Origin of the sequence: Megasphaera sp. AM44-1BH (assembly GCF_003467125.1) — a bacterium.
Taxonomy (GTDB): domain Bacteria; phylum Bacillota; class Negativicutes; order Veillonellales; family Megasphaeraceae; genus Megasphaera.
Window position 1 is genome coordinate 1 of sequence record NZ_QSFA01000006.1, and the last position, 115,343, is coordinate 115,343.

The following is a 115,343-nucleotide window of genomic DNA, read 5'->3' on the forward strand; positions in this document are numbered from 1 at the left end:
CCAGGCTACAGCACATCCGGAAGGATGTGCTGTTTTGTTTTATATGCAGACAGGATGAACCGCTACGCGGTACTGCCGAAACAACACGGAATAAATTGCCATATATAGAAAATCGATTTCTTTATATAAAAACATTGCCCGATAAATGATTAAAAAGCATATCATGCATGATAATTAATCGCATACAACATATATCTTTTTGTATGAGTCTAATGTATTACCATAATGGACAAAAAAATACAGAGTGAAATAAAAAATATCAAATGAAAAGTTTGGAAAATAATTAAATTCTTCTCATAAACACAGACGTAATGCAGAATAATATTAAAATCATGGTAATATTAGAGGAGAATTAAATCACCGGAATATCTATTGACAGTAGACTGTTTGAGAAGTATAGTGTAAGCATAAGGAACGTATCATACGTATCCGTAAAGCCAATTGGATTTATGGTTTACACATATTAAGGAGGTTGAATTCATCATGGGTGAAGCTGTTACATTAGAAATGGTACAGGAAGCACAGAAACGGTTACAAGGTGTGGCACAGAAAACGGGGTTGTCTTTTGCCAATTCCGTCAGCAAGATAGCTGATTGCCAGGTATACCTGAAGATGGAAAATTTACAGCGGACAGGTTCATTCAAATTACGCGGGGCTTACAATAAAGTAGCGTCCCTTACACCGGAAGAACGGGAAAAAGGCGTTATTGCTGCATCGGCTGGCAATCATGCCCAGGGTGTGGCTCTGGCTGCCAGTGCCTATGGCTGCCAGTCTACGATTTGTATGCCCAAGCATGCTCCTTTGTCCAAAGTAGCTGCTACACGCGGATACGGTGCTAACGTTGTCCTCTACGGGGACTTCTTTGATGAAGCAGCTGCCAAAGCTGTCGAATTGACGAAAGAACATGGGTATACGTTTGTTCATCCCTTCAATGATCCCGAAGTCATTGCCGGACAGGGAACGATTGCACTGGAAATTATCGAACAACTGCCCGACGTGGATGCTATTGTAGCTCCTATTGGCGGTGGCGGCCTGATTTCAGGGCTTGCCGTAGCAGCAAAGAGTGTCAATCCGAAAATCAAAGTTATCGGCGTGCAGACAGAAAACATGCCGTCTATGAAAGAATCCGTAGATCAGGGGAAAATTATCACCTATAACGGTAAAGCCACACTGGCTGATGGCATAGCCGTCAAAACACCGGGAGATCTGACCTTTGATATCTGCCGCCATTACCTGGATGATATTGTTACTGTCGATGAAAATGAAATTTCCCAGGCCATACTCTGGCTCCTGGAACGCTGCAAAACCGTGGCAGAAGGTGCTGGTGCCGTACCGACGGCGGCTCTCATGAATGGTAAAATTTCCGGCCTGCACAACAAAAAAGTGGCAGCTCTGGTCAGTGGCGGCAATATAGATGTCAATAACATGCAGCGCGTCATCAATCAGGGCCTGATCAAGTCCCGCCGCAAGATTTTCTTCCAGACCATCATTCCTGATGTACCGGGCGAAATGGTGAAGCTGCTGACTATCATTGCCAACGCCAATGCCAACGTACTTTCTATCGTTCATGAACGGAGCCAGCATGGCGTAGATATGGGACAGACTGCCGTATCACTGGAACTGGAAACGGCAAATGAAAAACACGTGGAACAACTGATGTCCACATTAAAAGATCATCATTACTATGTAACGATGAAATAAAACACATATTAAGTCATAAGACCATAATGATTCCAAAGCTATGGAGGTAATAATGGAACAGCAGAAAATGGAACGTGGCCTGAAGCCACGCCATGTAGAGATGATAGCTCTGGGGGGAACCATTGGTGTTGGCCTGTTTATGGGGTCAGCCAACACGATTCAGATGGCTGGTCCGTCGGTACTGTTATGTTATGCCGTAACGGGCGTCGTCATGTTTTTCATTATGCGTATTATGGGGGAAATGTTATACCAGGAACCGGTGACCGGATCCTTTGCAACGTATGGCCACAAATATATTAGTCCTTTTGTGGGATATCTGACAGCCTGCTCATACTGGTTTCTCTGGGTTGTCGTTGGGTTATCGGAAATTACAGCCGTAGGGATTTATGTGCATTACTGGTTCCCGGACTTGCCACAATGGATATCGGCTCTGGCCGGGATGGCTATCGTTGCATCGGCCAACATGGCAGCTGTTAAATACTATGGCGAATTCGAATTCTGGTTTGCCCTGATTAAAGTCGTTACGATTATCGTCATGCTCATCGTCGGGGCGGCGGTCATTCTTTTCGGGTTTGGCAATGATGGCGTGCCTGTAGGAATCAGCAATCTCTGGTCCCACGGTGGGTTTATGCCTAATGGCTGGGGCGGTATGCTGGCAGCTATGTGTGTCGTAGCGGCGTCATTCCAGGGTGTTGAACTCATCGGGATTACTGCCGGTGAAGCCCAGGATCCGCAAAGGACGCTGAAAAAGGCTGTCAACAACATTGTCTGGCGTATCCTTATATTCTATATTGGTTCTATCTTTGTCATCCTCTGTATCTATCCATGGACAGAAGTCAGCTACATTGGCAGTCCGTTCGTCATGACCTTTGCCAAAGTTGGTATTACGGCAGCGGCGGGCATCATCAACTTCGTCGTTCTCACGGCCGCTTTATCGGGCTGCAATTCCGGTATGTACAGTTCGGGCCGTATGCTCTATACCCTGGCACAGAATGGTCAGGCACCGCGTATCTTTGCCAAACTGTCGCCTTCCGGCGTTCCCCGCAACGGGATCGGAGTTACCGTCATCGTACTGGCTATTGGCGTCGTGCTGAATTACATGATTCCTGATTCCAAACTGTTTCTCTATCTCTATAGTGCGTCGGTATTCCCCGGCATGGTAGCCTGGTTTGTCCTGGCCTGGGCCCAGAAGAATTTCCGCAAAACATGGGGCCCGGAAGTCATGGCAAAACATCCATTCAAATCGCCTCTGTACCCGTACTCTAATTACTTCTGCGTTGCCTTCCTGATTCTGGTGACGATTGGCATGCTGTACAATCCGGACACCCGCATGTCTATTCTTTCCTCGTGGGTCTTTATTGCGGCCATTACGGCGGCATGGTTCCTGTGCGGCCTGAACAAGAAGAAATATGATAAGGAAGGTCATCTTCTGACTACGACAGATGAAGAAAAAGCGGTATCTGAAAATAGTGGAACTATGAATGACTGATGTTCATGTGTCTGCCATTAATTTAGTATATGCTATTACATAGAAGTCTCGTATAGTTCACCATAAATATTGTGTAGATATATAGCGTATGCAGTGGAAATGTGGAATTAGATGTTGTATAATAATAAATAGAGTAGATAATATTTTTTAAGGAGATGTTTGATCATGGCAGTAAACGTTATTAGTACAGAAAAAGCTCCAGGCGCGGTAGGCCCGTATTCCCAGGCTATTAAAGCAGGCGATTTCCTCTTTGCTTCCGGCCAGATTGCTATTAATCCGGAAAAAGGCAAACTCGTAGGTGGCGGCGTAGTCAACCAGGCAGAACAGTGCATGAAAAATGTTGGCGCTATTCTGGAAGCTGCTGGTGCTACGTATGACGATGTTATCAAAACGACGGTATACATTGCCAATATGAACTTCTTCGGTGCTGTCAATGAAGTATATGCCAAATACTTCAATAAGACTCTTCCGGCCCGTTCCTGCGTGGAAATCGGCAAACTGCCGAAAGATGCCCTCGTTGAAGTCGAAGTCATCGCCTATGTAGGCAAATAATCTGATAATCCACTAAAAAGAGTTTCAGATATCATGCAAAAAACTCCCTTCTAAGCAGATAAGAGGAACCATAACGTTCCTGCGTCTGCCTGGAAGGGAGTATTTTTATGCTGATTTATGCCCAGTCTCCGTTTATGAATACGGGAACAGTCGTTCCGTCTGCTTTAGTTCCCATAATGGAAAGGTCATCGCTGCCAACCATGAAATCGACGTGAATCATGGAATCATTGAGGCCGTGAGCGCGAAGTTCCTGGTCATCCATCCCGCTGCCGCCGGAAAGGCAGGTCGGATAGGCTTTGCCAAATGCCAGATGACAGGAGGCATTTTCATCAAAGAGTGTTTCATAAAAGAGAATATGAGACAGAGAAATAGGGGAATGGTATGGAATCAGAGCCACTTCTCCCAGCCGGGAAGCGCCTTCATCCATGGACAGGATCTGTTTTAACACATCATCACCTGTTTCTGCCTTTGATTCTATAGCGTGGCCGTCTTTAAATGTGATATGGAAGTTGTCAATGAGGTTGCCGTTGTATACCAGCGGCCTCGTGCTGTATACAATGCCATTGACCCGGGAAGCGTCTGGCGCTGTATAAATTTCTTCTGTGGGAATATTGGCATTAAAGAGGATATGTGATGTCGTTTCTTCGGCACCTCCCTGCCAGATATGTTTTTCCGACAGCCCGATAGTCAGATCGGTCCCCTGACCTGACGTATAGTGCAGGCTCGTAAAGTGCTGGCTGGTCATCCAGTCGCGGCGTTTTTTTAATTCCAGAAGATGTGCATCCCAGTCAGCCAGCGGATTTTCACCATCAGCACGGGAAGACTGGAGAATTTGTTTCCACAACATTTCATAAGCCGTCTCTTCCGGCTGGTCCGGATACAGGATATGGGCCCATACGAGGCTGGGAACGGCGGCGACGAGCCAGGTCGTCCGGGATGCCATCATGCCGTCGATGTATTCTTTTAGCGCCTTGTTTGAAGCTTTCTGCCAGGCGACCAGTTTCTGCATATCGATTCCCTTCATGAGGTATGGATTGGCAGAAATAAGGCTGAGAAAGGCGGCATTCTGACGGTAGTAACAGAGGCTGAAATCACGGCGCCAGTCCGGCATGGTGGTGAACTCGGACAGGTCTTCGTATTCATAACGCAGCCGGGCCGATGCATCGGAGCGCCAGTTCATGACGACCTGACGGGCGCCTGCTTCATAGGCCTCCCGGGTAAGAATGGTGACAAAATCGTGAGCTTCTACCGGGGCAGCGATGACAAGAATCTGTCCCTGTTGCAGGTTTAGCCCTTTTTTGAGCAGGACCCGGGCATATCCGGGCAATAAGGATGAAACAGAAGAATCGAGATGCATATGTATCACTCCTAGTATAAATACAATAATATATCCGCTCTAAATTACAGTGACCAGGCTGTACGCTTCCAGAGACGGATATTGAGAGCCAGTGCATTGATGGCCAGGCTGATAATCAGACTATACCAGTATCCATAGGCCCCATAGGGGAGAAGATGTGCTGCGCCATACCCCATGGGAAGACTGATGAGCCAATAGGTGACAAAGGCCACAATCGTGATGATGCGTACGTCTTTATATCCCCGCAGGATGCCCTGGACCGGAGTACCGGCGGCATCGCAGAAGGAAAACATGACCGCCAGCAGAAGAAAATGACGGATATGTATCAGTGTGCCTGCGTCAGAAGAAAACAGGGAACTGATAGGACCTATGAATGTATAGGTCAGGGTGGCTGTAGCGCAGACGATGAGCAGGGCGGATCCCTGACAGATGCGGGCGTACTGGCGGGCGGCCTGACCATTGCGGGCGCCCACTTCATATCCGATGACGATAGTCGATGCCAGGCTGAGGCTCCAGGGAAATACGTATATCAGGGTAGAGTAGCTAATCGCCGCCTGATTGGCTGCCAGGTATACCGTACCGAATTCGGCCATTAACAGACCGATGATGGAGAACAGGCTGGTTTCACAGAAAATAGCGACGAACATGGGGATGCCGATACGCAATTGTTCCGAGATGGTGTGCCAGTCCGGAGAAACAAAACGATGCCACAGGCCATAGGAACGGAACGGCTCTAACAGGGAAAACAACACCAGGAATACAGCCAGTGTAATCCAGGCCGCTATGGTGATGGCATATCCTGTCCCGACCCCTCCCATGGGAGCTATGCCCGGCCCGCCGAATACAAACAGGCGGAACAGTACTACCGTAATGGCCAGATTGAGAAACAGAATGGCCATAGACACATGGGTCTTGCCATGGGCGTCGGTAATATAGCGCAGCGTGGCCACAAGGAAGGTGGGCAGGATGCCCCAGGCCAGTGCAATCAGGTATTCGCGGGCAATCGTATAGACCGCCGGTTCGAGCCCCATGATGCGGAGAAAGGGGTCGAGACACAGTAGTCCCGCTGCGAGGACGACTAAAGTCGTAATGACTGCAACATAGAGACTTTGTAAAATATACCCGGGGATATCTTCTGTTTTGCCGGCACCACGGAGCTGGGAGAGGATCGGTGAGACGCCAAAAAAGACGCCGCACATGCCGGCAAAGACGGGGTACCAGATATTGACACCGACGGCGACGCCGGCCAGATCGACTGTCCCAGCCTGACCGCTGAATATGCTGGAAAAGACTCCGCTGCCGACCTGGGCCATCTGGGTGAGCAGCAATGGGAAGAACAACGTAAGAAAATGCCGTATCTGGTATAATTGCGGCATTATACAGATACCTCCTTAGAAACAGAATAGATATAAAACAAGCCCCACAGACCGTGGGGCTTGTTAGCATTTACGATTATTTATCCATTTCGTTTACTTTGGCAGCCAGACGGGATTTCTTACGGGCTGCAGTATTTTTATGGAGAACGCCTTTCTGTGCAGCGCTGTCGATGACGCTGCTGGCTTTATCAAATGCTTTTTTTACAGCTTCAGCATCACCTGTGGCAATTGCTTCGGTCGTACGGCGGATAGCAGTATGAACAGAAGATTTTACCTGGGAATTTACGGCGTGGCGGGCTGCATCTTTTTCCATCGATTTGATGTTGGATTTAATCTGCGGCAATGGGTTCACCTCCTAATTTACAAGAACACTAGAAGAAATTCTATCATAAAACGGGATAAAAATCAATAGAAATTTTAGGGAATTATGCCTTATGAGCCGAACCGAGCACTTCGGTAATCTTATGAGAGACGAGGTCATAGACGTTCTGCCGGCCGTCTTTCAGGTACTGGCGCGGGTCAAAATGATCGGGGTGCTGGGCCATGTGGAGACGGACGCCGGCTGTCAGTGCCAGGCGGATATCGGAGTCGATATTGATCTTGCAGACAGCCAGGGAAGCCGCCTTGCGGAGCTGGTCTTCCGGGATACCGATGGCATCAGGAAGATTGCCACCGTTTTCATTGATGATTTTTACATATTCGGGTACGACCGAGGAAGCTCCGTGCAGGACAATCGGAAAATCGGGAAGCCGCTTGGCTACTTCTTCGAGGATGTCGAAACGAAGTGTCGGAGGTACGAGGACGCCCTGTTCGTTGCGGGTGCACTGTTCCGGCGTGAACTTATATGCGCCATGGCTGGTCCCGATAGCGATAGCCAGGGAATCGACACCAGTACGGCTGACGAATTCTTCCACTTCTTCCGGACGGGTGTAGGATGCTTCATGAGCGGCTACTTTGACATCGTCTTCAATGCCGGCCAGCTGGCCTAATTCGCCTTCGACGACGACACCGTGAGCATGGGCATATTCCACGACTTGTTTTGTCAGAGCAATATTATCTTCGAAGGAGTGCTTGGATCCATCAATCATGACAGAGGTAAATCCGCCGTCAATACAGGATTTGCACGTTTCGAAATCGGCGCCATGGTCAAGGTGAAGTGCGACCGTGAGGTCGTGGTCTTCCAGGGCTGCTTCAACAAGATGTTTCAGATAGCTCGGCTTGGCGTATTTTCTGGCACCGGCCGAAGCCTGAAGAATAATCGGGGATTGAAGGTCCGCTGCTGCGTCGGTAACAGCCTGGACGATTTCCATATTATTGATGTTGAAAGCCCCGATGGCATAATGGCCGGCATAGGCTTTTTTGAACATTTCGGTAGTTGTGACTAATGGCATAGGAAAGTTCCTCCTTTAAGTAAAGGTATGTGTAGAAAAGTCAGTCCTCAGAGCGGGACCAGCTCATGATAATCCCAGCCGGCGCAGCAGAACAGGTGCTGCATATCTGCCGGTAACGGGGAATTAACCGTAATGAATGTACCACTGACAGGATGGGTGAACTGGATGCGGAACGCATGGAGCGCCTGCCGCTGTATATCGGTCCGGCTGCCACCGTACAGATCATCGCCGCACAATGGATGGCCCAGACTGGCACAGTGTACCCGGATCTGATGGGTGCGTCCCGTGTGAAGGGTAAGCTGCAGCAAGCTGTAGCGGTCTGTCGCAGCGAGACACTGGATGTCCGTATGCGCAGGTTTGCCGTCAGCATCGGTACGGCGCAGGATGATGCTGTCCGGGGCGCGGGAAATGGGCCAGTGTATAGTCAGTCGCCGGGCGGGAAATCGTCCTTCGGCTACGGCCAGATAATACCGGTGATAGGCCAGATGGCGATGGCTGAAAGCATACTGGATCTGGGGCTGCTTGGCAATCAGGCAGAGTCCGGACGTATTGCGGTCCAGCCGGTGCATGGGATGGTAAGAGCAGCTCTGTCCCGTCTGCTGATAGTACCAGGCCAGCGCATTTGCCAGCGTTCCGTCATGCGCTCCCGACGTTGGATGCATCAATAATCCTGCCGGCTTATTGACAGCTATGATATAATCATCTTCGTAGGCAATTTTTACAGGAATCGGTTCCGGTCGGAACGGATTGGATTCCGGAAGCTCTACGCGGATGACGTCGCCTGTGGAAACAAAATCGCGGGTATCGGCTGCGATACCATTGCGGGTACAGATGCCATTGTGCTTGATGCGCCGTCTCATGGTAGCGGAAACGCCGGCATGGCGCAAGGCTCCCAGCAGGGACGTTTTCTTTTCCAGTCTGCCTACGATAAATTCAATCATGACATCTCCTTTGTGCGTATGGGTTGTATACACATCTATTGTACAAAAGGGTAACCGGAAAATCAACGTAGGATGTTAACTGTACAGCTATATTGTAATGGATGAAGCTGGCAAAATCAACAGGAAAACCCGGTTTTTTCTGCCTGTACAAAGAAAAATTGCCTGTAGAAAAAGGATTTTTGGGATTTTTATGGAATAGTATATAGTGTAAGGTTTATGAAAAATGCCCTGCTGTCATATCCGGTATGCGAAATCCATACAGGTGCCAGGCAGGAATCGGGCTTCCTATCTAGAATGTATTACTACACGAATTCTTTAACAGGTGATGTGACATATGCGTTTTACCAATGAATTTATAGAACAAGTACGGCAGGCCAATGACATAGTCAGCGTCATTTCCGATTATCTGGTCCTCCAGCGCCGGGGACGTAATTTCTGGGCATGCTGTCCGTTCCATAATGAAAAAACGGCTTCTTTCAGTGTCGCTGCTGATAAAGGATTCTATTATTGTTTTGGCTGCCATGCCCACGGGGATGTTTTCAAATTCGTTATGATGAAAGAAAACATCTCTTTTAGTGAAGCGGTAGAACGACTGGCTGAACGGGCCCATATCCCACTGCCGGAAGTAGAAAAGTCCGCAGAGGATATTGCGCGGGATAAGCACCGGGACCGCCTGTTTGAAATTAATGAATTGGCAGGTAACTTCTTTCATAACTGTCTGGTAAAGACCCACTATGGCGAACCGGGCCTTGCCTATTTTCATCGCCGGCACCTGAGCGATGATACGATTTATTCGTTTAAGCTGGGATTTGCCCCGGACAGTTGGAATAAACTGACCGATGCCTTCGAAAAGAAGGGTGTAACCGGGCCGGAGCTCGTTGAAGTCGGACTGGCTAAAGAAAAAAACGGCCGGTACTACGATGCCTTTCGCAACCGGGTCATGTTTCCTATACGCGATGGCCGGGGACGCATCGTTGGTTTTGGCGGCCGTGTGCTCGATGACAGCCGGCCCAAATATCTGAATTCCCCGGAAACACTGATTTTCAATAAACGCCGCCTGCTCTTTGCCATGGACAAGGCTCATAAAGCGATTTATGAAGAAGGGAAAGCTATCCTGGTTGAAGGCTATATGGACGTCATATCGGCTCATAACCGGGGAATCTGTAATGTTGTGGCGTCCCTGGGGACTGCTTTTACAGATGAACAGGCGCGGCTTCTCCAGCGGCAGGCCAGGGAACTGGTCCTGTCGTATGATATGGATGGAGCCGGACGGCAGGCAACTCTGCGGGCCATGGAAATCGTCCGCAATCTGGGAATGCGCATCCGCGTCGTATCCCTGCCCCAGGGAAAGGATCCCGATGAATACATCAATAGTGCCGGTCCTGATAAATTCCGCGAGGCAGTGGATAATGCACCGAACGTACTCGACTACATGCTCATGATGGCACTACGGCAGTCAGATGAAACGACGCTGGAAGGCAAGGCTGCCATTACGGCGACCATGCTTCCCGTATTGGCGCAAGTCAGCAACCGTGTCGTGCTGGAAGCGTTTTTAAAAAAACTGGCAGCCCGTATCCAGATTGATGAAAACGCAATCCGTAGTGAGTTCAACAAGTACGTGGCAGCTCATCCGGAAGCAGGACAACAGCAGGTCACTATTTCCCATTCTGTTTCACAGGAGAACGCAACGGCCCGGGGCGGCGGCCCCAATGCTGTTTCGGAAGAAAATATCCTGCGTTTTCTCATGGATCATCCCAAATCCTGTACCCGTATCCGGGAAAAGATCATTCCCGGTTTTTTTGCCAATACTGTGCGGCGCCATATTTATGAAAAAATATTGGCAGCCGCTGATGCACAAGGGATGTACACGACGAGTGACATCCAGAATAATCTGACTCCTGAGGAGGCCGAAGAACTTGCAAGAATCATGGTACTGCAAGATGTTCCCGTAGACGAAGCTGTTTTGCTCGATTATGTGAAACGGTTCCGCCTGGCGGAATTGCAGAAAAAGTACAGAGAATACAGTGCCCGGGCAGCAGCCTACGGACAGAGCAATGACCCCCGTCTCGTAGATGCGCTGGCGGCATGTAAACAGATTTTAGAAGAAATGAAACATTGGTCCTGACGGAGAAAGAAAGGAGCTAGTACTATATGGCAAATATAAAGGATGAAAATAAAGCAGTCAAAAAAAAGACAAAGAAAACGACGCGTAGCAGCAAACGCACGAAAAAAACGGATGCTCCGCAGCTGAGTGAAAAAGAACGGCAGGAACTGACACTGCAGCATATCCAGCAGCTGATTAAAACGGGACAGAAAAAGGGAAGTCTGACGTATACAGAAATCATGAACGTGATGGAAGAAGATGACCTGACTCCGGATCAGATTGACAAGATGTATGAAGTGTTTGCCGATAAGGGGATTGACATCATCGGCGAAGATGACCAGATGACCATGGATGATGAACTGGATGATGACGATACGGAAAAGGTCCCGGAAATTCACATGGATCTGAGTATCCCCGAAGGCATCAATATCGATGACCCGGTCCGCATGTATCTCAAAGAAATCGGCCGCGTCCCCCTGTTGTCAGCGGAAGAGGAAATTACGCTGGCCAAGACTATCGAACGGGGCAATTCCCCTGATGCAACAGAAGAAGAGATCAAAGCGGGGAGCATCGCCAAAAAGAAGCTGACCGATGCCAATCTGCGTCTTGTCGTCAGTATTGCCAAACGGTATGTCGGACGGGGCATGCTTTTCCTGGATCTGATACAGGAAGGCAATCTGGGGCTGTTGAAAGCGGTCGATAAATTTGACTATAGTAAAGGCTATAAATTCAGTACCTATGCCACGTGGTGGATCCGCCAGGCTATTACCCGCGCTATTGCCGACCAGGCCCGCACCATCCGTATCCCGGTGCACATGGTAGAGACGATCAATAAACTGATCCGCATTTCCCGCCAGCTCCTGCAGGATAAAGGACGGGAACCGCTGCCGGAAGAAATCGCGGAAAAAATGGATATTTCTGTCGAACGGGTCCGGGAAATCATGAAGATAGCCCAGGAACCGGTGTCTTTGGAAACGCCAATCGGGGAAGAAGAAGATTCCCATCTGGGCGACTTCATCGAAGACCAGGAAGCCGTGGCTCCCGATGATGCGGCCTCGTTCATTTTGTTAAAAGAACAGATAGAAGACGTGTTCTCCTGTCTGACAGACCGGGAACGGAAAGTACTCTATCTCCGGTTTGGGCTGAAAGACGGACGCCCGCGCACCCTGGAAGAAGTAGGACAGCACTTTAATGTCACCCGTGAACGTATCCGCCAGATTGAAGGAAAGGCACTGAGCAAACTGCGGAATTGGGGCAAACGGGAAAAAATCAAGGACTTTCTCTGATGTATACAGGGTAGCTGTGCATAATCGTACGGCCAGCTGAACAGAAAAAAACCATGGATTGTAATGTGACGATTACAAATCCATGGTTTTTTTATATACCTGTACAGGCTGTGCCGGATTGGTGGTTAATCCTTGAAATACGGTTTAAAAGCGGAACGGTTTGGCTCTTTATGTTCTTTCTTGCGGGGTTTAAATACGCGGCGTGCCGTATCGCCACCATCCTTTTTCTTGTTATCCCTGTTTCCTTTAAAGCGGGGACGGCGCGGACCGTCATGACGATTTCCCTGACGCGGGCCGCGGTCACGATGGCGGTTATCTCCACGGCCGGAGCCCTGCCGGCGGCTGGACTTGATGCGCAGTGGCGCTTCTTCCGTGATTCTGACCGGTGTGGTGTCCGGTTCTTTGGTCAGAAGCTTGATGGCGGCGGCGACGAGAGCCGTGCTGTCATAATTGCTGAGCAGTTCTTCGGCGCTTTCCTTATAGGGTCCGTATTCCCCGGCTTCGACGGCTCCGACCAGATTGCGGATGGCCGTCTGCTGGGCTCCTTCCAGCGCTTCAGACAGAGTAGGAGCTTTCCTGCGCTGGATGCGGCGTTTGATGAGCCGTTCGATAGTGCGCAGGTGTTCGATTTCTCTGGGAATGACAAACGTCGTAGCTTCTCCGCTCTGACCGGCCCGGCCTGTCCGGCCTACGCGGTGAACGTAACTTTCCGGGTCCTGGGGCAGGTCATAATTGAATACATGGGTGACGCCGCTGATATCGAGACCACGGGCGGCCACGTCGGTCGCGACGAGGATATCGATGGTGCGTTCTCTGAACTGGCGGATGACCGTATCACGCTTGGCCTGTGTCAGGTCACCGTGTATGCCCTCTGCTGAATAGCCGCGTTTTTTCAGTGCTTCTGATACTTCATCGACACGGCGTTTGGTGCGGACGAAGATAATAGCTAAATCCGGTTCCTGTAAATCGAGAAGGCGGCAGAGAATATCGAATTTCTGACGGTCCGGTACTTCGATGTAGGACTGTTCGATGAGGTCAATTGTCACTTCTTTGGCCTTCATGCGGATGATCTTGGGATCGTGCAGGAAATTTTCTGCCAGTTCCTGGATGGGTTTGGGCATAGTCGCTGAAAAGAGCAGTGTCTGCCGCGTTTCCGGCGTTGCTCCCATGATGAGGTTTATATCATCGATGAATCCCATATCCAGCATTTCGTCGGCTTCATCAAGGACAATCGTGCTAATGTGGCTGAGCTGGATGGTGCCGCGCTTCATGTGGTCAATGAGGCGTCCTGGCGTTGCGACGATGATCTGCGGGCATTTCCGGAGGCGGCGCAGCTGCCGTTCCATATCCTGGCCGCCGTAAATAGGCAGTGCCTGGATCGGCGTGAACTGGGCCAGATGATTCATTTCTTCGGCTACCTGCATTGCCAGTTCGCGCGTAGGCGATAAGATGACGGTCTGGATTTCTTTGCTCGGCGGGGCTGCCAGAATTTTTTCCAGCACCGGGATGCCATATGCGGCCGTCTTTCCGGTACCAGTCTGGGCCTGACCGATCATATCATGGCCGGCCATAGCGACAGGTATGGATTCTGCCTGAATCGGGGTCGGTTCTTCGAATCCCATTTCATTCAGGGCACGGATGATGACTTCGCTGATATTAAGTTCTTGAAATTTTTCTAACATAGGTCCTCCTTTTGTGTGAACATCTAATTCTATCATTTTGGACTCTGAAAAGATAGGGCATTTTTGTAAATACAGGTGCATGAACGGTCTCATGGCCCTATTGGCGGCAGAGGTCAAAATGGGGGCAAAGACAACTGCTCAGGGTACAGTATAAAAAATAGCCACCGCACAAATGCGATGGCTATCCGTGTCTTTTATGGTGGACCATCAGGGGATCGAACCCTGGACACCCTGATTAAGAGTCAGGTGCTCTGCCAGCTGAGCTAATGGTCCATGCGATGTGTCTTCTTGCTGAGCACATTGATAATAATACACCAGTTGAAGAAAAAATGCAAGTCTTTTTTTTCGTTTTATTCAAGAGACAGTATGGAAATACCGTTTCCATGCTGTACCAGTCTGCAAATGCCGCTTTGATGAGGTGCAAGTACAGACGGGCACAGTATGAGAAAAATGCACTGGCAGAGGCTATCTGTCAGGAGACGTTTCATTCCGGCCGGGGTTAAACACGATGCGGCTGGGTATCTGGGCGGCAAAAATCCCGATGGACATGAGGATGCAGCCCGATAGTTCCCGCAGCGTCATCGATTCGCCCAGTATGAAGAAGCCGGCAAGAGCACTGAAAATCATTTCACAACTCAGGAGAAGGGAGGCTTCCGTAGGCGGCACGTGTTCCTGACCGACAATCTGCAGGGTGTAACCGACGCCGCTGGAGAAAATGCCGCAATAGAGAATCGGTATGGCCGATGCCAGGACGGCAGCCCAGGTCAGGGTTTCCCCGGCAAGAGGCATGGAAAGAAAGTTGTAGATGCCGCAGAAGATAAATTGTCCCAGAGCCAGGTAAACACCGCGATAATAACGGACAAAGCGATCGACAATCAGGATGTGCAGTGCCCAGAAAATGACGCCGGCCAGTTCCAGCAGGTCGCCGATATTCAGGGGCTGGCCGTCGCTGTGAAAGGCTAACAGATACAGACCGGCAACGGCGGTCAGACATCCCATTATGTGAGACAGCCGCAGAGGATTGCGCAGGAACAGTCCGAGAATGGGGACGACGACAATATACAGGGCAGTAATGAAACCGGCCTTGCCTGCCGTCGTATAAAACATGCCGATCTGCTGCAGTGATGCACCGGCGAAGAGTATGAATCCCAGGATGGCACAGGCTGCCGGAAGAGATAAGAACGAAGGAGGCGCATCGAAATCCGGCACTTTTTTGCGGCTGACCCACCAGACGACGGGAACAATGGAAAGCGCCCCAATCCAGAAACGGATGCCATTAAATGCGAAGGCGCCGATTGTGTCCGTACTGACCCGCTGGGCGACGAAGGCACAACCCCAGAAAAATGTAGCAGCTAACAAGAAAAAACGGTCTTTAATCATAATCATCCATTCCTTTTAAAAAAATTACAATACACGTATTATACCATATACGTTTGCTTTTCTTTACTATATTTTGTCCATTATCCTGCCAATTCACAGACTAAATATTAGATGACATGACAGATGTAAATGATGAATGTAAAGAAAATGTCAACGAATCATTGGCATGGGGCCAGCATTTGATGTATAATAAGGTCAACATAATTGGGAGGCGAGGATATTGTATACAAATGCTTTGTTAACTGATCTTTATCAGCTGACAATGATGCAGGGACTGTATCTCGAAGGAAAGCATGATCAGGCCTGCGTATTCGACCGGTATTACCGGCATAATCCATTTGACGGTGGTTATACGGTAGTAGCCGGACTGGAACATCTCATCGACTATGTCAAAAATATTCATTTCAGTGATGACGATCTGGCATATCTGAAGAGTACGGGCATTTTTAAAGATGTATTTCTGGATTATTTGAAACAATTCCATTTTACGGGAAGCATATATGCTATGCCTGAAGGGACCGTCGCATTTCCACAGGAAGTATTGCTGCGCGTAGAAACGACAAAAGACGAATCTCTCCTGCTGGAAACGTGCATGTCCATGATTATGAATCATGAAAGCCTGATTGCGACCAAAGCCCGCCGGGTCCGCTGTGTCGCCGGTGATGACACGCTGATGGAATTCGGACTGCGCCGTGCCCAGGGGGCTTCGGCCGGTGTATATGGTGCGCGGTCTGCTATGATTGGTGGATTCAATGGCACGAGCAATATGCTTTCAGGAGCTAAATTCGGGATTCCTGTCATGGGGACCATGGCTCATAGCTGGGTCATGAGTTTTCCGACGGAACTGGAAGCATTCCGCACGTATGCCAAACATTATCCCAACAGTCTCATCCTCCTGGCCGATACGTATAATACATTAAAGCAAGGGGTTCCCGATGCGATTACCGTATTCCGGGAAATGCAGGAAGCCGGAACGCTGCCTTCATTCTACGGCATCCGTCTGGATAGCGGCGATCTGGCATACCTTTCCAAAGAAGCGCATAAGATGTTTGCCGCAGCCGGATTCCCCAATGCCGTCATTGCCGCATCCAATGACCTTGATGAAAATCTGATTGCGGAACTGAAACTGCAGGGATGTGCCATCAGTTCCTGGGGAGTAGGCACCAACCTCATCACGGCCAAGGACAGCCCTTCCATGGGCGGCGTGTTCAAGATGGCCGGTCAGTACGAAGGGGACCGGTTCGTGCCGAAAATCAAGATGAGTGATAATGCTGAAAAAATTTCCAATCCGGGCCGCAAGAATGTGTTGCGGATTTATGATAAAGCGACGGGCAAGATGAAGGCCGACGTCATTATCCTGGAAGGAGAAACGATTGATCCGTCCAAGGATCTGCGCCTTTCCAGTGATAAGACACCGTGGCGTTTCCGCGTCATCCCTGCCGGTTCCTTTACGGTCCGGACTATGCTGCAGCCGGTGTTCGTCAAAGGCGAACTCGTCTATACGCCGCCGACGCTGAAGGAAATCATGGCATATGCAGACCGGGAAATCGACACGCTGTGGCCGGAATACAAGCGTCTCGTCAACCCGGAAACCATGTGGGTACAGCGTAGCACACGTCTTTCTGAACTGCGCCATCAGATTCTGACGGAAGAAGCCGCTCATTTTCAATAATTAGAACCTGATTCAAAAGCATACAAGGAGGATAAAATCTCTCTTTGTATGCTTTTTTTTCTCTTATTCCTTGTGATATAATAAATACGATTCTAATTTCCTTACAGGTGGGGTGATCATCGGATGTGGGGAACGATTATCGGCGATATAGCCGGTTCTGTTTATGAAAATCCTGTGGATGGGGCTGCATCCATCAAGACGAAAGAGTTTCCGTTCTGGGGAGAGGGCTGCCGGTTCACTGATGATACGGTGACGACAGTAGCCGTAAGCCAGGCATTGATGGAAAGCCGGGCGCAGGGACGGGCTGTTACGCCGCTTCTATGCCAGTATCTCCGGCACTGGTGCCGCCGGTTTCCTGGTGTCGGGTACGGACCGCGGTTCATCCGCTGGTATGAAAGCGATGACATGGGGCCGTATGGCAGTTGGGCCAATGGAGCCGCTATGCGTGTCGCTCCCGCAGGATGGCTGACTGATACGCTGGCAGAAACACAATATCTGGCTGAACTTACAGCCGTGGTCACTCATAATACGGAAGAAGCCGTCCGGGGAGCTGTTGCTGTTGCGTCGGCTATCTATCTGGCCCGTACAGGAATCCGGCGTGATGACATGCGCATCTATCTCCACGACCGGTTTTATCCGCTGGACCGGAGACTGGAGGATATACGCCGCGATTACGTATTTACCTCGCGGACATCCTGCAGCGTACCGGAAGCCATCGAGGCATTTCTGGAAAGCACGGATTACGAAGACGCCGTACGTAATGCGATTTCCCTGGGTGGAGATACGGATACACAGGCTGCCATTGCCGGCAGTATTGCCGAAGCATACTATGGTATACCGGAGCCGATGTGCCAGAAGGCGGCGTCTTATCTTCCAGAAGAAATCCGCCAGCAGATTGACCGGTTTTATACCTATATACATGAGAGAAAGAAGAGGATACCATGATTGAACCAGAAACGAAAAAACGATATGAAAAATTACGTACTATATTAAACGAAATGGGAAGTGTCGTCATCGGTTTTTCCGGCGGGGTTGACAGTACCTTCCTGTCTTATACGGCCCATGATGTGTTGGGTGACAAGGCTTTAGCGGTAACGGCTGTCTCGCCGACGCTTCCGGAAAGTGAAGAACAGGATGCCCGCGACATGGCAGCTGACATCGGTATCCGCCATCTCGTCGTCCATTCCACGGAATTTTCCGATCCGGAGTTTGTAAAAAATCCGAAGAACCGCTGCTATATCTGCAAAAAAATCCGCTTTACGGCACTGGTAGATCTGGCAAAACAGGAAGGGTATCACTGGGTCGTTGACGGTGGCAACGTAGATGACCTGGGTGATTTCCGCCCTGGCATGAAAGCGTTGGAAGAAATGGCTGATGCGGTCCGCAGCCCCATGATAGAAGCGGGGATTACCAAGGCCGATATCCGGGCACTGTCGCGGGAACTGGGCCTCAGGACCTGGGATAAGCAGAGTGCCGCCTGCCTGGCCAGCCGTATCCCCTATGGCGTAGAACTGACGCCGCAGCGCCTTTCCATGATTGACAAAGCAGAACAGTATATTGCACCGTATATCAAAGGATCGCTGCGCGTCCGCTATCACGGCGACGTGGCACGGATAGAAGTGGGTGAAGAGGAAATCCCGGCTATTCTGGCTCACCGCAAGGATATTGTACAGGCTTTGCGCCAATGTGGCTTTACCTATGTATCGCTGGACCTGGGCGGTTACGAAATGGGAAGTCTCAATGAAGTGATTGAAACAAGTGAGGAAGATAAATGAAAGTAACAAAACAAGTCAAAAATGAAATGCTGCAGCGGTTTCAGGATCAATATGGCATCATGAAGCCGGCTCTCCATTACTCGTCACCGTTTGAATTGATGATAGCGGTCATACTATCGGCCCAGTGTACGGATGAACGGGTCAATGTGGTGACTGCCACGATGTTTCCTGAATATAATACGCCGGAAAAAATGCTGACTCTGGGCCTTACCGGTCTGGAAGAAAAAATCCGTACATGCGGACTCTATCATAGTAAAGCAAAAAATATCCTGGCCAATTGTGCTATCCTCTGTGAGCAATATCACGGAGAAGTGCCGCGTACATTCGATGAACTGGTCAAACTTCCCGGCGTGGGCCGTAAGACCGCCAATGTACTGGTCAGTATCCTCTACGATACGCCGGCTATCGCCGTAGATACCCATGTGTTCCGCGTGTCCAACCGGCTTCAGCTGGCTGTAGGCAGCACCCCTCTGGAAGTAGAAAAGGGGCTTCAGAAGGCTATCCCCAAAGAATGGTGGAGCCGGGCCCATCACTGGCTTATCTGGCATGGCCGCCGCGTCTGCAAGGCAAGGAAACCGCTTTGTGACCAGTGCTTCCTGCAGGACCTGTGTCCGGGGAACGAATCGGTGAAATAAGATGAACCGGAATCAGGACATAGGCGGTCTGACTGATTTCAGAGTACGTCGCTATGAGGGAGCTGGAGCATGAATATAAATCGTAACCGCGTCATCCGGTGTTTTGCTGCGTATGTCCGGGATTTTGATCGTAGTGATGCTGGCATCGTGCTGAAGTATCAGCATTCCATCCGGGTGAGCCGGATCATAGAGAAACTGGCCCATGGGATATCCTTGTCTGATGCGGATACAGACCTTGCCTGGTGTATAGGGGTACTCCATGATATCGGACGGTTTGAGCAGCTCCGGGAATATCATACGTTCATCGATTACCGTTCCGTAGACCATGCCCGATATGGGGCGCATTATTTATTCGACGAGGGACATATCCGGGATTTTCTTTCCGATGCGTCAGAAGACAGCCTGATCCGCCTGGCGGTGGAACAGCACAATGTCTTCAGGCTCCCTGACGGGCTCACACCGCGGCAGAAGCAGTTCTGCCAGCTTATCCGGGATGCCGATAAAATTGACATTTTCCGCGTCTATGTGACGCAGCTGGCAGGAACGAATAATATCTGGCATACCGATTTATCCCGGCTGAAGACGCAGTCTGTTTCGGAATCTGTCATGGCACAGGCCCGCAGGATGCGGACCATCCGTACAGAAGATAAAAAGACCCGTATGGATTTTTATGTGGGCGTCCTCTGCCTGTATTTTGAACTGGCATACCCCGTAAGCCGGCAACTGGCAGACGAACAGGGTTATTACGATACGCTCCTGCAGTTCCATTCCCAGAATCAGCAGACAGAGGCCGGGCTGGATGAAATCCGTCATCTCGCAGAGCTGGTACGGAAGCAGCAGGACCGGGATGTTTTTAAGTAAAGTTAATTTTTGTCAACGTATATCCCATTTATGTCACAAGTGGTGTATAATGAAAATAAAACGTGGCAAAACATATACTGTTTTGTCCGACAGAAAAATGATATGAGGACAGGGATATGATGAATATATTAGTAACCGGCGGGGCGGGGTTTATTGGCTCCCATGTATTGGAAAAACTTCATGCCATGGCAGACATGCATGTCGTAGTCTTTGACAATCTGACAAGTGGTTCGGCAGAGAATGTGCCACAAGGCATGGAACTGGTAACGGGAGATGTACGGGATATGTCTGCCCTTGAACGCTTGTTTGCCCGTCATTCGTTTGATGCGGTCATACACCTGGCTGCACAGACCATGGTGCCGACCTCTGTTGCCGATCCGGTTCTGGATCTTCAGATCAATCTGGAAGGGATCCTGCATATATTGGATTGCTGCCGTGCCTTTCACGTGCCTCATGTCCTGTTTTCTTCCAGTGCGGCTGTGTATGGGGATAATCCCCGGATTCCCCTGGCAGAAACAGAAATGCTCAAACCGTCTTCACCGTATGGCATTACGAAAATGACGACGGAACACTATCTGCGGGTCTATCATGAACTGTACGGTCTCGATGCGACGGTGTTCCGCTTTGCCAATGTATACGGAGAACGGCAGGGAGAAAAAGGGGAAGGCGGCGTAGTCAGCATTTTCTGCAAACTCCTGTCCATGGGCAGGGCAATTACTGTCTACGGTGACGGCCGGCAGACCCGGGACTTTGTCTATGCCGGGGACATAGCCGATGCCATTATACAGGCATTGCCACTCACCGGATTCCATACGCTCAATGTATCGACGGGAAATGAAACGAGTATCAACGAATTGATCCGCTGCTTTGAAGAAGCCGTCGGACATGCCGCTGATGTGCACTACACAGAAGCACGTACCGGTGACATCCTGCGCTCGGTGCTGAGTAATGATGCATTGAAGCAGACACTGGGTATCGTTCCCGCCATGAAACTTCCCGAAGGGATCAAAAAAACGTATGCCTGGTACCAGAACCAGCAATCTGAATGGAAATAGAAATGAACGACGGAGGCTGTTCCCGGAGAATAGCCTCTGTTTTTTTGCTTTGATTCTTTGTTTTTTGTCTGCTTTGGGATACAATAATAGCATAGAAGTATACGGCAGCTGTATAGGATGAATGCAGCATGATTCCAGCCGGTATAAAGGAGTGGATGATGATGAACCAACGTGTAGTCGTACTGAATGGTGACAAGATGAATTATGATGGGAAACTGGATTTCTCCGTCCTTTCACCCGATACGGTCGTGTATGATGACAGTAAGGGAGACGAAATCGTGGAACGGATTGACGGAGCCGCTGCGGTCATAACGAAGGAGATGCCTGTCCCGGCTGAAATCATACAACAATTTCCCGATAGCGTGAAACTCATTGTAGAAGCAGGCACAGGTTATAATAATATCGATATACAGGCGGCAAAGGATAAGGGGATAACCGTATGCAATATCCCTGCCTACAGCACACAGCGCGTAGCCCATACGGCGGTCATGCTGCTCCTCAATCTGGCATCGTCTATGAGAGTGCAGATGGCTATGCTGACAAAAGGGGACCGGCGCAATTTCACCGATCATCTCCTGGTGCCCCATGGAGAAGTGAATGGGAAAGTGCTGGGAATCATCGGAGCCGGCCATATTGGAAGGGAAGTCATGAAAATCGCCATCGCTCTCGGTATGGAAATCGTGGTGTATACGCGTACGCCCCGCCCTGATGAAGACCACATTACCTATACGGATCTGGAAACGGTCCTAAAGACCTGCGATTATCTGTCCATTCACTGCCCGTTGACGGAAAAAACGCGTCATCTCATCGACAGGGACGCCATAGCCCTGATGAAACCGTCGGCCTGCATCATCAATACGGCCCGCGGTGCCATCATCGACGAAACGGCACTGATAGAAGCTCTTCAGCAGCATCGTCTGGCAGGAGCCGGACTGGATGTACAGGAAGTAGAACCACCGGTGGCGGACAGCCCGTTATATACGATGGAACATGTCATCCTGACGCCTCACATGGGCTGGAAAGGATTGGAAACACGGCAGCGGCTGGTGCAGATCATTGCAGAAGATGTCCGTCATTTCTTCGATGGCGATCCTGTCAATGTGGTCAGCCAGTAGAGCGTTACAGGCAGGAACAGCGGCCGGGGCCGGGAACATGAAAGGGGAACGTAAAAAATGCCCTTTCTGACAGACAGAAGAGGGCAGGGGGAAGCACATATGGATGATAGTTGGAAAGTCTGGGTCCGGCTGGCATTTTTTCTGGCACTGGCTCTGGTGATGCAGAGCATCCGCCTGGTCGTGCCGCTGCCGGGTCCGGTAAATATGTTTTTTATTGGCAGTCTTCTCAATGCGGTCATGATTCTTTCTATCTGGCAGACCGGCTCCTGCAGGGCCTGTATCATCGGCCTGATTCTGCCAGTGGGGGCATTCTTGCAGGGACAGCTGCCGCTGGTTCTGATGATTCCGGTCATTGCCCTGGGCAATATCTGCTACATGGCCTGGGCACACGTCTTCCGCCGCAGCCGGACTGCCGTTTTTGCCGGACCGGTCCTTAAAGCCGGTATTCTCTATGGGGGAACACAGGTAGTGCTGCTCAGCGTGGCACTGCCGGCAGCGGCGGGACAGACACTCAGTTTCATGATGAGCTGGCCCCAGGTGGTAACGGGCTGCGCCGGCATCGTACTGGCCGGTCTGGTCCGGAGACGGCTCTAGTATTTCATGGCTTCTTTTTTGGCCAGCTGGTCACAGCGCTCGTTCAGATCGACACCGGCGTGGCCTTTGACCCAGTGAAAGGTCACGATGTGACTGGCATACAATGCATCGAGAGCCATCCAGAGCTGCTGATTGAGTACGGGAGTCCCGTCTGCTTTTTTCCAGCCCCGGCGCTTCCAGGCAGCCAGCCAGCGGGTAATGCCGTTTTTAAGATACTGGCTGTCTGTATAGAGAGCGACCCGTGAACCGGCTGGAGCCCATTGCAGGGCCTTGATAGCCGCTGTCAGTTCCATCCGGTTATTGGTCGTAGAAGGATGGCCGCCAGACTGTTCGGAAACGGCACCGGTAGCGGTAGTGCGGGCGACCATGGCCCAGCCGCCGGGGCCATCGGGATTTTTCAGGCACGAACCGTCGGTATAAATGATATAATCCTGGTCTGTATCGGTTGTCTGTTCCGGGGACAGCCGGGGTCCTTTGACTGCATGAATCTGGCGACGACCGGCAGGCTGTGCCGTATGGGAACCGGCGGTGTCATCTCCGGACAGCCAGCGCATGGCTTCTTCTGCATTGGTAAATCCTTTAAACCGGGCTCCGGCATAGCCGGTTACCTGTTTCTGACATTCAGCCCAGGTAGTGAACAGTCCGGTCTGGCGGCCTTTTCGTACAGCATATATTTTTTTTGGCATAGGAACACCTCATTTTCAGAATCGTTGTCTTATTGATTGTATCATGGATTGAGCCGGTTTAACAGAGATATACACAGAAAGGATGTTCGTATTATGAAATCATTCATGCCAGTCCTGCGGGTTTTCCTGCTGGTTATCTGTCTGTTCTGTGTCCAGGCAGCCGCGCTGGCAGCGACCGCCATCAACAGCGATGGATATTATAAGGGCATCCGCCTGGCCGGGAAGGTACGGGTCGTCGATTCCTTTCCCGATATACGGGTACAGGTCGTACAGAGTTTTCCTGACTTGCGCGTGAAAACCGTCGATTCCTTTCCCGATGACATAGGCGAATGGCAGTTTGTCGGATACGGGGAAGATTTTACCATCCAGTTTGTCGATTCTTTTCCCGATATCCGTATTCAGTTTGTCGATAGTTTTCCTGGTGTAGAATAATGGAGGCGTATCATGACAGAGGAAGAAAAAATCGTTTCGGGCCATATATTTAATAACCGGTGCGAAGAACTGGTGAAAATCAAACGGCGCACCCACCGGCTGTGCCGGGAATACAACGGACTGGATGAGACCGATCCCCGCAGGGCAGAACTTATGCGCCAGATTACGGGACGTATAGGGCAGATATTTTATTTTCAGGGGCCTCTACAGTTCAATTACGGGTGCCACACGTTTATCGGAGAAAATTTTTTTGCTAATTTCAACCTGGTCGTCATGGATGATGCCCGCGTATTCATTGGCGATAACGTATGCATCGGACCCAACGTTTCCCTCCTGGCAACCAATCATCCCCTTCTTCCGCAGGAACGGCTGGGCCTGAGCGAAGACGGGCGCATGACCATGGCGGAATTTGCAGAGGATATCCATATCGGGAACAACGTCTGGATTGCTGCTAACGTGGCTGTCCTGGGCGGAGTACACATCGGTAATAATGTGGTCATCGGTGCCGGATCGGTTGTGACGAAGGACATTCCCGACAATTACCTGGCTTTCGGCGTTCCCTGCAGGCCCGTCCGGCCGATTACGGAGCACGATTCCCAGGCATGGCGTATTTTGCCGGAAGACCGGGAGTTCTTCCGCAACAATCTGAAATAGGAGATGCATCTGTTTTGTGCCTCCCGGTGGAATGGTATATAATGACTGTGTAACATAATGAAATAGTACAGGAGGAATTCGTATGGCATATATTTATCCCTTTCGCGGCCAGTGGCCAGACATTGATCCCGGTGCCTATCTGGCAGACAATGTAACCGTCATTGGCAAGGTTACCATAAAAAAAGGGGCCAATCTGTGGCCCGGCGTCGTCGTCCGTGGTGATGATAATGAAATCATAATCGGCAAGGGGGTCAATATCCAGGATAATACCGTCGTTCATGTTGATCCCGGCGACCCTCTCGTGCTGGACGATTACTGCATGGTAGGACACAATGCCGTTATCCATTGCAAACATATCGGCAGTGGTACACTGGTCGGCATGGGCGCCGTCCTTCTGGCCAATGCCGATATCGGAGAAGAATGCATCATCGGGGCAGGGACCATGATTACCCAGAACAAAGTCATCCAGCCCCGTTCCATGGTGTATGGGACGCCTTTTAAATTTGTCCGGGCCCTCCGGCAGGAAGAAGTCGATGCCGTCCATAAGGATATCCTGGAATACGAAGCACTGGGCCAGGAATATAAAGCCATGCAGGAAATGATGAAGCAGAAATAATAGGAGGCTATCTCTCATGTTTATGTATGAAATGCCGACCCGCCTGTTTTTTGGCAAAGATTGCCTGAACGGGGCAGGGAAGGATTTGAAGAAACTGGGGCAGAAGGCGCTGATTGTGACGGGACGCCATTCTGCCAAAATCAATGGATCCCAGAAAGCCGTAACGGAGGCTCTGAAATCAGCCGGTATGACGTGGGTACTGTTTGACCAGATAGAAAACAACCCATCTATAAAAACAGTTCGTAAGGCAGCTGAATTTGGCAAAGCGGAACATGTCGATTTTGTCATCGGAATCGGCGGCGGATCGCCCATGGATGCCGCCAAAGTCATTGCTCTCCTGTGTACGAATGATCTCGACGATAAAGCACTGTTTACCGGTCCTTATGTCCGCCCGCTGCCTATCGTGACCGTACCGACGACATCCGGAACGGGCAGTGAAGTGACCAAAGTCGGCGTGCTGACCAATCCCGCCGCCGGGACGAAACAATCGGTAAATACACCGCTTATTTTTCCTGTACTCTCCTATGCGGATCCGTCCTTTACGGAAAGCGTCAGTACAACCGTCACGATAGATACGGCTATCGATGCCTTGTCTCACGCCATCGAAGGATACATGTCGCGGAAATCGACCCCCATGAGTGACGTCTGGGCAGAAGAAGCGATGCGTTTCCTCGGTCCCCATCTGACGGATCTGGAAGGAACTATTCCTTATGCCGTCCGGGAAGACCTGATGTACGGCGCGACGGCTGCTGGCATCGTCATCGCCCAGACCGGGACGACACTGGTCCACGGTATGGGCTATCAGCTGACCTATTATAAGGGATTGTCCCATGGCCGGGCGAATGGCCTGTTATTGCCGGGATATATGCAGCTCATGGCAGAAACAATGGCAGATAAAGTGGAAAAAGTCTGGGATATCCTGGGATTTTCCGGTCTTGAGGACTTTACGGACTGTCTGCACAGCCTCATGCCGGAACGGATTTCCCTTACGGAAGACGAAATTGCAGCCTATGTCCGGCTGACACTGCCGACGGGGGCTGTCGCGTCTACGGCGTATGAAGTAACAGGCGATGTCATTGCCCGCCTGTACCGCAGTCTGGCCTGAATGCATATCCTGCCTATGAAATGAGTACCCGTTTCCGGGCATAGCAAAAAGCTCTGTGTGAACATCCATTCATGCAGAGCTTTTTTTATAAGGAAAGGGATGATAAGCCAAAACTAAGAAATTGCAATACAAGCATAATATTTTGAAATTATTAGCATAAAGGGATAGACAATTGCAGAAAAAAAGTATATCATACTGAGTATGTGATGGAAATAACATAAACCGGACAGATGATTTTCTATATTTCCTATTTACAGGGAACAGTAAAAGAAGTATGTGTCCGGATTGCAGGCCCCGTGTTAAATATTTTTGTAAATATTTAAATTAAGAGTCTACAAAACAGATATTATGTGATATAATGAACATATAGCGTGAATCATCGAGTGTATATAATTGATTTCAGCAGTTACCGTCATAGCGGGTAGCTGTATGATATAATTAATAGCCCCAAATGGCATAGCCTGTACTATACTATTTCATGGCTATGACTTTAATCAAAGGAGAGATGTAAAATGGGTTATATTCTTAACAAGGATCAGTGGGACATCGTTAATCTGGCGAAGGACTATGCAGAAAAGAAAGTTATGCCGCTCGTACCGGAACTGGACAACGCTCCGGAACTGACACCGGAAACAGAAGAAGGCAAAAAACTTCTTGAACTCTACAAAGGCGCTGTTGACCTCGGCCTGACGGCTCTGGAAATTCCGGAAGAATACGGCGGTCTCGGCCAGGACTACTACACAGTAGCCGCTGCATACGAAGAACTGTCCAAAGTTGATGCTGGCTTTGCTACAGCAGTAGCTGCTTCCTCCCTCGGCCTGAAACCGATTCTGCAGCACGGCAATGACGAACAGAAAAAACTCTATGCTGATTTCCTCAATGGCGAAAAAACGTCTGAAAAAGCTCCGGTACCGGGCTTCTGCGCATTCTGCTTAACTGAACCGGATGCTGGTTCTGATGCTTCCAACAGCAAAACGACAGCTAAAAAAGTTGGCGACGAATATGTCATCGACGGCACGAAATGCTTCATCACCAACGGCGGCGTTGCTTCCGTTTACACCGTATTCGCTGTAACCGATAAATCGAAGGGTGTAAAAGGCATCTCCGCTTTCATCGTAGAACGTGACCGCGAAGGCGTTTCCATTGGCGCTGAAGAAAACAAGATGGGCATCCGTCTCTCCAACACGACGGAAGTTATCTTCCAGGACGTTCATATCCCGGCTGACCACCTCGTAGGCGAAGAAGGCAAAGGCTTCATCTATGCTATGCAGACACTGGACCTCGCTCGTCCTATGATCGGCTCCCTGGCAGTTGGTATTGCCCAGCGCGGTATCGACGAAGCTGTTAAATACGCTCAGGTTCGTCAGACATTCGGCAAACCGATCATCAAACACGAAGCTATCGCTTTCAAACTGGCTGATATGGATATCCAGACAGAAGTTGGTCGTTCCTCTATCATCAACTTCCTCAACAAATACTATGATGAAAGAAAGAATGGCCGTTACAACTACTCCCGTGAAGCTGCTATCTGCAAATGCTTCTGCGGCGATATGTGCGTACAGGTAGCTCTCGACGCTATCCAGATCCTCGGCGGTTTCGGCTACAGCCGTGAATATCCGGTTGAAAAACTCGTTCGTGATGCTAAGATCATGCAGATCTATGAAGGCACCAACGAAGTACAGAGAATCGTCATCTCCGGCCAGATTACGAAGAAACACTAAGTTCATAGCTGGTACAACGGTCACATGCTTTGGCATGTGGCCGTTTTTTTGGTAAAGCGCTGATGGCACAGACAAAAGACATTGCTAAGGGTGAAACAGAAGTGGTAAAATAAAAATTACGTATAAAATACTATGGATTTGAGGAGGAACTATGGCTGAATTACTGGCTCCGGCAGGATCACTGGATACGGTACGCGCTGCCATCGATGCGGGTGCCGATGCGATTTATCTGGGAGGAAAGGGATTTAATGCCCGTAAATTTGCTCATAATCTGAATGAAGAAGAAATGACCCAGGCCGTTCGGATGGCCCATCTGGCAGGAGTCAAAATATATGTTACCGTGAATATTCTCATGGCAGATGCTGAAATACCGGATCTGACGGCATATCTCAAACAACTCGATGACCTGGCTGTCGATGGCATCATCGTGCAGGACCTGGCCGTAGCTGCCATCGTCCGCCGTGTCGTACCGCATCTGCCGCTCCATGGCAGTACCCAGATGACCGTATCGGATCTGAATGGCGTGCGCTTCCTGGAACGGCTCGGTTTTACCCAGGTCGTACTGGCCCGGGAACTGCCCCTTACAGAAATCCACTATATTTGTGCCCATGCTCACGCCGCCATTGAAATCTTTATTCACGGCGCCTCCTGCATGGCTTATTCCGGACAATGCCTGATGAGCAGCTTCATTGGCGGCCGCAGCGGGAACCGTGGTGCCTGTGCCCAGCCATGCCGCCTGCCGTATCAGTTGTATGACGGCGATACGGCTCTGACCCGGAACGAATCCTATATACTGAGTCTGAAGGATCTGAATAGTTCCTCCTATATACATGAACTCTTGTCTGCCGGCGTATCATCGCTCAAAATTGAAGGGCGCATGAAAGGCTGTGGATATGTGCGCTCTGTGGTGGGCGCCTATCGGAGTATACTGGACAGCTGGCGTCAGCCTGCGGCAGAGCAGAAACGCTGCCTCAGAGAAGCAGAAGAGCAATTGAACCAGAGTTTCAACCGCACTTATCAGTCAGATTTTTTGAAAGACCATCTGAGCCGCCATACCATAACGGCAGATATACCGGGCAACCGTGTGCCGGACACAGGAGCAGCTGATCCGGGACTGACCCGGAAAATTCCAGTCTATGGCCATGTAGACTGTGATGGACAGGGAAATCTGCGCCTGACTCTTTGGGATGAATCGGGTCACACGGCAGAGGCTGTCTCCTCCTTCCAGCCGGAACTGGCAAACCGCCGGCCGGCAACGCAATCCTGGGTGGAAGGACAGCTGGCCCGGCTGGGAGATACGTGCTTTACTCTGCAAGAAGCGTCTGTCTGGGATGAAAAGTACATGATTCCGGCCAGTATCCTGAATGAACTGCGCCGTGATGCTGCTATCCGCCTGGAGCAGGATATACTGTCCGGCTACGATCGCCCGTCTGCAGGAAGAGTAGAAACGGATATGGCTTTTGTGAGGACAGCATCGATAGCCGATACGGCCCCCTGTATCACTGTGCGCTGTGATTCTCCCATGCAGGCGGAGGCGGCCCTCAAAGCAGGTGCCGGACGGATCATATATGGCGGTGAAACGTACGACCATCATTTCGTGACGGCCCAGGAGTGGAATCACGTGGCTGCCCTTGCCGCATCGTATGGCCGTGAACTCTGGGCGGCGACGCCAAGGGTCATGTGGCCTCGTCAGGCAGCTGCCGTACGGACGGAACTCCGGCTGGCCGCAAAAGCGGGAATTTCCGGCGTCTATGCGGGTAATGTGGGCATATTCCCATTACTGGAATCAGAAGGCCTGTCCCTTCCCTGCAGTGCCGACTGGTCACTCAACATTTTCAATAGTGAAAGTGCGCAGGTCTATATTCATGCCGGATGCTGTGAACTGACGTTGTCTCCAGAACTGACGTTGAAACAGATCAGCCGGATTGTCCGGCACGTACCGGTTCCGGTAGAAGTACTGGCAGAAGGCCGGATTGAAATGATGATTACCGAGTTCTGCCAGGCCGCTGCCTTCCTCAGTAAAGACGGAAAGGGGCACTGTCATGGCGCCTGTGGCGGCCGGCATCTGTCGCTGAAAGACCGCCACGGCATGCATTTCCCTGTCGTGACCGACCCGTTCTGCCGCAATCATATCCTCAATAACCGTGATCTGGATATGGCGCCGTATTATAAGCAATTGCAGGAAGCTCATATCTGCCGGCTGCGCATCGAAGGCCGGGGACGCAGTGCAGACTGGGTATCGGCGCAGACAGCCCGCTATGTACGGCTGCTGGAAGGCAGGGAAACCATGGTTCTGGGAAAAGAGGACCAGCATGTCACACGAGGCCATTTCTTCCATGGCATCGTATAAGGAACAACGATAGTGCTTAATTCATGAAATAAAAGGAGCTTTACCCTATATGAATAAACGTAGTATGCGGATTTTGGGATTTTATCAGGTGCAGAACCAGCTTGTCAGGCTGGCTCCGTCACGACTTTCCAAGGAGATTGCCCGCCATCTGCGTCCCGAATCCGATGCAGATACAGTCGAAGCCCGTCTTGCCGATACGGAAGAAGCCTGGCATTGTCTGCAGCGGGAAGCCTCAGTGCCTTTTGGCGGGATTACCGATATCCGTCCGGCGCTGGAAAAGGCTAAACGGGATGTCACCCTCGACGGACAGGATTGCATCGATATCTGGCAGAACGCCCAGCGGTATGGTGAAATCAAGGCATATTTTTCAGAAAAAGAAAGCGATTACCCCCGACTGTCCGGTCAGGCCTCGGTTATCGGTGATTTTTCCCTTGTCATTCACAAAATTGCCCAGGTATTTGATCAGAATCATCAGATCCGCGATAATGCGTCTGTTGAGCTGCTGCGCCTGAGAACGCGGATTTCCGAACTGGAACGGCAGACGAAACGATACGTTCACAATGTACTGCAGAATAAAGAATACCAGAAATATTTCCAGGATGCCCTGGTTACGGTCCGCAATAACCGGTATGTCATACCGGTAAAGCAGGAATACCGCCATGCCTTTCCCGGTATTGTCCATGATACATCGGCCAGCGGGGCTACGCTGTACATCGAACCCATGGCCATTGTGAGCGCCAATAATGACCTGCAGGCCGCCCGTATTGCTGAAACGCGGGAAATCGAGAAGATTTTCCGCCGCCTGACAGCTCTTATTGCCGGGGATTATGAAAATCTCTACGACAGCACCTATGCCGTCGGGCAGCTGGAATTCATCTTTGCCAAGGCGCAGCTGGCTCTTTCTATGAAAGCGACACGGCCGGTTATTTCCAAAAGGCGGATGGTAAAGCTCATCCAGGCACGGCATCCGCTGATTGACGCCGCAAAGGTCGTACCCAATACGATTATCATAGGAGGGGAATACCGGATTCTGCTCATTACCGGGTCGAATACGGGGGGCAAGACCGTATCCATGAAGACCCTGGGCCTTCTGGTACTCATGCATCAGGCCGGACTATTCCTGCCCGTCATGGAAGGGTCGGAGCTGCCCGTATTCCGGGACGTTTTTTCCGATATTGGCGACGAACAGGATATTTCCCAGAACCTGAGTACCTTTTCCAGCCATATGAAGCAGCTGATTTATATCCTGAAACATTGCGGCCCCGATGACCTGATCCTGGCGGATGAACTGGGATCGGGGACGGATCCTGCCGAAGGCAGTGCCATTGCCATCGCCATCTTAAAGGATTTGTACACTAAGGGCCCCTATGTCATGGTGACGACTCATTATAATGATTTGAAAAACTTTGCCTATAATACGCCGGGGATTGAAAATGGTCACGTCGAATTCGATGTCAATACCCTGAAGCCGACGTATAAGCTGCGCATCGGCTCGGCAGGCAGTTCCCATGCCTTCAGCATCAGCGAACGGCTGGGCATGCCCAAAGAAATCCTCGATGAAGCGAGAGAACTGCGCAGCAGGGCCCAGGATGTCGATATGGAAGCCATCCTGACCAAACTCAATGCCCAGTCCAAACGAATGGATGAAGAAGAACAGGAGCTGCAGGCGAAACTGGCCAGGGCGCGTCAGACCGAAGAAGAACTCCGCAGGGAAAAAGAAAAGGTAAGTTCTAAAAGACAGGATATCATCGATTCCAGCCGGCGGCAGGCCGTCGATATGAAACGCAATCTGCGTCTGGAAGCGGAAAAAATCATCCGGGAATTAAAGGCCCAATCGAAGGAATCACTGAGCGAAAAAGAACGGATGAAGGCCATCGAACAGGCCCGTCGTGCCATCCAGCAGATTTCCCTGCCAGAAGCAGAGAAACCTCATCGCGACCCTATCGATCCGGCACAGCTCAAAACGGGCCAGCAGGTTTATATCAATTCCCTCGATGGACTCGGGACGGTAGAAGAAATCCATGGCAGGAAGGTGACTGTTTCCGTGCGCGGCATGACCGTCCGCGTCAAGATACAGGACATCAGCGCGCCTTATCTGTCAGAACTAAAGAAAGAACAGCAGGAAGAAAAGAGAGAGCAGAGCCGTTCGTCCTTCCGGCCTATCCGGACCGGAGCGGTTGCGACGGAACTCAACATCATCGGCAAGACCGGGCCCGAAGCGATTCCCGAAATCGAACGGTTCCTCGATCAGGCTCTGGCTGCCGGGTTCAGTCCGGTCCGTATCATCCACGGAAAAGGCAGCGGGGCCCTGCGAAGAGCCGTCCATGCATTCCTGGATGAACAGCCCTTTGTCAAACAATATAAGCTTGACGATGCCCAGAATGGCGGCGACGGTGTAACATTGGTATATTTTTAATACAGTAAAGAGACGCGGAATCGTGATAGAACAGATGGTTCCGTGTCTTTTTTATATTTACAAATGTCCATGTTGATGATAGTATATTGTCATAGATTTTTTTGTTGTAGTATGTTAGAATGGGTTCACAAAGGGATATTTTTTATGTTTTCTTATAAAATAGGAAAATATAATAAGAAATGGAGGAAAGTATATGAATCTATTACGTCGCAAATCCTTTGATGATTTGCTGGCCCATACCCAGGAAAAAAAGCTGACAAAGGCATTGGGCGCCTTTGACATTACCCTCATGGGGCTGGGAATCATCATCGGCACGGGGATCTTTGTTCTGACCGGTATCGGAGCTGCCAAATACGCCGGACCAGGACTCATGCTGTCTTTCGTATTTGCCGCCATAACCTGCGCGTTTGTCTGCCTGGCTTATTCCGAACTGGCATCCTTTCTCCCCGTATCGGGAAGCTCGTATACGTACGCTTATGCATCCCTGGGAGAAATTTTTGGCTGGTGGGTCGGCTGGAGTCTGATCCTGGAATATTCTGTCGGCGCCAGTGCCGTTGCCGGTGGCTGGTCTGCTTATTTTGTCGGTATTCTTCACTCCTGCGGCATCGACCTGCCAAAGGCCCTTACCAGCGTTCCTGCCGACGGGGGCATCATCAATCTTCCCGCCGTGCTCATCGTCCTGCTGGCAACGGCCCTTCTCGTCGTCGGTGTCCGGGAAAGCGCCAAGGTCAACCGCATTCTCGTCTTCGTCAAAATCGGCACCATATTCCTGTTTTTATTCCTGGCAGCCCCGCACATTGAACCGGCCAACTGGCAGCCGTTCCTGCCGTTTGGCATGCAGGGTGTATTTGCCGGCACAGCCGTCTTGTTTTTTGCCTACCTCGGGTTTGATGCCCTGTCTACTGCAGCTGAAGAAACGAAGAATCCGAAACGGGATATGCCCATCGGGATCATCCTGGCCCTGGCTATCTGTACCATCCTGTATATCGCCGTCTGCGCGGCCATGACCGGCGTCGTGCCCTATCCGATGCTGGATACAGCCGCTCCTGCTTCCTATGTCCTCGAATATATCGGCCTCCATCTGGGGTCGGCTATCGTAGGTACGGGCGCCATCTGCGGCCTTTCCACGGTCGTCCTGGGCATGCTCTTTGCCCAGAGCCGCGCTCTCTATTCCATGAGCCGTGATGGACTCATGCCCATGAGCCTCTATAAAGTGCATCCTAAATTCCATACGCCCTATATCATTCAGATCATCATCGGTGTTGTCGTAGCCTGCATTACGGGATTTACACCCATACACATCGTAGCGGAAACATGCAGCGCCGGCACGATTTTTGCCTTCCTTTGCTCCTGTGTGGGCATCCTCATCCTGCGCCGTGTCTATCCCGACAAACCGCGCGGATTCCGCTGCCCCGCCGTGCACATCATTGCTCCCCTGGGGTTCATCTGTTGTGCCTTCATTTTCTCTGAATTGTCTCCCCATACGCTCATCCTCTTTGGCGGCTGGTCCGTACTGGGACTGCTGATTTACCTCGTATACGGCAACCGTCACAGCGTATTGCAGAAACAGGAAGCAGGAAAATAGGCGCCTTTACATTTACCATAGTCTCCTTCAAACTCAAAAAGCTGTCGCATATCAGTTTGCCTGATGCGACAGCTTTCTTACTTACATGGTATCTCCCGGACCCCTGCGGGCCTGATGGTTTACAGTTTTATTTTGGAAAAGACTTCACCGATGGGGTCATGGAGTACCAGATCGGCCGTATGGTCCATATCGGTGCTCGATTTGTTGATGAGTACCAGTTTGTGGCCGTGATAGTAGCGCACGAGGCCGGCAGCCGGATAGACGACGAGGCTGGTACCGCCGATGATGAGCATATCGGCATGACTGATGTAGTATAGTGATTGTTCGATGACATCATTGTCCAGGCCTTCTTCGTAGAGGACGACATCGGGCTTGATGGTACCGCCGCAGGCATCACATTTGGGGATGCCTGTCGTCTGGTTAATGTATTGGGCATCAAAGAATTTATGGCAGTGCTGGCAGAAATTGCGGTGGATACTGCCGTGCAGTTCCAGGACGTTTTTACTGCCGCCTTTCTGATGGAGACCGTCGATATTCTGGGTAATGACGGCTTTCAGCTTGCCCGCCTGTTCCAGTTCAGCCAGCTTTTTGTGGGCCATATTCGGCTGGGCCGAAAGGGACGCGTTCAGGATTTTGTCCCGGTAGAACCGGTAAAATTCATCGGTGTGCTGTTCATAAAACGTGTGGGACAGCATCGTTTCCGGCGGATATTTGTAATGCTGGTTATACAGCCCGTCTTTACTGCGGAAATCAGGGATGCCGCTTTCTGTGGAAACGCCGGCACCGCCGAAAAATACAATATTGTCTGAATCGTGGACCATCTGTAGGAATGTATCAATAGCAGACATAGAAACCGCTCCTTTCCAAACGCGAAAAACCACCTCTGAAATGATCTATACATCAAAATGAGTGTTTAGCAGCGAAATGCCTGAGCTGGTGCGGAATACCTTATCCCGGAAGGTGCGGATAGCGTCTTTATCCAGACCATCTTCATAGGCATTGACCAGGAAATCGGCTTCCAGCAGGATCTGATAATCAGGACCATCAATCCCCGTATAGGTGTGATGATGGCCGATGAGCCAGCAGACCCGGTCAGTAAACGAAGGAGAGCAGGAGAACGGTTCCAGCAGTTTGCGGGCAATGGCCGGTCCTTCCAATTCCTGGTACTTACCAGAGGAACTGCCATATTTTTCTTCTGCCGCGTGGATTCCAATATCGTGGAGTACGGCTGCGGTTACCAGGATTTCCTGCGTATCTGCCGGGAGATGTTCCAGCTGCCCGATGAGGTCTGCATAGGCATAGACTTTGAGGAAATGCTGGATGCGGCGGGCATCGCCGTGGTCGTAGGCAACGGCTGCTTCTATCAGTTTGGGAATGTTCACATGTATGCCACCTTTCACATAGGTATATATCTGTCCTTATTATACACTATTTACAGGCCAGGGGATACAAAAGAAATAATCAGAATGATATAGTTATTCTTTTTTCCCTTCCGGTAGTATATTGGCCAGGACGACGTGGTACCGTTCGTTATATTTCTTGATGGAGGCATTGATTTTTTTCCGGATGGCAATGATGTTTTCTTCGGAATATTCCTCTGGCGGAATGTGCAGGTCACAGATAATATTCGGGTGGCGCGCACCGGCAGTAAAGCGGAGATTGTCCGTATGATACTGGGGATATTCCGTCTGGATCAGCGTATCGATATCATGCTTCATGGCCGCAATGATTTTCTGGTCTGTGCAAAGGGGATCCATGTGGACATTGATATTGATCTGGAATTTTTCTTTCAGGATGTCTTCCAGTTCGTCTACGGCCGAATGGACTTCCACAATATCAGACGTATCGGGTACTTCCACATGAATGGAAGCATACGTGCGCCCGGGACCGTAGTCGTGGATCTTCAGATCGTGGACGCCGACGACATAAGGACAATGCAGGGCGCAGTCGGTGATTCCCTGCACCAGTTCAGGGTCCGGAGCCTTGCCGAGGAGGATGTTGACGACTTCCTTTGCCAGGCTCCCACCGGAATAGAGGATGAGCAGCCCGATGAGCGTACCGGCTGTAGCATCGATGGGAAGTGTCGTGAACTGCTGGGCAATGGTAGCGATGAGGACGCCCGTCGTGGCGATGGCATCGTTGATGCTGTCCGAGGCTGTTGCTTCATTGACACTGGAGTGGATTTTACGGGCAATGTAGCGGTTATACAGGCACATCCATCCTTTGACGGCAATGGATGCGACGAGGACAGCGACGCCCCATAGAGAGAAATCCAGCTCTTCCGGTTCAAAGAATTTCATGACTGACGCTTCACAGAGTTTGTATCCCACGATGAGAATCAGAATGGCAATGGTAAGGGATGCCAGGTATTCAAACCGCCCATGCCCGAACGGATGGTCTTCGTCAGGAGGACGATTGCTCAGTTTGGCGCTTATAATAGATATAAAAGAAGACCCCATATCACTGAGGTTATTGAAGGCATCGGAAATAATAGCGATGCTGCCACTGGTCATGCCGACAAGGAATTTTCCGATGAACAGGAATAAATTGCAGATAATGCCAAGTACACCGCCGACAATACTGTATTGTTCGCGGACCTTTTTATCCGTCGTATTGGTGTAGTCATTCACGGTATGGCGGATGATATACTCAATCATACATATCGCCTCTTTGTTATTCTCAATATCTTTATCATTGTAGCACGAAAAGAACAGGTTGTGTAGAGATATCATGAGAAATGAGAAAAAGTATACTGGATATACAGTCTTGTTTTTGCTATCTCAGTTTGACAAATGGTGTAGAATTTTGTAGTATAAAAGGGCACAGTGATTGATATGTGTCTGTGAATTTGTACGGTGGAGGGTTCAGTCGATATGAGTTTACAATATGTAAAAGGCAGTTATATGGATGAAGTCATGTACGGTGACAAGCCTGTATTGTTTACGCTCGAAGGTCTCGGTGAGGACCAGAAGGAAGAGGCCGAACGGTATAGCAAAAAAATATGGGACTGGATTCATCAGCATCATGTCCGTGTATTGGCCCATGCACCGCTCATTGCCAATTTCAAGAACAAGAAATGGCGTTCCGACGGGGAACCGGAAATATCTGCGGAAGAAATCCGGGGATATCTGAAACATATCAACTCCGTCTATGTTACCTATCGCGGCGGGTTCGATATTTTCTTTGATACGAACGAGCTGTTCCAGGAACGGTCCATCGTCGTACGGGTTGGAAAAAATTTTGTTTTTGAAGGATTCAGTCTTTTGTAAAACATTGTAGAAAATACGGTTCTATGTTACAATAATACCAGTTATATTAGAGAGGTGAATACCATGGCAAAACACATCATTACGATCAATACAGAATCTATCCAGAAGACGGCTCAGCACGCCGGCTGCAGCGAATGCCAGACTTCCTGCCAGTCCGCCTGCAAAACGTCCTGCACAGTAGGCAATCAGGTCTGCACAAAATAAGGTTGAACATTGAGGGGACACCCTTTACCGGAAGGTAAAGGGTATTCTTTTTGTATGGAGGAACTATGTCTGAACAAATCAATCCGATGATCCATAAATATTGCCAGAATGGAACGTATATGCTGCTCGATGTCAACAGCGGCATCATCAATGTCATCGACAAGGTGACTTACGATATTCTCGACATCTATGACGGCACCAACAAGGATGCCGTCTATGAAGCACTGGGGACGACCTATTCCCAAAGAGAACTCGATGAATCTCTGGCAGAACTGGATGAACTGATCGGAAAGGAAATGCTTTTTGCACCGATGTGCGACAATTTCAAAGTCGTGGCAGAGGAAGAACCGGTCATCAAATCCCTGTGCCTCAATATCGCCCACGACTGTAATCTGCGCTGCAAATACTGTTTTGCGTCCCAGGGCGATTATGACACGCATAAACGGGAACTCATGAGCTTCGACGTGGCAAAACGGGCTGTCGATCTGCTCATCAGGAGTACGGAAGGCAAGCGGCAGCACTGTGAAATCGATTTCTTCGGCGGCGAACCGCTCATGAATTTCGATGTGGTGAAACAGACCATTGAATATATCCGGGAACAGGAAAAAATTCACAATAAGATTTTTAAACTGTCGCTTACGACGAATGGGATGCTGCTCGACCCGGCCAAGGTGAAATATCTGACCGACCAGCACATCAGCCTGATCCTCAGTCTCGATGGCCGTCCGGAAGTACACAACCGCATGCGCCCCGATGCAGGCGGCCGTGATTCCTATGACACCTGCGCCAGGAATCAGGTCTATGCAGCCAAACACCGCAATGGAGAAGAATATTACGTCCGTGGCACCTACACCAAATACAACCTGGATTTTACGGAAGATGTCCGGCATATGGCCGACCTGGGCTTTGAAGGGCTTTCCATGGAACCCGTTGTCGGAGACGACCTGTCGTATGCTATCACCGATGACGACCTTCCCCGCATTTTTGATGAATACGACCGGCTTACTGATTTTTATCTCCAGCGCTATGATGAAGGCTGTCCGTTCATTTATTACCACTTTATCATGGACCTGTACCGCGGTCCCTGCATTGCCAAACGGCTGCGCGGCTGCGGCGCCGGCCATGAATATATGTGTGTCGTCCCCAATGGCGATATCTATCCCTGCCACCAGTTCGTAGGACAGGACGGATACGTCATCGGCAACGTTTATGAAGGCGTGACCAATGATACGCTGCCGGCGTTGTTCCGCGATATGCACGTCCTCAACAAGCCGGAATGCTGTAAGTGCTGGGCCAAGTTTTTCTGCAGCGGCGGATGCCACGCCAACAATATCAAGTATGGCGGCAATATCCAGACGCCCTATGAACTAAGCTGCCGGATCCAGAAAAAGCGCATCGAATGTGCTATGTATATCCAGGCAAAACTGGCCATGAAGCGGCAGGAAGCCGCACAGGAGTGATGATATGGTCCGCAGGATAAACATATTTCTCTGGCTTGTCGTATTTTTTTATCTGATTTACGCGATGGTCATGGAAGGGCCGACGGCTAAGATAATCGGCCTGATGGTGCTGGCAATCCTCGCCGTCATAGCCCAGATTATCGGGCGTCGCCGGCAGAAGAAATAAGTGGACGGGGCTGTATGGGCAGCCCCGTTTTCTTGCAGGACATAGCGCTTTTTTTTAAATTGCATAATAAAATGTACCAAAAGAGTTGACTTTAATCCCGTATTGGAGTAATCTTATGTGTAGCTAAAGAGTATACATTACAGATTAGCTCTGATACGGTTTAAAAAGTTTCATAGGAGTGATACAACATGAGCGAATTACTGAGAGTAGAAGGATTACATATCGCCGTAGATGGCAAAGAAATCCTGAAAGGTCTCGATTTAACGATTAATACAGGGGAAACCCACGTTATCATGGGTTCCAATGGCGCCGGCAAATCGACGCTGTTCAATGCGATTATGGGCAATCCGAAATATGTCGTAACAGCAGGCAGGATTTTCTTTGAAGGAAAGGATATTACTGACGCCCCCGTCAATGAACGCGCCAAAGCCGGTATTTTTATGGCATTCCAGCAGCCTATTGCTGTACAGGGCATTTCCGTTGAAAATTTCATCCGCAATGCCAAGAGCACCGTTTCGGGACAGCAGCAGCGCATCATGCCCTTCCGCAGAAAGCTCCATGCCCAGATGGAACAGCTGAAAATGGACAAATCCTATGCCGAACGGTATGTCAATGATGGTTTTTCCGGTGGTGAACGGAAGAAGACGGAAATTCTTCAGATGTGCATGCTCGAACCGAAACTGACCATGCTCGATGAAATCGATTCGGGCCTCGATGTCGATGCCGTCCGCATCGTTTCGGAAACGGTATCCCAGTATCATAATGAAACCAATTCTATCCTGGTCATTACCCATCATAGCGAAATCCTGCAGCATCTCAAACCGGATTTCGTTCACGTCCTCATCAATGGCCGCATTGTCAAGAGCGGTGACGCATCGCTCATCCAGACCATTGAAGCCAACGGGTACGAAGCTTTCAGAGGACAGGCTGAATAGGAGGCAGGACTATGGCTGATGAAAAAGAAAAGCTGGTCGAAGAACGGGAAGAAAAACTGAACGCAGAACGTCAGAAAATCGATACCTTCTCCGATTTCGGCAATATGTATAATTTTAAAAAGGATTTTAACTATTCCTACAAGACGGAAGCAGGGCTCACGGAAGACATTGTCCGCGAAATTTCGGAAAAGAAACACGAACCGCAGTGGATGCTCGATTTCCGCCTCAAATCCCTCGATATCTTTAATCATATGGAATATCCCGACTGGGGCCCGGATATCAGCGGCCTCGATATGGACAATATCGTCACTTATGTCCGCCCGAACGCCCAGATGAAAGCCGACTGGAACGACGTTCCCGATGACATCAAGGATACGTTTGACCGCCTGGGGATCCCCGAAGCGGAAAAGACGTCTCTGGCCGGCGTCGGCGCCCAGTACGACTCGGAAGTCGTCTATCACAGCATCCAGGACGAACTGGTACAGCAGGGTGTCGTCTACACGGATTTTGATTCGGCTCTGGAAAAGTACGAAGATATCGTCAAGTCCCATTTCATGAAACTCGTACCGCCGACGGATCATAAATTCGCTGCCCTCCATGGCGCCGTCTGGTCCGGTGGCTCCTTCGTCTACGTACCGGCCGGTGTCGATGTGTCCATTCCCCTGCAGAGCTATTTCCGCCTCAATGCACCGGGGGCAGGCCAGTTCGAACACACCATGATCATCGTCGAAAAGGGTGCCAAAGTCCACTTTATCGAAGGCTGTTCGGCACCGAAATACAACGTGGCCAACCTCCATGCCGGCTGCGTCGAACTCTTCATCGGCGACGATGCGTCCCTGACTTATTCGACTATCGAAAACTGGTCCAAGAACATGTACAACCTCAATACGAAACGGGCCATCGTCGGCAAGAACGGGACCATCAACTGGGTTACCGGGTCCTTTGGTTCCCACACATCCTGTCTCTATCCCATGAGTATTCTCCAGGGAGAAGGGGCACACTGTGAATTTACAGGCGTCACCTTCGCCGGCAAGGGACAGTATCTCGATACGGGTTCCAAAGTCGTTCACAATGCACCTCATACGACGAGCAACATCAATTCCAAATCCATCAGCAAGAGCGGCGGCGTCTGCATCTATCGCGGCAGCGTCGTCATCAATCCCAAGGCAGAAGGAGCCAAGGCCAATGTCAGCTGTGAATCGCTCATGCTGGACGAACAGTCCCAGTCCGATACGATCCCGGCTATCGTCGTCAAGAACGACAACATCGACCTGGGCCACGAAGCCTCTATCGGCCGTATTTCCGATGAAGCGATTTTCTATCTCATGAGCCGCGGCCTCAGTGAAGATGAAGCCCGGGCCATGCTCGTACGTGGATTCGTAGAACCGGTTTCCAAGGCACTGCCGTTAGAATATGCTGTTGAAATGAATAACCTGATCAACCTCGAACTCAAAGGTTCGTTGAAATAAGGGAGGAGGAGAAGAATGGCAAAAGATAAAGCAGTCGTACAATACAATCAGCTTCCGCGTCCTACCTTCCGCTGGATGAAAGTCAATCACCTCGATTTAGAACCTCTGGCACAGCAGTCCGTCCTTTCCTACACGCCGGCTGAACGCCATACCGGTGATGCCGCCGTGTCCTTTTATACAGGCCGGCAGGTACCGGAACTGGGTGATTTCCAGGGGGCCAATGAAAAAGATCTCAAAAAGGCTCTCAATGAAAGCAATACAGGCTGTGCCGTAACAGTCGGTGACGGCCAGAAAGGCACCGTATGGCTCGATTATACGGTCAGCGCCGCTGTCCCGCAGATTACGGGCCAGCTCAGCATCCAGGCCGGAGACCACAGCGACCTCACGGTATACCTGATTTTTGACGGCGATGCTGCCGGCGGATACGTCAATTTCCTGACCTATGTCAAGACCGGTGAACAGGCCCACGTCAAAATCAGCAAAGTCCAGCTCCACGGTCATCACGTCCGTCACGTTGAACATCGTTATGCTGATGCCGGCAAAGAAAGCACCATCGATTATGTCAGTGCCGAAATCGGGGCCAAAGCGGCCATCGTCTACTATAAGACGGATTTGATGCATGACGAAAGCAATTTCAACAGTCAGGCCATGTATCTGGGAAATGACGACCAGATCGTCGATTTTTCCTACTGGGTGCCGACAAAAGGGATAAAAACCAATACGGATATCCTGACGACGGGGGCCCTCCTCGATACGTCGAAGAAATACTTCCGCGGTACCATTGATTTCCTCCGCGGTGGCAAAAAAGCCGTCGGATCTGAATCGGATACATGCATCCTGCTGAGCCCCAACGTCCATTCCATTTCGGTGCCGCTCCTGCTGTGCAAGGAAGACGACGTCGTCGGCAATCATGCATCCAGTGCCGGTCAGATTGATAAGGATAAGCTGTTTTACCTCATGAGCCGCGGCTTCAATGAAGCAGGAGCCCAGCTGATTATCGTCGAATCCAATATCCGCCCGGTCATCGATAAGCTGGGAGATACGGATTTAGAAAATAAAGTTCTGCAGGCTGTACGGGAAAAGATGCAGTTCTGCTACAAGAAAGGTGATTGCCATGCTAAATGTACGCAAAGATTTCCCCATCTTGACTAAAGTTCATAATGGTCATCAGATTGTTTATTTTGACAATGCTGCGACGACGCAGAAGCCGTACCAGGTCATTCATGCCATCGTAGACCTTCTGGAACATCACAATGGCAATCCCCATCGCGGCGCCCATATCCTGAGTATCGAAGCTGGCGAAGTCTATGATGAAGCCCGCGAAGCCGTACGCCGCTTCATCAATGCTGCATCGAGTGAAGAAGTCGTCTTCGTCCGCAACACGACGGAAGCCCTGAACCTCATTGCCCGCAGCTATGCTGAACCGAAATTGAAGAAAGGCGATAAAATCGTCATTCCTATTTCGGAACATCATTCCAATCTGGTTACCTGGCAGCGTGTCTGCCAGAAGACCGGGGCCGAACTGGTCTATATGTACCTCGACAAGGAAGGCCATTTTACGGAAGAAGACCTGGCCAAAATCGATGACAAGACGAAAATCGTTTCCTTTGCCGCCGTCAGCAATGTCTTTGGCATGAAACGGCCCGTAAAGGACCTCGTCGCCAGAGCTCATGCCGTAGGAGCCATTGCCATCGTCGATGGCGCCCAGTCCACGCCTCATATGAAGACGGATGTGCAGGACCTGGATTGCGATTTCTTCGTATTCTCCGGCCACAAGATGTGCGGTTCTGCCAGCACGGGCGTACTCTATGGCAAGAAAGCCATCCTGGAAGGAATGGAACCGTTCCTCCTGGGCGGCGATATGATTGAATACGTACAGGAACAGTCCACGACGTTCAATGAACTGCCTTATAAGTTTGAAGCCGGTTCCCAGAACGTAGAAGGCGCTGTCGCCCTTCACGCCGCTATCGATTATCTCGAAAATATCGGCATGGACAATATTGAAGCCCATGAATACGAACTGACGAAACACTGTCTGGAAGGGATGAAGAAGATTCCCCATATCCACATCATCGGCAGTACGGATCCGGAAGAAAAGACCGGTGTCATCACCTTTACCATCGACGGCGTCCATCCTCATGATGCGGCTACGATTCTCGACAGCTTCGGCATTGCCATCCGCTCGGGCCACCATTGCGCCCAGCCGCTCGGCGCCCATCTCGGCGTAGAAGCCTCCAACCGTGCCAGCTTCTATATCTACAATACCCTCGAAGAAGTGGATTACTTCCTGGAAAAACTGCCCCTCGTCCGCAAGCAGATGGGCTTTACAGATTAAGGAGATAGAAGAATCATGGAAAATATGAACGAATTGTATTCCGACATCATTCTGGAACACAACCAGTGTCAGGAAAACAAGCATCCCCTCGATGGTGCCAATCTCAGCGAACACGGTCACAACCCGAGCTGTGGCGACGATATTACGCTGCAGGCTGATATTCAGGACGGAGTCATCAAAGATGCCGCCTATACGGGCCATGGCTGTGCCATCAGCCAGGCTTCGGCTGACATCATGATCGACCTCATCAAGGGCAAGACCGTCGAAGAAGCGCTGCGCCTGGTCAACCTCTTCCTGGAAATGATCAAGCGGGAAGTGACTGACGACGACAAGCTGGAAGAACTGGAAGATGCCATTGCCCTCAAGAATATCTCCAATATGCCGGCCCGCGTAAAATGCGCTGTCCTGGCATGGCATACGTTGAAAGATGCTCTGGAACGGGAAGGGAAGTAGGAGATAGCAGTCCGCAGACCGTGATTAGTGACCAGTGATTAGTGGCTAGTGATTCGTGGTTAGCGGCTGGCGGCTGGCCGCTAGCATTTAGCAGTCCGCGGCTGATAGTTCTGCGTATAGAAAAACAGGCTGTCCCATTAAGTAGAAGTGCTTAATGGGACAGCCTGTTTTGGCATTAACATCAAACCTCAAACTATTTCTGCATGGCGTCTTCTGTGTCCCGGCTGCCTTTCCACTGGATGAGGATGAAGGCGATGAGGGCGATGGCGAAGGCGATGACGCTGGTCAGCTGGGCTGATTTCAGGCCCAGTGTCAGGTTGACGTAGTCGCCGCGGAGGAATTCCAGGAAGAAGCGTTCGATGGCGTAAAGCATGACGTACAGGCAGAATACCTGTCCTTTCTTGTGAGGGAAGGCGCTGTAAAAGAGAAGGAGAACAAAAATCAGGATATCTCCCTGTCCTTCCCAGACTTCGGCCGGCCAGAGAGGCTGGTTCCCGTACGTATGGTAGGCCAGGGTCGTATCGGGGTAAACGATGCCAAAATTCCCGCCTGTAGGATGACCGAAGGCGTCGCCGTTCATGAGATTGGCCATGCGGCCGACGGACTGGCCCAGGATGATGGCCGGCGCCAGGAGATCGGCAAAGGCCCAGGTGTCGATGTGATGATACTTCGTGTAGAGGATGCCGGCAATGGCTCCGAATAACAGGCCGCCCTGGATGGCCATGCCACCCTGCCAGACATAGGGGATTTCCGTGAGATGATTGTGGTAGTAAGCCCAGTCAAAAAAGAATACGTCCCAGAGCCGTCCGCCGACGATACCCGACAAGCCGCAGTACATGGTAAAGTCGAATATATGGACATGCCAGCCCCGTCCGTCCCGTTTCATGATGTAATATCCCGTAATGCCGGCCGAGATGATTCCCAGCATAAATAACAGGCCATAGGCCCGTATGGGGAAGGACCCGATAAAAAATAGATATTGATGCATAAAAAATGCCGCTCCTTTGTGATATAATGAAGACTGCTGTATGGATACAGCTGATTCATTATACAACAGAGACGGTCATTAGGGAAGCCGCACTCGAAGATGAGGAGAATACACCATGCATAGACATAACATAAAAAAAATCTGCCTTGCCCTCCTGGTGGCCTGCTCGGCCGCTACAGGGGCTCTGGCAGCGCCAAAAGCAGACAGTACAGCCGGAAAAGCGCAAGATCCGGTCTTTTCGGTTCCCGTCGTGGAGAACCCCATTTCCAGTCAGGATATCAAGGATCTGCAGATTGTAGAAGATGGCAAACGCTGGCTGGTCCGTGACAAGGCGCTGCAGCAATACGGCATTTATCCCAATCGCACGAAAAAAGGCCAGTACTGGTTCCGCCTTCCTGCTGCCGCAGACGGGAAGATGCTGTGGCAGGACCGCAATGTGAGCCTGACATTGCCGGGAACAGAAAGCAAAGAAGGGCGCAACATCAGCATTTCCCATGTACGCCGGCCTCTGGGCATCAGCTATGTCCTCGAACCGGATCACATGGAACTGCTGCCGGCACCGCGGCCGGAACGGTCTGCCCTGGAATTGCGCCAGCAGCCCCTGCCCGAGGGGGAGGTCATGAAAAAATATGGCCGTGATGCCCTGGGCATGGTGCTGCTTTGGGACCCGGTCATGGATGAAAACGCACCGGTACTGCCCCTGCGGACGAAACAGCCCGTCGTATCCCCCTGCGCCTTCCGTATCACCAAAGACGGCGTCCTCCTCAGAAATCCCGATTTCGATACTCTCCTCATGGAATGGAAAGCCAAAGGATATGCTGTCTGGCCGCTGGTCGATAACAATTTCAATCCCGGCCAGACCCATGACATCCTGAGCCGGAAAGAACTGCGGGAACAGCTCATCAAGGAACTCATTGGCTATGGCATTCTCTATGAATTTTCCGGGTATAATATTGACTTTGAAAATGTCAATTACAGCGATAAAAACCTTCTTACGCAGTTTGTCCGTGAATTTTCCGATGCCGCCCGGGCGTACGGGCTGAAAACGTCCATCGATGTGACACCTCTGTCGGACAGTCCCAACTGGTCCCTCGTATACGACCGGGCCGCCCTGGGACAGAGCGTCGATTACGTCATGCTCATGGCCTATGACCAGGTGGGACGTACCAGTCCCGTGGCAGGGCCGACGGCTACCTATCCCTGGGTGAAGACGGCCATAGAAAATACGCTGAAATTCGTTCCTGCTGACAAAGTCATACTGGGTATGCCCCTTTATATGCGGATTTGGTATGAAGCCGACGATGGAAAAGACCTGCCCAAAGACATAGAAAGCTGGCCCGTATCCGTCAAAGCGTCTGCTCAGACAGGAGTGGCACCTGCTCAGGCAGGAGCAGCGCCTGCCCGGACAGGCACAGCAAAGACGAAGCCGAAATTGTTCGTCCGTACCCTCACCATGGCCGACAGCCATCGCGTCCGCGAAAAATATGCATCATCCATTACCTGGGATGCAGACCTCGGATTGTATTACCTCGATACCCGTCTTCCCAAGGGACGGCTGCGCATCTGGTTTGAAGATGAAAAGTCACTCAAAGAAAAAATCGGCCTCATCCATACGTACCAGCTGGCCGGCGCTTCCTTCTGGCGCAAAGGCTTTGAACCGGAAAACTTTTGGCACGGATTTGCGAAACATGAATTGACTTGACGTGTCAACCCCTTTATAATAGAAAGGTCAACAACCTTACCTTCTATTTTATTTGCGACGTGGGGGGTCGAAGAATGGAAAAATATATTCCACAAGAAATAGAAAAGAAATGGCAGAAAATCTGGCTGGATAATAAAGTAGATAAATGCCCGGACGAAAGTGACAAGCCCAAGTACTACGTACTGGAAATGTTCCCGTATCCGTCGGGCAATCTGCATATGGGCCATGTCCGCAACTACGCTATCGGCGACGTCATTGCCCGCTATAGAAGAATGATCGGCTACAACGTCATTCATCCCATGGGATTCGATGCATTCGGCATGCCGGCAGAAAATGCGGCTATCCAGCATAATATCCCGCCTGCAAAGTGGACCTATGACAACATAGCCAATATGGAACGGCAACAGAAATCCCTGGGCCTGTCCTACGACTGGGACCGTGAAGTTGCCACCTGCCATAAAGAATATTATAAATGGACGCAGTGGATGTTCGAACTGATGTACAAACGTGGCCTGGCATACCGCAAGGAAGCCAAGGTCAACTGGTGCGAACACTGCCATACCGTCCTTGCCAACGAACAGGCTGAAGGCGGCGTATGCTGGCGCTGTGACAATCCGGTCGTCAAGAAAGACCTGAAACAGTGGTTCTTCAAGATTACCGATTATGCCGACCGTCTCCTCGACGATCTGGACAAACTGCCGGGCTGGCCGGAACGGGTCAAGACCATGCAGCGCAACTGGATCGGCCGCAGCGAAGGGGCAAACTTCTTCTTTGATATCCCGGAAATCGGCGAACGGGTAGAACTGTTCTCGACCCGTGTCGATACGATCTTCGGTGCCAGCTTCGTCGTCCTGGCTCCGGAACATCCCTTTGTGGAACGGATCATCAAAGGCAAGCCCAACGAAGCCGAACTGCGCGCTTTCATTGAAAAAATGCGCAACCAGAGCGATATTGAACGTACGTCCGATGATGCCGAAAAAGTCGGCATGTTTACCGGTGCCTATGCCATCAATCCGGTCAATCAGGCAAAAGTACCTATCTGGATTGCCAACTACGTCCTCGTCGATTATGGTACCGGTGCAGTAATGGGGGTTGCCGGCCACGATCAGCGTGACTTTGAATTCTGCAAGAAATACGATATTCCCATCAAATATGTCATCCAGGATCCGGAAGGCAAAATCGACTACGAACACGATGACATCACTGAAGCCTATACAGGCGAAGGCTATCTCATCAATTCCGGTGAATTCAACGGCCTGTCCATCAAAGAAGGTCAGAAAGCCATTACGAAATGGCTCGTCGATCACGACTATGGCCACGCGACGGTAAACTTCCGCCTCCGCGACTGGCTGATTTCCCGTCAGCGCTACTGGGGCGCCCCGATTCCTGTCGTATACTGCGAAAAATGCGGCGAACAGCTCGTGCCGGAAGACCAGCTGCCGGTAGAACTGCCGGAAGACGTCAAATTCACGGCTGGCGCTACGTCTCCGCTGGAAACGAGTGAAAAATTCCTCCATACGACCTGCCCGAAATGCGGCGGCCCGGCCATCCGGGAAACGGATACGATGGATACCTTCCTGTGCTCGTCATGGTATCATCTGCGTTACACCGATCCGCGCAATACGAAGATGCCCTTCGACCCGAAGAAGGCCAATTACTGGATGAATGTCGATCAGTATATCGGCGGCATTGAACACGCCATCCTCCATCTGATCTATGCCCGCTTCTTCATGAAGGTCCTGTACGATGCCGGTTATGTCGATAAAGTCGAACCGTATGAACGCCTGCTCACCCAGGGGATGGTACTCCTCGACGGCAGCAAGATGAGCAAGTCCAAAGGCAACGTCGTATCACCGGAAGAAATCGTATCGAAATACGGTGCTGACACAGCCCGCCTGTTCATCCTCTTTGCGGCTCCTCCTGAACGGGATCTGCCCTGGTCCGATACGGGCGTAGAAGGGTCGTACCGCTTCCTGAACCGCGTATGGCGCATCGTCTTCCAGTACATGGACCTGGCTAAAGCCGGCGACGACAGCAGCCGTCCCTATACGGAAGCAGAAAAGGCGCTGCGCCTCGTCGAATACACGTCCATCCGCAAAGTCACCGTCGATGTCAAAGGCACCGATGGACACTATGCTCTGAACACGGCAGTCAGCTCCATCATGGAATACGTCAATGCCATGTACAATTATGTGGATAAGAATACGTCCATCCGCAAAGATGTGGCCGTAGAAGTCGTAGAAAACCTGCTCAAGATCCTGGCACCGTTTACACCGCATATCACGGCAGAACTGTGGCAGAAAGTCGGCTTTGAAGGCGATGTCCACAAACAGGACTGGCCGAAAGTCGATGAAAGCGCCCTGAAGGTCGATGAAATCGAACTGCCGATCCAGGTAAATGGCAAGGTACGTGACCGGATCACCGTTCCTGTCGAAATGGATAAAGACAAACTGCGTGAACTGGCTCTTGCCCGTCCTCATGTCAAGAACTTTACCGATGGCAAACAGGTCGTCAAGTTCATCGTCGTACCGAAGAAAATCATTAATATTGTCGTAAAATAATACAGAAAAGGGGTGCCGCGTGCATCCCTTTTTTTTACTGAAGGAGACGTGCTATGAAAGACAGACTTACTCCCAACAGGACGGTACATCACCTTTCATCCCTCAATAATACGCCCTGTGCCGTCATCCTGCCGATCCTCACCATCGGTGGGGAAGAACATATCCTGTTTGAAGTGCGGAGCAGCAAACTGGCCTGGCAGCCGCGGGACATCTGCTTTCCCGGCGGGCGCATCGAAAAAAGCGATGCCAGTGCCCTCGATGCAGCCATACGGGAGACGATGGAAGAACTGGGGGTGGAGCGCAGTGATATAGACATACTGGGGCCCCTCGATTATATCGAATCCATGGCAGGCGTCACGGTCTGGCCTTTTGCGGCCCGGATCCGCACGCAGGACTTTACTTTGAGCCGCGGGGAAATCGCCGAAATTTTCACCGCTCCCATTTCCTACCTGCGCTCTGTCCGGCCAGAGGAAAAACATATGGAAATCGCCACCCGGCCCGGTCCGGATTTTCCCGAAGACGTATTGTACAACAGTTTCCGCGGCGACCGCAGCTGGAAACGGCGCAAGACCTATTCCGTCTATATCTACCGCTATCAAAAATGGCCTATCTGGGGCATAACGGCCCATATACTGCGCCATTTCTTGTCCCTGTACCAGGCAGGAGAGGACGCTATGGAAACGCATGGGGACCAAAGGGAGGGCGCAGCCGGATTCTGATATATGGTTATGATTTCACTGCTGGCGTATGACTATACGTCCTTGTACGGATATACAAAATAGCTATAATCATCAGTTAAAAAAGTTACTTTATAAATAAAAGGAGTATCGCATAATCAATTATAAATATTTAATAAACTGTCTTTTGCAATGATAACTATTCAATCATGAAAAAAAGGAATGAATGCATTGTATAAATAGCGGCTTTTTCTATTGATTAAATACGTGAAAAGTTGTACAATGCAGATGTAAGAGCTTGCAGGTCGGATACGTTTGCCTTGTTGCAAGCGACGTTCTGTATAGATAGTGTGAAATTTTTGTATTTATGCAGTATCAACGGCAGGAAAGAAGACCTTTCAGTTTTTACGTAATAGACGTTTAAGGAGAGTGGGAACAGTATGGATTTTAAATTGAATGATCTGCAGAAAGACATCGTTAAAACCGTCCATGATTATTGCGAAAAGAAAATAAAACCGGATATCGGCGAACGCGATCACGCAGGTGATTTTGGCGAAGAACATGTAAAAGCTCTGATGCAGGACATGGGTATTGCCGGTATTTACTATCCTGAAGAATACGGTGGAATGGGCAATGACGGCGGCGATGTACTGACGTACATCCTCTGCGTGGAAGAAATTGCCAAATATGATGCCGGTATGGCAGCAACCGTTTCCGCTTCCATTTCCCTCGGTACCAACCCCATCTGGCAGTATGGTACAGAAGAACAGAAGAAAAAATATCTCGAACCGCTCGTAACGGGTGAAAAACTCGGCGCGTTCTGCCTGACCGAACCGGGTGCCGGCACTGACGCTGCCATGCAGCAGACGACGGCTGTCAAAGATGGCGATCATTACATCCTCAACGGCAACAAGATTTTCATCACCAACGGCGGCAAGGCCGATACGTACATCGTATTTGCCATGACGGATAAATCCAAAGGCACGAAAGGCATTTCCGCCTTTATCGTTGAAAAAGGCTGGGAAGGCTTCACCTTTGGCAAGAAAGAAGACAAACTGGGCATCCATACGTCCCAGACTATGGAACTCATCTTCCAGGATGTCAAAGTTCCGGCAGAAAACCTGCTCGGTGAAGAAGGAAAAGGCTTCATCATCGCTATGCAGACCCTCGACGGCGGCCGTATCGGCATCGCTGCCCAGGCTCTCGGCATTGCTGAATCTGCTCTTGACGACGCTGTCGCCTATTCGAAAGAACGTGTACAGTTCGGTCGTCCGCTCTGCAAATTCCAGAATGTTTCCTTCAAACTGGCTGACATGAAGATGAAGATTGAAGCAGCCCGTCTCCTGGTCTACAAAGCAGCTGAAGCCAAACAGGCCGGCGGCCGCTTCTCCCTGGAAGCTGCCATTGCCAAGAGAATGGCTTCCGATATCGCTATGGAAGTTACGACAGAAGCTGTCCAGATCTTCGGCGGCTATGGCTACACCGAAGATTATCCCGTTGCCCGTCATATGCGCGACGCCAAGATCACGCAGATTTATGAAGGTACCAACGAAGTACAGCTCATGGTTACATCGGGCTTCCTGCTCAAATAACCTATCCTTGTTTATGAGGCAGCCATTAGCGCTGTTGACATAAAAATTATTTTTAGGAGGCAACAGAAATATGGAAATATTGGTATGTGTCAAACAGGTTCCGGACACAGCAGAAGTAAAAATTGATCCCGTAAAACATACCGTCATTCGTGCCGGTGTACCGAACATCTTCAATCCGTTCGACCAGAACGCTTTGGAAGCTGCTCTTCAGTTAAAAGATAACCAGGGCGCAAAGGTAACTTTGCTCTCCATGGGACCCCCGCAGGCTAAAGACGTTCTCCGTGAAGGTCTGGCTATGGGCGCTGATGAAGCATACCTCCTCACAGACCGCAAAGTCGGCGGTTCCGATACGCTGGCTACAGGCTATTGCCTGGCTCAGGCTGTCAAGAAAGTAGCTGAACTCAAAGGCATCGAACAGTTCGATATCATCCTTTGCGGCAAACAGGCTATTGATGGTGATACGGCACAGGTCGGCCCGCAGATCGCCTGCGAACTCGGCATCCCGCAGATCACCTATGCAGCTGCTATCGAAGTAAACGAAGAAGCTAAATGCGTAAAAGTAAAACAGCAGAACGAAGAAGGCTACATCATTACGGAAGCTAACTTCCCTGTCCTGATTACGGCTGTTAAAGAATTGAACGAACCGCGCTTCCCGACCATCCGTGGCACGATGAAAGCAAAACGTCGCGAAATTCCTGAACTCTCCGCTGATGACGTAAAAGCTGATGAAACCAAGATCGGCCTGAGCGGCTCCCCGACGAAAGTTCGTAAGATTTTCACACCGCCTCAGAGAACACAGGGCCTCATCATTCCTGTTGAAGATGACAACGACCAGGCAGCTGTTGATACCTTGATGGAAAAACTGACTGCTCAGAAAATCATTTAATTCTAAGGAGGAAAAGTGAAAATGGATTTAGCAGAATACAAAGGCATTTATGTCATTGCTGAACAATTCGAAGGCAAATTGCGCAACGTATCTTTCGAACTGTTGGGTCAGGCCCGCGTTTTGGCTGACACCATCGGTGACGAAGTTGGCGCTATCTTGATTGGTAAAGATGTAAAACCGCTGGCACAGGACCTGATTGCCCACGGTGCACATAAAGTATATGTATATGACGATCCGAAACTGGAAAACTACAACACGACGGCATATGCAAAAGTCATTTGCGATTTCTTCCATGAAGAAAAACCGAATGTATTCCTCGTAGGCGCTACGAACATCGGCCGTGACCTCGGCCCCCGTATTGCCAACTCCCTCCAGACCGGCCTTACAGCTGACTGCACGGGCCTGGCTGTTGACGACGACGGCAAGACCATCGTTTGGACCCGTCCGGCTCTCGGCGGCAACATCATGGCTGAAATCATTTGCCCGGACAACCGCCCGCAGATGGGTACAGTTCGCCCGAACGTATTCAAGAAACCGGAAGCTGATCCCAATGCCAAAGGTGAAGTTATCGAAAAGACTGCTAACCTCAGCGACGCTGATTTCATGACCAAATTCGTTGAACTCATCAAAATGGGCGGCGAAGGCATCAAAATCGAAGAAGCTGACGTTATCGTATCCGGCGGCCGTGGCATGAATGGTCCTGAACCGTTCACCGGCATGCTGAAAGACCTCGCTGACGTTCTCGGCGGTGCTGTAGGCGCTTCCCGTGCTGCTGTTGACGCTGGCTGGATCGATGCTCTCCATCAGGTAGGCCAGACAGGTAAGACGGTAGGTCCGAAGATCTACATTGCCTGCGGTATTTCCGGCGCTATCCAGCATCTCGCTGGCATGAGTGGTTCTGACTGCGTTATCGCCATCAACAAAGATGAAGATGCTCCTATCTTCAAAGTTTGCGATTATGGTATCGTAGGCGACGCATTCAAGATCGTTCCGCTCCTGACTGCTGCTATCAAAAAAATCAAAGGCTAATAGCTAAGATTCTTAAAGGACTGTTGCATGAAAGCAAAGGCTGTCATGGACAGTCCTTTTTTTCTGAGTCAACAACATCAAACATCAAACCCAAAACATCAAACTCCAAACTCCATTTCCCCTTGACAAGCAGAGAAGGCGGTCGTATAATTTACGCATACCTAGTGATATGAAAATAGTTTTGATAAGGACATGACAAGTTGTTCGTTTTATATCAGAGAAGGGTACAGTGGTGAGAGTACCCCATAAGACATGACTTCGTTACCGCCTTGGAACTGGCATCCGGAACTGAGTATGGATGTCCGGCCGCTCCGTTATCGCGTTTGAGTACAGTAGATGTTATCTGCTGAACTAGGGTGGAACCACGTGAGCAAGCTCTCGTCCCTTGAGGACGGGAGCTTTTTATTTTCAAAGGAGGATGTTTTTTATGGCAGAATTAATTTTGAAAGATGGCAGCAAGAAAGAATTTGCTGATGGCATTTCTCTTGCCGAAGCCGTCAAACAGCTCAGCAACAGCCTGGCAAAAAAAGTATTGGTAGCAAAGGTAAATGGTGAAGTCACGGACCTGCGTGAACCCATCACCGACGGCTCGACCGTAGAATTCCTTACCTTTGACGATCAGGCTGGCAAAGATACCCTTCGCCATACAGCATCCCATGTCATGGCCCAGGCTATCCAGCATCTCTTCCCGGGCGTAAAATTCGCTATTGGCCCGTCCATTGAAAACGGCTTTTACTATGACCTCGATACGGAACACCGCTTCACACAGGAAGATTTCCCGGCAATCGAAGCCGAAATGGCTAAAATCGTCAAGGAAAACCTGCCTCTTACCAAAGAAGTCGTATCCCGTGAAGATGCGCTGAAACTCTTTAAAGAAGCCGGTCAGGATTATAAAGTAGAACTGATCCAGGACCTGCCGGAAGATGCCGAAATTTCCCTTTACCGCCAGGGCGATTTCGTCGATCTCTGTGCCGGCCCCCATACGGCTTCTACAGGCGCTGTCAAAGCCTTTAAACTGCAGACCGTTGCCGGTGCCTACTGGCGCGGTGATGAACACAACAAGATGCTCCAGCGTATTTACGGTACGGCTTTTGAAAAGAAATCCGACCTCGATGATTACCTCCACATGCTGGAAGAAGCCGAAAAGCGCGATCATCGTAAACTGGGCAAACAGCTCGACCTGTTCAGCTTCCACGAAGAAGGCCCGGGCTTCCCGTTCTTCCACGCCAAAGGCATGGTCCTTCGCAAGACACTGCTCAAACTCTGGTATGAACTTCATGATGAAGCCGAATACGATGAAATCAGCACGCCGACCATCCTGAGCCGTCATCTCTGGGAACAGTCCGGTCACTGGGATCATTACCGTGAAAACATGTATTTCACCACCATCGATGACGAACCATACGCCATCAAACCGATGAACTGCCCCGGCGGCATCCTTGTTTATAAGAGCAACGTCCACAGCTACCGCGATTTCCCCATGCGGATGGCTGAACTGGGCCTCGTCCATCGTCACGAACTCCACGGTGCCCTCCACGGCCTGTTCCGTGTCCGCTGCTTCACTCAGGATGATGCCCACATCTTCATGCTGCCGAGCCAGATGAAGCAGGAAATTTCCGGCGTCATGGACCTCATCGACAAAGCCTACAAGATTTTCGGCCTCGATTATCACGTAGAACTGTCCACCCGTCCGGAAGACTCCATGGGCTCTGATGAAATCTGGGACCTGGCTACGAAGACGCTGCGTGAAGTCATCGAAGAAAAAGGCGTTCCCTTCCAGATCAACGAAGGCGACGGCGCATTCTACGGCCCGAAACTGGACTTCCACGTCAAAGACTCCATCGGCCGTACCTGGCAGTGCGGTACCATCCAGCTGGATATGCTCATGCCGGAACGCTTCGACATGACCTACATCGGCGAAGATGGCCAGAAACATCGTCCGGTCATGGTTCATCGTACCGTATTCGGTTCGGTCGAACGCTTCCTGGGCATCCTCATTGAAAACTACAACGGCGCATTCCCCGTATGGCTCGCACCGGTACAGGTCAAGTTCCTCCCCATTTCGGACAAACATCTGGCCTATGCCAAAGAACTGCGTAAGAAATTCAAGAAGATGGGCATCCGCGTAGAAGTCGATGAAAGCAACGAAAAAATCGGCTACAAGATCCGCAAAGCCCAGATGGAAAAAGTTCCATACATGGCCGTCATCGGTGATAAGGAAATGGAAAGCAACACCCTGTCCATCCGCGACCGCTCCAAAGGCGATATCGGTGCACAGCCGGTCGATGATTTCATTGCCCACGTACGTGAATTAACGGAAACACGCAAAGGCTGATCGATACAACTGGATAGACCAAAAAGAAGCAGGACCCACTGCAAAAGCGGGTCCTGTTTTTTTTGAAAACGCTGCAAATCATCTGGAGGGATTTTGTTTGACGGACTTTGCGTATTCCAGTAGAATAGAAGACAGAAAGGTGGTAGTACATATGATTATAAACTGGTTTCCCGGGCATATGGCCAAGGCCCGCCGTCTCATCGAAGACAATCTGAAGGTCATCGATGTCGTCATCGAACTGGTCGATGCCCGGATTCCCATGAGCAGTACCAATCCCATGATTGCAAAGCTCATCGGGCAGAAGCCGTCCCTGGTCGTCCTGAATAAAGCCGATCTGGCCGACCCGGACTGCGTGGCAGAATGGCTGGCTTATTATAAACAGCAGGGCCGCCTCGTCCTGGCTCTCAACAGCAAAGACAGCCGCAGCGTCAAGCAGCTCCTCAGCAAAGTGCGCCAGCTGGCAGCTCCCAAGCTGGAACGGTGGAAGATGAGAGGACTCAAGACCCGGTCCGTCCGCACCATGATCCTGGGTATCCCCAACGTAGGCAAATCGACGCTGATCAATACCCTGGCACACCGGAACGTGGCCAAGGCGGCCGATAAACCCGGCGAAACCAAGGGCAAGCAATGGGTCCATCTGGGAGACAAGCTGGAACTGCTCGATACGCCGGGCGTCCTCTGGCCGAAACTGGAAAATCAGACTTATGCCTGCCGGCTGGCCGCGACGGGGGCCATTTCCGATACGGTCTTTGACATGGAAACGGTCATTTCCGAACTCATACGGGAACTGGGCCAGTGGTATCCGGAAGAACTGAAGAGCCGCTTCAAGCTCGATGCACTGGACGAGGCTCCGCTTGCCACGGTCGAAGCCATCGGGCGCAAACGGGGCTGTATCGTAGCGGGTGGCACCGTCGATATGGAAAAAACGTACAAACTCATATTGAAAGAGTTCCGTGAAGGACGCATCGGCGCCATTTCTCTCGACAGGGTAGAAGAACTCAGCGGGGAGGATGCGTAATGGATACGGCTGCATATAAACTGGCACAGCTGAAAGCCATGCTGGAAGACGGGCAGACCGACATCCCGGCTCTCCTGCAGGCCATGAAGGAAGACGCCCGCGTGTCCGTACAAAAAGAAGCCGCCGCCTTCATGCGCCGCATGGTGCGGGAAGAAAAGGAACGGGAACGGCTCCTTTCCCTGTATACGTACGAAACCAGATTTTATAATGAAAATATTTATCACGTGGCAGGTATCGACGAAGCCGGGCGGGGCCCCGTCGCAGGGCCAGTCATGATTGCCGCCGTCATCCTGCCTCCTTTCTGGGAATGTCCCGGCCTGAACGACAGCAAAAAAGTACCGCCGGCAAAGCGGGAACGGCTCTACGATAAAATCATGGCCGAAGCCGTCGCCGTCTCGTGCATTGCCAAATCGGAAAAGGAAATTGATGACCTCGATATCTATCACGCGACCCAGCAGGGCATGTACGACGCCGTTCGGGCCCTGTCCGTCCCGGCCGAAGCCGTCCTGGTCGATGCCATGCCTCTGCCGGACCTTACGATGGCCCATCAGTCCCTGGTCCATGGCGATGCTCTCAGCGCGTCCATTGCGGCGGCATCGATCATTGCCAAAGTGACACGGGACCGGCTCATGGAGCAGTATGACAAGACGTATCCGGAATATGGATTTGCCGTGCATAAAGGCTATCTGACGGCATTACACAGAAACGCGATTGAGACTTACGGGCCCTGTCCGATCCACCGGCGCAGCTTTGAGCCCATTCGGACACTGACCCACTTTCATAGAGGAGATGAGTAACATGAAACGAATCGGATTTATCGGACTGGGCATCATGGGCGTCCCCATGGTGCGCAACCTGTGCAAAGCAGGCATGGATGTCACCATCATAGAAAACGGACATGGCAATAAAGAGGCCATTGCGGAACTGAAAGAAAAAGGCGTCCGTACCGCCCCGACAGCCCGGGAAACGGCACGGAATCAGGATGTGGTCATCACCATGCTCCCAAACGGACGCATCGTAAAAGATATCCTCACCGGCCCCGACGGCGTACTGGCCGGCATAGCACCCGGTACGGTCCTCATCGATTCCAGCTCGGTGGCACCGGCTGAATCGAAGCAATTTGCCGCCCTGGCACAAGAAGCCGGCTGTCCTTTCCTCGATGCTCCCGTCAGCGGCGGTGAACCCGGTGCCATAGCGGGCACGCTGGCCTTTATGATCGGCGGCGATGAAACGGTGGCCGGGAAGGTTCGCGACGTCTTCGATGCCATGGGATCATCTGCCGTCGTTACCGGCCCAAACGGGGCCGGATCGGTGACAAAACTGTGCAACCAGATCATGTGTTTCATCAATATTGCTGCCGTCTCCGAAGCCCTGGTGCTGGCCCAGAAGGCAGGCGCGGACCCAAAGAAGGTGTATGAAGCCGTGCGGGGCGGCCTGGCTGGCAGTGCCATACTGGAACAGAAAGCAGCCCGTATCTATGGCCGCGATTTTGCTCCCGGCGGATTCCTGGAAAGCCAGATGAAAGATATCAATCACGTCATGGAAACGGCACAGGAACTGGATGTCCCCCTGCTGCTGGCACCTATGGTCCAGCAGATCACCGAAAGCCTCATGCAGGAAGGCCGCGGCCGGGAAGACAACAGCTGCATGGTGACATTTTATGAAAAACTGGCAGGAATTACGGTACAAACGAAGGAATAGACAAAAAGAGGGAGCAGCAAATGAGACGTGACATCTCGTTTGCTGCTCCCTTTCCGTATACGTCATGTATGGCAAAAACGGACCCTTTCCAGTGGTCATCAGGAAAGGCCGTGGATATACGCTTCGGCCTTGCTGACCGACACGACGTCGATCCAGCCGGTCTTTATCAGGTGACGGCAAATGCCAAAGACGATGCCGTGGCTGGCAATGAAGTGCCGGAGTTCACTCAGCCGCGCTTCCCATCCCGGAACGGAACGATAGCCCTTCATGGCCTGATCGAGCAGATGATTGCCGGGCCATCCTTCGCGGAAATAGCTGTGGATGAATAAGAACAGATCGAGGACGCGGGCATCGACATGGAAAAACTGCATTTCATTTTCCCAGTCGAGGAAGGTGATGGCCCGTGTGGTGTGGTCCCATGCGATATCGCGCAGGGCGGGCCTGCCATGATGCAGGCCAAACGAATGGAGCCGGGCCAGTGCTTCCCCTGCCTTGTAATAGGCTTCATCGGTATCCTCAGGATATTCCTTTACGATACGCTGCAGGGGCCGGCCGCTGGCTTTCATGACGAAATAATCCGGTCCGGTGAGCACAATGGCCGGTGCCAGGGGGACCCGGCTGTTGACCAGCCTGATTTTATAGACTTCCGTCAGATAGGCCATATGAGCATTCTGCTTGGCAAACCGGTTGCGGCCATTGGATATACAGCGCTTGATAAAATATGATGTATTGTTATAGGTAAATGGAAGGACCCTTTTATGGGGATGTTCGCTCATGACCACCCGGGCGGCTTCTTCCATTTTCTTGTCATACATAGCCTTTCACCTCAATCAAAAATAAGGGCATTTGTATCTATTTTACCTGATTTTTACAAAGAAGCAAGAGAATCTCTCCGTATTTTTTTGCCGGATACCCTATGAGATGATTGACAGTGCTGCATTTAGCCTTGTATAATAGACATGAAACATGTGACTGACGGAAAGTGGAGCATACCACGGGGAGCATGATTCAGTATAGCCGACCGTCTGGGCGAAGGTTCCCGGAAGTGTCGGTATTTTTTTATCTGCGTACGGAGGTAATAACGATGAAAGAACTGCAATTGAAATATGGCTGCAATCCCAATCAGGCTTCGGCCAGAGTGTATATGAAAGATGGCAGCGACCTTCCTTTTGATGTCTTAAATGGCCGCCCGGGCTATATCAACCTGCTCGATGCGTTCAACAGCTATCAGCTTGTCAAAGAACTGAAGGAAGCGACGGGCCTTGCGGCAGCAGCTTCTTTCAAACACGTCAGCCCCGCCGGTGCAGCCGTAGCGACGGACATGAGCGATACACTGAAGAAAATCTACTGGGTCGATGACCTGGATTTGTCTCCACTGGCCTCGGCCTATGCCTGTGCCCGTGGTGCCGACCGCATGAGCTCTTACGGCGATTTCGTCGCCCTGTCCGACGTCTGTGATGTCGAAACGGCAACCCTCCTCAAACGGGAAGTATCGGACGGCGTCATTGCCCCGGGATATACCGATGAAGCACTGGAACTGCTCAAGACGAAGAAAAAAGGGAAATACTGCATCCTCCAGATGCATAGCGGCTATACACCGGCTCCCATCGAATCGAAAGAAGTATACGGCGTCACCTTTGAACAGGAACGGAACAACGCCAAAATCACGGCAGATCTCTTCAAGGAAATCCCGACGAAAAACAAGAACCTCCCGGCTTCGGCAATCCGCGACCTCATGATCGCCCTCATCACACTGAAATATACCCAGTCCAACTCCGTCTGCTACGTCAAAGACGGCATGACCATCGGTGTCGGCGCCGGACAACAGTCCCGCGTACACTGCACCCGTCTGGCCGGCAACAAAGCGGACATCTGGTGGCTCCGCCAGAACCCGAAAGTCCTGGCCCTGCCCTTCCGCGATGACGTGCGCCGTCCGAACCGGGACAATGCCATCGACGTCTACATTTCCGATGACTACGAAGACGTCCTGGCTGACGGCATCTGGCAGGACCTGTTCACGGAAAAACCGGAACCGCTCACACGGGAAGAAAAGAAAGCCTGGATTGCCCAGCTCCACGGCGTAGCCCTGGGCAGCGACGCCTTCTTCCCCTTTGGCGACAACATCGAACGGGCCCATCGCAGCGGCGTAGACTACATCGCCCAGGCCGGCGGCTCCATCCGTGACGACAACGTCATCGAAACGTGTGACAAATACGGCATAACCATGGCCATGACCCACCTGCGCCTGTTCCATCACTAATAAAAATAACCCTGACACAAAACTCACGACTGGAGGATGACTCCGGCCGTGAGTTTTTTTGGCGTGCAGGGAAAAGATAGTTTGAAGTTTGACGTTTGAAGAAAAAGCAGAACTCATTCTGTCCCAGCTTGGCATTTCTCCATCCAGTGCCATCCAGATGCTTTACAGTCAGATTATCCTGAATAATGGAATTCCTTTTGAACTCCGCCTTCCGCCCAGAAAACCGACTGCTATCGGTGATATGACCCGTGAGCAGTTAGATGCAGAAATTAGGAAAGGCATAAAATCCATGCAAACTGGAAAATCGTATACAGTAGATGAAGTAGATGCTGAACTAAAGCGAGAGTTTAACATATGAGTGTCACGATGACTATAATCCGGAAATGAGCAGAACTATTTTTATCATTTATAGAAAGGTATACAGGTATTCGTTGCTATGGGAGGCGGTTTGCTATGCATTATCTTAATGAACTCGGTCTGGGAGATATCTGTGAAGATGAAGACTTTTTCATGTATATGATGCAGGACACGTGCGAACATGGAGACGTTTTTTGCGGCTACTATGGCTTCTATATCTGGCGCCGGTGGTTTGATATCCTTGAATTCAATTGTCATATTGAGCCTGACGGCGATAGCAAGAAATTAACCGGTTTTACCAGTCATATCAGCAGCAACTGTTTCTGGCATCTTGCCGTCGCAGATACACAGCAGGAGTTTGAATCAGACGAGGAAGACGATGGAGAAGAGTATGTGCTGGAACGGGAGTATGACTTTGTGGATCCGCAATCGGAAGAGGAGAGTGTACATATCTCCCTGGTCAATGCCGATGTCATTCCCGACTATCATAATGGAGACCTGATTACCATGCAGGTGTCGGCAATCGCCTCTGAAGTGTCCTATTATCTGGATGAAGCGGCTTTCGAACGTAATCCCATTACGAAGATTATGGGGCAGCCCGTTCTGTTTCCTATGAACCATGTTGTAAACCTCGCTGGCAGCAGCATCGTCACGGGGAAAATCGAGTCGGTCAGGAATTTTACCTTTCTTAACCGGGCAAAAGAAGAAATACCGATTTATTATATCGATGTCGAAACACAGTATGGTACGCTGTCCATTGTCCATCCCGCATCGCTCGTGAAGGAAGGTCAGCAGGAGTATATTCGTCCCGGTGCGGTTATCAACGCAATCTGTGACATTCAGGGAGATGTGGCAGTCGGAGACTATCAGCAGGGGGCAGTCATTGATGAAGAACATCTCGTAGCCTTGCTGCACTCCTGTTATGTTGAACGGAACTTTACACGCCTGTCGCGTCAGATTGCAGAGGATTGCCAGTATGATTATCATAATGAAGAAATCCGTGCGGAAGGCAGGGAAGAGGTCCTTGCGTTTCTGAGAGAGATCATGTCTAATCAGGAAAAAGAACACATACCCTGCTATGCCTGGATTGGCGAAGTGACCGGCCATGAGCTGACACCAGGAGAAAAACTTGCCGATGACATACCTCCCATTGGAACACATTGTGTCGTATTGGCGCAAAATGAGGAGCGGCGTCCTGATTGTGCACTATTTCTTACACTGGATGAAGAAGGGAAAATCAAGAAAATTACATCGGCCGGATGGAAATATGCGCCGTGCCAGATTAAGCTGATCAGTCCGATGCCTGGCGGTGACGAAGAAGAAGAGGCGCCAGAAGAATGGGAACGTATTGATAAACCGCATACTGAGTCGGAGTGGCTGGACATGCTGGCGTCTGCCTATGAAAAGGGGAATTTTCAAGAAATAGGCATGTATTATGGATTTGCGGCAGAATGCCGACTGGAACGGGAACCGGCCGATGACAGTATTGCCCATCGCGTCAAGGACCGGGAAAGCATGTACGACCATCTCATGCAGAATCTGTCAGCATTGCCAGAACAATCCGTACAGGTAATAGACGGATCGCCATGGGGACATCAGAAAGCCTTGCAGATCCAGTCTCCAAAAGCCGGACTGATTACCTATATCGATCTCAATGAAGAAGGTTATATCCAGACGATGCACGAAATCTGGCAGTGACCGTGCAGGAAGGAACGCAGCTAGCAGGAAAGGCAGCCAGCCGCAGTTAGCGGCTGGCTGCTGGCTGCTAGAAGTCCGCAGGCTGTGTTACGCTGATATAGTTGCATTATCAACTATGTTGGTAAAGGTCAGGATGGCGGTGTTTTGGAGGAGTAAAGAAGTGCAATTTTGAAGCAGGATGTGGTATAATAAGGACAGATTTGCAAGGAAATCAACAAATCCGCCCCGATATGGCAACCATGCGGGGTAGCGGGAATTCTGAAGATGAGTATCACTGAAAATGTTATACAATCAAGAAAATCAGAATCCGCCCCGCAAACCGCCTCATAGACCTGCATAAACACAGGCTTCGTAAGGGGTGCTGTAAATTACCTTAATCCCCGTAAGGGGACGGAAACCAGACGCTGGGGCATATTTGGCAAGCCCAAAACGTGTAAATTACCTTAATCCCCGTAAGGGGACGGAAACGATGCACTATCATAAGGGAGGCGGTAGCAAGTCAATACCGTAAATTACCTTAATCCCCGTAAGGGGACGGAAACAAGTGTGTGCAAGCGGATATTTATATTTTTCGTTCTTTTGTAAATTACCTTAATCCCCGTAAGGGGACGGAAACTTCATATTGGCTTTAAAAGCCGTTTTTGTTGTAAATTACCTTAATCCCCGTAAGGGGACGGAAACAATAACATATGCATTTTCTAATAACATGTTGTACCTGCCGTAAATTACCTTAATCCCCGCAAGGGGACGGAAACTCTTCCCGGTCAGGTGACCAGAAGAACATCTTATGGTCTTGTAAATTACCTTAATCCCCGCAAGGGGACGGAAACAGATGAGATACATATACAATCATTGTCTAGCCTCCTATTGTAAATTACCTTAATCCCCGCAAAGGGGACGGGAATCGTTGAATTTATATACGTTTTGTTTTGCATTAAGATTTGATGGTATTTCGGGTTTTCTTTTTAAAGAGGTGATTGTATGAGTTTTGCGTATATTACGGAAAAAGGAGCTATCATCACACATAAAAACGGACGGTTCATTGTGGGACGGAATCATGAAACGCTCCTTGAGATCCCTCAGGAAACGTTGGAGGGACTCGTATTGATTGATACAGTACAAGTCACTTCACAGGCGATGGTAACGTTGCTGGCATGTGGAATTCCCGTCACCTGGTTATCCTCTAAAGGTTATTTTTTTGGCAGGTTGGAATCTACCAGCCATATCCGTATATTTAAACAGCAAAAACAGTTTCTATTACAAGACCAGCCTTTTAGTTTTGAACTTAGTAAAAAGACCATTTCAGCAAAAGTCCATAATCAGATTACATTACTGCGCCGCTACAACCGGGACCGTAATATTCCAGAAGTAAATCTCCATATTCGTAATATCATGACAATGCGAGATAATTTGCGCCGTTCTGAGACTAAAGAAAAACTTATGGGATATGAAGGCATGGCAGCAAAAATTTATTTTTCGGCATTAGGGCATTTTGTTAGTTCTGACTTTGCATTTGAAAAACGTTCCAAGCGTCCACCATTAGATCCATTTAATTCACTCCTCAGTCTGGCATATACACTGGTTATGTATGAACTCTTTACGGCTATTGCCAATGAAGGACTCCATCCCTATGTCGGTTTTTTGCATTCACTCAAAGAGAATCATCCAGCTCTTGCATCGGACTTGTTGGAAGAATGGCGCCCTGTTCTGTCTGATTCTCTTGTGTTGTCTCTTGTGCAGCATCATGAAATCAAAAAAGAACATTTTTATAGAGATGAAGAAACAGGAGGGGTATTTCTTACTAACGATGGGCGAAAAATTTTCTTCCGGGAATATGAAAAGAAGATGCGCAGCATCAACCAGTATATCGAGGGAAAACATTCCTATCGTCGTTCTTTGAGCTATCAGGTTGCCCAATATAGTCAGGCTTTGATGATGGAAGATGTTTCTGTCTATGATCCAATCTGGTTGAGGTGAGATATGATGAAAAATTCGCAGACCGAAAATATTGATGAAAAAAAGTTTATTGTATTAATTATTTATGATATAGTAGAAAATAAGGCAAGAAGTAAAATGGTCAAGTATCTCAATCAGTATGGAGTCCGTGTTCAGAAATCGGCATTCGAAGCTTTTATACCGAAAAAACAATATGAGCGGATTTTGCGGGAAGCGCCTGGACTTATTGATTCAGAAACGGATTCCCTGCGGATTTATATACTGACAAATTATATGGCCGTATCTTCTTGGGGCGTAGGAGATACCCATACAGAAGATGTGATTATTTTGTAAATCGGGGAGATGAATTTATGAAACTTTCAGAATCGGATATTGAAAAGGCCGGTTTATTACATGATATTGGGAAGATTTTTCAGCGTGCAAATCGAATAAAAAAAAGTCATGCCGCCATCGGGGAAGAAGTATTACGTCCCTATATTTCTCAGGAGCGCAGAGAAATTCTCCATGCCGTTGCATATCATCATCAGGCTGATTTGGAAAGAGCTGGATTACCAGCAGATGATATCAGTTATCTTATTTATGAAGCAGATAATCTGGCGGCAGCGTCTGACCGGCGGATGTCTATAGAGTATGAAGCAAAAGGGGAAGAAAAGGGTGTGCGGTTTGTTCCAACTGTTCCGCTGCACAATATTTTTAACGTTTTCTCTTCGGAAACACAAGGGAAGTTTACCGCTTATCCAGTACGGGGAATCGGCGAAGAGGCAGCAATGCCGTATCCCAAAAACATTGCTGATATTCAGGCCCCGGCAGCAGTCTATCAAAATATGGCGCAAAAACTGACACAAACCTTTACACAACGTTCTCCGGAAACGATGACGGTAAACGAATTGTTACAGACAATGGCTGCTACGATGACCTATATACCTTCTAGTACCAATACTGCAGAAGTACCAGATGTCTCCTTGTATGATCATCAAAAACTGACAGCTGCGTTTGCTGCTTGCCTGTGGCATGTTTTTAAAGAACGGGGAATTGAGGATTACAAATCATATTGTTTTGGAAACAAAGTCAAATCAATACGTAAAGCCCCAGTATATTTGTTGGTTTCTGGTGATATGTCGGGCATACAGAAATTTATCTATACTATCCCTTCTAAGGGAGCACTCAAAAGTCTGCGTGGACGGTCGTTATATCTGGATGTGCTATTGGAACATGTTATTGATGAATTGCTAGATGCCTGTCAGGTCAGCCGCTCATGCCTTCTTTATAGTGGCGGTGGCCATTTCTATGCGCTTTTGCCTAATACTAGAAAAATCATGAGCGTACTGGACCAGGCACAATCGAATTTGAATGAATGGTTTATGCGTCATTATGGCAATCGTCTCTATCTGGCGTTGGCGTATGAATCCTGTTCGGCTGCTGATTTTTCCAAAGCTGGCAATGGTGCTGGAGCTGTTTTTCGCAAGGTCAGCCAGAAATTGGGGAAAGCTAAACTTTGCCGCTATACGGCAGAGCAATTGCAGCGAATGTTTGATCCTCATAGTCACTATAATCATCTGATTGATTCCAGCCGGGAATGTGCGATCTGCCATATGTCATCTTCTCATCTGCGCCCTTATGGAGATGCTGATACAGGTGATGAAGCCTGTGATGCATGCAATGGCTTGTTCCGGTTGGGACAAAAGGCGTTGAAGAAAAATGTGTTCTATATTGCGGCTGTACCATCTCCCAATGCTGTCCCTCTGCCAGGACTCGATGGAGAATTCTATCTCGATATTATAGATGAAGCAGAACTAAGCCAGAGGGAAATGCCAAGGCGTCTTTATATAAAAAATGAACTAACATTGGGTCAACAAGTGGCAACAACACTTTGGATGGGCGACTATACGATTCTGGATGACAATGGTAATCCCGTGGAATTTGCCCAGATTGCCAAAGAGAGCGGTGGAAGTCGTGATGCCAAAGGCATTGAACGTATAGGTATACTCCGGGCCGATGTAGATAGTCTGGGTGCGGCTTTTATTGCAGGATTGCCTGCTGCGTATGATACGTTGTCGCGTAAAGCATCGTTATCCCGTTTGCTTTCTGTTTTTTTCAAACGATACATCAATGACATTCTGAAGGGAAATCTCGCATCGGGAGAAACTGAATTTACCTTGTTCGCCAATGAGAAGAAAGAAAAGCGAACTGTCCATGTGATTTATTCTGGTGGTGATGATATGTTCCTTGCCGGCACTTGGGATGATATCATTGAAGCCGCGATAGATCTGCGTCATGCCTTCGCACGATTTACTAATGACAAACTAACGTTTTCTGCAGGTATTGGCTTCTTTAATCCTAGTTTTCCTATTTCGCAGATGGCACAACGGACAGGTGAACTGGAAGATTATGCCAAAGATAATCCCGGTAAGAACAGTGTTACATTATTTGGGCATATTGTCGAATATGGGGGGCAGTGTGAAAATCATCGGACAGCACGGTACACATGGGATGATTTTGAACAGAACGTTTGCAAGGAAAAATTACGATTCCTAGAAAGCCACCTGTCTTTTCCGGGAGAGAACAATATGGTCAAAATAGAAGCAGGAAAAGGCAGATTGTATCGGTTATTGTCTCTTCTCCGTCAGGCTGATGAAAAAGGACATATCAATGTAGCCCGGTTTGCTTATGTCCTGGCCAGAATGGAACCCCAAAAGCAGGATACGCGCAGACTGCCTTGTTATCAGCAAATACGGGTACAATTGTATGACTGGTATCAATCGGATAAAGACAGGCAGGAATTGATTACAGCTATCGAATTATTAATTTATCATATGCGGGATAAGGAAAGGACGATGAAATTATGAAAGATATAGCCCGGGAAGCAGAATCGGTCATCTTACAATTAAAGGCGGAAAATCGTGGGAAATGGCGCTTGCAGACGAATCAGTTACGAAAGTTCCTGACAGCTGTTAATTCTCTGACGAACCATGTCAATGTATATAAAGCAAAACATCCGCAAGCGACGGAATTGCCGGAAGAACTGGTTGGGGAAGTACAGTTTTTAAAAGTGAAAGCTGCCTATCAGGCTGGTAGATTCCCGGATGTCAGAAAATTCATGGATGCGTGTAAGATGGAAAAAAGTATTACGGAAATCGGAACCAGTATCGAAAAATATGAAGAATTTTCTCGTTATATGGAAGCATTAGTTGCATATCACAAATACCATGAAGGGGATAATTAATATGGCACAGGAAATCTTACAGGGAAAATTAAAAATCACAGCGGCATTGCATGTTGAAACGGGCCTTCATATCGGCGGATCCAGCGACTTTGCTCCTATCGGGGCCGTAGATAGTCCATTCATACGTGATGCATTTACAAAAGAACCCATCATTCCGGGCAGCAGTTTAAAAGGAAAAATCCGCTCTCTCCTGCGCCGGCAGGAAGGAGTTACGGATATGGATAAAGAAAGCCCTGTCATCCAGCGCTTATTTGGAACAGCCGGCGATATCATGCTTCCGGCACGGCTGCAGTTTTTTGATATCCGCATGAACCGGGATAGCGTTACTGTTTTGGAACAGGCAGATACCGATACATATTTAGGAGAAGTGAAATTTGAAAATTCCATTAATCCTGTTACAGGGGAAGCCAATCCACGCCAGATTGAACGTGTTCCTGCTGGTGCTGTGTTTGATTTCCAGCTCGTCTACAATGTTACCGATGCAGAACAGCTGAGAGAAGATATGATAAAACTGGCCAATGGCCTACACTTATTGCAATGGGACTATCTTGGTGGTCATGGTTCCCGCGGATACGGCCGCGTGCGGTTTACCGGGTGGCAGGTAGTATCCTTCTCTCATAGCGGTGATGAAATGGCATCAGAAGTACTGTCCCTGTTAAAGGAAGTGTAGCGTATGGAATACATTCTCTATTTTCTACAATTCGATACGCCTGTGCATTTCGGTTGTGGCGAAGAGGGCGGCAAGTTAGAAAAAAGTACACTCCATTACCGGGCCGATACACTTTTTGGTGCATTATGTTGTGAACTGGCGGCTATCGGTGATGCAGGCGGACTCGCATCTTTATATGAAAAAGCGTCACAAGGACATTTGCTTTTTTCTGATCTGCTTCCCTTTGTAAAAGAAGACGATGAACTGCATTTATTTCTTCCCAAGCCGATACTTACCATAGAACATAATGAAAAAGAACCGGTTGCATCCTATCAGCAGTTCAAGACAAAAGCGACACAGCAGAAATCATTAAAAAAGATGGAATATGTCCGCGCCTCCGAATTAATGACCTATCTAAAGTCGCTGGGGGGCGGCCATTACGGAGGTTGGGAACAACCAGATACAGGACAAAGCCATATGGTGACACGCGTCCATTGTTCTACAGGTGCAGAGCCTCTACCTTATTATGTCCATGAAATCACACTCCCCAATGAAGCTGGACTTTATGGTATTCTAGGCTATGATGATGAAGAAGACGGCGAATGGGTATTGGCATTGATGGAACAAATGGGAGTCAGTGGTATTGGCGGTAAACGCAGCAGTGGCTACGGAAAGTTTCATTTTGGTGATGATCCAATCTATATGGATCAAGACGGCTGTTATACTGACGATGCCGTGTTGTATGCATTGCTTAAGGCAGACGATGCAACGAACTATATGAATCTTTCTGTTTTGCTGCCACAGTCAGAAGATATACCGGCTGTCCAGGGGGGACAGTATACACTGTGTAAACGGAGTGGTTTTTTGACTCCTGAGGGAATGACAGCTACGAAAAAAGAAGATATTTACATGATTCAGGCTGGCTCTTGTTTTTCAAGAAAAATAACTGGCCAGATTGCCGATGTGTCATCAGGTAGTCTGCATCCAGTTTGGCGTTATGGAAAAGGATTGTATGTGGGGTTGAGCTTATGATGTCAATAAAAAAATGCGAACATAAAATGTATGAGCTGACCTGCATTGCTCCTGTGCATATTGGTAATGGAGAATCGCTCAAACAGTTCGAATATATTCATGAGAAAAATAGAAATGAGGAAAAGGTTTATTTTCTTGATCAGAAAAAATGGATGAGTTATCTTATGCGTCACCAGTGGATTGATGACTATGCACAAGAGGTCCTTTATAGACGCTGCGTACTGGGGCAATGGCTACGTAATAAGACTCATACATCAAATTTGCGTCCAGTTATACGGGAAATATGCAATTCTTATGCAGACGTATATACGACTAAGGAGTCAAAAAAGCATGTCAATGATATCATCCGTCAGGTTAAGACTATAGATGGAGTTCCTTATATTCCCGGCAGCAGCCTCAAAGGTGCCATGCGTTCGGCCATTTTGTTCCATTGCATACAGCAGAATCATTCAGTGTATCAGCCATATTGGCAGGAACTCAAACGGGTCATGATGTCGGGTGATAAAAGAAATATTATCAATCGGAATATCCAACGGATTGTCCGAAAGATGGAACGCCAGACCTTTGGCAAATTGAACCCGAAACTGGACCGGCCAAATGATGCGTTAGAAAGCATAATGCGTGGTATATTGGTCAGCGATGCCATGATGACAGAGAAAAAAAGGGACACTATCGTGCTGGAAAAGTACGATATTAGTAAGAAAAGGGGCAAGTCTATTGATCCGCACACGGTTGCGTTATTCCGGGAATGTATTCCTGCCGGAAGCAAATTTCGCTTTTCTATTATTATGGATACAGATATGACCAACCGTATAGGCCTGATATCACTGGATATGCTCTGGCAATGGGTGAGAGATTATATTCAATTTGGCCTGGAAGTACAGCAGTCCGTCTTTGGTAGGCAATACAAAGCCGAATTCAAGGAAAGCCAGCTGGCAGATCTTCTGATTGGTGGCGGGACAGGTTTTTTCTCTAAAACTGTTTATTATGCACTGGCTCCCGAAAGAGAAGGAAAGCAGGTGTTGGCTTCCTTTTTCGATCATGTATTATTTTCCACATGGAACCGGCAGACCAGACGGAGAGAACCGGCTCATCATCACCAACGCGATGATGATGTACTGACACCGCGCACCTTGAAACTCGCTTATACAGGTGGTGACCGTTGGATTCTCGGACTAGCGGCGGTAAAGGAAGTGGCAGGATGCTGAGACTAGCCGAATGCGTTCTTACCTTTCCTGAAACTATTAAGGTCCATCCGGAAATGGGGTCTGTTTTTCATGGTGCGGTGATGGAGCGCATTAAAGCAGATAGTGCAGAGCTCTATCATCACATGACGCTGCGTCCATACAGCCAGGCCGTTTACTGGGATGCAGAACGTCGTTTACCTGTCTGGCGCTTGGGTTTTCTTACGGATGAGGCCTATGAACGGATTTTCCAGCCTATTTCGTCCTGCCATTCTTTACACTTGAAGCAAAAAGGCATAGATGTACAGTTAGGAAAATTCACCATAATAAAAGAGACTGATTATGAAAAACTGGCTAAACAGTACATCCGGCAGGAAACGGCACCAGGTGGCGCCGTGTGGCATATACGTACGGTCATGAGCTTTAAAAAAGACGGACGCTATGTGATTTTGCCTGATATCCGGCTTATCTATCAGAGCCTCTTACAGCGATGGAATACGTTTTCTCCTGAGACCAGGCTGGAAGAAGATAGCCTTTTGGATCAGCTGACGAATCACTGTCAGCTTACACGGTATCAATTGCGATCACAGACATTTTCTGTTAATGGCAGTACGATTTATGGTTGCAGTGGTCAGATGCATTATCGCTTTTTTGGATTTGATATGCTGAAACGGATTCAAGGGATATTGACTGCCTTTGCCCCTTATGCAGGCGTCGGAGTCAAGACGGCACTGGGAATGGGATCCGTCAATACAACTATTGATTAGAAAGGGTGACTCTTATGCGGATTTTATTTTCCCCGGTCGGCACGACTGATCCTGTACGAAACTGCCGGGATGGGGCATGTCTTCATATTCTGCGCTATTATCAGCCGGACCATGTTGTTTTATACTACACGGCTGAAATGGAAGAACGTGAAAAACAAACTCATATGTATACCCTTGGTATTGAACATGTACAGCCGGGTTGCCCTGTGAGTGCCATTTGTTCCGGAATCAAAGATGCTCATCTGTTTGATTCCTATCTTCATCATCTGCCACAGTCTGTATTCCATGTACACCAGATGTATCCTGATGCGGAAATCCTGCTCAATTTGAGTTCCGGGACACCGCAAATCAAGGTTATTCTGGCTATCATGGCGACTGAATACGATTGGTGCCGTGGAATACAGGTGGCATCACCAGAAGGCCGTTCCAATGTTCATACGGTACCTGTTCAAGATAAAGAAGACGTAGAAGAAATGCTGCTATGCAATGAAGATGATGAACCGGGTGCTATAAATCGATGTGCAGAACCGAATCTTAAAATACTGAGATTATATCGTGAAAAACATGAAATCATGTCACTTGTACATCGATACGAATATGCTGGTGCTTGGGAATTTTGCAAAGGCAATCCGGAAATTCCAGATGACACAAAGAAACTGATTAAATTTGCTATGTACCGGGCTGATTTGCAGACCAAAGCAGCACAGCAGATTATGCGTAAATATTGTGGGCAACATCTATTCCCCTTCTCACATGAAGCGGAAAGTTTGGTAGAATATTTGCTGACTATGCAAATTCATCAGGAAAAAGGTCAATATGCCAGCTTTATGGTACAAATATCTCCATTTTTATATGAACTGTTTCTCTACTATGCCAAACAGAACTTGACCATTCCTGTCGTGCAATACCTTGAACGAGATAGGGGAAAGAAAGTGCTTAAACGCTCGACACTGGTACACAAACCTATGGGACCGGAATTACTTGAATTTCTTGATGAGGCATTTAAAACTCCGTACAGGGATGGAGAGTTGTCCTTTATTTTGTTGTATTATATTTTTGTATTTGCATTAACAAAGGATGGAGCGATTGATGGAGAAAAGCATCGGGATTTCATGAATGATCCATTGATGAATCCAGAAAACAAATATATAGATGAATTACGAAAATTACGGAACAATACGGCTCATGAAATAGTCAATGTATCAGCAGATACAGTAAAACAGCGGACCGGAATGAATCCATCGGATATTATGCAATCTTTCTGGCATCTGCTTTCTGTTATACTGGGTTTACAAGTAAATAAACAACGCAGTGCTTACAGACAACTCAACCAATGGATTGATCAATCTTTGTTGCCAGGAAAATGAGGTAACTATGTGGGTCATGCCGTTTCAGGTTGTTAACAGTTTTGTCGTGCTGTATCTATTTTTTATAGAAAGTATATGATATAATAAGGGCGGATTTTTGAGAAAAAACGCATAAATCCGCCCCGATGTGATAATCATGCGGGTTAACAGAGATTCTGAAGATGAGTATCACTGAAAATGTTATACAATCAAGAAAATCAGAATCCGCCCCGCAAACCGCCTCATAGACCTGCATAAACACAGGCTTCGTAAGGGGTGCTGTAAATTACCTTAATCCCCGCAAGGGGACGGAAACCTCAATTCCCTTTTTGCTATAAAGGGAATTTTCTACTAGTAAATTACCTTAATCCCCGCAAGGGGACGGAAACGTACAAGGCTTTATGGTCGATAGTGACGGCCTTGTACTCGTAAATTACCTTAATCCCCGCAAGGGGACGGAAACTTGATTTAAGGCTCTTACTATCGGGGGCCATCGCCGGCTTTGTAAATTACCTTAATCCCCGCAAGGGGACGGAAACTGGTAAGGTGAGTTCTTCGAACTTCCCTTTATGGAATTGTAAATTACCTTAATCCCCGCAAGGGGACGGAAACGGACTCTAATCGTAATCGATTCATAGTTTGCTTTGAGCCGTAAATTACCTTAATCCCCGCAAGGGGACGGAAACGTACGAACGACAGAACAAACAAAACAAACAAAATTACGAACGTAAATTACCTTAATCCCCGCAAGGGGACGGAAACAGGAGGAAAATAATATGGCTAAAATCACAGAAAATTCGTAAATTACCTTAATCCCCGCAAGGGGACGGAAACGGTGGTATGCCCATAATTTTTTGTGTTTTTTAATCCTGAACGTAAATTACCTTAATCCCCGCAAGGGGACGGAAACAATTTCTTTTGTTACTGCATTTTTTAAAACTGCTGTCTGTGTAAATTACCTTAATCCCCGCAAGGGGACGGAAACGGGACACGTCAACCGAGCAATGCAAGTACCTGCAACGTAAATTACCTTAATCCCCGCAAGGGGACGGAAACGAGGAAGGGAAGCGTACGCATACCAGTATTTTTTGCCACGTAAATTACCTTAATCCCCGCAAGGGGACGTTTTTTTTGTAATGGACATTACAATTTCCTTTTATGAGTGGTTGCTTTGATCCTCAAAGGGAAGTTACGTGTTGTATAGTTGAACTGTCAACTAATTTTACGGACCAGGAAAGGAGGGCGCATGCAATGAGTGATACGGCTATCCGGGAAGCGATGGATTATGAAAAATAATTTACCACCAATAACGAGCTGAAATCGGCCTATTGGGAGCATGGACGTACCATGCGTGACATTGCTTCGGCCCTTTACAGCCGGGAAAAGATTGACCAGGAACGCGGTGAAAAGGTTGGTGATAAAGCTGGGAGGCAGGCACTCAGTGCGTTGCTTCAAAAACTGCTGCAAGAAGGCAGGACAGAAGACATCAACCGCGTCTTGCAGGATAATGAATATCAGGAGAAATTACTGCAAGAATATCATTTAAAATTAGATTTTGTAAAAGGCCCGTAATCATGCGAATCTTTTTTATTCTGATAGATTTCACTGAGGTAAACGAATAATAAACGGGGGGATTACGGTTTTATCTTATGCTTACCTACGAACTATCCCTTCCCACTAACCACCAGCCATCGGCACTAGCCACTATCTGCTTTCCCACCCGGCCTACGACCTTGGCAATTCTTCCTGCCAAGTAAAAGTACTTGACAGACGGGCGGTCTTACGGTATACTAGCAAAGTACGAATTCACACGGGGCGGTGAGGCGATGATTGAAGATGTTGTACGCAAGGGCAGGCTTCTCGATATTTATGGGCCGCTTTTGACGGAACGGCAGCGCCGCTGTATGGAGATGTATTTCAATCTGGATCTGTCTCTTAGTGAAATCGGAGAAGAGCTTCACATTTCACGGCAGGGAGCCTATGATATGCTCAACCGGGCGTCCCGGTCGCTTGAAGGATATGAAACGAGGCTGGGCCTGCTGGCCCGTACAGATGCCATCCGGGAGAAAATCGATACGGCTGTATCGCTTCTGGAATCGGGTACGAAGCCGGCACAGGAACAGGCTGAACGTATATTGAAAGAGATTGAGTTATAGTATTATGAATCAGAAGAGGAGGTCCACTGATGGCATTTGAGAGTTTGTCCGAACGGTTCCAGGCAGCGTTCAAGAAGCTGCGCGGCAAAGGTAAGCTTTCGGAAGAAGATGTCAGCGAAGCGCTAAAAGAGATGCGCCGTGCCCTCCTGGAAGCGGATGTCAATTTTGCTGTTACCAAGGACTTCATCAAGCGTGTCCGGGAGAAAGCCGTCGGCGAAGAGGTGTTTGGCAGTCTGAATGCATCGCAGACAGTCATCAAAATTGTCCGCGATGAGCTGGCCGAACTCCTGGGCGGTACGCAGAGCCGTATTGCTATGGCCAGCAAACCGCCTACAATCATCATGCTCGTAGGGCTGCAGGGCGCCGGCAAGACGACGACAGCGGCCAAGCTGGCGAAGAAGCTGCGTGCCCAGGGCAAGAATCCGCTCCTGGTAGCGGCGGACGTGTACCGGCCGGCTGCTATTACCCAGCTGCAGGTACTGGGACAGGATCTGGATATTCCCGTCTATACGGAGGATGGGAGCAAGGATCCCGTTGCTATTTCCCAGCACGCCATTCCCTACGCCCTGAGTCATCTGAAGGACGTAGTCATTATCGATACGGCCGGGCGTCTCCATGTCAATGAAACGCTCATGGATGAACTGGTCCATATCAAGGAACAGGTCAAGCCCCATGAAATCCTGCTCGTCGTCGATGCCATGACCGGTCAGGATGCCGTAACGGCGGCATCGGCCTTTGATAAGGCGCTGGGCATTGATGGCATCATCATGACCAAGCTCGATGGCGATGCCCGTGGCGGCGCGGCCCTTTCTATCAAGGCCGTGACGGGAAAACCGATCAAGTTCATCGGTGTCAGCGAAAAGCTGGACGGTCTGGAAGAATTCCATCCCGACCGCTATGCATCGCGTATCCTCGACCTGGGCGATGTGGAAACGATCATCGAAAAGGCACAGGCTGCCTTTGATGAAGAATCCATGGCCAATATGAAAAAGGCCATGAAGAGCAACAGCTTTACCTTTGATGATTTCCTGGCCCAGCTGAATATGGTCAAGAAGATGGGGAATATGAGCAGTCTGGTCAGCCTGATCCCCGGGATTGGCAAGTATAAGAAAGAAATCGATAAAATCGATATGGATGGCAAGGAGTTCAAGCGCATTGAAGCCATCATCCAGTCCATGACGGCCCAGGAACGGGCCAGTGCCAATCCGAAGCAGCTCATCAAAGACAGCCGCAAACGCCGCATTGCCAAGGGAAGCGGTACGCGGGTGCAGGATGTAAACCGCCTCATCAAGCAGTTTACGGATATGCAGAAGATGATGAAGCAGGCCAAGAAAATGCAGAAAAACAAACGGCGGGGCTTCTTGCCACGTCTTCCCTTTTAGAGGCTTCGAATGAAGCAAAAGTCCATATAAGGAGGTGATTTTCATGATTAAAATTCGTTTAGCTCGTTTAGGCGCAAAGAAAAAACCGATCTATCGCGTCGTTGTAGCTGATTCTCACGATGCCCGTAACAACGGTCGTCCTGTTGCTACTCTGGGCATGTACGATCCGGCCAAAGGCGCTGACTGCCTGACGGTAGATGCTGAAGCAGCTCTGTTCTGGCTCGGCAAAGGCGCACAGCCGACTGATACCATTCGTTCTCTCTTCAAAAAAGCCGGTATCATGGCTCAGTTTGAAGCATCCAAAAAGTAAGTGAGGCTGGATACGATGGAAGAATTGATTGCTTGTATTGCCCGGTCTCTCGTACGGAAACCGGAAGCAGTAACAGTTACAAAGATTCAAAAGAAAGGCCTCGAAGTCTATCAGCTTCATGTAGCACCGGAAGATATGGGCAAGGTCATTGGCAAACAGGGTAAGATTGCCAAGGCCCTGCGCCTTGTCGTCAAGGCGGCTGCAGTGAAGGCTAACAAAAAAGTATCAGTGGATATCGTATAGGAGGAACCATGGATCAGATTACGTTGCGTGTACCGGTGACTGTCAAGTCCAAAGTTACACAGGCACTGAAAGACAAAATCATCAGAAATGCTGATCAGGCGTTGAGCGATATCGATCGTGAAGCTCAGAATCTGGAATTCCAGGCTAAGCGCATGATGACCGAACAGGCCAAAATCGACGCACAGGGTTTGATATCTCTTCGTGCACAAGTGGAAGAACAGAAGCAGCACATTGCCGCTGCCAAAGCGAAAGCCCAGCACGAACGCGAACAGGCGGAACAGCTCGAAATCGGATCCGAAATCCGGCAGGGAACGCTCGAACAGACGGTCGTTGTCAAAGTCGGTGACGATCTGGGCAAACTCATGGGCACAGAAATCTTGCTCGAAGACGACAAGATCATTGCCTTCCGCCAGTAATACGATGACGGGTATGGATTTCTATACTATCGGTCAAATAGTTGCCCCGCACGGTGTGCGGGGTGATGTTCGTATTTATCCCGATACGGATTTTCCCGAACGATTCCTGCATATGAAGTATGCGTACATCGATGGCAGGCGCTATGAAGTCAGGGCGGCACGGTTTCACAAGCATGTCGTCCTCATGAAGTTTGCCGGCGTCGATGACCGCAATGCCGCCGAGCTCCTGGTGCATAAGGAGCTGCAGGTGCCGAGGGAGGATCTGATGCCGCTGAAAGAAGGGCAGTACTATGTCTTTGATATTATCGGCATAGATGTCTACGATCTGGAAGGCCGGCTTCTGGGTAAAGTGACGGACGTTCTGAAAACAGGAAGCAATGACGTGTACGTGGTAAACGATGACGCCGGCAATGAGCTCCTGTTAGCGGTCATTCCTGATGTAATCCGCTCTGTGGATATCAAAGCGAAAAAGATGGTGGTAAATCCGCCAGAATGGATTGACGAATGAGAATCGATATAGTTTCCTTATTTCCTGAATTTATAGAGGCTTTTTATCAGCATAGCATCATTGGCCGCGCACGGGCACAGGGGCTTCTGGAGCTGGATGTGACCAATCCCAGGAGTTTCGTCTATGACCGGCACCGCATGGTAGACGATACGATTTACGGCGGCGGCTGCGGCATGCTGATGAAGGCAGGCCCGCTGTTTGCAGCCGTAGAATCGGTGCGCAGGGATGTGCCCCGGCGGCGTATCATCCTCATGGGACCGGCCGGCTCGACCTTTGATCAGGCCAAGGCACGTGAGCTGGCTTCGTATGACCAGCTCATTTTGTTGTGTGGTCATTATGAAGGCGTGGATTACCGGGTAGAACAGTATCTGGCCGATGAAACGATTTCCATCGGTGATTTCGTCGTGACAGGCGGCGAAATGCCGGCTATGATCATTACCGATGCCGTTGCCCGCATGATTCCCGGCGTTCTGGGATCGGCTGGCAGTGCTTCGGATGATTCGTTTTATCATTCCCTGCTGGAATACCCGCAGTATACGAAACCGGCTGTTTTCCGCGGTCATGCCGTGCCGGAGGTACTGCGCAATGGCGACCACGCAAAGATTGCTGCCTGGCGGCGCGAACAGTCGCTGCGCCGTACGGCAGAAAAAAGGCCGGATCTGCTTTCAGGCTGTCCTCTTTCGGATACAGACCGCATGATACTGGAACGCATACAGAAGGAAATGGAATGATGAAATCACCACTTTATATCGGGCTCGTTCACTACCCGATTTATGATAAAAATTTTAACGTCATTGCGACGGCCATTACTAATTATGACCTTCATGATATTTCCCGGTCGGCCCGCACCTATGGCGTGAAGAAATATTTCATTATCCACCATGTCGAAGCACAACTGGATATGGTGCGTAAGATCATCGATTTCTGGCGCAGTCCTGTAGGAAAGAATTATAATTCGTATCGCACAGAGGCTCTCGACATTCTCGACATCCGTCCCTCCATCGGGGCGGCGGTCCAGGCTGTCACCGAGGCAGAAGGAAAAAGGCCCTATGTCGTGACGACCGATGCCAGGACCTACGCCAATACGATTTCCTACAAGGATCTCCGCCGCAAGAGAGAAGAAGAAGATACTCCTGTCCTGCTGCTCCTTGGTACAGGATATGGCATGACAAAAGAAACGATGGAACAATTTGATTTTATCCTGGAACCGATTTATGGTGCAGGGGATTACAATCATCTCTCCGTTCGTTCGGCCGCGGCAATCATTCTCGATCGTCTGGCTGGCGAGGACTGGTGGAACTAAAAAAGGAGAAACTAAGATGTCCGGACATTCCAAATGGGCGAATATTAAACGTAAAAAAGGCAAAAACGATGCGATCCGCGGCAAAATCACGACGAAAATCAGCCGTGAAATCACCATTGCCGTACGTATGGGCGGTGCAGACCCGACGGGCAACATGCGTCTGAAACTGGCTCTGCAGAAAGCAAAAGAAAATAATATTCCGAAGGATAATATCAAACGAGCTATCCAGAAGGGTGCTGGCGCAACAGAAGGCCAGAATTACGAAGAAATCACGTACGAAGGCTACGGCCCGGCCGGCGTCGCCGTCACGGTCAATGTCCTCACGGACAACCGCAACCGTGCAGCAGCCGCTGTCCGTCATGAATTCAGCAAACACGGCGGCAACCTCGGTGAAACAGGCTGTGTATCGTGGATGTTCAAGAATCAGGGTATCTTTATCGTATCCAAGGAAAACGCGACAGAAGATCAGCTGATGGAAGTAGCTCTCGATGCTGGCGCCGATGACGTCAAGACCGGCGATGAAGAATTTGAAATCATCACGTCTCCTGAAGCCTTTGATGATGTAGAAAAGGCACTGGCAGACAGTGGCATCGAAACGGAACATGCCCAGATTACGATGGTACCGGATAATACCATTGCTCTCGGCAGTGAAGATGCCAAGAAGCTGGAAAACCTCATCGATGCTCTCGATGAAATCGATGACGTACAGGACGTGTATCATAACGGGGAACTTCCCGACGACGAAGAAGAATAAAAAATGGCAGCTTGCAGATATTCTCTGCAAGCTGCTGTGTATACTATGGGGGTGCTGTCTGTGCGGCACCCCCTATATTGATGTGCGGATCGGTATCATAGAAAGCGGGCAGGAGAGCCGGACACTATTAGTAGGTCGAAAATGTCTGCAGGCACTGCTGCATAGAGGAAAGGTACAACTCTTTCGTGCTGTCATCGGCTGTCAGGGTCAGGATATACAGGCTGCTGCCCGACAGGAGAAGATAGCGTTCGGTGTACAGGTTGATGATCTGATTTCCCAGATAAAAGCGCTGTGTGTACGTCAGAGAGGCCGCCTGATGCGTCCCGATATGGGTCATACCCGTATGGATATCCCGTATGGCCGGGTCTTTCTTCAGTATGCGTTCATAAGCCTGCCAGCTTTTCTTCAGATAGGCTTTTTGTCTGCCTGGAGGTACGGGCTGGTTCTGTTTTTCTTCAGAAATCTGGATGCAGAGCCGTCCTTCGGGCTGTACGGCTGCCAGGTGTATTTCCGGCCGTGGCGGAGTCGTCAGGGAAAAACCGGCGGGAAGCGAAAGGGAGATTCCCAGTCCGTCATCGTGCCATTTTCGGGTCTGGTCCGGGGAAGAGTCAGCTGGTGTAGCAGACGGCTGATGTGCGGCGGCCTCTGCCGGCCCTGCTGCCACAACGGCGATACAGAGGCACAGGGACATCATCCAGAGCCATGAGAGGTTCCGTTTAATCCAGTTTTTTTTCATAATACCGTAAGGTGACTGGCAGGATGCCATTCAGCATAGCCTTTCCTGTACTGACCAGTTCGAACCCCATGTTTTCGTAGAGGTGGCTGGCCGGGATATTATCGATATTCGTATCGAAGCGCATGACCGTACACCCCCGGGAACGGGCCAGGTCCTGAGCGAACTGTACCATTTTCCTGCCGATGCCGCGGCGGCTGTGACCGGGAAGCACGCAGAGCGTATGGAGCACCAGCACCTGCCCGGGGGCTGCCGCATACCGCCAGGGCTGGAGCGCGTATTCCGCGTCCTGGTTGTGATTGAGGAGCATGCTGGCCAGGAGTGTGCCGTCTTCATCGCGAAGGACGTACAGCCAGCCTTCAGAGGCTCCTTTTTCGGCTACGGCACGGGTGGGATACGTCCCCCGCAGCCAGTGTGTCCGGTCACGATGGGAATCGAAATAATCGAACAAGGCTTCGTAGCTCCGGGCCACATCGTCGATGTCGCTGGCTACGGCTTTTCTGATGGTCATAGACATCACCCTTTCTGTCAGTAAGATACTTTCAGCATAGGGGCTTTTCCGGCAAATGTCAAGCAGATGTGGTACAATAAGAAGAGAAAATGTTGTAACTGTGACGAAATTGTGATGGCCTGTCCATGGTGTTTCACAGGTTAGTCTGTTACAATGAAAGGAATCATTACGAATAAAAGGGTGAGCATATGGAAACAGATATATACGGCATATACAGAACGCGTCTGGAACAGGTCATGGAAACACTGGTCCGGGATATCCGGGCGTATAGTGACCAGGAAAAGGAACGCACCGGTTCGACCATTTATGAACATCTGCTGTACCGCATTAAAACAGACAGCAGTATGCGCGGTAAATGTGACCGGAAGGGGCTGCCGCAGACGGAACGTTCGGCACTGTATGACATCCACGACGCTATCGGTCTGCGCATCGTCTGCCGGTTTATCGACGATATTTATACCAATATCGACTGCATACGCCATCTGCCGCAGGTAGAAGTAGTAGAGGAAAAAGACTATGTCCGCCATGCCAAGCCCAATGGATACCGCAGCTATCATCTGATCCTGGCGGTGACGACGCCCTTTGCGGATGTCCTGGGGAACGATCCGGGACGGTACTTTGCGGAAGTACAGCTGCGGACACTGGCCATGGATTCCTGGGCCAGTCTGGAACATGAAATGAAATATAAGAAGCATATCCAGAATCCGGAAATGATCAGCCGCGAGTTGAAGCGCTGTGCCGATGAGCTGGCTTCGTGCGATTTATCCATGCAGACCATCCGGAATCTGATCCGTGCCGATCATACAGGAGGAAATGTGTAATGAAAATTTTACTGGCTGAAGATGAAAAGGATATGTCGGCTGCCCTGGTCGCCATACTGACCCATTCGGGATACGAAGTCGATCCGGTGTACGATGGGGAAGCAGCTGTCCAGATGGCACAGCGTCATTCCTACGATTGTATGGTATTCGATATCATGATGCCGAAACTCGACGGGGTACAGGCACTGCAGCAGATCCGCGACGGCGGTGATGTGACGCCGGTCATCATGCTGACGGCCAAATCAGAAGTAGCCGACCGCATCAACGGGCTCGATGCCGGGGCGGATGACTATCTGACCAAGCCCTTTGCCATGGCCGAGCTCCTGGCACGGCTGCGGGCCATGACACGCCGGTCTACGGCATTTACCCCACAGAAATTGCAGACCGGTTCCGTGTCTCTGGACGTGGCGGAACAGGAACTGTGCAGTACCAATGTGGTCCGTCTTTCGGCAAAAGAAACGAAGCTCATGCAGTTACTCATGCTGAACGCCGATAAGGATCTGACGACGGGAGAAATCCTCAGCCGCGTCTGGCCCGACGAAGAAGAGGATGAGAAAATCGTCTGGATATATATTTCCTATCTGAAAGAAAAGCTGGCGGCTATTGATGCCGATGTTACCATTACCGGCGGTGAAGGAGGCCCTTTCCGTCTCGTGCAGGAGTCCTGATATGAGTATGATCAAAAAGATGCACCGCAAGTTCATCCTGGCCGGTACAGCGGCCGTCATCATCATCGTTGTCGGTGCGCTGGCCGTCCTCAATGCGACGGTATATATGCACGAAGTGCGGGAAATCAACTGGATCATTACGTCCATTGCCGATAATGGCGGTACGCTGCCGGACGGTCATCAGATCCAGCGTGATGCCAGCTGGTCGGCTGTCGATAAACTCCTTCTCGATGGGGACGACTGGATTTCCAGTACACCTGATTTTCTCTACCAGGTACGGTATTTCTCTGTCTACTGGGATGCAGACCAGACTGTGTCCCGTGTCGATATCAGTCATACCGCTGCTTTTGATGCTTCTTCAGCAATTGTCTATGCCGACATGGCATCCCGCCTTTCCAGTGATAAAGGGTTCCTCAATAAAGATAAGGCCGTGTATGCCTATCTCAGGAAGGACTATCCCGATGGGTCCCGGCTGCTCATTGTACTGGACAGCACGAAAAATATCATGTCCATCAATCATATGCTGCGCTATTCCTTCTGGTTTGGCCTGGTTGTCATTATTCTGTATGTAATCATTCTGGCGGCTTTGTCCAGTCTGGCTATCCGGCCTTTTGTCCGCAATATGGAAAACCAGAAACGGTTCATTACCAATGCCGGCCATGAATTAAAGACGCCTATCGCCATCATTTCGGCCAATGCCGAGACGATTGAGATGCTCAACGGGAAGAGCCAGTGGACGGAGAATATTTTAAAACAGGTACGGCGCCAGTCCCAGCTGATCAATGACCTGATCATGCTGGCGAAGATGGGGGAACGGTCCCGGGCCGATATCACACTGCAGGATATGGATGTGTCCCGGGAAATCCAGTCGGCGGTCCAGGCGTTCGATGCACTGGCCAAAGACCAGGGAAAGACTCTTACGTCCCGCATCAAAGAAGGCATCCACATCACGGCAGACCAGCGCTGCGTCTACGAAATTGCCAGCATCCTCCTCGACAATGCCGTCAAGTATTGCGATGAAGCCGGGACGATTGCCGTAGTCCTTGCGACGAAAAAAATTGGCAAGGGGGCCGTACTGACCGTATCGAACGACTATGCCGCCGGGAAAGACGTGGATTACACGCGGTTCTTCGAACGTTTCTACCGTGGTGATGAATCTCACAGCAGCGCCAAAGCCGGATACGGTATCGGCCTGTCCATGGCGGAGGAACTGGTACAGCTTTTGAAAGGATCCATCAACGTGTCGTATAAGAACGGTATCATTACCTTTACGGTGACATTTTGATTCTGTTACCAGAATACGGACTTTGTGATATGATTAAGGTACATCGTTTCAGAAAGAACAGGTGAGCATATGGATACAAAAGATACGAAAAAACAACTATGCCGCATCGGGCGGAAAATGAAAGAAGGTGGATTGGTCGTGGCCTGCGACGGCAATATCAGCTATCGCCGCGACGACGGCCTGATTGTCATCACCCCTTCGGGTGTACCGAAGGGAGAACTCCGGCCGTCGGATCTGCTCGTCATCGATAGCAAGGGGCAGATTGTAAAAGGGAAGGGCAAAGCGTCGTCGGAAACGAGCCTTCATCTGGAAATCTACAAGGCCCGTCCCGACGTGAAAGCCATTGTCCACTGTCATCCCGTGACAGCTACGGCTGTCTCCGTGGCCGGGCTGGAATTTCCCAGTCAGATCGTGACGGAAGGACGGGATTTCCTCGGCCCTGTCGTCACCGTACCCTTTGCCGAACCGGGTTCGATGGATCTGGCCATCAAATGCGCCCAGGGACTGCAAAAGGTCAACGTCATCCTCATGGCAAGTCACGGGGCCTGTGCCGTAGGTTCGAACCTGAACGAGGCCTTCTACCGCATGGAAACGCTGGAATCGGTGGCTAAGATATACCGTAATGCCATGACCTTCCATGCAGCCTATGAGGTGATGCATGAAGAAGAACAGGTACACAGCCTGGCCGATGTATTTACGTTATAGGACATAAAAAAACAGGGACTATCCCATGATGCTGATGTGCGTTCATGGGACAGTTCCTGTTTTTTGTTTGACGTTTGATGTTTTAGACGGCGGCAAAGAAGACGTAGCGGATGATGAGGAAGGCAAGGGCTCCCATGACTGCCGTGCAGGGAATGGTAAGGACCCAGGCAGAAACCATCTGGCGCGCTACGTTCCAGTGAACGGCTTTGACACGCTGGGCGGCGCCGACACCCATGATGGAGCCCGATACGACGTGGGTCGTCGATACGGGCAGGTGCAGCAGTGTGGCCGTAAAGATGACGACTGCCGAGTTGAGGTCGGCAGCAAATCCGTGAATGGGATGCATCTTGAATATCTTGCCGCCGACGGTACGGATGATTTTCCATCCGCCTACACTGGTACCCAGGGCCATAGCAGCAGCGCAGAGCAGTTTGACGATAGTAGGGACTTCCAGGGTATCGATGAACCCGCCGGAAAGCAGGGCCAGTGTAATGATCCCCATGGATTTCTGGGCATCATTGGAACCGTGGGAAAAGGCCATGAGAGCGGCCGACAGGACCTGCAGCCGGTTGGCCGTCAGATTGACGACCGCCGGACGGTAGCTATGACAGACGGCAAAGATGAGATTCATGATAATATACCCGACGACGATAGCGGTAATCGGGGACAGAATCAGGGAGAGGAAAATCTTCAGTATGCCCCAGCCGTTGAGGGCCCCGAAGCCGACAGAAATGGCTACGGCGCCAATCATACCGCCGATGAGCGCATGGGAGGAACTGGAGGGCATGCCGACGTACCAGGTCAGGAGGTTCCAGATGATGGCCCCTGTCAGGCCGGCGACGATGATCAGCTCGTTGATCATATTGGCCGAAATGACGATATCGCCGCCGATCGTTTTGGCAACGCCTGTAGAAATCATGGCACCGATAAAGTTCAGGATGGCCGTACCGATGATAGCCAGACCGGGACGGATAGCCCGCGTCGATACGCAGGTGGCGATGGCGTTGGCCGTATCGTGGAACCCGTTGATAAAATCGAAAATCAGGGCCAGGACGACGACGAGGATAATCATGTACGTATCAAGCATACTTCATAACCACTCCTTTGATCAGGTTACCCAGAGCTTCTACTTTATCCGCTGTTTCTTCGATGGACGCCATCGTATCTTTCCAGCGGATGACATCCAGAAGTGGCATTTCCCCGCTGAAGATGCGGGACATTTCTGAACGATAAATATGATCGACTTCTGTTTCCATCTTGTTGAGCTTTTCCGTATGGTAAATGAGTTCTGCCTGGTGCTTGTCGATATTCTTTAACAATTCAAAGGTGCTGGCCAGTTCATTTCCCATCTCGATGAGGACTTCCGTACCGCGCACGGCAGCCGGCGTCGATTGGGTAATATGGTACATATCGACGCGCATGATAAAGCCGTGGAGATTGTCGATGCAGTCTTCCAGCCGGCAGGACAGATTGTAAAAATCTTCTCTGTCAATCGGCGTGATAAATACGCGGGCCAGCTGCTTGATGACGTCGAAATTGACCTTATCGGCGCCGTGTTCCAGGTTGGTGATTTCTTCCATATGATCCGGAAGGAGCGACAGGTCTTTCATGACCTCGTTGGCGATGACAGCGCCGCGCCGGAATTTCTCGGCGTTTTCGATGAGATAGTCAAAAAATTCTTCGTGTTTATTGCTGATGCTGAACATGTAAGGTACGCCTCCTAATATACTCTTTCCAAAGTATACGTATACTTTGTCAGTTCTTTGTAAATACTTTGTAAAAACCATATAAAAATAGAGTGGTTTATTTACTACTATTTTACCATGCTTTACCGGTTCCTGACATGTATACATGGCGAAAAACAAAAAAATAACTGACAGCCGGAAAGTTTCCGGATGCCAGTCACGATTAGTGGATCATTGCCGTTACGAGGAGAGCCAGATGATTGACGCCCTGGGGTACACAGGCCGGTACATAGGTCACGATGAGTGCCGTAGAGGCCAGGCCTACGATGGTCAGCCATGCTTCACAGTCGCTGCCCCAGATGTATTCGCCGAGCTTGACACAGGCGCCGCCAATAGCTACCAGAGCGACGAGCAGGGCCAGCGTTGCCATGGGACTGCCCGGATACAGATGGCTCAGTACGAGAAGTACGAATAAGCCTATTACAATCAGGTTTTTCATCAAGTATTTCCCCCTCAAGTTTATAATGACTTTATTATAGTCATGGGAGGGCTCGTAGTCAATTACTAATGATTATTTCTTTGTATCAGTACTGCAAGTATAAAATGTGTTATGAGACTAGTTCAAACGCCTATGATTTGCTATAATAAAAAACTGGGAAGAATCAGGAAAAGAAGGTAGAAACGGATGAGCTGGCTGAAGAAACAATTAGGAAAAGTAAAGACCGGACTGAACCGGCAGGTACGCCCTGGGGCTGATCCTGTGCTGGATGACATCCGGGCGTATACGAAACAGCCGGCAGAGAATCTTTCGGAATACGAACGGCTGCTGGCGGTATTGCGGAACAGCGCATCCGTGCTGGTATCGTATCCCCGGTTTGAAGCCGATGCAAAGGCTCTGTGGAATGTGTCCTATGAAGGAACGCTGGCAAAGGCCGATAAGATCCGCTTCATCGGTACTCAGATTCCGATTATTTGTGACAGCATAGAACGGCATCTGTATATGGTCCGGACAGCGCGGCAGGCGAAAGCCTCGTATTTTGAGAATCATGAGACTACACGCAATAAAATCGAAACGCGCAATCTGGCGCTGGATAGTGTCAGGAAGGCCTTGAAGGAAGCTGTATCGTATGTCCGGGACCGGGAAGACGAATATGACACTGACTGGGCCGGCAGGAAATGCGTCCCCCTGGATGACTGGACGGAAACGGAAGATTTCTACCGGCGCCTGCTGCAGGGTATCCGTAATTTTACGACGTGGCAGCCCGTGTTTGCCAAACTGGATGATGCGGCCCGCTTTGCCCGGACGCTGGCAGACTACGAAGCTTCGGCACAGGAGGCGGAAGGCCTCTGGCACGACTGGAAGGAACGGTGCCGGGCTTATGGAGAGGAACAGACAGAACTTTCCCGTCAGCGCCGGCTGATCATGAAAGAAGAAGAGGAATATGAACATTCCGGCCTCTGGGGCCGCAAGCCCGTCTTTGATTTCAGCCGCCGGGGCCATCATCTGGAACAGCACCGGGAAGAACTGGAAGACCGGGAAGACCGGCTGGAAGAGGAATGGTATGACCTGCAGAAAGAGTACAAAGGCTATTGCAACCGGGTGCTCGATATCTGTGACGAACTATGTGATTATGTCATTGTCCTTATGGACTGCCTGGAAGAAGAAAAGCAGTCCAATATCCGCAATGGTGAGAAGCTGGAGGCAGACTATGAAGCCGGCCACGAGGACATACGCCGTCTCGATGAGGAATATGAACGGGCAAGGCATGTGCTGGACACATTAACATCACTGGGAGGAACGGAAGATGGAGTTTGAAGAAATACCCAAACGGCGGAAAATACAGGATTTTTTCCCCGAAGAAACGCCCCGTCCCAAACGGAGGACGAGGATAGATGTAAAACGGCAGAAACGTCATAAAGTTGATACGTACCTCGATGATGCGGACTGGCAGTCTTTGCAGCGCTACTGTGAACGAGCCGATGAAAAGCCGTCGGTCCTGCTGCGCCGTCTGCTGCGGCAATTTTTAAGGGAAGAGAAGGGATAGGAAATGGAACGTCTGGATATTTATGATTACCGCGGTGTGCCTACGGGCAGGACCATCGACCGCAGTCAGGAAGGCACATTGTCCGATGGGGAATATTTTCTCATCGTCCATGTGTGCATCTTTGACCATGCAGGACGGCTTCTCATCCAGCAGCGGAAAAAGCCCGGTGACCCCCTGGACGGATGCTGGGACCTGACCGTTGCCGGACATGTGCACAGCGGCGAATCGAGCCAGGCGGCGGCTATGAGAGAGGTCCGCGAAGAAATCGGCCTCCCTGTCGATCTTACCGGACAGGCTCCGCTCATGCGGCTCCGCTTCCATCACGGATTTGACGATATTTACGTCGTCATCGCCGACGTCTCTCTGGAATCGCTGCATCTGCAGGACGCAGAAGTCCGGGCTGCCCGCTATGCCTGCCGGGAGGACGTGCTCCAGATGATTCACCGCAGGCAGTTCCTGCCCTATATGGACAGTTTTATCGAATCACTGTATGATATGCGATGCTCCAACGGCTTCATCCGCAGTGACGCGCCGGCGGATCTACAGTGAACGTGCAATCTGCCGGGATGACTCTGGTCACTGTGATGAAGAAAGGGTATAATAAAACTATAGAATTCCAAAAATGAGGTGTGTAATATGGCAAAGAACTATTATGAATTGCACGTAGCCGGCTGTACGCGGCAGCTTCCGATTATTAAATTAAATGACGATCTGGCTATTGCCGGCTTTGTCATCCTGGGCGATGTGGACATTGTGTCGGCTACGGCAAAGGAACTGGTGAAAAAAATGCCGGCTCATACCGATGTCATTATGACTGCAGAAACGAAAGGAATCCCCCTGGCCCACGAAATGGCCCGCCTGAGCGGCATGAAGCAATACGTCGTAGCGCGCAAGTCCGTCAAGGCATACATGGATGATCCCATCTGGGTGGAAGACGAATCCATCACGACAGCGGGCAAACAGCGTCTCTATCTCTCTGCTGCAGACGTGGCCCTCCTGCGCGGCAGAAACGTCCTCCTCGTCGATGACGTCATCAGCACGGGCGGATCCATGAAAGCCCTCAAAGCACTGGCCGAAAAAGCCGGGGCACACATTGCCGGGCAGGCCGCCATCCTGGCAGAAGGGGATGCGGCAAAACGGGAGGATATCATCTATCTGGCACCGCTGCCCCTGTTAAAGCCGGAAGATGCCGAATAATCTGTAGAGGTAACAAACATTTTCTCTTGCATTTCCCGTGTCTTTATGCTAAACTAGTCTAGCATAGGTTTTGTATGATAGATGAGAAGAGGTGTAAATTTTGAAAGAAGGAATCCATCCGAAATACTACAGCAACGCCAAAGTAACGTGTGCTTGTGGTAATACATTCGAAACAGGTTCGACTAAACCGGAACTGCGTGTTGAAATTTGCTCTAAATGCCATCCGTTCTTTACAGGCCAGCAGCGTGCCCAGCAGGCTCGTGGCCGTATCGAACAGTTCAATAAACGTTATGGTAAAAAAGCTAGTAAATAAGCAGTACAAGTGTGCAGCAGAGCAGAAATGCTCTGCTCTATTTGTTTGTGTGGAAATGGGGTGTGCCTTTTGAAGAAACCCACTACATATGTAGGCGGACAGGCTGTCATTGAGGGCGTCATGATGCGGGGACCGAAATATATTGCTACAGCGGTGCGGACGCCGTCCGGCCAGATTACGGTCAAAAAAGATGAAGTACATTCACTGTGTGAACGGTATCCCATTTTGAAGAAGCCCCTGCTGCGCGGCACCATTGCTTTGTATGAGTCGCTGGTATATGGCATGAAATGCCTGTCTTATTCTGCCCAGGCTGCCGGTGAAGAAGAAGAGGAACTGTCCCGCCCGCAGATGATTGCTACCATGGCATTCTCTATCGTGCTGGCCATCGTCATTTTTCTCCTCATTCCGACGTATGGCGCCAAATTCATACCGGGCGTCATGGACAGCGCCGTCCGGCTGAACATAGTCGAAGGCGTATTGCGATTGCTTATTTTTCTATTATATATATGGGGCATTTCCCTTACGAGTGATATCCGCCGTGTCTATGAATACCACGGCGCTGAACATAAAACCATCTGGACCTACGAATCGGGAGAAGAACTGACCGTTGAAAATGTCAAAAAACACAGCCGTCTCCATCCGCGGTGCGGCACCAATTTCCTGCTTATCGTCATGGTCGTTTCTATTTTCGTCTTTGCCTTCCTAGGCTGGCCGAATCTGGCCGAACGGATGATATCGCGGATCCTTCTGATGCCGGTCGTTGCCGGTATCAGTTATGAAATGATCCGCATAGCGGCACGGACGGAAAGTCCCTTTGTCCAGGCCCTGTTCAAGCCCGGTCTGTATCTCCAGTATCTGACGACGCGGGAACCCCACGCCGATCAGATTGAAGTGGCTATTGAAGCGATGAACGCTGCCAAACCGGAAGACCATGAGGAAACGCCGGATGGTGATACGGCCACTGTGACGATCACGCCGGCAGGACCGGGGGAGGAAGATGCATCCCGTGCCGAATCGGCATAAACCGGGAGTGCTGTAAAGAAAGAGAGGTATTTACGTGTTTATTGATAAAGTGCAGGCCGTTGAAAATAAATTTATAGATCTGGAACAACGCATCAGTGACCCGTCGGTCATTGCCCGGCAGGAGGAATGGCAGAAACTGACGAAGGAACATGCATCGCTGGCCCCGATTGTGGAAACGTACCGCCAGTACAAGGATGTGACGGAGCAGATCCAGGGCGACCGGGAACTATTGAAAGACCCGGAAAGCGATGGGGAAATCATTGCCATGGCCAAAGAGGAATTAGCGGAACTGGAAAAGAAACAGTCCGGGCTGGAAGACGAACTGCATATCCTCATGCTGCCCAAAGATCCGCGGGATGACAAGAACGTCATCATGGAAATCCGTGGCGGTGCCGGCGGCGATGAAGCGGCCCTCTTTGCCGGCGATTTATTCCGCATGTATATGAAATACATCGAAAAGCAGCCCGGCTGGAAAGCCAGCATCATCAGTTCCAATGCACCGGAACTGGGCGGATTTAAGGAAGTTATTTTCTCTGTCGAAGGCCATGGTGTCTATGGCAAGCTGAAATATGAATCGGGCGTACATCGCGTACAGCGTGTCCCCGTTACGGAAGCGGGCGGCCGTATCCACACGTCTACGGCTACGGTTGCCGTACTGCCCGAAGCAGAAGACGTAGAAGTCAATCTGAATATGGACGATGTACGCGTTGATTATTATCGTTCCAGTGGGGCTGGCGGCCAGCACGTCAATAAGACGAGTTCGGCTGTCCGCATGACCCATATCCCGACGGGGATTGTCGTCGAATGTCAGGATGAACGGTCCCAGCTGGAAAACCGGGCCAAGGCGATGCGCGTACTGAAAGCACGCCTGCTGGACAAGGCCCAGCAGGAAGCCGATGCGGAAGTAACAGAAGCACGGCGCAGCCAGGTCGGTACAGGCGACCGGAGCGAACGGATCCGTACCTATAATTTCCCCCAGGGCCGGGTAACGGACCACCGCATCAACCTGACGCTGTACAAGCTGGAAAATGTCCTCAACGGCGATCTCGATGAATTTATTCAGGCTCTGGCAGAAGCGCACCGGGCAGAGCTGATGAAGGAAGAATCGGATGATGAATAAACTGTGGACCATCGGGGCGCTCCTTGCGTGGACGACGCAGTTCTTTACGTCGAAAGGCATCGATTCGCCGCGCCTCGATGCGGAAATCCTCCTGTCCCACGTGCTGAACAAGGAGCGGATTTATCTGTATGCCCATTATGATGAGCCCATGACGACAGAGGAACTGGCTGCCTACCGGGAACTGGTGAAAAAGCGGGCGGATCGTCTGTCCGTGGCCCATATTCTGGGAGAAAAGTCGTTCATGGGGCTGGATTTTCTGGTCAATGAACAGGTACTCATTCCCCGGCCGGAAACGGAAATGCTGGTTGAAACCGTGCTGGAGCAGCTAACGCAGGATTCACAGGCACATATCCTCGATATCGGGACGGGAAGCGGAGCCATCTTGCTGAGCGTCCTTCATGAACGGCCGCAGTGCCGGGGGCTGGGCGTCGATATTTCGCAGCAGGCTCTGGACGTAGCCCGGAAGAACGGGGAACGACTGGGCCTTTCGGACCGGGTGAGCTGGAAGATAAGTGACCTTCTGGCATCAGTGCCGCCGGCTGCCTATGACTGGGTCGTATCCAACCCGCCGTATCTGACGGCAGACGATATGCATCACCTGCAGCCCGAAGTGCGTCATGATCCGGCACTGGCCCTGTTCGGAGGTGAAGACGGTCTGGAGTATTACCGCCGCATCGCCGGGGATGTCGTGCCCTACGTAAAGGTAGACGGCTTTTGCGCCATCGAGGCCGGTGCCGGCCAGAGCCGGGATATTGCCTCGATTTTTACCAGTACCGGTCATTTTGCATTACAACGAATAGTAAACGATTATGGCGGCATTGAACGGGTCGTCGTTTTTCAGCGAAAAGAGTAGATATGTGTGAAACAGACAAAAATGGTCCGCATAACGGACGTAGAAAAAGATAAAGCTATACTGGAAGAAGCAGGCCGCATCATCCGGGATGGCGGTATCGTCGTATTCCCGACAGAAACGGTATATGGCATTGGTGCCAACGGTCTCGATGCCGACTGCTGCCGCAGCATTTATGCGGCCAAGGGACGGCCCAGCGATAATCCGCTCATCCTGACCGTACCGGACCAGGAAGCGGCCCATCAGGTAGCGGCGTATATTTCGCCGACGGCACAGAAGCTCCTCGACGCGTTCTGGCCGGGGCCTCTCACAATCATATTCCCGCGTAAATCCTGCGTGCCCGATGCCGCGACGGGAGGGCTGGATACAGTTGCCCTGCGCTGCCCGGACCACGACATTGCTCATGCATTCCTCAAGGCTGCCGGTGTGCCCGTAGCCGCTCCCAGTGCCAACCGGTCCGGCCGGCCCAGCCCGACGACGGCGGAAGAAGTGGCCCACGACATGGATGGACGGGTCGATATGATCATCGATGGCGGCCCCTGCCATATCGGCGTCGAATCGACGATTATTGAATGTCATGACGACGATACGGTCACCATTCTCCGTCCCGGCGGTGTGACTCTTGCTATGCTGGAAGAAGTCGTCGGAAAAGGAAAGGTCGATGTAGACCGCAATATCATAACAGGAAAAGGCGTGCCCAAGGCACCGGGGATGAAGTACCGCCACTATGCGCCGTCGGCTCCGGTTACGGTCTATGTGGGCTCCGTAGAGCACGTACAGCAGGCCATGGCACAGCAGGCGCTGGAACTGACGGCAGAAGGAAAGAAAGTTGGCTTTCTCGTCAGCCGCCAGACGGCAGAAGCCTTCCCGAAAGACGCCATGTATATCTGGGGCGATCACGGCGACAAAGCGGCCCTGGCAGCCCAGCTCTACACGGGTCTGTTGTTCTTTGACAGTGTCCACGTAGACCATATCCTGGCCGAAGGTACCGATGAAGGAGGCCTGGGAATGGCCATCATGAACCGCATGAAAAAATCTGCCGGAGGCGATGTGCGCTCCGTATAACGAATGCTTTATTTTTCTGTCCTGTCAGAGTATAATAAATAAGAAAAGCAAGGGTGTCTGTCGCATCTGTGTTTATTTTATTTATGTACAGGAGGAATCAGTCTATGAAATTAGTAATTGGTGCCGACCACGGTGGTTTTGATTTGAAGGAAAACATCAAGCAGTACCTGGACGAACAGGGGATTGCCTATACCGACTATGGCACACATACACCGGAACGGTGTGACTATCCGGTCATTGCCAAAAAAGTTGCACAAGCCGTTGCAGACGGTACGTTTGACAGAGGCATCCTTATCTGCGGTACCGGCATCGGTATCGGTATTGCTGCCAACAAGGTCCATGGCATCCGGGCTGCGTTGTGCCACGATATGTTCTCGGCCGAATATTGCCGCCGCCACAATGACGCCAATATCCTCACCATGGGCGGCCGGGTCATCGGGCCGGGCCTTGCAAGGGAAATCGTCCGTATTTTCCTTTCTACGGGATTTGACGGCGGGCGTCATGAAGTCCGGGTCAATATGATTAAGGAAATGGATAAATAAGCCGCGAGGCGGTTCGTGAAGAAAGGATTATACCACATGCAGATCGAAGTATTAAACCATCCGCTGATTCAGCATAAAGTGACGCTGATGCGGAAAAAAGAAACAGATTCCAAGGATTTCCGTGAACTTCTGGAAGAAATTACCATGCTCATGGCATATGAAATCACCCGGGACCTGCCGCTGGAAGATATAGAAATCGAAACGCCGCTGCAGAAGATGACAGGCAAACAGATCAGCGGCAAAAAGCTGGTCATCGTCCCGATCCTGCGCGCCGGCCTGGGAATGGTACAGGGCATGCTCAATCTCATGCCTATGGCCAAAGTAGGGCACATCGGCCTGTACCGGGATCCGGAAACGAAGAAACCCGTCGAATATTATTGCAAGATGCCCGATATCGAAGGTCGTGATTTCATCATCGTCGATCCGATGCTGGCTACCGGTGGCAGCGCTTCGGCAGCGATTACACTGCTCAAGCAGCGGGGAATCAAAAACATCAAGTTCATTTGTCTGGTCGCAGCTCCTGAAGGGGTGCAGTGCCTGAACCGTGAACATCCCGATGTCAAGATTTATGCAGCCGCCCTCGATGACCGTCTGAATGAAAACTGCTACATCCTGCCCGGTCTGGGCGATGCCGGTGACCGCATTTTTGGCACGAAATAACAAAAAAGGGAATGCGATTCCCATATAAAAAGACTGTAACGAAATGGGCCATGCCGTTTCGTTACAGTCTTTTTTGTCATCAGTGGGCGCAGGCGACGTGGCCGATTTCTTCCGGCACATAGGGCGTTTCCTGATAGACCAGGTTGAGCCAGTTGTGGTAGAAGATATGGGCATAACTGCACCAGGTAAAGGCCGGCGTATTGCGGTCATCGTCATGGGGATAATAGTTGGCCGGCGGAGCGATGGGCAGTCCCTTGTTTTTGTCGCGCAGGTATTCTTTAGCCAGCGTATCCCTGTCGTATTCAAAGTGGCCGAGGACGAAAAACTGCCGGTTGTTTGGCGTGCCGATGATATTGATACCGTTTTTGGTATTGCGGGAGAGGATTTCCAACTCCGGTGTATTGTAGACGGCAATGTCATCGATAGCCGTATGGCGCGACTGGGGAATGAAATACCGGTCATCGAATCCCCGCAAGAGCGGATGATGGCGCCGCGTGAGCTGGTATTCGTATATGCCGAACAACTTCTGGGGCAGGAGCTGCTTCTGGATATGATAGAAATGATAGAGTGCGGCCTGGGCTCCCCAGCAGAAGGACAAGGTGGAATAGACATGGGTACGGGACCAGTCCAGATATTTTATCAGTTCCGGCCAGTAATCGACTTCTTCGAAGGGCAGCGTTTCTACCGGTGCGCCGGTGATGATAAAGCCGTCATAGTACTTGTCCCTGATTTCGTCAAAGGTGCAATAATTGGCATCGAGGTAGGAGGCGTCGGTGTTGCTGCTCACATGGGTAGCGGTATGACAGAAATCGACCTCTACCTGCAGGGGAGAATCGCCGAGGAGACGGAGGTACTGTAGTTCCGTGATTTTCTTGAGAGGCATGAGATTCAGGATCAGGATGCGCAGGGGACGGATGTCCTGGTGGAGTGCTTTGCGGCGGTCAATGGTCGCGATTCCTTCTTCGTGTAATTTTTCTTTTGCAGATAAACCGTCAATGATTTTGATAGGCATAATGTGATTCCTCTTTTCTTGTGATATATGTGAGTTACTTGACGGTTGCCGGCATGATACAAAAAAAGCTCCCGTCCCAACAAGGGACGGAAGCACCGTGATACCACCCAATTTCACTGCTTTCTCACGAAAACAGCCTCTTCAGGTACGCAGGCCCTGGGGCCATCAATACCATAGTACGATAACGGGTACAACCGGACGGCCTGACTATTCGGCACGCCTGCTCAGAGTCCATCTTCTGCAGCGCTTTCTGTGCTCCCTTGCACCGGACAGGAGCTCTCTGTGACAGTCCCTGCTGCATACTCTTCTCGTCTTAGCAACACTATCAAGTTGATGGGCTCATTCTAACACGCTTATACCAGATTGTCAAATAGAAATTGTAAGAAAAATAACTTGACAAAGACTGCCGGGACGGGTAATATACATAAGTAAGCTTTTCACTTGGACTCCACCAGCCCCGGAGAAAAAGATCCTAAAGCTTAGGCTTAAGATAGTTATTCAGGGAGGATTATACAGCATGAAAACTACATTTATGGCCAACGCCAGCAACATTGAACGTAAATGGTATGTTGTTGACGCTGAAGGTCAGACATTAGGTCGTCTTGCTGCCGAAGTCGCAAAAGTTCTTCGGGGAAAACATAAACCGACATTTACCCCGCATGTAGATACAGGCGATTATGTAATCGTTGTAAACGCAGCAAAAGTAAAACTCACAGGTAAAAAACTCATTCAGAAGACGTATTTCCGTCATTCCGGTTATCCCGGTGGTTCTTCGTTTACACAGGCAGGCCACATGCTTGAAAAACGTCCGGAACGCGTTGTTGAAATGGCTGTTCGCGGCATGCTGCCGAAGAACAAGCTGGGTGAACAGATGTATCGCAAACTGAACGTATATGCTGGTGCTGAACATCCGCATCAGGCACAGCAGCCAGAAGAATTAAAGTTGGACATTCGTTAATATAACCGGGAGGAAGATTTCATGGCAGTAGCACAGTACTACGGCACTGGCCGTAGAAAAACCTCCGTTGCCAGAGTTCGTCTGGTTCCGGGTCAGGGTAATATCACAGTAAACAAAAAAGGATTAACCGAATATTTCGGCCGTAAAACGCTGGAACTCGTTATTAGACAGCCCCTCGTACTGACCGGCGTTACGGAACAGTATGATGTCATCGCTGACGTAAAAGGCGGTGGCCCGTCCGGCCAGGCTGGCGCTATCCGTCACGGTATCAGCCGCGCACTTCTCGAAGTCGATGCTGATTTCCGTCAACCCCTCAAAAAAGCTGGCCTTCTGACACGTGATCCGCGTGAAAAAGAACGCCGTAAATACGGCCTCAAGAAAGCCCGTAAGGCTTCCCAGTTCAGCAAACGTTAATATACGCGTATATTTCCACAAACCTATGCAACAGATAAACCGCATGAACAAACCGTTCATGCGGTTTTTTTTAATGTCTGATTTTTATGAAGATCGATTAACTTTGAATAAATTCAAATGCGTAAGTCCTGTAATACACGTACAATATACAAATTATAAGTGATTCACAGCCTGATGTTATTACAATTCTATATATATTTAAATTTGTTATGCTCTTTATTGTAATGTAGGCGATGCTGCATTGAAATAATTAAAATAAGATATATAATATTAACATATAATACATGAAAAATATAAAAACATGGAGGGATGCATATGAAGAGCGGACGGAATTTGCGACGACTTATCTTATTCAGTCTGGTTGCTGGTTGTACCCTGGGAGGATTAGGTAGTGTAGATGTGTATGCTGCTGAGGGACCGCCATATGAACAGATTCTATATATCAACGGAGATGATACAGTAACCCAGAATGACAAAGACCCCAGCCTTCAAGTGGATACGAGTGGACTGCTCAAGGATGGGAATTTTACGTATGATACAGGCGATAAGCTTTCAAAAGAAAAGCGGGGCCTTGTCATTATGAATTCCAAGAAAAATCTGAATTCATATACTGTTCGTGCTACTCTTGGGGCCGATTCGTCTATGACTATGGCCGATTATGGAAAGAGTGATTATCAGACTATTTTGCTGGAATCAGGAAATACTGCGATCCATGATGTAAATCTGCAGGTCGATGGATTATTGTCCCATAGATATGGAGGCAGTGGCGTTTATGGTATTTATAGTGGCGGTGGTAATCAATTTGATAATTTGACGATTAAATCAGATTTGAAAAATGCCATTAAAGACAGCGGTATCGTCAATACTAATGCCTATTTCATTGGGAAAGGGACCACTCAAATCGGCAATCTATACATTGATACCAAACTGGATCCCAATAACACGACGGGACGCAGCATTGCGCATAATGGTTTATATGCTGACCAAGGGGCGGTCATCAATGTCACGGGGAATACCTATATCAACGACCACATCGCCACGGGAACACATGATGGATATGACAATGAGTATGACATCGATACTAAGGGGAACGTGAATACCATCAGCAAGAACGATGCTGTGTCAGCCAAGCACGGTGGTGGTTCGACAATCAATATCAATGCTAAAGAAGACGGAACTATCCTGAATCCGGATAATACTGTTCAGATTTATGGCAACCTCGATGCAAAAGCAGGAACTATCCGCATTGGCTTTTCTGGTAAAGATTCCTATTGGTACGGCGCTGGTGTCGGCCTGATTAAATATGATGAAGCGACACAAACGTATGGTGCCGTTCGCGATGACAGCCAGCTGCAAGTTACGTTGGCTGATGGAGCCAAATGGGTTCCTGATATCATGTTGCGTGGAAAAGATGCACAGGGGCTGGATACACGGAGCAATTATCTGAGTGCCATTACCCTCGATAAAGGCGGCATCATTGATACACATGCTTATAACGTACATACTGAGGATACGGATACGGTCAATAACCTGGTCCTGTATAACTTGAAATCCAATGAAGGGACTGTCGTCATGGATGCCAGCGGGGCCAAAGTAAATGGAGCCTATCGCAATGCGGGTACCGATTTCTTCACCATCAAAGATGGCTCGGGCCTGGTCTATGTCCAACCAGCGGATATTTCTGCGCTGAAAGGTGTCAGCCCCGACAATCCGGTCCGCTTTGCCGATGCCGCTGCGGGCATTACTTTTAAGGCGATTACTAAGACCTCGGACATTTCAGACGGTGCCCTGTTTGATTATACGCCGGTCATTGATAAGAATATTGTATCTGGCCGGTTTGGGACTAACGGCAATGACTGGTATTTTGTCGATTATTCCGAAAATCCGACGGATAATATTAAGGTCCCTGTAGCCGCTGCCTCTGCTATACATGGTGATTTGTTATCGCACCGGAACATCGACACGTTGAATCAGCGCCTGGGTGAACTGCGGGACTATAGTGATACGGAAGATGGCGTCTGGTTCCGCATGAAATCAGGGGAAACGGAATCGGATAAATATGGTCATTACAATTATCGTTGGGATTTCTACCAATTAGGGTATGACCGGACTGTGGCTGACCATCAGAATGGCAAATGGCATATCGGCGGAGCTTTTCACAGTGCCATGGGTGATGTAGACTACCATCATGGCGATGGCGACATGCGCAGCTACGGTGGCTCCTTGTATGCTGGCTGGGCTGGCAGCAAAGGCCATTATATGGATTATGTCTTATCGTACAGCCACTATAACAACAAATACAATATTTACCATGATGGCATGAAAGCGGCAGATGCAGACTATTCGGATCATGCCTGGATGGTCAGTGCCGAATATGGCCGTAAGTTCGACATGGGTGGTGAATGGTTCATCGAGCCGCAATCTCAGCTGGTATATGGCAAATCTGGCGGAAGTGACTATACGTTATCGAATGGCGTCAAAGTACATGATGATGGAGAAGACAGCCTGATTGGCAGACTAGGGTTCCGACTGGGCAAATCTTTTGCTACGCCAAAAGGACAGGAACCCAATCAGATTTACTTAAAATTCAATGTCCTCCATGAATTTTCCGGAGATTGGGACATGGCCCTTTGGGGAACCGATGCCTCCTATTATCAGCATTGTGATGGCGGAGATACGTGGTATACCTTTGGACTCGGTGGCAAAGTGTCCCTGACGGACAATACTGTTCTTTATGGAGACGTTGAAAAGTCTTTTGGTGGGGATGTAACAACAAAATGGCAATTCAATGCAGGACTTCGTTTCTTATGGTAAAGAAGCAATAAAGAAGCAATAAAGAAGAGATTGCTCCATCGTATAGGTACGAAAAAAGAATAGGTTTATCAAAAAGGCCCCGCATGGTGATTCTTTTTAGCGGGGCTTTTTGAGTCTTGTTCAATTTTTTAACTGAAGGCCTTTTTTTCTTGACAACTTTCCTATTTCATTTTACACTATATTTGTAATATTGAACGCGTTCAAGGCGGTGAGAATAACGAAAAAGAATCGGGAGAATATGAATGGTGTGCGCCAGCGCATCCTGGCGACGGCAAAGGATTTATTCGTTCATCAGGGATACAAGAAGACGACCATACGCCAGATTGTCGAAGAGTCCGGTGTCCTGACGGGCAGTATTTACTATTTTTTTAAGAATAAGGAAGATATTTTTCAATCTCTCGTATTATCTCTGTTCCATCAGTGCAACTATCTCATTGGTGAGCATTTTCATGACGAATCGCCGGCGTTCCGCTATGCCGCCTTGTGTCAGGTCGAGTTTGAAGCGGTCCGTATGAACGAGCTGGTACGGGAAACGTATTATGAAGGCTATACCTCACCGGTCATTTTTGAAAAAATAACGAATCATCTGACGGAAATGACCATACAGATTTTTGGTGACAGCCTGACTCTTTCCCGTGAGGACATATTTCTCCGGTCCCTTCTGATTAAAGGGGCTATGCGGAGTTATGTCATCCAGTTCGGCTTTTCTACTTCCGTCGATGCCGGCCGGTACAGTGAAATCTGTCTGCGTACGGCACTGGAACTATTGGGAGTAGACTGCGATGAAACCGACGCCGTCCTGGAACGGCTGCGGGAGCGGCTGCCGGAAATCAGGGATATCGCCAATACGATGATTCATCAGCAATGAAGCTGCGTATCCGGGCCCTGCCGGATACGTGTTTTTTACAGATTTTTTGAACGTGTTCAATTGGCGAAATGAACAGGAGGATCCGTAATGAAAAAAATACAGTGTAAAAAATATGTATGCCTGCTGGCAGGGGTGCTGCTGGTGATGGTTCTTTCCAGCGGGTGCAGCCTCCAGCAGGCAGGAAACGCATCGGATGAAACATGGGGCCGGTCTGATGCCAAGGAAATCGATATTAATTCCAAGGTGGCCGGCCGGGTCATCCAGCTCAATGTCAAGGAAGGGGATACTGTCCACAAAGGTGATGTCATCGCATATATTGATCAGCGTGACTTACTGGCCCAGAAGGCACAGGCCGAAGCCAATATCAAAGCGCTGGAAGCGCAGGTACGGCAGGCCGATGTGGTGACGACACTTAAGGACAGTACTTCTCATTCTACTCTGGATACGGCTTCGGCCGGTATAGACAAGGCCCAGTCCAATCTGGATCTGGCAGAAAAAGATTTCAACTGCTATCAGGAATTGTATCAGAAGGGAGCCGTTTCTAAGGCCGTCTTTGATGGATATAAGACGAAGTATGAAGTAGCCCAGGCTGCATATTCCCAGGCCCAGTCCGGCTATGCATCTGCTCAGGCCGGATTATTACAGACTGATGTCAATACGGCGAATGCCGACGCGGTCCAGAAAAAACTGGAAGCCGCTCATGCCCAGCTGCAGCAGATTGAAGTGTCTCTCGATGAAACGGAAATCAAGGCACCTTTTGATGGAGTGATTACAGCCAAATACATTGAAGAAGGATCTATGATTTCCCTCGGTACGCCTCTGGTAGCCGTACAAGATCCGACGGACAACTGGGTCAATTTCAAGGTTCCTGAAACGAGATTGAAAGAATTCCGCCTGGGACAGCAGGTGACCCTCCTGGCACGGGACGGTAAGACAAAAGTGACCGGAACGATTACCGATATCAGTAAAAAGTCGGAATTTGCTACCCAGCGGGCGACAAGTGAACGGGGGGACGACACGGATATTATCAGCTTCAACATCAAAGTGCAGGTGAATGATTCTTTCCTTCGTCCCGGCATGCGCTTCCGTTTATTGGCAGGTGAGGCAGTATGACCTTTTTGCAGATACTCCGGCGGGAATGGGGAATTCTCTGGAAAGGGCGGTTTCCCGTGGCGCCCATTTTGTTTTTGCTCCCTCTGGCGTTCACCCTGGCTTTCGGTATCATTTACTACCAGAATTCAGTGGAACGGATTCCTCTCATTATTTGTGATGAAGAACAGTCTCCTGTAAGCCGGACGGTCATTCAGGCGTATAGTGATTCCGAAAAATTTTCCATTACGGGAGAAGTGTACCATGCCGAAGACATGACCGACGCCCTGCAGTCCGGCAGTGCCATAGCTGCACTGTATATTCCGGCGGATTTATCAAAAAAAATCAAAACGGGGGACCCCATTGATTTGCTGATACTCGTCGATTCGGCCAATAATATGTTTGGCAACGCAGCAATGACCGCTGCCAATGAAATCAATAAGACTCTGGCCGTAGGCATTGCATCACAGCTTCTGGAAGCCGGTAACCAGCTGCCCCAGGCGGCCATGTCTATGGCCTATCCCGTGCGTATGGGCATCCGGATTATCAACAACCCGACAACGGGATATTCCCCGTTTATGCTGGCAGGACTTACGATGAATGGGTTGCAGATTGCCATTATGCTGGTCATTTGTCCGCTGGTGGCCCGGGAATTTCACCATCGTGTTTACCGGAAGCAGGTGCCTTCCTGGAAAATCATCGCCGCTAAAATATTGCCCGTGTGGGGATTGTCCGTCCTGTCGTTTTTTGTGTCACTGATTTTCTTACATACCTGTTTTGCCATTCCCGCACGGGGGAGTTTCTTTGATTTAGGGCTGATCATGGCTGTCTTTACGCTGACTGTATCGTGCATTATGACATTATTTGCCGTCTGCAGCCCGGACGAAGTCATGTCCCTTCAGGAGCCGCTTTTATATATCATGCCGGGACTTCTGTACAGTGGCCTGAGCTGGCCCGATTTCTATATGAATCAGCTGGCAGAAGTGATTGCCTTTATTTTCCCCATGCGCCATGGTGCCGATGTCGTCCGCGATCTGCTGCTGTCGGGATATGCGCCGGCCCTGTACAGCCAGTGCCTGCAGATGCTGCTCATGGGAGGACTGTGTCTGCTCCTAGCCTGGGGAGTGTTTATTGTGCGGCGGCGGTATGGAACAGTGAATCTGATACGCCACGTGTTCCGCCGTGAGAAAGGAGAAACGACACTATGAGCTTGTTGCAATGCATTGGCCGGGAGCTTACAAATGCCTTTGTCCACGATGCCCGGCGTGCTATTTTTCTGTTTGGCGCAGCAGCAGCCTATCTGATTCTCTTTGGCATCTTGTATTATCCCGGTGTCGTCAAAGATATTCCGACGGTCATCTGCGATGAATCCCATACGGCGTACAGCCGTGCCCTTACGAAACATTTTACGGATACGGACAGTTTTTCTGTGGTCCGCGTCGTATCCGATGAGGAAGAAGCACGACAGATGATGAGAGAAAAGCAGGCGTATACGGCTGTTCTCATCCCGCAGGATTTTGCCAAACAGATCCTTACCGGCCAGAGCAGTCAGGTCCTGGTCATGATGAACGGGGCCAACATCATTACGACCAATATTTCCAGTACCGCTGCCAGTGATGTCATCAACGCCTTCAATGACCGCGTAGCTGCCCGGCAGGCGGCCCTGCGCACCAGTGGTGATGAAGGCATGCTGGGCCGCCGCATTTCCCCGGTCCATACCTCCCTGCGCGTACTGAATAACCCGACCCAGAGTTATATGATGTTCTTTGTCCTGGGACTTGCTCTGGCTGCTATGCAGCAGGGCATATTCTTATCGATTGGTGCGGCTGTGCAGGGCGATATTCATGACAAGAAACTAAAAGGCAGCCCGCCATGGACCATACTGGCTGTAAAGCTTGGTGTATACTGGGTGCTGACTATGTTATCGTTCTGTTTTATCTGTTTCCTGGCTTATGTGCTGGGCATTCCCAACAGGGCATCGGCATCCAGCCTGGTTCCTTTGTCGGCAGCATTTGCATATACGGCACTATCCCTGGGGCTGATGGGGGCTGCTGTATTTCGTACAGAATTACAATTTGTGCGGGCATCGGTCATGTATACCGTACCGGCTTTTATTTTCGGCGGGTACACCTGGCCCATGGAAGCGATGGACCCGGTAACGCAGATGATCGCATCGCTGTTTCCCATGGCATGGCTCTCTAATGCGGTGCGGAAACTTTTCCTATCCGGACACTTTGCATTGCTGCAACGGAATGTCTGTGCACTCCTGATATTAGGTACAATATTCCTGGTCATTGGAAGCCTCCTGTTCTGCCGCCGCATGAAAAACGGAGCCAGATAGAAACGAGGATATGCCGGCATGCCTTTGCCTCACCCCATCTGATGATATTGTTTTTTTTCGTCCTATATTGTCAGAAAAGAGAAAAATCATCGTAAGAAAGGGATTTGCATGGCAATATGTAGTGAAACAGGTGGAATTTTATAGTGATATGTGTTATAGTGATAGTATAGTTAAGAAAAAGTAACACTAACAGGACGTGACAAAATCAGATGTAATGGGGTGAAGGAAAATGATACTTTATTTTTCCGGCACAGGCAATTCGTTGAGCGCCGCGCGGCTTCTGGCAAGGGAAACAGGGGACACGGCTGTTCATGTAATAGATCTTACGACTCACTGCGGTACGTGCAGGGGAATCCAGGATAAAGTCATCGGTTTCGTATTTCCCGTTTATTTTGGAGATCTGCCTGATCCCGTGCGTGAATTCGTAGAATATACGCGGTTTGCGCCTTCGACCTACTTTTACGCTGTAGCTACCTGCGGCGGTACGGCCGGCAATGCCTTGTACAACCTGAAGGAAATTCTGGAACAGAAGCGCTGCCGTCTTTCCTATGGGCGGGCCGTGCCGATGATTGCCAATAGTACGGCAACGTGGAAAAAAGGCGTGACCTATGATTTCAGTCGTCTCGACGAGGCCCGGAAAAAACTGATATCCATTGCGACGGCCGTACAGGCCCGGACGGTCAACACGGACGAAGCGCGCCGGTCCCTGGCAGGATCACTTATGGCGACGTCCCTTGTCCGCCACATGGGAAAGCGGCGCTTTGCCATCAGCGTGGATACAGATGCCTGTACGGGCTGCGGGATATGTGAGCGGCTCTGTCCCATGCATAATATCATCATAAAGAACGGGAAAGCCCGCGTCGGTGACCGCTGTGTATCGTGCATGGCCTGCGCCCACTGGTGTCCGTCCGGTGGTATTCTCGTACATGGCCATGCTATTTCCCGGGAAGATCAGTATCATCATCCCGATATAGAAGTCAAAGATCTGTTCCTACGTTGATAACATACAATAAAAACGGGACTGATGCAGAAGGGTATTCTGTGTCAGTCCCGTTTTTATATGAGAGAAAAGGAGTCGGCCTATAAATTTGTTATTGTGCGGCCGCTGCTTTACCGAGAGCAGCGCATTCTTCGGAATTATCGGGCGTTTCATTGACAATAGCCGTACCGAATACGATAGCGCCTGCGTCCTGGGCACGCTGTTTCCACGTGTCTATCCATTCACCGGTTCCCCAGCCATAGGAACCGAAGAGGCCTACTTTTTTACCGCTCAATTTAGGAGCGATTGCCGTAAAGAAGGGTTCGACGACGCTGTCTTCCAATTCTTCTGACCCCATAGCAGGGCAACCGAGGAGAATGACATCGTGCTGGGCAACAGCATCGGGCGTCGTATCTTCCATCAGGACACTTTCTACATCAGCACCGGCAGCTTTAGCAGCGGCGGCGATTTCCTGTGCCATAGCTTCTGTGTTTCCTGTACCACTCCAATATGCGATTTCTACCATAATTGAGTCCTCCTTATGCTACGATGAGCTTTTCTAGTGTCGTGCCTACGGCAAAGCGGCCCATATAGTCTTTGCGGCAGCACGTATAGGCATGAAACAGGGTGGCGGCCTGACGGACATCGCCATACACCTTCCATTCACCGCACAACTTGGCATGATTGCCTTTGTTTGTAATGAACCCCAGCACGTCGGCGAGAGGGTACCCCAGGAAAATCCCTGATTCGTGTGGGAAACAGCCGTCTTCCTGGAAGCGCTGGGAAAGGTGATCTAAAAGCTGTGATATGCCGTTATGCGGATGATAACCATAGGATTGGAGAAACCGGGCAATATACGGTTTTTCTGTGTAGGCTTCTACCATTTCCGGACGAAAAACGTATAGCAGCGTCCGCTGGGGGCACTGATAGAGGATACGGAAATATAGCCCTTTACTATTGTACTGCTGGTTGTACTGCACTACGCTGGATTCATATTCTTCCATTGTGCCTTCCCGGTGAAGACAGAGCAGTGCACCCATTTTCAGACGGGCCAGCGTCGGCGCACAGTACGTGACAAGTAAGTGATCGATGTTCATGTCAGTCCTCCTTCCTGGATGTTTCTGCCATAGTTACTATATCAATTATGATAACGAATGTCAATAGTATAATGAGATAAAATATCAAAAACAATGGGTAAAATGCCGATAATACGGGGTATAAGATATATTTATGATAGTTAATATCATGAATATGGATAACAAGCAAGGGGAATACGGGGAAATTTTGATAAAAATAAGCAGAAAATTAAGGTATAAGATATGTGGATAAGCAGGAATGCAAGTCATGACGCAAATACAATCATGATAATCAATTTCTTAATTTCGAGAAAAATACATTATTTTACCATGAATGTACAATTCATAAATATTGAATAACTATAGCTTATATGCTATAAAAATTGGATATAATACATATTTAAATATAGAAATTAATAAATATATAAAACAACAACGAATAGATTTAATTAAAAATAGGGCTTATTTCGTTATTGACATTCATTTACTTGGGTGATTATAATAGAGAAGATAAGGGGATTTGTGTATTCCTGTCATTTTTTATATGTTGTATCCGTAGTTAGGAGAGGATTTTTATGTTTCAGAATACAAACTTTTGGATTGGCTTAGGTATTGGCGTCGTCGCAGGTATCTTTGGGTATAAGCTCATGCAGCAGAGACAGCAGCAGCTTCTTGCCCTGCAGCAGCCGGCACCGGCAGCCGCTGGTACACCGTCCCTGGAAGAACTGCAGCGTCAGAAAGAAGCCCTGGAAGACATGATTGCCGCACAGGAAGCACAGCAGTAGAGTATCTTCGATATATCCCTATAGAGTCTGCCCGGTCTTAAAGGCACATATATATGGGTACAGTATAAGTATGGACCGTATACTTTCTATATCAAAACTTTAAGGCAACAAAAGGAGCTGTTCCATTACGCAAAAAAACACGTAGTGGAACAGCTCCTTTTATTTTAATCCCCGGCTTTTATGCCCGCAGGGCTCTCATGGAGTTGAGTACTGCCAGGACCATGACGCCGACATCGCCAAATACGGCTTCCCACATATTGGCCATGCCCAGTGCTCCCAGGATGAGGAACAGCCCTTTGACGCCCAGTGCCAGGACGATATTCTGCCAGGCAATGCTTTTCGTTGCTCTGGCCACGCGGATAGCCGTGACCAGTTTGGAGGGTTCATCGGTCATGAGGACGACATCGGCTGCTTCAATAGCCGCGTCGGATCCGAGGCCGCCCATGGCAATGCCGACATCGGCCCGGGCAAGCACCGGCGCGTCATTGATGCCGTCGCCTACGAAGGCCAGCTTCTTTCCGGCCTGTTTATGTGCATCCAGCTCTTCCAGCCGGTCTACTTTATCCTGCGGCAGCAGCTGGGCATAATAGGTATCCAGTCCCAGCTTTTGGGAAACGGTCCGGCCAATGTCTTCTGCATCACCTGTGAGCATGACCGTCTGGGAGACGCCGGCTTTTTTGAGTCCCTGGATAGCCTGCCGGCTGTCCTCTTTGATTTCATCGGTAATATGCAGGCAGCCGGCATAGGTTCCGTCATAGGCGATGTACACTTTGGTACCGGCTGCGGAGCTGGGAGTAAAGTCAATCTGGTTCTGATGAAGCAGGGCTTCATTACCGGCCAGAATCTGTTTACCCCGGTACAGGACGCTGATGCCGTGACCCGATAGTTCCTGATAGGCCGATAAGGTGGTCATATCGAGCGGATTCTTCCAGGCCTGGCGGATGGACAGGGCAATAGGATGGCGGGACTGGGATTCGGCCAGCGCTGCGAGGTGGAGCACGTCGTCTTTGGTAAAGCTGTCGGCCGGGTCGATAGCGGTGACGCGGAATACGCCTTTCGTAAGGGTTCCGGTCTTATCGAAGACAACTGTACCGAGCTGGGTCAGGGCTTCCAGATAATTGCTGCCCTTGACCAGGATGCCCTTGCGGGATGCGGCACCGATGCCGCTGAAAAAGGTCAGAGGGATGGAAATGACCAATGCGCAGGGGCAGGAAATGACGAGGAAGATAAAGGCGCGGGTCAGCCAGTCGGACCAGAGACCGCCGAAGAAGAGAGGAGGAATCAGCCCGAGGAGCAGCGCGCTGAAGACGACAAACGGCGTGTAGTACCGGCAGAACCGGGTAATGAACCGTTCCGTCGGCGCTTTGCGGCTGGCAGCATTCTGTACGAGGTCGATGATTTTGCTGGCTGTCGATTCTCCGAAGGTATGGCTGACTTTGATTTCGATGACTCCGTCTTTGGCAATGCATCCGGACAGGGCGGTATCGCCACTATGAACGCGGCGGGGCACCGATTCTCCTGTAAGGGCTTTCGTATCGAGGAGAGAACTTCCTCCCGTGACCTGGCCATCCAGAGGAATCCGTTCACCGGGATGGACGATGATTGTCGAGCCTACGGCAACCGTATCGGGTGCTACGGTGATTTCTTTGCCATCCTGCCGGATATGGGCGATGTCGGGACGGATATCCATGAGACCGGCAATAGAATGGCGGGACCGGTCTACGGCCAGGTCCTGGAACCATTCACCAATCTGATAAAAAAGCATGACGGCAACGGCTTCCGGGTATTCTCCGATGCCAAAGGCACCGACGGTAGAAATACTCATGAGGAAATGTTCATCAAAAATCCGGCCACGGGTGATATTACGCAATGCCTGCCAGAGGACATCATAGCCCAGGATGAGGTAAGCTGCTATGAGCCCGGCCAGGTATGCCGTATCCGTAAGAGGATGGACGGCCTGAAAAACCATGATGGCTATATACACGACGGCGCCGGCAGCCAGACGGATGATGCGGCCGCGTGTAGTTTCTTCTTCTTCGCTGGCAGGAGAAGAAGTTTCATCTTTTTCCTGCACTTCTACATCGGGTTCATGTGTATGCACGATTGATTCAATAATCGGTGTAATCGTGCGGGCCCGGTCTTCATCGACAGTGATAGTCAGAGTCTGTTTCATAAGGTTTACCGTAGAGGACGTAATGCCGTCCAGCGCTCCTACTTCTTTTTCGATTTTAGCGGAACAGTTCGGGCAGTCCAGCCCCTTTAACATAAATACCTTTTCCATCGTAAGCACCTTCTTTGGCCAGTATAGTATGGGGATTTCATCTTCAAACATTTAAACATATGAACATATTTTCATTTGTATTACACTTATAGCATACGCTGTCTGATGACAGCTGTCAAGATGGTTTTTTGTTATTTTTACTAGATAGTGAACTATCTATAATTACCTATATATTATGATAATATTGTTTACCATACAATAGATTGTTTGTTGAAAATCACAAAATTTGCATAGAACACAGAACTGAATTTGAGAAGATGAATTAAAATTATAAGGATAGTATAAAGCAACATGTAAGACTGCACTGGCTATAAATCGCATGTTTTTGGCATACTCATTAAAAGATAAAAAATATGATATGTCAATATTGACAATAATTACTAGTTTCATATATAATAATCAATGTAAAAAGTTATCAATTTCACAACAATAGCTTCGTACTTCCCGGAAAGTACGAAGCCGGAAAAAAGGAGATGTCCCGTATGTTTCAGAATCAGGATTTTTGGATTGGTTTAGGCGTCGGTGTACTGGCAGGTATTTTCGGATATAAACTGATGGTCGAAAGAGAACAGCAGCTGCTGGCTCTGCAGCAGCCGGCTGCCGCTGCCGCATCGGCTACGGTTCCTGTTGCTGAATTACAGCGTCAAAAAGAAGAACTCGAAGATATGATTGCCGCACAGGAAGCAGCACAGGCTAAATAATCAGATGAAAAAGACTGTCTCGCCCTCCTGGGACAGTCTTTTTTCTTGCAAAATATGAAGTGAAAGGTAAACGAAGTATGCTGCCATTTTCAAAATGGGATATTATCATGCGGTCTGTACAGGTATCTTCTTACATTCCAGGCCGCATCCGGCTCTATAGCAAGCGCCTCATAGGCAATGCCGGATTGTGCCGGCAGGTATATACATATATTTCCAGTTATCATGAAATAGACTCGGTAGAAGTCAATGTGGTGACCGGTTCTGTGTTGATCAAATATCAGCCTGGCCTGCTCCGGACAAATCACGAATTGGCGAAAGTGGAACAATATGTCGTCAAGCACATAGAAAGGAGATAACAACGTGTCTTATGTATCTGGATTCATGATCGGTGCCTCCATTGGCAAATCGATTCATCAATTTTTCAGTAATGCCGGCCGTCCCGGTATGCCCCAACACGCTGTAAAAAATGCGTCCCGTCCCGCCCCTGCTGTACCTCTCTTCCGCCGGGCATCCAAAAGTTCGGGCCGGCGCCGCTATTATGCCAGGAGCCTTGTACGCAATCAGCCTCTGGCCGGCCTCCTGGCCCAATGTCTGTATAAAATGTCGGGCATCCGCCGCGTTGAAATCACCCCCCGGACCGGCAGTATCCTCCTACTGGGGGATGAAAAAACGCTCGATACGGTCGAAAAGGTGTTGAGCGAACAGGTTTTTTCTGTTCCCCTGCCGGGAGAAGAACTGATGAAAGAGCTGGATGAAGCCAAAACAATGGAACAGAAAGTCGAATCAGATTTCCGTCATACTGCTGCGGATGTCTGCCGTATGTTCAATCAGGGCGTATCGGACAGTACGGGTCATCTGCTCGATCTGAAAGCGCTGGTTTCCCTCATGTTCATTATACGGGGGCTGCGCCAGATCATCACCATGAATGAACGGGTGTCTGGTCCTCAGCTTTTATGGTGGGCTTACAGCCTTTTGAGAGGAAAGTGATTGTCATGTATATGTGTACTAAATTGCGGCTCCATGCAGAAATTCCTGCACGTATCCGTCCCCTTCTGGGTGTGCGGCTGCGTCAGCTGCGGGGCGTCGCAGCGGCATCGACCGATGGCCGTGTCGTTACGTTGTATTATCAGCGGCCTTTTGATCCCCGCTCGGCTTTGCCCTTGCTATACAGCTTTGAAAAAACGTATGGTGCGAAACAGGAAGAACGGAAAGAACTGGATATTGCATCCTATAAGCGGGAAGCAATCCTGTCTGTCGGCGGATTTATCGCCATGAATATCCTGCGCAAGACGAATCCGGCATTTTATGACAGTATTCTCTTGTTCCGCCGTCTCTTTACCCTGTTCATCGCCCGCCGGTTCATCAAAAACGGTGTCCTCGGTGTCGTCCGCGAACATCAGGCTAATGCCGATACGCTGACGGCGACAGCTGTCGTCGCATCCGTCCTGGCAGGCAAGCCTGAATCCAGCCTGACTCTTCTGGCCTTGTCCAACGGGGCTGAAATGCTGACGAAATACGCGGCAGAACGGGCGCGCAAACAGATTTCGGGCCTGCTCCGTCTGGATCAGCGTGACGTATGGCTCATCGAACAGGGCAGGGAAAAGAAAGTCCCTGTCGAATCGTTGAAGCCGGGCGATCACATCGCGGTCCATCTCGGCGAAAAGATTTGCGTTGATGGCCGTGTCGTCAGTGGCAATGCCGCCGTCAATCAGGCTTCTATTACAGGCGAATCGAATCCGGCTATCAAGCAGAAAGGGTCCTTCGTCTATGCCGGCAGCGTCATTGAAGCCGGCGGCCTGGTCATTCACGTGGAAAAGGTCGGCAATGATACATCCCTGGCCCAGATTATCCATCTCGTAGAAGAAGCCCAGACGAGACGGGCTCCGGTACAGAACTTTGCCGATAAGATGGCAAATATGCTGGTACCGATTTCCTTTATCGGTGCGGCTATTGTCTATGGTGCAACCAAAGACTGGCAGCGCGTCCTGAACTTGTTATTTATCGATTTTTCCTGCGGCCTGAAGCTTTCGACGGCGACGGCTATCTCCGCGGCTATCGGCGTGGCTGCCCGCAAGGGGATTCTGATCAAGGGCGGCAACTACATCGAAAATCTTGCTGATATCGACACCATTGTCCTCGATAAGACCGGCACCATTACGATGGGAGTTCCACAGGTACAGCAGATTCAGACGGCACCTGGCGTTGATGAAAAGGAAATGATCCTGCTGGCTGCTTCAGCGGAAATGCATTCGGTCCATCCGCTGGCTGTGGCCATCCAGAAATACGTCAAAAATCATAAATGGACGACACCGCCCCATGACACATCGGAAACGATCGTAGCACGGGGGATGCGTGCCGTCGTACCGGATTTTGAAACGTATAAAGGCGGTACCATCCTCGTCGGCAGCCGCCGCTTCATGAATGAAGAAGGGGTTACGGGCCTTCCGGAAGCCATGGGAAAGACCGTTGGCAAGAGTCTTCTCTATGTAGCCCGTGACGGGGAATTCATCGGTTTCATGGCCATCCAGGACCCGGTACGCCCGGCGATGAAGAAGACTCTGAATCAGATGCGCCGTCTTGGCATCGATGAAGTCGTCATGCTGACCGGCGATTCGAAAGAAGTTGCTGCAGAAGTAGCCCGTGATATGGATATTGATTCCTACCATGCAGAAATCCTGCCGGAAGATAAGGCAAATTATGTCATGAAGCTCCAGAAACGGGGGAACGTCATGATGGTCGGCGATGGCATTAATGACGCACCGGCCCTTGCGTTTGCCGATATCGGTGTCAGCCTGGGCGGGAACAAGACGGATATTGCAGCAGAATCGGCAGCCATTACTATCCGCTCGGAAGATCCGTCCAAATTGTATGATGCCCTGGTCATTGGCCGCAAGACGATGAAAATCATCAATCAGAACTTTACGGCGACCATTGTCGTCAACTCCGCCGCTATGCTGCTGGGGGCTCTGGGACGGATCAGCCCGCTCTGGGCCGCTGTGATTCACAATACGGCGACACTTGCCGTCGTCATGAACAGTGTCCGCATCCTGGGTCCGGCACGGGTTATGAAACGATTCTAATTTTCAAATAATGATAAAAAATCATTCATAATATAGTACAAAATAAAAAGCGAAAGATAGTATATGTAACATATTGTTACGATATCTTTCGTTTTTTATTTATATTTATTATCAATTGTATTATCGTTATTATATAATAAATCATGAAATTAAGGCTGTATAAAGGTAATTATAAATATATCGCTTAATAAATTTATGATAATGAAAACAAGTATTGACAACTAGTACGTGATTTTATATACTATATATAGTAATGAATAATGTTATCAATAAAGAGAGGATGTGCGAGTATTATTTACGGAGCATGAGAAGGGAAGCGATGTAAATGAGTGTCGTCATTGTAGGTGGAAATGATTGTATGGTTTGCCAGTACAAAAATATTTGCAAAAAGTTTGATTACAAGGCAAAAGTATTTACCCAGGTACCGAGCGATTTCAAATCGAAAATCGGCTCGCCCGATCTGGTAGTACTGTTTACGAGTACCGTGTCCCATAGAATGGTGCATTGTGCTGTGAAGGAAGCTCAGCGCAAGAACGTAGAAGTCGTTCGTTCCCATACGAGCAGTTCAAGCGCTTTAAGGTCTATATTACAGGCTCGTGCTGAGCGATGTGCATTGTAAATCCCCGTCACAGGCCTGAGCGTCATCGTGCCGTCCGGGCCTGTCATACGGACAATGGACAGTGGTGAAGGAGGTGTCAGATCATGAGCATTGTAAAACTGGCGGATATGAAACCCGGTGTCAGCGGTGTAGTAGAAGCACTGGAAGGACATGGGAATATCCAGCATCGTCTCGTCGATATGGGCGTCGTCAAGGGATCCCATATTACGGTAGTAAAAGTTGCGCCTTTGGGCGACCCCGTTGAAGTC

Annotated in this window: 114 protein-coding genes, 1 tRNA gene, 2 CRISPR repeat arrays, 1 riboswitch and 2 other annotated features (1 of these 120 running past the window's edge); of the genes, 92 read left to right on the plus strand and 23 right to left on the minus strand. The window is 49.9% G+C overall.

The window, feature by feature from the left end:
- Positions 1-507: 507 nt before the first annotated feature.
- The 3 genes from ilvA to DW949_RS05655 all read left to right on the plus strand — a co-directional run bounded on the left by ilvA (position 508) and on the right by DW949_RS05655 (position 3,742).
- Positions 508-1,701 (plus strand): threonine ammonia-lyase, encoded by a 1,194-nt coding sequence (gene ilvA / locus DW949_RS05645; protein WP_118022376.1) that lies wholly within the window; start codon positions 508-510, stop codon positions 1,699-1,701.
- A 52-nt stretch (positions 1,702-1,753) separates the two neighbouring features.
- The gene (locus tag DW949_RS05650) at positions 1,754-3,190 is read left to right on the plus strand and encodes an amino acid permease (protein WP_118022274.1); all 1,437 of its coding nucleotides are present in this window, start codon (positions 1,754-1,756) and stop codon (positions 3,188-3,190) included.
- A 165-nt stretch (positions 3,191-3,355) separates the two neighbouring features.
- Positions 3,356-3,742, plus strand: a complete 387-nt coding sequence (locus DW949_RS05655) for a RidA family protein (RefSeq protein ID WP_118022275.1) — start codon at positions 3,356-3,358, stop codon at positions 3,740-3,742.
- Positions 3,743-3,857: 115 nt separating this feature from the next.
- Here DW949_RS05655 and DW949_RS05660 read toward each other — a convergent pair whose 3' ends face one another.
- The 5 genes from DW949_RS05660 to DW949_RS05680 all read right to left on the minus strand — a co-directional run bounded on the left by DW949_RS05660 (position 3,858) and on the right by DW949_RS05680 (position 8,807).
- Positions 3,858-5,099: an aminopeptidase gene (locus DW949_RS05660; protein ID WP_118022276.1), complete on the minus strand. Its 1,242-nt coding sequence runs from the start codon at positions 5,097-5,099 to the stop codon at positions 3,858-3,860.
- A gap of 44 nt (positions 5,100-5,143) precedes the next feature.
- A complete protein-coding gene (locus tag DW949_RS05665) occupies positions 5,144-6,475 on the minus strand; it encodes an MATE family efflux transporter (RefSeq protein ID WP_118022277.1) in 1,332 nt (443 codons plus the stop codon).
- 76 nt (positions 6,476-6,551) lie between these two features.
- Entirely contained in the window at positions 6,552-6,818 is a 267-nt protein-coding gene (gene rpsT, locus DW949_RS05670) for a 30S ribosomal protein S20 (RefSeq protein ID WP_059077359.1), read from the minus strand.
- Positions 6,819-6,900: 82 nt separating this feature from the next.
- Positions 6,901-7,866, minus strand: a complete 966-nt coding sequence (gene fba, locus DW949_RS05675) for a class II fructose-1,6-bisphosphate aldolase (protein ID WP_118022278.1) — start codon at positions 7,864-7,866, stop codon at positions 6,901-6,903.
- A 47-nt stretch (positions 7,867-7,913) separates the two neighbouring features.
- The gene (locus DW949_RS05680; RefSeq protein WP_199595769.1) at positions 7,914-8,807 is read right to left on the minus strand and encodes an RluA family pseudouridine synthase; all 894 of its coding nucleotides are present in this window, start codon (positions 8,805-8,807) and stop codon (positions 7,914-7,916) included.
- Between the two features lie 334 nt (positions 8,808-9,141).
- On the opposite strand from DW949_RS05680, the gene dnaG reads away from it, so the two are divergent.
- Together dnaG and rpoD are read left to right on the plus strand one after the other, a co-directional pair.
- Positions 9,142-10,932 carry a DNA primase gene (dnaG, locus tag DW949_RS05685; protein ID WP_118022279.1) on the plus strand — a complete coding sequence of 597 codons (1,791 nt, stop codon included), beginning with the start codon at positions 9,142-9,144 and terminating at the stop codon, positions 10,930-10,932.
- A 26-nt stretch (positions 10,933-10,958) separates the two neighbouring features.
- A complete protein-coding gene (gene rpoD, locus DW949_RS05690) occupies positions 10,959-12,197 on the plus strand; it encodes an RNA polymerase sigma factor RpoD (RefSeq protein WP_118022280.1) in 1,239 nt (412 codons plus the stop codon).
- A gap of 125 nt (positions 12,198-12,322) precedes the next feature.
- Here the strand turns inward: rpoD and DW949_RS05695 are convergent, their stop codons facing one another.
- From DW949_RS05695 to DW949_RS05705, 3 genes are all read right to left on the minus strand, one after another.
- Entirely contained in the window at positions 12,323-13,879 is a 1,557-nt protein-coding gene (locus tag DW949_RS05695; protein ID WP_118022281.1) for a DEAD/DEAH box helicase, read from the minus strand.
- Between the two features lie 197 nt (positions 13,880-14,076).
- A tRNA-Lys gene (locus tag DW949_RS05700) sits at positions 14,077-14,152 on the minus strand.
- A 192-nt stretch (positions 14,153-14,344) separates the two neighbouring features.
- The gene (locus DW949_RS05705) at positions 14,345-15,259 is read right to left on the minus strand and encodes a DMT family transporter (protein ID WP_118022282.1); all 915 of its coding nucleotides are present in this window, start codon (positions 15,257-15,259) and stop codon (positions 14,345-14,347) included.
- A 220-nt stretch (positions 15,260-15,479) separates the two neighbouring features.
- Between DW949_RS05705 and DW949_RS05710 the strand changes: the two genes are divergently transcribed.
- From DW949_RS05710 to DW949_RS05745, 8 genes are all read left to right on the plus strand, one after another.
- On the plus strand, positions 15,480-16,931 hold the full coding sequence (locus tag DW949_RS05710; protein WP_118022283.1) for a nicotinate phosphoribosyltransferase: 1,452 nt from the start codon (positions 15,480-15,482) through the stop codon (positions 16,929-16,931).
- Between the two features lie 123 nt (positions 16,932-17,054).
- Positions 17,055-17,876, plus strand: coding sequence for an ADP-ribosylglycohydrolase family protein (locus DW949_RS05715; protein WP_118022284.1), 822 nt, complete (start codon positions 17,055-17,057; stop codon positions 17,874-17,876).
- Positions 17,873-18,706, plus strand: coding sequence for an ATP-dependent sacrificial sulfur transferase LarE (gene larE / locus DW949_RS05720; RefSeq protein WP_118022285.1), 834 nt, complete (start codon positions 17,873-17,875; stop codon positions 18,704-18,706). Before DW949_RS05715 ends, larE begins: the two co-directional genes overlap by 4 nt.
- The gene (gene nth / locus DW949_RS05725; RefSeq protein WP_118022286.1) at positions 18,703-19,341 is read left to right on the plus strand and encodes an endonuclease III; all 639 of its coding nucleotides are present in this window, start codon (positions 18,703-18,705) and stop codon (positions 19,339-19,341) included. Before larE ends, nth begins: the two co-directional genes overlap by 4 nt.
- Positions 19,342-19,410: 69 nt before the next feature.
- Positions 19,411-20,202 carry an HD domain-containing protein gene (locus DW949_RS05730; protein ID WP_233539504.1) on the plus strand — a complete coding sequence of 264 codons (792 nt, stop codon included), beginning with the start codon at positions 19,411-19,413 and terminating at the stop codon, positions 20,200-20,202.
- 116 nt (positions 20,203-20,318) lie between these two features.
- On the plus strand, positions 20,319-21,257 hold the full coding sequence (locus DW949_RS05735) for an NAD-dependent epimerase/dehydratase family protein (protein WP_233539505.1): 939 nt from the start codon (positions 20,319-20,321) through the stop codon (positions 21,255-21,257).
- A 161-nt stretch (positions 21,258-21,418) separates the two neighbouring features.
- Positions 21,419-22,372, plus strand: coding sequence for a 2-hydroxyacid dehydrogenase (locus DW949_RS05740; protein ID WP_118022287.1), 954 nt, complete (start codon positions 21,419-21,421; stop codon positions 22,370-22,372).
- Positions 22,373-22,471: 99 nt separating this feature from the next.
- Positions 22,472-22,966, plus strand: a complete 495-nt coding sequence (locus DW949_RS05745; protein ID WP_118022288.1) for a hypothetical protein — start codon at positions 22,472-22,474, stop codon at positions 22,964-22,966.
- Here the strand turns inward: DW949_RS05745 and rnhA are convergent.
- Positions 22,963-23,652, minus strand: coding sequence for a ribonuclease HI (gene rnhA, locus DW949_RS05750; protein WP_118022289.1), 690 nt, complete (start codon positions 23,650-23,652; stop codon positions 22,963-22,965). The genes DW949_RS05745 and rnhA overlap by 4 nt on opposite strands.
- A 93-nt stretch (positions 23,653-23,745) precedes the next feature.
- On the opposite strand from rnhA, the gene DW949_RS05755 reads away from it, so the two are divergent.
- The 8 genes from DW949_RS05755 to DW949_RS05790 all read left to right on the plus strand — a co-directional run bounded on the left by DW949_RS05755 (position 23,746) and on the right by DW949_RS05790 (position 34,531).
- Positions 23,746-24,084, plus strand: coding sequence for a hypothetical protein (locus DW949_RS05755; protein WP_233539506.1), 339 nt, complete (start codon positions 23,746-23,748; stop codon positions 24,082-24,084).
- 12 nt (positions 24,085-24,096) lie between these two features.
- Complete coding sequence (locus DW949_RS05760) at positions 24,097-24,738, plus strand: sugar O-acetyltransferase (RefSeq protein ID WP_118022290.1); 642 nt, start codon at positions 24,097-24,099, stop codon at positions 24,736-24,738.
- Positions 24,739-24,820: 82 nt separating this feature from the next.
- A complete protein-coding gene (locus DW949_RS05765; protein WP_118022291.1) occupies positions 24,821-25,354 on the plus strand; it encodes a gamma carbonic anhydrase family protein in 534 nt (177 codons plus the stop codon).
- 16 nt (positions 25,355-25,370) lie between these two features.
- Positions 25,371-26,459 (plus strand): iron-containing alcohol dehydrogenase family protein, encoded by a 1,089-nt coding sequence (locus DW949_RS05770; protein ID WP_118022292.1) that lies wholly within the window; start codon positions 25,371-25,373, stop codon positions 26,457-26,459.
- A 512-nt stretch (positions 26,460-26,971) separates the two neighbouring features.
- Positions 26,972-28,180, plus strand: a complete 1,209-nt coding sequence (locus tag DW949_RS05775; protein WP_118022293.1) for an acyl-CoA dehydrogenase family protein — start codon at positions 26,972-26,974, stop codon at positions 28,178-28,180.
- Between the two features lie 151 nt (positions 28,181-28,331).
- Entirely contained in the window at positions 28,332-30,530 is a 2,199-nt protein-coding gene (locus DW949_RS05780; protein WP_118022294.1) for a DUF3656 domain-containing protein, read from the plus strand.
- Positions 30,531-30,579: 49 nt separating this feature from the next.
- Positions 30,580-32,946 (plus strand): endonuclease MutS2, encoded by a 2,367-nt coding sequence (locus DW949_RS05785; RefSeq protein ID WP_118022295.1) that lies wholly within the window; start codon positions 30,580-30,582, stop codon positions 32,944-32,946.
- Positions 32,947-33,139: 193 nt separating this feature from the next.
- Positions 33,140-34,531: an amino acid permease gene (locus DW949_RS05790; RefSeq protein ID WP_118022296.1), complete on the plus strand. Its 1,392-nt coding sequence runs from the start codon at positions 33,140-33,142 to the stop codon at positions 34,529-34,531.
- Positions 34,532-34,650: 119 nt separating this feature from the next.
- Here the strand turns inward: DW949_RS05790 and DW949_RS05795 are convergent, their stop codons facing one another.
- The 3 genes from DW949_RS05795 to DW949_RS05805 all read right to left on the minus strand — a co-directional run bounded on the left by DW949_RS05795 (position 34,651) and on the right by DW949_RS05805 (position 37,188).
- The gene (locus tag DW949_RS05795; RefSeq protein ID WP_118022297.1) at positions 34,651-35,379 is read right to left on the minus strand and encodes an NAD-dependent protein deacylase; all 729 of its coding nucleotides are present in this window, start codon (positions 35,377-35,379) and stop codon (positions 34,651-34,653) included.
- 45 nt (positions 35,380-35,424) lie between these two features.
- Entirely contained in the window at positions 35,425-35,913 is a 489-nt protein-coding gene (locus tag DW949_RS05800; RefSeq protein WP_118022298.1) for an HD domain-containing protein, read from the minus strand.
- A gap of 93 nt (positions 35,914-36,006) precedes the next feature.
- Positions 36,007-37,188, minus strand: a complete 1,182-nt coding sequence (locus tag DW949_RS05805; protein ID WP_118022299.1) for a cation diffusion facilitator family transporter — start codon at positions 37,186-37,188, stop codon at positions 36,007-36,009.
- A gap of 216 nt (positions 37,189-37,404) precedes the next feature.
- Between DW949_RS05805 and DW949_RS05810 the strand changes: the two genes are divergently transcribed.
- The 9 genes from DW949_RS05810 to sufU all read left to right on the plus strand — a co-directional run bounded on the left by DW949_RS05810 (position 37,405) and on the right by sufU (position 44,822).
- Positions 37,405-37,800, plus strand: a complete 396-nt coding sequence (locus DW949_RS05810; protein ID WP_118022300.1) for a hypothetical protein — start codon at positions 37,405-37,407, stop codon at positions 37,798-37,800.
- Positions 37,801-37,863: 63 nt separating this feature from the next.
- Positions 37,864-38,004 (plus strand): six-cysteine ranthipeptide SCIFF, encoded by a 141-nt coding sequence (gene scfA, locus DW949_RS05815; RefSeq protein WP_059077334.1) that lies wholly within the window; start codon positions 37,864-37,866, stop codon positions 38,002-38,004.
- Between the two features lie 65 nt (positions 38,005-38,069).
- Complete coding sequence (gene scfB, locus DW949_RS05820) at positions 38,070-39,464, plus strand: thioether cross-link-forming SCIFF peptide maturase (protein ID WP_118022301.1); 1,395 nt, start codon at positions 38,070-38,072, stop codon at positions 39,462-39,464.
- A gap of 4 nt (positions 39,465-39,468) precedes the next feature.
- Positions 39,469-39,630 (plus strand): hypothetical protein, encoded by a 162-nt coding sequence (locus DW949_RS13620; RefSeq protein WP_158570644.1) that lies wholly within the window; start codon positions 39,469-39,471, stop codon positions 39,628-39,630.
- A 188-nt stretch (positions 39,631-39,818) separates the two neighbouring features.
- Complete coding sequence (sufC, locus tag DW949_RS05825; protein ID WP_118022302.1) at positions 39,819-40,565, plus strand: Fe-S cluster assembly ATPase SufC; 747 nt, start codon at positions 39,819-39,821, stop codon at positions 40,563-40,565.
- Between the two features lie 104 nt (positions 40,566-40,669).
- Positions 40,670-42,034 (plus strand): Fe-S cluster assembly protein SufB, encoded by a 1,365-nt coding sequence (gene sufB / locus DW949_RS05830; protein WP_199595773.1) that lies wholly within the window; start codon positions 40,670-40,672, stop codon positions 42,032-42,034.
- 15 nt (positions 42,035-42,049) lie between these two features.
- Positions 42,050-43,186 (plus strand): SufD family Fe-S cluster assembly protein, encoded by a 1,137-nt coding sequence (locus DW949_RS05835; protein WP_118022304.1) that lies wholly within the window; start codon positions 42,050-42,052, stop codon positions 43,184-43,186.
- Complete coding sequence (locus DW949_RS05840; protein WP_118022305.1) at positions 43,149-44,369, plus strand: aminotransferase class V-fold PLP-dependent enzyme; 1,221 nt, start codon at positions 43,149-43,151, stop codon at positions 44,367-44,369. Before DW949_RS05835 ends, DW949_RS05840 begins: the two co-directional genes overlap by 38 nt.
- A gap of 15 nt (positions 44,370-44,384) precedes the next feature.
- Positions 44,385-44,822 carry a Fe-S cluster assembly sulfur transfer protein SufU gene (sufU, locus tag DW949_RS05845; RefSeq protein WP_118022306.1) on the plus strand — a complete coding sequence of 146 codons (438 nt, stop codon included), beginning with the start codon at positions 44,385-44,387 and terminating at the stop codon, positions 44,820-44,822.
- A gap of 193 nt (positions 44,823-45,015) precedes the next feature.
- Here sufU and lgt read toward each other — a convergent pair whose 3' ends face one another.
- On the minus strand, positions 45,016-45,810 hold the full coding sequence (gene lgt, locus DW949_RS05850; protein WP_118022307.1) for a prolipoprotein diacylglyceryl transferase: 795 nt from the start codon (positions 45,808-45,810) through the stop codon (positions 45,016-45,018).
- Between the two features lie 115 nt (positions 45,811-45,925).
- Between lgt and DW949_RS05855 the strand changes: the two genes are divergently transcribed.
- The 10 genes from DW949_RS05855 to DW949_RS05900 all read left to right on the plus strand — a co-directional run bounded on the left by DW949_RS05855 (position 45,926) and on the right by DW949_RS05900 (position 59,311).
- Complete coding sequence (locus tag DW949_RS05855) at positions 45,926-47,512, plus strand: glycosyl hydrolase family 18 protein (RefSeq protein ID WP_118022308.1); 1,587 nt, start codon at positions 45,926-45,928, stop codon at positions 47,510-47,512.
- 74 nt (positions 47,513-47,586) lie between these two features.
- Entirely contained in the window at positions 47,587-50,073 is a 2,487-nt protein-coding gene (gene leuS / locus DW949_RS05860; RefSeq protein ID WP_118022309.1) for a leucine--tRNA ligase, read from the plus strand.
- Between the two features lie 53 nt (positions 50,074-50,126).
- Positions 50,127-50,792, plus strand: a complete 666-nt coding sequence (locus DW949_RS05865) for a CoA pyrophosphatase (RefSeq protein ID WP_118022310.1) — start codon at positions 50,127-50,129, stop codon at positions 50,790-50,792.
- A 398-nt stretch (positions 50,793-51,190) separates the two neighbouring features.
- Positions 51,191-52,342 carry an acyl-CoA dehydrogenase gene (locus tag DW949_RS05870; RefSeq protein ID WP_059077323.1) on the plus strand — a complete coding sequence of 384 codons (1,152 nt, stop codon included), beginning with the start codon at positions 51,191-51,193 and terminating at the stop codon, positions 52,340-52,342.
- 70 nt (positions 52,343-52,412) lie between these two features.
- Positions 52,413-53,228 (plus strand): electron transfer flavoprotein subunit beta/FixA family protein, encoded by an 816-nt coding sequence (locus DW949_RS05875; RefSeq protein WP_059077322.1) that lies wholly within the window; start codon positions 52,413-52,415, stop codon positions 53,226-53,228.
- Positions 53,229-53,249: 21 nt separating this feature from the next.
- Positions 53,250-54,257 (plus strand): electron transfer flavoprotein subunit alpha/FixB family protein, encoded by a 1,008-nt coding sequence (locus tag DW949_RS05880; RefSeq protein WP_118022311.1) that lies wholly within the window; start codon positions 53,250-53,252, stop codon positions 54,255-54,257.
- 172 nt (positions 54,258-54,429) lie between these two features.
- Positions 54,430-54,646: a binding site (T-box leader), on the plus strand.
- Between the two features lie 38 nt (positions 54,647-54,684).
- Positions 54,685-56,592 (plus strand): threonine--tRNA ligase, encoded by a 1,908-nt coding sequence (thrS, locus tag DW949_RS05885; protein WP_118022312.1) that lies wholly within the window; start codon positions 54,685-54,687, stop codon positions 56,590-56,592.
- A 151-nt stretch (positions 56,593-56,743) separates the two neighbouring features.
- On the plus strand, positions 56,744-57,610 hold the full coding sequence (gene ylqF, locus DW949_RS05890) for a ribosome biogenesis GTPase YlqF (protein ID WP_118022313.1): 867 nt from the start codon (positions 56,744-56,746) through the stop codon (positions 57,608-57,610).
- Entirely contained in the window at positions 57,610-58,407 is a 798-nt protein-coding gene (locus tag DW949_RS05895) for a ribonuclease HII (protein WP_118022314.1), read from the plus strand. Before ylqF ends, DW949_RS05895 begins: the two co-directional genes overlap by 1 nt.
- A gap of 1 nt (position 58,408) precedes the next feature.
- Positions 58,409-59,311, plus strand: a complete 903-nt coding sequence (locus DW949_RS05900; protein ID WP_118022315.1) for an NAD(P)-binding domain-containing protein — start codon at positions 58,409-58,411, stop codon at positions 59,309-59,311.
- Between the two features lie 98 nt (positions 59,312-59,409).
- Here DW949_RS05900 and DW949_RS05905 read toward each other — a convergent pair whose 3' ends face one another.
- Positions 59,410-60,126: a hypothetical protein gene (locus DW949_RS05905; RefSeq protein ID WP_118022316.1), complete on the minus strand. Its 717-nt coding sequence runs from the start codon at positions 60,124-60,126 to the stop codon at positions 59,410-59,412.
- A gap of 143 nt (positions 60,127-60,269) precedes the next feature.
- Positions 60,270-60,349: riboswitch (ZMP/ZTP riboswitch) on the plus strand.
- A gap of 46 nt (positions 60,350-60,395) precedes the next feature.
- Between DW949_RS05905 and DW949_RS05910 the strand changes: the two genes are divergently transcribed.
- From DW949_RS05910 to DW949_RS06015, 22 genes are all read left to right on the plus strand, one after another.
- A complete protein-coding gene (locus DW949_RS05910; protein ID WP_118022317.1) occupies positions 60,396-61,571 on the plus strand; it encodes a phosphoribosylaminoimidazolecarboxamide formyltransferase in 1,176 nt (391 codons plus the stop codon).
- Positions 61,572-61,659: 88 nt separating this feature from the next.
- Positions 61,660-61,929 (plus strand): type II toxin-antitoxin system RelB/DinJ family antitoxin, encoded by a 270-nt coding sequence (locus DW949_RS05915; RefSeq protein ID WP_118022318.1) that lies wholly within the window; start codon positions 61,660-61,662, stop codon positions 61,927-61,929.
- Between the two features lie 95 nt (positions 61,930-62,024).
- On the plus strand, positions 62,025-63,626 hold the full coding sequence (locus DW949_RS05920) for a hypothetical protein (RefSeq protein ID WP_118022319.1): 1,602 nt from the start codon (positions 62,025-62,027) through the stop codon (positions 63,624-63,626).
- A gap of 362 nt (positions 63,627-63,988) precedes the next feature.
- A CRISPR array of direct repeats spans positions 63,989-64,530; the repeat unit is 35 nt; unit sequence GTAAATTACCTTAATCCCCGTAAGGGGACGGAAAC.
- A gap of 77 nt (positions 64,531-64,607) precedes the next feature.
- Positions 64,608-65,603, plus strand: a complete 996-nt coding sequence (cas1, locus tag DW949_RS05925; protein ID WP_118022320.1) for a CRISPR-associated endonuclease Cas1 — start codon at positions 64,608-64,610, stop codon at positions 65,601-65,603.
- Between the two features lie 3 nt (positions 65,604-65,606).
- Entirely contained in the window at positions 65,607-65,915 is a 309-nt protein-coding gene (cas2, locus tag DW949_RS05930; RefSeq protein WP_370448722.1) for a CRISPR-associated endonuclease Cas2, read from the plus strand.
- A 17-nt stretch (positions 65,916-65,932) separates the two neighbouring features.
- Entirely contained in the window at positions 65,933-68,428 is a 2,496-nt protein-coding gene (gene cas10, locus DW949_RS05935; RefSeq protein WP_118022322.1) for a type III-A CRISPR-associated protein Cas10/Csm1, read from the plus strand.
- Positions 68,425-68,805 carry a type III-A CRISPR-associated protein Csm2 gene (gene csm2, locus DW949_RS05940; protein WP_118022323.1) on the plus strand — a complete coding sequence of 127 codons (381 nt, stop codon included), beginning with the start codon at positions 68,425-68,427 and terminating at the stop codon, positions 68,803-68,805. The genes cas10 and csm2 overlap by 4 nt, the downstream gene beginning before the upstream one ends.
- A gap of 1 nt (position 68,806) precedes the next feature.
- Positions 68,807-69,475: a type III-A CRISPR-associated RAMP protein Csm3 gene (csm3, locus tag DW949_RS05945; protein ID WP_118022324.1), complete on the plus strand. Its 669-nt coding sequence runs from the start codon at positions 68,807-68,809 to the stop codon at positions 69,473-69,475.
- Positions 69,476-69,478: 3 nt separating this feature from the next.
- The gene (locus DW949_RS05950; protein ID WP_118022325.1) at positions 69,479-70,486 is read left to right on the plus strand and encodes an RAMP superfamily CRISPR-associated protein; all 1,008 of its coding nucleotides are present in this window, start codon (positions 69,479-69,481) and stop codon (positions 70,484-70,486) included.
- On the plus strand, positions 70,483-71,694 hold the full coding sequence (gene csm5 / locus DW949_RS05955) for a type III-A CRISPR-associated RAMP protein Csm5 (RefSeq protein ID WP_118022326.1): 1,212 nt from the start codon (positions 70,483-70,485) through the stop codon (positions 71,692-71,694). Before DW949_RS05950 ends, csm5 begins: the two co-directional genes overlap by 4 nt.
- Positions 71,688-72,437: a CRISPR system precrRNA processing endoribonuclease RAMP protein Cas6 gene (gene cas6 / locus DW949_RS05960; protein ID WP_118022327.1), complete on the plus strand. Its 750-nt coding sequence runs from the start codon at positions 71,688-71,690 to the stop codon at positions 72,435-72,437. Before csm5 ends, cas6 begins: the two co-directional genes overlap by 7 nt.
- 14 nt (positions 72,438-72,451) lie before the next feature.
- On the plus strand, positions 72,452-73,804 hold the full coding sequence (locus DW949_RS05965) for a hypothetical protein (protein ID WP_118022328.1): 1,353 nt from the start codon (positions 72,452-72,454) through the stop codon (positions 73,802-73,804).
- Between the two features lie 260 nt (positions 73,805-74,064).
- Positions 74,065-74,913: direct repeats of the CRISPR family, unit length 35 nt; unit sequence GTAAATTACCTTAATCCCCGCAAGGGGACGGAAAC.
- Positions 74,914-75,130: 217 nt separating this feature from the next.
- A complete protein-coding gene (locus DW949_RS05970; RefSeq protein WP_118022329.1) occupies positions 75,131-75,355 on the plus strand; it encodes a hypothetical protein in 225 nt (74 codons plus the stop codon).
- A 254-nt stretch (positions 75,356-75,609) separates the two neighbouring features.
- A complete protein-coding gene (gene ylxM, locus DW949_RS05975) occupies positions 75,610-75,939 on the plus strand; it encodes a YlxM family DNA-binding protein (protein ID WP_118022330.1) in 330 nt (109 codons plus the stop codon).
- A 29-nt stretch (positions 75,940-75,968) separates the two neighbouring features.
- Entirely contained in the window at positions 75,969-77,321 is a 1,353-nt protein-coding gene (gene ffh / locus DW949_RS05980) for a signal recognition particle protein (RefSeq protein ID WP_118022331.1), read from the plus strand.
- A gap of 43 nt (positions 77,322-77,364) precedes the next feature.
- The gene (rpsP, locus tag DW949_RS05985; RefSeq protein ID WP_118022332.1) at positions 77,365-77,631 is read left to right on the plus strand and encodes a 30S ribosomal protein S16; all 267 of its coding nucleotides are present in this window, start codon (positions 77,365-77,367) and stop codon (positions 77,629-77,631) included.
- A gap of 15 nt (positions 77,632-77,646) precedes the next feature.
- The gene (locus DW949_RS05990) at positions 77,647-77,874 is read left to right on the plus strand and encodes a KH domain-containing protein (RefSeq protein ID WP_118022333.1); all 228 of its coding nucleotides are present in this window, start codon (positions 77,647-77,649) and stop codon (positions 77,872-77,874) included.
- An 8-nt stretch (positions 77,875-77,882) separates the two neighbouring features.
- A complete protein-coding gene (locus tag DW949_RS05995) occupies positions 77,883-78,290 on the plus strand; it encodes a YlqD family protein (RefSeq protein ID WP_059075949.1) in 408 nt (135 codons plus the stop codon).
- A gap of 4 nt (positions 78,291-78,294) precedes the next feature.
- The gene (rimM, locus tag DW949_RS06000; protein ID WP_118022381.1) at positions 78,295-78,798 is read left to right on the plus strand and encodes a ribosome maturation factor RimM; all 504 of its coding nucleotides are present in this window, start codon (positions 78,295-78,297) and stop codon (positions 78,796-78,798) included.
- Positions 78,795-79,529 carry a tRNA (guanosine(37)-N1)-methyltransferase TrmD gene (gene trmD, locus DW949_RS06005; protein WP_118022334.1) on the plus strand — a complete coding sequence of 245 codons (735 nt, stop codon included), beginning with the start codon at positions 78,795-78,797 and terminating at the stop codon, positions 79,527-79,529. Before rimM ends, trmD begins: the two co-directional genes overlap by 4 nt.
- Positions 79,529-80,101: an RNA methyltransferase gene (locus DW949_RS06010; protein WP_118022382.1), complete on the plus strand. Its 573-nt coding sequence runs from the start codon at positions 79,529-79,531 to the stop codon at positions 80,099-80,101. Before trmD ends, DW949_RS06010 begins: the two co-directional genes overlap by 1 nt.
- 16 nt (positions 80,102-80,117) lie before the next feature.
- On the plus strand, positions 80,118-80,855 hold the full coding sequence (locus DW949_RS06015; RefSeq protein WP_118022335.1) for a YebC/PmpR family DNA-binding transcriptional regulator: 738 nt from the start codon (positions 80,118-80,120) through the stop codon (positions 80,853-80,855).
- 127 nt (positions 80,856-80,982) lie between these two features.
- Here the strand turns inward: DW949_RS06015 and DW949_RS06020 are convergent, their stop codons facing one another.
- Positions 80,983-81,621 carry a hypothetical protein gene (locus DW949_RS06020; RefSeq protein ID WP_118022336.1) on the minus strand — a complete coding sequence of 213 codons (639 nt, stop codon included), beginning with the start codon at positions 81,619-81,621 and terminating at the stop codon, positions 80,983-80,985.
- Positions 81,572-82,099 (minus strand): GNAT family N-acetyltransferase, encoded by a 528-nt coding sequence (locus DW949_RS06025; RefSeq protein WP_158570645.1) that lies wholly within the window; start codon positions 82,097-82,099, stop codon positions 81,572-81,574. The genes DW949_RS06020 and DW949_RS06025 overlap by 50 nt, the downstream gene beginning before the upstream one ends.
- 188 nt (positions 82,100-82,287) lie before the next feature.
- Between DW949_RS06025 and DW949_RS06030 the strand changes: the two genes are divergently transcribed.
- The 4 genes from DW949_RS06030 (at position 82,288) to DW949_RS06045 (ending at position 85,578) form a co-directional block, all read left to right on the plus strand.
- Entirely contained in the window at positions 82,288-82,920 is a 633-nt protein-coding gene (locus DW949_RS06030) for a GTP pyrophosphokinase family protein (protein ID WP_118022338.1), read from the plus strand.
- Positions 82,920-83,588, plus strand: coding sequence for a response regulator transcription factor (locus tag DW949_RS06035; protein ID WP_118022339.1), 669 nt, complete (start codon positions 82,920-82,922; stop codon positions 83,586-83,588). Before DW949_RS06030 ends, DW949_RS06035 begins: the two co-directional genes overlap by 1 nt.
- Position 83,589: 1 nt before the next feature.
- Entirely contained in the window at positions 83,590-84,873 is a 1,284-nt protein-coding gene (locus tag DW949_RS06040) for a HAMP domain-containing sensor histidine kinase (protein WP_118022340.1), read from the plus strand.
- Positions 84,874-84,942: 69 nt separating this feature from the next.
- Positions 84,943-85,578, plus strand: coding sequence for a class II aldolase/adducin family protein (locus DW949_RS06045; RefSeq protein WP_118022341.1), 636 nt, complete (start codon positions 84,943-84,945; stop codon positions 85,576-85,578).
- Between the two features lie 82 nt (positions 85,579-85,660).
- Here DW949_RS06045 and DW949_RS06050 read toward each other — a convergent pair whose 3' ends face one another.
- The 3 genes from DW949_RS06050 to DW949_RS06060 form a co-directional block, all read right to left on the minus strand.
- Positions 85,661-86,665 (minus strand): inorganic phosphate transporter, encoded by a 1,005-nt coding sequence (locus tag DW949_RS06050; RefSeq protein WP_118022342.1) that lies wholly within the window; start codon positions 86,663-86,665, stop codon positions 85,661-85,663.
- Positions 86,658-87,284 carry a DUF47 domain-containing protein gene (locus DW949_RS06055; RefSeq protein ID WP_118022343.1) on the minus strand — a complete coding sequence of 209 codons (627 nt, stop codon included), beginning with the start codon at positions 87,282-87,284 and terminating at the stop codon, positions 86,658-86,660. Before DW949_RS06055 ends, DW949_RS06050 begins: the two co-directional genes overlap by 8 nt.
- Before the next feature lie 202 nt (positions 87,285-87,486).
- Positions 87,487-87,762, minus strand: a complete 276-nt coding sequence (locus tag DW949_RS06060; protein WP_118022344.1) for a hypothetical protein — start codon at positions 87,760-87,762, stop codon at positions 87,487-87,489.
- Between the two features lie 186 nt (positions 87,763-87,948).
- On the opposite strand from DW949_RS06060, the gene DW949_RS06065 reads away from it, so the two are divergent.
- The 11 genes from DW949_RS06065 to upp all read left to right on the plus strand — a co-directional run bounded on the left by DW949_RS06065 (position 87,949) and on the right by upp (position 96,078).
- A complete protein-coding gene (locus tag DW949_RS06065; RefSeq protein ID WP_118022345.1) occupies positions 87,949-89,079 on the plus strand; it encodes a hypothetical protein in 1,131 nt (376 codons plus the stop codon).
- Positions 89,069-89,308 carry a hypothetical protein gene (locus DW949_RS06070; protein WP_118022346.1) on the plus strand — a complete coding sequence of 80 codons (240 nt, stop codon included), beginning with the start codon at positions 89,069-89,071 and terminating at the stop codon, positions 89,306-89,308. The genes DW949_RS06065 and DW949_RS06070 overlap by 11 nt, the downstream gene beginning before the upstream one ends.
- A gap of 3 nt (positions 89,309-89,311) precedes the next feature.
- Positions 89,312-89,857, plus strand: coding sequence for an NUDIX domain-containing protein (locus DW949_RS06075; RefSeq protein ID WP_118022347.1), 546 nt, complete (start codon positions 89,312-89,314; stop codon positions 89,855-89,857).
- Positions 89,858-89,944: 87 nt separating this feature from the next.
- A complete protein-coding gene (locus tag DW949_RS06080) occupies positions 89,945-90,505 on the plus strand; it encodes a phosphoribosyltransferase family protein (protein WP_118022348.1) in 561 nt (186 codons plus the stop codon).
- Positions 90,506-90,605: 100 nt separating this feature from the next.
- The gene (gene rpmE / locus DW949_RS06085) at positions 90,606-90,818 is read left to right on the plus strand and encodes a 50S ribosomal protein L31 (protein ID WP_059075966.1); all 213 of its coding nucleotides are present in this window, start codon (positions 90,606-90,608) and stop codon (positions 90,816-90,818) included.
- Positions 90,819-90,887: 69 nt separating this feature from the next.
- Complete coding sequence (locus tag DW949_RS06090) at positions 90,888-91,841, plus strand: DUF1385 domain-containing protein (protein ID WP_118022349.1); 954 nt, start codon at positions 90,888-90,890, stop codon at positions 91,839-91,841.
- A 34-nt stretch (positions 91,842-91,875) separates the two neighbouring features.
- Positions 91,876-92,961, plus strand: coding sequence for a peptide chain release factor 1 (prfA, locus tag DW949_RS06095; protein ID WP_118022350.1), 1,086 nt, complete (start codon positions 91,876-91,878; stop codon positions 92,959-92,961).
- Positions 92,951-93,814: a peptide chain release factor N(5)-glutamine methyltransferase gene (gene prmC, locus DW949_RS06100; RefSeq protein ID WP_370448723.1), complete on the plus strand. Its 864-nt coding sequence runs from the start codon at positions 92,951-92,953 to the stop codon at positions 93,812-93,814. Before prfA ends, prmC begins: the two co-directional genes overlap by 11 nt.
- A gap of 6 nt (positions 93,815-93,820) precedes the next feature.
- Positions 93,821-94,876: an L-threonylcarbamoyladenylate synthase gene (locus DW949_RS06105; protein ID WP_118022351.1), complete on the plus strand. Its 1,056-nt coding sequence runs from the start codon at positions 93,821-93,823 to the stop codon at positions 94,874-94,876.
- A 104-nt stretch (positions 94,877-94,980) separates the two neighbouring features.
- Positions 94,981-95,418 carry a ribose 5-phosphate isomerase B gene (gene rpiB, locus DW949_RS06110; RefSeq protein ID WP_118022352.1) on the plus strand — a complete coding sequence of 146 codons (438 nt, stop codon included), beginning with the start codon at positions 94,981-94,983 and terminating at the stop codon, positions 95,416-95,418.
- Between the two features lie 36 nt (positions 95,419-95,454).
- The gene (gene upp / locus DW949_RS06115) at positions 95,455-96,078 is read left to right on the plus strand and encodes a uracil phosphoribosyltransferase (RefSeq protein ID WP_059075971.1); all 624 of its coding nucleotides are present in this window, start codon (positions 95,455-95,457) and stop codon (positions 96,076-96,078) included.
- Between the two features lie 79 nt (positions 96,079-96,157).
- Here the strand turns inward: upp and metA are convergent, their stop codons facing one another.
- A complete protein-coding gene (gene metA / locus DW949_RS06120) occupies positions 96,158-97,090 on the minus strand; it encodes a homoserine O-succinyltransferase (RefSeq protein ID WP_118022353.1) in 933 nt (310 codons plus the stop codon).
- A gap of 79 nt (positions 97,091-97,169) precedes the next feature.
- Positions 97,170-97,414 (minus strand) — a binding site (T-box leader).
- 193 nt (positions 97,415-97,607) lie between these two features.
- Between metA and rplM the strand changes: the two genes are divergently transcribed.
- The 8 genes from rplM (at position 97,608) to DW949_RS06160 (ending at position 106,574) form a co-directional block, all read left to right on the plus strand.
- Positions 97,608-98,048 (plus strand): 50S ribosomal protein L13, encoded by a 441-nt coding sequence (gene rplM, locus DW949_RS06125; protein ID WP_118022354.1) that lies wholly within the window; start codon positions 97,608-97,610, stop codon positions 98,046-98,048.
- 21 nt (positions 98,049-98,069) lie between these two features.
- The gene (gene rpsI / locus DW949_RS06130; protein WP_118022355.1) at positions 98,070-98,462 is read left to right on the plus strand and encodes a 30S ribosomal protein S9; all 393 of its coding nucleotides are present in this window, start codon (positions 98,070-98,072) and stop codon (positions 98,460-98,462) included.
- Positions 98,463-98,777: 315 nt separating this feature from the next.
- Positions 98,778-101,276: an autotransporter outer membrane beta-barrel domain-containing protein gene (locus tag DW949_RS06135; RefSeq protein WP_158570646.1), complete on the plus strand. Its 2,499-nt coding sequence runs from the start codon at positions 98,778-98,780 to the stop codon at positions 101,274-101,276.
- Positions 101,277-101,514: 238 nt separating this feature from the next.
- The gene (locus DW949_RS06140; protein WP_118022357.1) at positions 101,515-102,144 is read left to right on the plus strand and encodes a TetR/AcrR family transcriptional regulator; all 630 of its coding nucleotides are present in this window, start codon (positions 101,515-101,517) and stop codon (positions 102,142-102,144) included.
- A gap of 87 nt (positions 102,145-102,231) precedes the next feature.
- Positions 102,232-103,257: an HlyD family secretion protein gene (locus DW949_RS06145; protein ID WP_118022358.1), complete on the plus strand. Its 1,026-nt coding sequence runs from the start codon at positions 102,232-102,234 to the stop codon at positions 103,255-103,257.
- A complete protein-coding gene (locus DW949_RS06150; protein WP_118022359.1) occupies positions 103,254-104,441 on the plus strand; it encodes an ABC transporter permease in 1,188 nt (395 codons plus the stop codon). Before DW949_RS06145 ends, DW949_RS06150 begins: the two co-directional genes overlap by 4 nt.
- Positions 104,438-105,574: an ABC transporter permease gene (locus DW949_RS06155; RefSeq protein WP_118022360.1), complete on the plus strand. Its 1,137-nt coding sequence runs from the start codon at positions 104,438-104,440 to the stop codon at positions 105,572-105,574. Before DW949_RS06150 ends, DW949_RS06155 begins: the two co-directional genes overlap by 4 nt.
- 229 nt (positions 105,575-105,803) lie before the next feature.
- Positions 105,804-106,574: an EFR1 family ferrodoxin gene (locus DW949_RS06160; protein WP_118022361.1), complete on the plus strand. Its 771-nt coding sequence runs from the start codon at positions 105,804-105,806 to the stop codon at positions 106,572-106,574.
- Between the two features lie 91 nt (positions 106,575-106,665).
- Here the strand turns inward: DW949_RS06160 and DW949_RS06165 are convergent, their stop codons facing one another.
- On the minus strand, positions 106,666-107,079 hold the full coding sequence (locus DW949_RS06165) for a flavodoxin (protein WP_118022362.1): 414 nt from the start codon (positions 107,077-107,079) through the stop codon (positions 106,666-106,668).
- Positions 107,080-107,092: 13 nt separating this feature from the next.
- Positions 107,093-107,650, minus strand: a complete 558-nt coding sequence (locus DW949_RS06170; RefSeq protein ID WP_118022363.1) for a DUF3793 family protein — start codon at positions 107,648-107,650, stop codon at positions 107,093-107,095.
- A gap of 554 nt (positions 107,651-108,204) precedes the next feature.
- Here DW949_RS06170 and DW949_RS06175 point away from each other — a divergent pair.
- Positions 108,205-108,414, plus strand: coding sequence for a hypothetical protein (locus tag DW949_RS06175; RefSeq protein ID WP_059075980.1), 210 nt, complete (start codon positions 108,205-108,207; stop codon positions 108,412-108,414).
- Between the two features lie 178 nt (positions 108,415-108,592).
- On the opposite strand, the gene DW949_RS06180 is transcribed toward DW949_RS06175, so the two are convergent.
- On the minus strand, positions 108,593-110,695 hold the full coding sequence (locus DW949_RS06180) for a heavy metal translocating P-type ATPase (protein WP_118022364.1): 2,103 nt from the start codon (positions 110,693-110,695) through the stop codon (positions 108,593-108,595).
- A gap of 482 nt (positions 110,696-111,177) precedes the next feature.
- Here DW949_RS06180 and DW949_RS06185 point away from each other — a divergent pair, with 482 nt between their 5' ends.
- From DW949_RS06185 to DW949_RS06210, 6 genes are all read left to right on the plus strand, one after another.
- Positions 111,178-111,396 (plus strand): 50S ribosomal protein L9, encoded by a 219-nt coding sequence (locus DW949_RS06185; protein WP_118022365.1) that lies wholly within the window; start codon positions 111,178-111,180, stop codon positions 111,394-111,396.
- Positions 111,397-111,473: 77 nt separating this feature from the next.
- Complete coding sequence (locus DW949_RS06190; protein WP_118022366.1) at positions 111,474-111,752, plus strand: HMA2 domain-containing protein; 279 nt, start codon at positions 111,474-111,476, stop codon at positions 111,750-111,752.
- Positions 111,753-111,756: 4 nt separating this feature from the next.
- A complete protein-coding gene (locus tag DW949_RS06195; RefSeq protein ID WP_118022367.1) occupies positions 111,757-112,383 on the plus strand; it encodes an HMA2 domain-containing protein in 627 nt (208 codons plus the stop codon).
- A gap of 5 nt (positions 112,384-112,388) precedes the next feature.
- The gene (locus DW949_RS06200; protein ID WP_118022368.1) at positions 112,389-114,476 is read left to right on the plus strand and encodes a cation-translocating P-type ATPase; all 2,088 of its coding nucleotides are present in this window, start codon (positions 112,389-112,391) and stop codon (positions 114,474-114,476) included.
- A 325-nt stretch (positions 114,477-114,801) separates the two neighbouring features.
- The gene (locus tag DW949_RS06205) at positions 114,802-115,095 is read left to right on the plus strand and encodes a DUF2325 domain-containing protein (protein WP_118022369.1); all 294 of its coding nucleotides are present in this window, start codon (positions 114,802-114,804) and stop codon (positions 115,093-115,095) included.
- A gap of 83 nt (positions 115,096-115,178) precedes the next feature.
- Positions 115,179-115,343, plus strand: partial view of a ferrous iron transport protein A gene (locus tag DW949_RS06210; RefSeq protein ID WP_118022370.1) — the 5' portion only. 78 nt of this gene lie beyond the right edge of the window; the window shows 165 of its 243 coding nt (coding positions 1-165); the start codon lies at positions 115,179-115,181; its stop codon lies off the right edge, out of view.

Coding starts and splice junctions, on each gene's coding strand:
- ilvA (WP_118022376.1), top strand. CDS start 508: ATGGTACAGGAAGCACAGAAACGGTTACAAGGTGTGGCACAGAAAACG.
- DW949_RS05650 (WP_118022274.1), top strand. CDS start 1,754: ATGGAACAGCAGAAAATGGAACGTGGCCTGAAGCCACGCCATGTAGAG.
- DW949_RS05655 (WP_118022275.1), top strand. CDS start 3,356: ATGGCAGTAAACGTTATTAGTACAGAAAAAGCTCCAGGCGCGGTAGGC.
- DW949_RS05660 (WP_118022276.1), bottom strand. CDS start 5,099: ATGCATCTCGATTCTTCTGTTTCATCCTTATTGCCCGGATATGCCCGG.
- DW949_RS05665 (WP_118022277.1), bottom strand. CDS start 6,475: ATGCCGCAATTATACCAGATACGGCATTTTCTTACGTTGTTCTTCCCA.
- fba (WP_118022278.1), bottom strand. CDS start 7,866: ATGCCATTAGTCACAACTACCGAAATGTTCAAAAAAGCCTATGCCGGC.
- DW949_RS05680 (WP_199595769.1), bottom strand. CDS start 8,807: ATGATTGAATTTATCGTAGGCAGACTGGAAAAGAAAACGTCCCTGCTG.
- dnaG (WP_118022279.1), top strand. CDS start 9,142: ATGCGTTTTACCAATGAATTTATAGAACAAGTACGGCAGGCCAATGAC.
- rpoD (WP_118022280.1), top strand. CDS start 10,959: ATGGCAAATATAAAGGATGAAAATAAAGCAGTCAAAAAAAAGACAAAG.
- DW949_RS05695 (WP_118022281.1), bottom strand. CDS start 13,879: ATGTTAGAAAAATTTCAAGAACTTAATATCAGCGAAGTCATCATCCGT.
- DW949_RS05705 (WP_118022282.1), bottom strand. CDS start 15,259: ATGATTAAAGACCGTTTTTTCTTGTTAGCTGCTACATTTTTCTGGGGT.
- DW949_RS05715 (WP_118022284.1), top strand. CDS start 17,055: ATGTGGGGAACGATTATCGGCGATATAGCCGGTTCTGTTTATGAAAAT.
- larE (WP_118022285.1), top strand. CDS start 17,873: ATGATTGAACCAGAAACGAAAAAACGATATGAAAAATTACGTACTATA.
- nth (WP_118022286.1), top strand. CDS start 18,703: ATGAAAGTAACAAAACAAGTCAAAAATGAAATGCTGCAGCGGTTTCAG.
- DW949_RS05730 (WP_233539504.1), top strand. CDS start 19,411: ATGAATATAAATCGTAACCGCGTCATCCGGTGTTTTGCTGCGTATGTC.
- DW949_RS05735 (WP_233539505.1), top strand. CDS start 20,319: ATGATGAATATATTAGTAACCGGCGGGGCGGGGTTTATTGGCTCCCAT.
- DW949_RS05740 (WP_118022287.1), top strand. CDS start 21,419: ATGAACCAACGTGTAGTCGTACTGAATGGTGACAAGATGAATTATGAT.
- DW949_RS05745 (WP_118022288.1), top strand. CDS start 22,472: ATGGATGATAGTTGGAAAGTCTGGGTCCGGCTGGCATTTTTTCTGGCA.
- rnhA (WP_118022289.1), bottom strand. CDS start 23,652: ATGCCAAAAAAAATATATGCTGTACGAAAAGGCCGCCAGACCGGACTG.
- DW949_RS05755 (WP_233539506.1), top strand. CDS start 23,746: ATGAAATCATTCATGCCAGTCCTGCGGGTTTTCCTGCTGGTTATCTGT.
- DW949_RS05760 (WP_118022290.1), top strand. CDS start 24,097: ATGACAGAGGAAGAAAAAATCGTTTCGGGCCATATATTTAATAACCGG.
- DW949_RS05765 (WP_118022291.1), top strand. CDS start 24,821: ATGGCATATATTTATCCCTTTCGCGGCCAGTGGCCAGACATTGATCCC.
- DW949_RS05770 (WP_118022292.1), top strand. CDS start 25,371: ATGTTTATGTATGAAATGCCGACCCGCCTGTTTTTTGGCAAAGATTGC.
- DW949_RS05775 (WP_118022293.1), top strand. CDS start 26,972: ATGGGTTATATTCTTAACAAGGATCAGTGGGACATCGTTAATCTGGCG.
- DW949_RS05780 (WP_118022294.1), top strand. CDS start 28,332: ATGGCTGAATTACTGGCTCCGGCAGGATCACTGGATACGGTACGCGCT.
- DW949_RS05785 (WP_118022295.1), top strand. CDS start 30,580: ATGAATAAACGTAGTATGCGGATTTTGGGATTTTATCAGGTGCAGAAC.
- DW949_RS05790 (WP_118022296.1), top strand. CDS start 33,140: ATGAATCTATTACGTCGCAAATCCTTTGATGATTTGCTGGCCCATACC.
- DW949_RS05795 (WP_118022297.1), bottom strand. CDS start 35,379: ATGTCTGCTATTGATACATTCCTACAGATGGTCCACGATTCAGACAAT.
- DW949_RS05805 (WP_118022299.1), bottom strand. CDS start 37,188: ATGATTGAGTATATCATCCGCCATACCGTGAATGACTACACCAATACG.
- DW949_RS05810 (WP_118022300.1), top strand. CDS start 37,405: ATGAGTTTACAATATGTAAAAGGCAGTTATATGGATGAAGTCATGTAC.
- scfA (WP_059077334.1), top strand. CDS start 37,864: ATGGCAAAACACATCATTACGATCAATACAGAATCTATCCAGAAGACG.
- scfB (WP_118022301.1), top strand. CDS start 38,070: ATGTCTGAACAAATCAATCCGATGATCCATAAATATTGCCAGAATGGA.
- DW949_RS13620 (WP_158570644.1), top strand. CDS start 39,469: ATGGTCCGCAGGATAAACATATTTCTCTGGCTTGTCGTATTTTTTTAT.
- sufC (WP_118022302.1), top strand. CDS start 39,819: ATGAGCGAATTACTGAGAGTAGAAGGATTACATATCGCCGTAGATGGC.
- sufB (WP_199595773.1), top strand. CDS start 40,670: ATGTATAATTTTAAAAAGGATTTTAACTATTCCTACAAGACGGAAGCA.
- DW949_RS05835 (WP_118022304.1), top strand. CDS start 42,050: ATGGCAAAAGATAAAGCAGTCGTACAATACAATCAGCTTCCGCGTCCT.
- DW949_RS05840 (WP_118022305.1), top strand. CDS start 43,149: ATGCTAAATGTACGCAAAGATTTCCCCATCTTGACTAAAGTTCATAAT.
- sufU (WP_118022306.1), top strand. CDS start 44,385: ATGGAAAATATGAACGAATTGTATTCCGACATCATTCTGGAACACAAC.
- lgt (WP_118022307.1), bottom strand. CDS start 45,810: ATGCATCAATATCTATTTTTTATCGGGTCCTTCCCCATACGGGCCTAT.
- DW949_RS05855 (WP_118022308.1), top strand. CDS start 45,926: ATGCATAGACATAACATAAAAAAAATCTGCCTTGCCCTCCTGGTGGCC.
- leuS (WP_118022309.1), top strand. CDS start 47,587: ATGGAAAAATATATTCCACAAGAAATAGAAAAGAAATGGCAGAAAATC.
- DW949_RS05865 (WP_118022310.1), top strand. CDS start 50,127: ATGAAAGACAGACTTACTCCCAACAGGACGGTACATCACCTTTCATCC.
- DW949_RS05870 (WP_059077323.1), top strand. CDS start 51,191: ATGGATTTTAAATTGAATGATCTGCAGAAAGACATCGTTAAAACCGTC.
- DW949_RS05875 (WP_059077322.1), top strand. CDS start 52,413: ATGGAAATATTGGTATGTGTCAAACAGGTTCCGGACACAGCAGAAGTA.
- DW949_RS05880 (WP_118022311.1), top strand. CDS start 53,250: ATGGATTTAGCAGAATACAAAGGCATTTATGTCATTGCTGAACAATTC.
- thrS (WP_118022312.1), top strand. CDS start 54,685: ATGGCAGAATTAATTTTGAAAGATGGCAGCAAGAAAGAATTTGCTGAT.
- ylqF (WP_118022313.1), top strand. CDS start 56,744: ATGATTATAAACTGGTTTCCCGGGCATATGGCCAAGGCCCGCCGTCTC.
- DW949_RS05895 (WP_118022314.1), top strand. CDS start 57,610: ATGGATACGGCTGCATATAAACTGGCACAGCTGAAAGCCATGCTGGAA.
- DW949_RS05900 (WP_118022315.1), top strand. CDS start 58,409: ATGAAACGAATCGGATTTATCGGACTGGGCATCATGGGCGTCCCCATG.
- DW949_RS05905 (WP_118022316.1), bottom strand. CDS start 60,126: ATGTATGACAAGAAAATGGAAGAAGCCGCCCGGGTGGTCATGAGCGAA.
- DW949_RS05910 (WP_118022317.1), top strand. CDS start 60,396: ATGAAAGAACTGCAATTGAAATATGGCTGCAATCCCAATCAGGCTTCG.
- DW949_RS05920 (WP_118022319.1), top strand. CDS start 62,025: ATGCATTATCTTAATGAACTCGGTCTGGGAGATATCTGTGAAGATGAA.
- cas1 (WP_118022320.1), top strand. CDS start 64,608: ATGAGTTTTGCGTATATTACGGAAAAAGGAGCTATCATCACACATAAA.
- cas2 (WP_370448722.1), top strand. CDS start 65,607: ATGATGAAAAATTCGCAGACCGAAAATATTGATGAAAAAAAGTTTATT.
- cas10 (WP_118022322.1), top strand. CDS start 65,933: ATGAAACTTTCAGAATCGGATATTGAAAAGGCCGGTTTATTACATGAT.
- csm2 (WP_118022323.1), top strand. CDS start 68,425: ATGAAAGATATAGCCCGGGAAGCAGAATCGGTCATCTTACAATTAAAG.
- csm3 (WP_118022324.1), top strand. CDS start 68,807: ATGGCACAGGAAATCTTACAGGGAAAATTAAAAATCACAGCGGCATTG.
- DW949_RS05950 (WP_118022325.1), top strand. CDS start 69,479: ATGGAATACATTCTCTATTTTCTACAATTCGATACGCCTGTGCATTTC.
- csm5 (WP_118022326.1), top strand. CDS start 70,483: ATGATGTCAATAAAAAAATGCGAACATAAAATGTATGAGCTGACCTGC.
- cas6 (WP_118022327.1), top strand. CDS start 71,688: ATGCTGAGACTAGCCGAATGCGTTCTTACCTTTCCTGAAACTATTAAG.
- DW949_RS05965 (WP_118022328.1), top strand. CDS start 72,452: ATGCGGATTTTATTTTCCCCGGTCGGCACGACTGATCCTGTACGAAAC.
- DW949_RS05970 (WP_118022329.1), top strand. CDS start 75,131: ATGCGTGACATTGCTTCGGCCCTTTACAGCCGGGAAAAGATTGACCAG.
- ylxM (WP_118022330.1), top strand. CDS start 75,610: ATGATTGAAGATGTTGTACGCAAGGGCAGGCTTCTCGATATTTATGGG.
- ffh (WP_118022331.1), top strand. CDS start 75,969: ATGGCATTTGAGAGTTTGTCCGAACGGTTCCAGGCAGCGTTCAAGAAG.
- rpsP (WP_118022332.1), top strand. CDS start 77,365: ATGATTAAAATTCGTTTAGCTCGTTTAGGCGCAAAGAAAAAACCGATC.
- DW949_RS05990 (WP_118022333.1), top strand. CDS start 77,647: ATGGAAGAATTGATTGCTTGTATTGCCCGGTCTCTCGTACGGAAACCG.
- DW949_RS05995 (WP_059075949.1), top strand. CDS start 77,883: ATGGATCAGATTACGTTGCGTGTACCGGTGACTGTCAAGTCCAAAGTT.
- rimM (WP_118022381.1), top strand. CDS start 78,295: ATGACGGGTATGGATTTCTATACTATCGGTCAAATAGTTGCCCCGCAC.
- trmD (WP_118022334.1), top strand. CDS start 78,795: ATGAGAATCGATATAGTTTCCTTATTTCCTGAATTTATAGAGGCTTTT.
- DW949_RS06010 (WP_118022382.1), top strand. CDS start 79,529: ATGAAATCACCACTTTATATCGGGCTCGTTCACTACCCGATTTATGAT.
- DW949_RS06015 (WP_118022335.1), top strand. CDS start 80,118: ATGTCCGGACATTCCAAATGGGCGAATATTAAACGTAAAAAAGGCAAA.
- DW949_RS06020 (WP_118022336.1), bottom strand. CDS start 81,621: ATGGCATCCTGCCAGTCACCTTACGGTATTATGAAAAAAAACTGGATT.
- DW949_RS06025 (WP_158570645.1), bottom strand. CDS start 82,099: ATGACCATCAGAAAAGCCGTAGCCAGCGACATCGACGATGTGGCCCGG.
- DW949_RS06030 (WP_118022338.1), top strand. CDS start 82,288: ATGGAAACAGATATATACGGCATATACAGAACGCGTCTGGAACAGGTC.
- DW949_RS06035 (WP_118022339.1), top strand. CDS start 82,920: ATGAAAATTTTACTGGCTGAAGATGAAAAGGATATGTCGGCTGCCCTG.
- DW949_RS06040 (WP_118022340.1), top strand. CDS start 83,590: ATGAGTATGATCAAAAAGATGCACCGCAAGTTCATCCTGGCCGGTACA.
- DW949_RS06045 (WP_118022341.1), top strand. CDS start 84,943: ATGGATACAAAAGATACGAAAAAACAACTATGCCGCATCGGGCGGAAA.
- DW949_RS06050 (WP_118022342.1), bottom strand. CDS start 86,665: ATGCTTGATACGTACATGATTATCCTCGTCGTCGTCCTGGCCCTGATT.
- DW949_RS06055 (WP_118022343.1), bottom strand. CDS start 87,284: ATGTTCAGCATCAGCAATAAACACGAAGAATTTTTTGACTATCTCATC.
- DW949_RS06060 (WP_118022344.1), bottom strand. CDS start 87,762: ATGAAAAACCTGATTGTAATAGGCTTATTCGTACTTCTCGTACTGAGC.
- DW949_RS06065 (WP_118022345.1), top strand. CDS start 87,949: ATGAGCTGGCTGAAGAAACAATTAGGAAAAGTAAAGACCGGACTGAAC.
- DW949_RS06070 (WP_118022346.1), top strand. CDS start 89,069: ATGGAGTTTGAAGAAATACCCAAACGGCGGAAAATACAGGATTTTTTC.
- DW949_RS06075 (WP_118022347.1), top strand. CDS start 89,312: ATGGAACGTCTGGATATTTATGATTACCGCGGTGTGCCTACGGGCAGG.
- DW949_RS06080 (WP_118022348.1), top strand. CDS start 89,945: ATGGCAAAGAACTATTATGAATTGCACGTAGCCGGCTGTACGCGGCAG.
- prmC (WP_370448723.1), top strand. CDS start 92,951: ATGATGAATAAACTGTGGACCATCGGGGCGCTCCTTGCGTGGACGACG.
- rpiB (WP_118022352.1), top strand. CDS start 94,981: ATGAAATTAGTAATTGGTGCCGACCACGGTGGTTTTGATTTGAAGGAA.
- upp (WP_059075971.1), top strand. CDS start 95,455: ATGCAGATCGAAGTATTAAACCATCCGCTGATTCAGCATAAAGTGACG.
- metA (WP_118022353.1), bottom strand. CDS start 97,090: ATGCCTATCAAAATCATTGACGGTTTATCTGCAAAAGAAAAATTACAC.
- rplM (WP_118022354.1), top strand. CDS start 97,608: ATGAAAACTACATTTATGGCCAACGCCAGCAACATTGAACGTAAATGG.
- rpsI (WP_118022355.1), top strand. CDS start 98,070: ATGGCAGTAGCACAGTACTACGGCACTGGCCGTAGAAAAACCTCCGTT.
- DW949_RS06135 (WP_158570646.1), top strand. CDS start 98,778: ATGAAGAGCGGACGGAATTTGCGACGACTTATCTTATTCAGTCTGGTT.
- DW949_RS06140 (WP_118022357.1), top strand. CDS start 101,515: ATGAATGGTGTGCGCCAGCGCATCCTGGCGACGGCAAAGGATTTATTC.
- DW949_RS06145 (WP_118022358.1), top strand. CDS start 102,232: ATGAAAAAAATACAGTGTAAAAAATATGTATGCCTGCTGGCAGGGGTG.
- DW949_RS06150 (WP_118022359.1), top strand. CDS start 103,254: ATGACCTTTTTGCAGATACTCCGGCGGGAATGGGGAATTCTCTGGAAA.
- DW949_RS06155 (WP_118022360.1), top strand. CDS start 104,438: ATGAGCTTGTTGCAATGCATTGGCCGGGAGCTTACAAATGCCTTTGTC.
- DW949_RS06160 (WP_118022361.1), top strand. CDS start 105,804: ATGATACTTTATTTTTCCGGCACAGGCAATTCGTTGAGCGCCGCGCGG.
- DW949_RS06165 (WP_118022362.1), bottom strand. CDS start 107,079: ATGGTAGAAATCGCATATTGGAGTGGTACAGGAAACACAGAAGCTATG.
- DW949_RS06170 (WP_118022363.1), bottom strand. CDS start 107,650: ATGAACATCGATCACTTACTTGTCACGTACTGTGCGCCGACGCTGGCC.
- DW949_RS06175 (WP_059075980.1), top strand. CDS start 108,205: ATGTTTCAGAATACAAACTTTTGGATTGGCTTAGGTATTGGCGTCGTC.
- DW949_RS06180 (WP_118022364.1), bottom strand. CDS start 110,695: ATGGAAAAGGTATTTATGTTAAAGGGGCTGGACTGCCCGAACTGTTCC.
- DW949_RS06185 (WP_118022365.1), top strand. CDS start 111,178: ATGTTTCAGAATCAGGATTTTTGGATTGGTTTAGGCGTCGGTGTACTG.
- DW949_RS06190 (WP_118022366.1), top strand. CDS start 111,474: ATGCTGCCATTTTCAAAATGGGATATTATCATGCGGTCTGTACAGGTA.
- DW949_RS06200 (WP_118022368.1), top strand. CDS start 112,389: ATGTATATGTGTACTAAATTGCGGCTCCATGCAGAAATTCCTGCACGT.
- DW949_RS06205 (WP_118022369.1), top strand. CDS start 114,802: ATGAGTGTCGTCATTGTAGGTGGAAATGATTGTATGGTTTGCCAGTAC.